The 115,343-nt window shown below is 32.7% G+C and carries 115 protein-coding genes, 3 tRNA genes, 1 other RNA gene and 2 pseudogenes (2 of these 121 cut by a window edge); 104 read left to right on the top strand and 17 right to left on the bottom strand.

The genetic code is table 11. The features are described from left to right. From P8V03_RS01955 to P8V03_RS01920, 8 genes are all read left to right on the top strand, one after another. Positions 1–313 carry the 3' end of a RelA/SpoT family protein gene (locus tag P8V03_RS01955; RefSeq protein ID WP_261671884.1) on the top strand. The gene continues 1,865 nt to the left of window position 1, outside the view, so only the last 313 of its 2,178 coding nucleotides appear in the window; its start codon lies off the left edge, out of view; it ends in the stop codon at positions 311–313. 92 nt (positions 314–405) lie between these two features. Further along, entirely contained in the window at positions 406–855 is a 450-nt protein-coding gene (dtd, locus tag P8V03_RS01950) for a D-aminoacyl-tRNA deacylase (protein ID WP_318796573.1), read from the top strand. Between the two features lie 100 nt (positions 856–955). After that, positions 956–1,555: an MBL fold metallo-hydrolase gene (locus P8V03_RS01945; protein ID WP_261671882.1), complete on the top strand. Its 600-nt coding sequence runs from the start codon at positions 956–958 to the stop codon at positions 1,553–1,555. Positions 1,556–1,645: 90 nt separating this feature from the next. Continuing rightward, on the top strand, positions 1,646–3,076 hold the full coding sequence (locus P8V03_RS01940) for a coproporphyrinogen III oxidase (protein WP_318796572.1): 1,431 nt from the start codon (positions 1,646–1,648) through the stop codon (positions 3,074–3,076). A 41-nt stretch (positions 3,077–3,117) separates the two neighbouring features. Next, a complete protein-coding gene (hisS, locus tag P8V03_RS01935) occupies positions 3,118–4,362 on the top strand; it encodes a histidine--tRNA ligase (RefSeq protein WP_318796571.1) in 1,245 nt (414 codons plus the stop codon). A gap of 17 nt (positions 4,363–4,379) precedes the next feature. Beyond that, entirely contained in the window at positions 4,380–6,155 is a 1,776-nt protein-coding gene (aspS, locus tag P8V03_RS01930) for an aspartate--tRNA ligase (protein ID WP_318796570.1), read from the top strand. Between the two features lie 90 nt (positions 6,156–6,245). Beyond that, a non-coding RNA gene (gene ssrS, locus P8V03_RS01925) (6S RNA) lies at positions 6,246–6,425 on the top strand. Between the two features lie 37 nt (positions 6,426–6,462). Beyond that, a complete protein-coding gene (locus P8V03_RS01920) occupies positions 6,463–7,425 on the top strand; it encodes a DMT family transporter (protein WP_318796569.1) in 963 nt (320 codons plus the stop codon). 114 nt (positions 7,426–7,539) lie between these two features. Here the strand turns inward: P8V03_RS01920 and P8V03_RS01915 are convergent. From P8V03_RS01915 to P8V03_RS01905, 3 genes and pseudogenes are all read right to left on the bottom strand, one after another. After that, positions 7,540–7,872 (bottom strand): annotated as a pseudogene (locus P8V03_RS01915) (SoxR reducing system RseC family protein); the annotation flags it as partial. A 159-nt stretch (positions 7,873–8,031) separates the two neighbouring features. Continuing rightward, a complete protein-coding gene (locus P8V03_RS01910) occupies positions 8,032–8,691 on the bottom strand; it encodes a DUF6483 family protein (protein WP_318796568.1) in 660 nt (219 codons plus the stop codon). Between the two features lie 165 nt (positions 8,692–8,856). Continuing rightward, entirely contained in the window at positions 8,857–9,945 is a 1,089-nt protein-coding gene (locus P8V03_RS01905; protein WP_261671876.1) for a putative NPN-dependent ornithine cyclodeaminase, read from the bottom strand. A gap of 334 nt (positions 9,946–10,279) precedes the next feature. On the opposite strand from P8V03_RS01905, the gene P8V03_RS01900 reads away from it, so the two are divergent. The 6 genes from P8V03_RS01900 (at position 10,280) to P8V03_RS01875 (ending at position 11,702) form a co-directional block, all read left to right on the top strand. Further along, on the top strand, positions 10,280–10,417 hold the full coding sequence (locus P8V03_RS01900) for a CPC_1213 family protein (RefSeq protein ID WP_261671875.1): 138 nt from the start codon (positions 10,280–10,282) through the stop codon (positions 10,415–10,417). Positions 10,418–10,492: 75 nt separating this feature from the next. Continuing rightward, the gene (locus P8V03_RS01895) at positions 10,493–10,627 is read left to right on the top strand and encodes a hypothetical protein (protein WP_261671874.1); all 135 of its coding nucleotides are present in this window, start codon (positions 10,493–10,495) and stop codon (positions 10,625–10,627) included. Between the two features lie 125 nt (positions 10,628–10,752). Continuing rightward, positions 10,753–10,911 (top strand): hypothetical protein, encoded by a 159-nt coding sequence (locus tag P8V03_RS01890; protein ID WP_261671873.1) that lies wholly within the window; start codon positions 10,753–10,755, stop codon positions 10,909–10,911. Positions 10,912–10,926: 15 nt separating this feature from the next. Beyond that, positions 10,927–11,070 carry a hypothetical protein gene (locus tag P8V03_RS01885; RefSeq protein ID WP_318796642.1) on the top strand — a complete coding sequence of 48 codons (144 nt, stop codon included), beginning with the start codon at positions 10,927–10,929 and terminating at the stop codon, positions 11,068–11,070. A gap of 41 nt (positions 11,071–11,111) precedes the next feature. Further along, positions 11,112–11,246 (top strand): hypothetical protein, encoded by a 135-nt coding sequence (locus P8V03_RS01880; protein WP_261671871.1) that lies wholly within the window; start codon positions 11,112–11,114, stop codon positions 11,244–11,246. A gap of 246 nt (positions 11,247–11,492) precedes the next feature. Continuing rightward, the gene (locus tag P8V03_RS01875; RefSeq protein WP_261671870.1) at positions 11,493–11,702 is read left to right on the top strand and encodes a hypothetical protein; all 210 of its coding nucleotides are present in this window, start codon (positions 11,493–11,495) and stop codon (positions 11,700–11,702) included. 33 nt (positions 11,703–11,735) lie between these two features. Here P8V03_RS01875 and P8V03_RS01870 read toward each other — a convergent pair whose 3' ends face one another. Together P8V03_RS01870 and P8V03_RS01865 are read right to left on the bottom strand one after the other, a co-directional pair. Continuing rightward, positions 11,736–12,089: a YndM family protein gene (locus P8V03_RS01870; RefSeq protein WP_261671869.1), complete on the bottom strand. Its 354-nt coding sequence runs from the start codon at positions 12,087–12,089 to the stop codon at positions 11,736–11,738. Positions 12,090–12,261: 172 nt separating this feature from the next. After that, on the bottom strand, positions 12,262–12,738 hold the full coding sequence (locus P8V03_RS01865; RefSeq protein WP_318796567.1) for a hypothetical protein: 477 nt from the start codon (positions 12,736–12,738) through the stop codon (positions 12,262–12,264). A 214-nt stretch (positions 12,739–12,952) separates the two neighbouring features. Between P8V03_RS01865 and P8V03_RS01860 the strand changes: the two genes are divergently transcribed. Further along, positions 12,953–13,129, top strand: coding sequence for an H-type small acid-soluble spore protein (locus tag P8V03_RS01860; RefSeq protein ID WP_318796566.1), 177 nt, complete (start codon positions 12,953–12,955; stop codon positions 13,127–13,129). Between the two features lie 199 nt (positions 13,130–13,328). Here the strand turns inward: P8V03_RS01860 and P8V03_RS01855 are convergent. Continuing rightward, a tRNA-Leu gene (locus tag P8V03_RS01855) sits at positions 13,329–13,415 on the bottom strand. A gap of 137 nt (positions 13,416–13,552) precedes the next feature. On the opposite strand from P8V03_RS01855, the gene P8V03_RS01850 reads away from it, so the two are divergent. From P8V03_RS01850 to P8V03_RS01810, 9 genes are all read left to right on the top strand, one after another. Beyond that, complete coding sequence (locus P8V03_RS01850) at positions 13,553–13,825, top strand: hypothetical protein (RefSeq protein ID WP_318796565.1); 273 nt, start codon at positions 13,553–13,555, stop codon at positions 13,823–13,825. 605 nt (positions 13,826–14,430) lie between these two features. After that, complete coding sequence (locus P8V03_RS01845) at positions 14,431–15,123, top strand: iron-sulfur cluster assembly scaffold protein (protein ID WP_261672970.1); 693 nt, start codon at positions 14,431–14,433, stop codon at positions 15,121–15,123. Positions 15,124–15,144: 21 nt separating this feature from the next. Then, entirely contained in the window at positions 15,145–16,146 is a 1,002-nt protein-coding gene (locus P8V03_RS01840; protein ID WP_261672971.1) for a GGGtGRT protein, read from the top strand. Between the two features lie 219 nt (positions 16,147–16,365). Next, positions 16,366–16,494 carry a hypothetical protein gene (locus tag P8V03_RS01835; RefSeq protein ID WP_318796564.1) on the top strand — a complete coding sequence of 43 codons (129 nt, stop codon included), beginning with the start codon at positions 16,366–16,368 and terminating at the stop codon, positions 16,492–16,494. 215 nt (positions 16,495–16,709) lie between these two features. Beyond that, the gene (gene glsA / locus P8V03_RS01830; protein ID WP_318796563.1) at positions 16,710–17,627 is read left to right on the top strand and encodes a glutaminase A; all 918 of its coding nucleotides are present in this window, start codon (positions 16,710–16,712) and stop codon (positions 17,625–17,627) included. Positions 17,628–17,880: 253 nt separating this feature from the next. Then, positions 17,881–20,526, top strand: coding sequence for a DNA polymerase I (gene polA, locus P8V03_RS01825; RefSeq protein WP_318796562.1), 2,646 nt, complete (start codon positions 17,881–17,883; stop codon positions 20,524–20,526). Between the two features lie 99 nt (positions 20,527–20,625). Beyond that, positions 20,626–21,249, top strand: a complete 624-nt coding sequence (gene coaE / locus P8V03_RS01820; RefSeq protein ID WP_318796561.1) for a dephospho-CoA kinase — start codon at positions 20,626–20,628, stop codon at positions 21,247–21,249. A gap of 22 nt (positions 21,250–21,271) precedes the next feature. Continuing rightward, entirely contained in the window at positions 21,272–21,820 is a 549-nt protein-coding gene (locus P8V03_RS01815; RefSeq protein ID WP_318796560.1) for a lytic transglycosylase domain-containing protein, read from the top strand. 67 nt (positions 21,821–21,887) lie between these two features. Next, positions 21,888–21,972: transfer RNA gene (locus P8V03_RS01810), tRNA-Leu, on the top strand. 94 nt (positions 21,973–22,066) lie between these two features. Here P8V03_RS01810 and P8V03_RS01805 read toward each other — a convergent pair. Further along, a complete protein-coding gene (locus tag P8V03_RS01805; protein ID WP_261672977.1) occupies positions 22,067–22,324 on the bottom strand; it encodes a hypothetical protein in 258 nt (85 codons plus the stop codon). Positions 22,325–22,589: 265 nt separating this feature from the next. Between P8V03_RS01805 and P8V03_RS01800 the strand changes: the two genes are divergently transcribed. Further along, a complete protein-coding gene (locus P8V03_RS01800; protein WP_318796559.1) occupies positions 22,590–23,759 on the top strand; it encodes an amidohydrolase in 1,170 nt (389 codons plus the stop codon). Positions 23,760–24,105: 346 nt separating this feature from the next. Here the strand turns inward: P8V03_RS01800 and P8V03_RS01795 are convergent, their stop codons facing one another. Continuing rightward, on the bottom strand, positions 24,106–24,507 hold the full coding sequence (locus P8V03_RS01795) for a hypothetical protein (RefSeq protein WP_318796558.1): 402 nt from the start codon (positions 24,505–24,507) through the stop codon (positions 24,106–24,108). A gap of 499 nt (positions 24,508–25,006) precedes the next feature. On the opposite strand from P8V03_RS01795, the gene fdhF reads away from it, so the two are divergent. The 10 genes from fdhF (at position 25,007) to P8V03_RS01745 (ending at position 35,567) form a co-directional block, all read left to right on the top strand. Further along, the gene (gene fdhF / locus P8V03_RS01790; RefSeq protein ID WP_318796557.1) at positions 25,007–27,145 is read left to right on the top strand and encodes a formate dehydrogenase subunit alpha; all 2,139 of its coding nucleotides are present in this window, start codon (positions 25,007–25,009) and stop codon (positions 27,143–27,145) included. A gap of 133 nt (positions 27,146–27,278) precedes the next feature. Further along, positions 27,279–28,490 (top strand): molybdopterin molybdotransferase MoeA, encoded by a 1,212-nt coding sequence (locus P8V03_RS01785; protein ID WP_318796556.1) that lies wholly within the window; start codon positions 27,279–27,281, stop codon positions 28,488–28,490. Continuing rightward, positions 28,468–28,995 carry a molybdopterin-guanine dinucleotide biosynthesis protein B gene (gene mobB / locus P8V03_RS01780; RefSeq protein WP_318796555.1) on the top strand — a complete coding sequence of 176 codons (528 nt, stop codon included), beginning with the start codon at positions 28,468–28,470 and terminating at the stop codon, positions 28,993–28,995. Before P8V03_RS01785 ends, mobB begins: the two co-directional genes overlap by 23 nt. Before the next feature lies 1 nt (position 28,996). Continuing rightward, entirely contained in the window at positions 28,997–29,788 is a 792-nt protein-coding gene (gene fdhD / locus P8V03_RS01775) for a formate dehydrogenase accessory sulfurtransferase FdhD (protein WP_318796554.1), read from the top strand. 95 nt (positions 29,789–29,883) lie between these two features. Further along, positions 29,884–30,372, top strand: coding sequence for an NADH-quinone oxidoreductase subunit NuoE (gene nuoE / locus P8V03_RS01770; protein ID WP_261672984.1), 489 nt, complete (start codon positions 29,884–29,886; stop codon positions 30,370–30,372). Positions 30,373–30,374: 2 nt separating this feature from the next. After that, positions 30,375–32,180 (top strand): NADH-quinone oxidoreductase subunit NuoF, encoded by a 1,806-nt coding sequence (locus P8V03_RS01765; RefSeq protein ID WP_261672985.1) that lies wholly within the window; start codon positions 30,375–30,377, stop codon positions 32,178–32,180. Positions 32,181–32,191: 11 nt separating this feature from the next. Next, positions 32,192–32,950: a 2Fe-2S iron-sulfur cluster-binding protein gene (locus tag P8V03_RS01760; protein WP_318796553.1), complete on the top strand. Its 759-nt coding sequence runs from the start codon at positions 32,192–32,194 to the stop codon at positions 32,948–32,950. Between the two features lie 53 nt (positions 32,951–33,003). Then, the gene (locus tag P8V03_RS01755; RefSeq protein ID WP_261672987.1) at positions 33,004–33,558 is read left to right on the top strand and encodes a 4Fe-4S dicluster domain-containing protein; all 555 of its coding nucleotides are present in this window, start codon (positions 33,004–33,006) and stop codon (positions 33,556–33,558) included. 35 nt (positions 33,559–33,593) lie between these two features. Beyond that, the gene (locus tag P8V03_RS01750) at positions 33,594–34,973 is read left to right on the top strand and encodes a [FeFe] hydrogenase, group A (RefSeq protein ID WP_318796552.1); all 1,380 of its coding nucleotides are present in this window, start codon (positions 33,594–33,596) and stop codon (positions 34,971–34,973) included. Positions 34,974–35,045: 72 nt separating this feature from the next. Continuing rightward, a complete protein-coding gene (locus tag P8V03_RS01745; protein WP_261672989.1) occupies positions 35,046–35,567 on the top strand; it encodes a 4Fe-4S dicluster domain-containing protein in 522 nt (173 codons plus the stop codon). Between the two features lie 68 nt (positions 35,568–35,635). Here P8V03_RS01745 and P8V03_RS01740 read toward each other — a convergent pair whose 3' ends face one another. Beyond that, on the bottom strand, positions 35,636–37,030 hold the full coding sequence (locus P8V03_RS01740) for a sigma-54 interaction domain-containing protein (protein WP_318796640.1): 1,395 nt from the start codon (positions 37,028–37,030) through the stop codon (positions 35,636–35,638). A gap of 390 nt (positions 37,031–37,420) precedes the next feature. Here P8V03_RS01740 and P8V03_RS01735 point away from each other — a divergent pair, with 390 nt between their 5' ends. The 29 genes from P8V03_RS01735 to P8V03_RS01595 all read left to right on the top strand — a co-directional run bounded on the left by P8V03_RS01735 (position 37,421) and on the right by P8V03_RS01595 (position 61,675). Continuing rightward, positions 37,421–37,888: a chemotaxis protein CheX gene (locus tag P8V03_RS01735; protein WP_318796551.1), complete on the top strand. Its 468-nt coding sequence runs from the start codon at positions 37,421–37,423 to the stop codon at positions 37,886–37,888. A 168-nt stretch (positions 37,889–38,056) separates the two neighbouring features. Then, positions 38,057–38,584 (top strand): GNAT family N-acetyltransferase, encoded by a 528-nt coding sequence (locus P8V03_RS01730; protein WP_318796550.1) that lies wholly within the window; start codon positions 38,057–38,059, stop codon positions 38,582–38,584. Positions 38,585–38,656: 72 nt separating this feature from the next. Continuing rightward, positions 38,657–39,391 (top strand): hypothetical protein, encoded by a 735-nt coding sequence (locus P8V03_RS01725; protein WP_318796549.1) that lies wholly within the window; start codon positions 38,657–38,659, stop codon positions 39,389–39,391. A 246-nt stretch (positions 39,392–39,637) separates the two neighbouring features. Then, on the top strand, positions 39,638–39,898 hold the full coding sequence (locus tag P8V03_RS01720) for a DUF4321 domain-containing protein (protein WP_318796548.1): 261 nt from the start codon (positions 39,638–39,640) through the stop codon (positions 39,896–39,898). An 11-nt stretch (positions 39,899–39,909) separates the two neighbouring features. Next, the gene (locus P8V03_RS01715) at positions 39,910–40,485 is read left to right on the top strand and encodes a Maf-like protein (protein WP_318796547.1); all 576 of its coding nucleotides are present in this window, start codon (positions 39,910–39,912) and stop codon (positions 40,483–40,485) included. 13 nt (positions 40,486–40,498) lie between these two features. Beyond that, positions 40,499–41,185: a RadC family protein gene (gene radC / locus P8V03_RS01710; protein WP_318796545.1), complete on the top strand. Its 687-nt coding sequence runs from the start codon at positions 40,499–40,501 to the stop codon at positions 41,183–41,185. Between the two features lie 21 nt (positions 41,186–41,206). Further along, a complete protein-coding gene (locus P8V03_RS01705) occupies positions 41,207–42,217 on the top strand; it encodes a rod shape-determining protein (RefSeq protein ID WP_261672997.1) in 1,011 nt (336 codons plus the stop codon). Positions 42,218–42,226: 9 nt separating this feature from the next. Next, a complete protein-coding gene (gene mreC / locus P8V03_RS01700) occupies positions 42,227–43,072 on the top strand; it encodes a rod shape-determining protein MreC (RefSeq protein WP_318796542.1) in 846 nt (281 codons plus the stop codon). Between the two features lie 11 nt (positions 43,073–43,083). Then, complete coding sequence (mreD, locus tag P8V03_RS01695; RefSeq protein ID WP_318796540.1) at positions 43,084–43,575, top strand: rod shape-determining protein MreD; 492 nt, start codon at positions 43,084–43,086, stop codon at positions 43,573–43,575. Positions 43,576–43,590: 15 nt separating this feature from the next. Further along, complete coding sequence (locus tag P8V03_RS01690) at positions 43,591–46,365, top strand: penicillin-binding transpeptidase domain-containing protein (protein WP_318796538.1); 2,775 nt, start codon at positions 43,591–43,593, stop codon at positions 46,363–46,365. Positions 46,366–46,612: 247 nt separating this feature from the next. Beyond that, positions 46,613–47,245, top strand: a complete 633-nt coding sequence (gene minC, locus P8V03_RS01685; RefSeq protein WP_318796535.1) for a septum site-determining protein MinC — start codon at positions 46,613–46,615, stop codon at positions 47,243–47,245. 14 nt (positions 47,246–47,259) lie between these two features. Further along, on the top strand, positions 47,260–48,057 hold the full coding sequence (gene minD / locus P8V03_RS01680; protein WP_261673003.1) for a septum site-determining protein MinD: 798 nt from the start codon (positions 47,260–47,262) through the stop codon (positions 48,055–48,057). Positions 48,058–48,068: 11 nt separating this feature from the next. Continuing rightward, on the top strand, positions 48,069–48,338 hold the full coding sequence (gene minE / locus P8V03_RS01675) for a cell division topological specificity factor MinE (protein ID WP_261673004.1): 270 nt from the start codon (positions 48,069–48,071) through the stop codon (positions 48,336–48,338). A gap of 83 nt (positions 48,339–48,421) precedes the next feature. Then, a complete protein-coding gene (rodA, locus tag P8V03_RS01670; protein WP_261673005.1) occupies positions 48,422–49,540 on the top strand; it encodes a rod shape-determining protein RodA in 1,119 nt (372 codons plus the stop codon). A 13-nt stretch (positions 49,541–49,553) separates the two neighbouring features. Beyond that, on the top strand, positions 49,554–49,934 hold the full coding sequence (mgsA, locus tag P8V03_RS01665; RefSeq protein ID WP_318796532.1) for a methylglyoxal synthase: 381 nt from the start codon (positions 49,554–49,556) through the stop codon (positions 49,932–49,934). 177 nt (positions 49,935–50,111) lie between these two features. Then, positions 50,112–50,900, top strand: coding sequence for a M23 family metallopeptidase (locus tag P8V03_RS01660; protein WP_318796530.1), 789 nt, complete (start codon positions 50,112–50,114; stop codon positions 50,898–50,900). A 17-nt stretch (positions 50,901–50,917) separates the two neighbouring features. Next, positions 50,918–51,772 carry a M50 family metallopeptidase gene (locus P8V03_RS01655; RefSeq protein WP_318796528.1) on the top strand — a complete coding sequence of 285 codons (855 nt, stop codon included), beginning with the start codon at positions 50,918–50,920 and terminating at the stop codon, positions 51,770–51,772. 200 nt (positions 51,773–51,972) lie between these two features. Next, a complete protein-coding gene (locus P8V03_RS01650) occupies positions 51,973–53,832 on the top strand; it encodes a TIGR03960 family B12-binding radical SAM protein (RefSeq protein ID WP_261673009.1) in 1,860 nt (619 codons plus the stop codon). Continuing rightward, entirely contained in the window at positions 53,801–54,517 is a 717-nt protein-coding gene (locus tag P8V03_RS01645) for a TIGR03936 family radical SAM-associated protein (protein ID WP_318796526.1), read from the top strand. Before P8V03_RS01650 ends, P8V03_RS01645 begins: the two co-directional genes overlap by 32 nt. Before the next feature lie 69 nt (positions 54,518–54,586). After that, positions 54,587–56,041 (top strand): ribonuclease E/G, encoded by a 1,455-nt coding sequence (locus P8V03_RS01640; RefSeq protein WP_318796524.1) that lies wholly within the window; start codon positions 54,587–54,589, stop codon positions 56,039–56,041. 155 nt (positions 56,042–56,196) lie between these two features. Continuing rightward, positions 56,197–56,511, top strand: coding sequence for a 50S ribosomal protein L21 (gene rplU, locus P8V03_RS01635; RefSeq protein ID WP_261673012.1), 315 nt, complete (start codon positions 56,197–56,199; stop codon positions 56,509–56,511). A gap of 2 nt (positions 56,512–56,513) precedes the next feature. Next, positions 56,514–56,840, top strand: a complete 327-nt coding sequence (locus P8V03_RS01630; RefSeq protein WP_318796522.1) for a ribosomal-processing cysteine protease Prp — start codon at positions 56,514–56,516, stop codon at positions 56,838–56,840. 3 nt (positions 56,841–56,843) lie between these two features. Then, complete coding sequence (gene rpmA, locus P8V03_RS01625; RefSeq protein WP_261673014.1) at positions 56,844–57,146, top strand: 50S ribosomal protein L27; 303 nt, start codon at positions 56,844–56,846, stop codon at positions 57,144–57,146. Positions 57,147–57,226: 80 nt separating this feature from the next. Further along, positions 57,227–58,501 carry a GTPase ObgE gene (gene obgE, locus P8V03_RS01620; protein ID WP_261673015.1) on the top strand — a complete coding sequence of 425 codons (1,275 nt, stop codon included), beginning with the start codon at positions 57,227–57,229 and terminating at the stop codon, positions 58,499–58,501. Positions 58,502–58,518: 17 nt separating this feature from the next. Continuing rightward, the gene (gene yhbY / locus P8V03_RS01615) at positions 58,519–58,812 is read left to right on the top strand and encodes a ribosome assembly RNA-binding protein YhbY (RefSeq protein WP_318796519.1); all 294 of its coding nucleotides are present in this window, start codon (positions 58,519–58,521) and stop codon (positions 58,810–58,812) included. 113 nt (positions 58,813–58,925) lie between these two features. Beyond that, positions 58,926–59,534, top strand: a complete 609-nt coding sequence (nadD, locus tag P8V03_RS01610; RefSeq protein ID WP_318796518.1) for a nicotinate-nucleotide adenylyltransferase — start codon at positions 58,926–58,928, stop codon at positions 59,532–59,534. A 27-nt stretch (positions 59,535–59,561) separates the two neighbouring features. Then, entirely contained in the window at positions 59,562–60,134 is a 573-nt protein-coding gene (yqeK, locus tag P8V03_RS01605) for a bis(5'-nucleosyl)-tetraphosphatase (symmetrical) YqeK (protein WP_318796517.1), read from the top strand. A gap of 152 nt (positions 60,135–60,286) precedes the next feature. Further along, positions 60,287–60,667, top strand: a complete 381-nt coding sequence (locus P8V03_RS01600) for a RidA family protein (RefSeq protein WP_261673019.1) — start codon at positions 60,287–60,289, stop codon at positions 60,665–60,667. Between the two features lie 108 nt (positions 60,668–60,775). Further along, positions 60,776–61,675: an RluA family pseudouridine synthase gene (locus P8V03_RS01595; RefSeq protein ID WP_318796515.1), complete on the top strand. Its 900-nt coding sequence runs from the start codon at positions 60,776–60,778 to the stop codon at positions 61,673–61,675. Between the two features lie 52 nt (positions 61,676–61,727). Here P8V03_RS01595 and P8V03_RS01590 read toward each other — a convergent pair whose 3' ends face one another. Then, positions 61,728–62,945, bottom strand: a complete 1,218-nt coding sequence (locus P8V03_RS01590; RefSeq protein ID WP_318796514.1) for a D-alanyl-D-alanine carboxypeptidase family protein — start codon at positions 62,943–62,945, stop codon at positions 61,728–61,730. 128 nt (positions 62,946–63,073) lie between these two features. Between P8V03_RS01590 and P8V03_RS01585 the strand changes: the two genes are divergently transcribed. From P8V03_RS01585 to P8V03_RS01550, 8 genes are all read left to right on the top strand, one after another. Then, the gene (locus tag P8V03_RS01585) at positions 63,074–63,664 is read left to right on the top strand and encodes a helix-hairpin-helix domain-containing protein (protein WP_318796513.1); all 591 of its coding nucleotides are present in this window, start codon (positions 63,074–63,076) and stop codon (positions 63,662–63,664) included. Between the two features lie 70 nt (positions 63,665–63,734). Beyond that, positions 63,735–64,769 carry a selenide, water dikinase SelD gene (gene selD, locus P8V03_RS01580; protein WP_318796512.1) on the top strand — a complete coding sequence of 345 codons (1,035 nt, stop codon included), beginning with the start codon at positions 63,735–63,737 and terminating at the stop codon, positions 64,767–64,769. Positions 64,770–64,968: 199 nt separating this feature from the next. Next, the gene (selA, locus tag P8V03_RS01575; protein ID WP_318796511.1) at positions 64,969–66,351 is read left to right on the top strand and encodes an L-seryl-tRNA(Sec) selenium transferase; all 1,383 of its coding nucleotides are present in this window, start codon (positions 64,969–64,971) and stop codon (positions 66,349–66,351) included. A 44-nt stretch (positions 66,352–66,395) separates the two neighbouring features. After that, the gene (gene selB, locus P8V03_RS01570; RefSeq protein WP_318796639.1) at positions 66,396–68,303 is read left to right on the top strand and encodes a selenocysteine-specific translation elongation factor; all 1,908 of its coding nucleotides are present in this window, start codon (positions 66,396–66,398) and stop codon (positions 68,301–68,303) included. Between the two features lie 144 nt (positions 68,304–68,447). Beyond that, positions 68,448–68,544 (top strand) — tRNA-Sec (locus tag P8V03_RS01565). Between the two features lie 241 nt (positions 68,545–68,785). Beyond that, positions 68,786–70,132 (top strand): MFS transporter, encoded by a 1,347-nt coding sequence (locus tag P8V03_RS01560; RefSeq protein WP_318796510.1) that lies wholly within the window; start codon positions 68,786–68,788, stop codon positions 70,130–70,132. A gap of 147 nt (positions 70,133–70,279) precedes the next feature. Beyond that, entirely contained in the window at positions 70,280–70,474 is a 195-nt protein-coding gene (locus tag P8V03_RS01555) for an asparagine synthase (protein WP_261670967.1), read from the top strand. Between the two features lie 38 nt (positions 70,475–70,512). Further along, positions 70,513–70,821 (top strand): hypothetical protein, encoded by a 309-nt coding sequence (locus tag P8V03_RS01550; RefSeq protein WP_318796509.1) that lies wholly within the window; start codon positions 70,513–70,515, stop codon positions 70,819–70,821. A 70-nt stretch (positions 70,822–70,891) separates the two neighbouring features. Here P8V03_RS01550 and P8V03_RS01545 read toward each other — a convergent pair whose 3' ends face one another. The 5 genes from P8V03_RS01545 to P8V03_RS01525 form a co-directional block, all read right to left on the bottom strand. Further along, the gene (locus tag P8V03_RS01545; protein WP_318796508.1) at positions 70,892–72,568 is read right to left on the bottom strand and encodes a peptide ABC transporter substrate-binding protein; all 1,677 of its coding nucleotides are present in this window, start codon (positions 72,566–72,568) and stop codon (positions 70,892–70,894) included. Between the two features lie 88 nt (positions 72,569–72,656). After that, positions 72,657–73,634, bottom strand: coding sequence for an ABC transporter ATP-binding protein (locus P8V03_RS01540; RefSeq protein WP_318796507.1), 978 nt, complete (start codon positions 73,632–73,634; stop codon positions 72,657–72,659). After that, the gene (locus tag P8V03_RS01535; protein WP_318796506.1) at positions 73,624–74,643 is read right to left on the bottom strand and encodes an ABC transporter ATP-binding protein; all 1,020 of its coding nucleotides are present in this window, start codon (positions 74,641–74,643) and stop codon (positions 73,624–73,626) included. The genes P8V03_RS01540 and P8V03_RS01535 overlap by 11 nt, the downstream gene beginning before the upstream one ends. A 15-nt stretch (positions 74,644–74,658) precedes the next feature. Then, positions 74,659–75,555, bottom strand: coding sequence for an ABC transporter permease (locus P8V03_RS01530; protein ID WP_318796638.1), 897 nt, complete (start codon positions 75,553–75,555; stop codon positions 74,659–74,661). Between the two features lie 102 nt (positions 75,556–75,657). Beyond that, the gene (locus tag P8V03_RS01525; RefSeq protein ID WP_261670962.1) at positions 75,658–76,581 is read right to left on the bottom strand and encodes an ABC transporter permease; all 924 of its coding nucleotides are present in this window, start codon (positions 76,579–76,581) and stop codon (positions 75,658–75,660) included. Positions 76,582–76,903: 322 nt separating this feature from the next. On the opposite strand from P8V03_RS01525, the gene P8V03_RS01520 reads away from it, so the two are divergent. From P8V03_RS01520 to holA, 4 genes are read left to right on the top strand one after another with little or no spacing between them, the layout of a single operon-like run. Then, positions 76,904–79,498 (top strand): cation-translocating P-type ATPase, encoded by a 2,595-nt coding sequence (locus P8V03_RS01520; protein WP_318796505.1) that lies wholly within the window; start codon positions 76,904–76,906, stop codon positions 79,496–79,498. Positions 79,499–79,543: 45 nt separating this feature from the next. Then, positions 79,544–79,804 (top strand): hypothetical protein, encoded by a 261-nt coding sequence (locus tag P8V03_RS01515; protein ID WP_318796504.1) that lies wholly within the window; start codon positions 79,544–79,546, stop codon positions 79,802–79,804. Continuing rightward, complete coding sequence (locus tag P8V03_RS01510; RefSeq protein WP_318796503.1) at positions 79,801–81,576, top strand: ComEC/Rec2 family competence protein; 1,776 nt, start codon at positions 79,801–79,803, stop codon at positions 81,574–81,576. Before P8V03_RS01515 ends, P8V03_RS01510 begins: the two co-directional genes overlap by 4 nt. A gap of 41 nt (positions 81,577–81,617) precedes the next feature. Beyond that, positions 81,618–82,661 carry a DNA polymerase III subunit delta gene (holA, locus tag P8V03_RS01505; protein ID WP_318796502.1) on the top strand — a complete coding sequence of 348 codons (1,044 nt, stop codon included), beginning with the start codon at positions 81,618–81,620 and terminating at the stop codon, positions 82,659–82,661. 38 nt (positions 82,662–82,699) lie between these two features. Here holA and rpsT read toward each other — a convergent pair whose 3' ends face one another. Further along, positions 82,700–82,966, bottom strand: coding sequence for a 30S ribosomal protein S20 (gene rpsT, locus P8V03_RS01500; RefSeq protein ID WP_261670957.1), 267 nt, complete (start codon positions 82,964–82,966; stop codon positions 82,700–82,702). Positions 82,967–83,182: 216 nt separating this feature from the next. On the opposite strand from rpsT, the gene gpr reads away from it, so the two are divergent. The 25 genes and pseudogenes from gpr to ppdK all read left to right on the top strand — a co-directional run bounded on the left by gpr (position 83,183) and on the right by ppdK (position 110,030). After that, complete coding sequence (gpr, locus tag P8V03_RS01495; RefSeq protein WP_261670956.1) at positions 83,183–84,154, top strand: GPR endopeptidase; 972 nt, start codon at positions 83,183–83,185, stop codon at positions 84,152–84,154. A gap of 119 nt (positions 84,155–84,273) precedes the next feature. Further along, a complete protein-coding gene (locus P8V03_RS01490) occupies positions 84,274–85,353 on the top strand; it encodes a stage II sporulation protein P (protein ID WP_428978957.1) in 1,080 nt (359 codons plus the stop codon). A gap of 63 nt (positions 85,354–85,416) precedes the next feature. Beyond that, the gene (locus P8V03_RS01485; RefSeq protein WP_318796501.1) at positions 85,417–85,761 is read left to right on the top strand and encodes a hypothetical protein; all 345 of its coding nucleotides are present in this window, start codon (positions 85,417–85,419) and stop codon (positions 85,759–85,761) included. A gap of 172 nt (positions 85,762–85,933) precedes the next feature. After that, entirely contained in the window at positions 85,934–87,742 is a 1,809-nt protein-coding gene (gene lepA / locus P8V03_RS01480) for a translation elongation factor 4 (protein WP_318796500.1), read from the top strand. A gap of 22 nt (positions 87,743–87,764) precedes the next feature. After that, a complete protein-coding gene (hemW, locus tag P8V03_RS01475) occupies positions 87,765–88,922 on the top strand; it encodes a radical SAM family heme chaperone HemW (RefSeq protein ID WP_318796499.1) in 1,158 nt (385 codons plus the stop codon). A 189-nt stretch (positions 88,923–89,111) separates the two neighbouring features. Beyond that, a complete protein-coding gene (gene hrcA / locus P8V03_RS01470) occupies positions 89,112–90,149 on the top strand; it encodes a heat-inducible transcriptional repressor HrcA (protein ID WP_318796498.1) in 1,038 nt (345 codons plus the stop codon). A 44-nt stretch (positions 90,150–90,193) separates the two neighbouring features. Beyond that, positions 90,194–90,835, top strand: a complete 642-nt coding sequence (gene grpE / locus P8V03_RS01465) for a nucleotide exchange factor GrpE (RefSeq protein WP_318796497.1) — start codon at positions 90,194–90,196, stop codon at positions 90,833–90,835. 109 nt (positions 90,836–90,944) lie between these two features. Then, positions 90,945–92,798 carry a molecular chaperone DnaK gene (dnaK, locus tag P8V03_RS01460; protein ID WP_318796496.1) on the top strand — a complete coding sequence of 618 codons (1,854 nt, stop codon included), beginning with the start codon at positions 90,945–90,947 and terminating at the stop codon, positions 92,796–92,798. A gap of 231 nt (positions 92,799–93,029) precedes the next feature. Then, positions 93,030–94,172, top strand: a complete 1,143-nt coding sequence (gene dnaJ / locus P8V03_RS01455; protein WP_261670949.1) for a molecular chaperone DnaJ — start codon at positions 93,030–93,032, stop codon at positions 94,170–94,172. 138 nt (positions 94,173–94,310) lie between these two features. Then, complete coding sequence (gene prmA, locus P8V03_RS01450; RefSeq protein WP_318796495.1) at positions 94,311–95,246, top strand: 50S ribosomal protein L11 methyltransferase; 936 nt, start codon at positions 94,311–94,313, stop codon at positions 95,244–95,246. Between the two features lie 31 nt (positions 95,247–95,277). Beyond that, complete coding sequence (locus P8V03_RS01445) at positions 95,278–96,030, top strand: 16S rRNA (uracil(1498)-N(3))-methyltransferase (RefSeq protein ID WP_261670947.1); 753 nt, start codon at positions 95,278–95,280, stop codon at positions 96,028–96,030. Continuing rightward, positions 96,030–97,331, top strand: a complete 1,302-nt coding sequence (gene mtaB, locus P8V03_RS01440; protein WP_318796494.1) for a tRNA (N(6)-L-threonylcarbamoyladenosine(37)-C(2))-methylthiotransferase MtaB — start codon at positions 96,030–96,032, stop codon at positions 97,329–97,331. The genes P8V03_RS01445 and mtaB overlap by 1 nt, the downstream gene beginning before the upstream one ends. 164 nt (positions 97,332–97,495) lie before the next feature. Next, on the top strand, positions 97,496–97,840 hold the full coding sequence (locus P8V03_RS01435; RefSeq protein WP_261670945.1) for a histidine triad nucleotide-binding protein: 345 nt from the start codon (positions 97,496–97,498) through the stop codon (positions 97,838–97,840). A gap of 124 nt (positions 97,841–97,964) precedes the next feature. Further along, on the top strand, positions 97,965–98,141 hold the full coding sequence (gene rpsU / locus P8V03_RS01430; RefSeq protein WP_066618478.1) for a 30S ribosomal protein S21: 177 nt from the start codon (positions 97,965–97,967) through the stop codon (positions 98,139–98,141). 50 nt (positions 98,142–98,191) lie between these two features. Next, a pseudogene (locus P8V03_RS01425) lies at positions 98,192–98,614 on the top strand (GatB/YqeY domain-containing protein); the annotation flags it as partial. Between the two features lie 91 nt (positions 98,615–98,705). Next, positions 98,706–98,996, top strand: coding sequence for a sporulation protein YqfC (gene yqfC / locus P8V03_RS01420; RefSeq protein ID WP_261670944.1), 291 nt, complete (start codon positions 98,706–98,708; stop codon positions 98,994–98,996). Beyond that, positions 98,989–100,179: a sporulation protein YqfD gene (gene yqfD / locus P8V03_RS01415; RefSeq protein WP_261670943.1), complete on the top strand. Its 1,191-nt coding sequence runs from the start codon at positions 98,989–98,991 to the stop codon at positions 100,177–100,179. The genes yqfC and yqfD overlap by 8 nt, the downstream gene beginning before the upstream one ends. A gap of 52 nt (positions 100,180–100,231) precedes the next feature. Next, positions 100,232–102,313: an HD family phosphohydrolase gene (locus P8V03_RS01410; RefSeq protein WP_318796492.1), complete on the top strand. Its 2,082-nt coding sequence runs from the start codon at positions 100,232–100,234 to the stop codon at positions 102,311–102,313. A 16-nt stretch (positions 102,314–102,329) separates the two neighbouring features. Then, a complete protein-coding gene (gene ybeY, locus P8V03_RS01405; RefSeq protein WP_318796491.1) occupies positions 102,330–102,830 on the top strand; it encodes an rRNA maturation RNase YbeY in 501 nt (166 codons plus the stop codon). 108 nt (positions 102,831–102,938) lie between these two features. After that, positions 102,939–103,637, top strand: a complete 699-nt coding sequence (locus tag P8V03_RS01400) for a diacylglycerol kinase (protein WP_318796490.1) — start codon at positions 102,939–102,941, stop codon at positions 103,635–103,637. A gap of 135 nt (positions 103,638–103,772) precedes the next feature. After that, on the top strand, positions 103,773–104,654 hold the full coding sequence (gene era / locus P8V03_RS01395) for a GTPase Era (RefSeq protein ID WP_318796489.1): 882 nt from the start codon (positions 103,773–103,775) through the stop codon (positions 104,652–104,654). A gap of 103 nt (positions 104,655–104,757) precedes the next feature. Beyond that, positions 104,758–105,537, top strand: coding sequence for a DNA repair protein RecO (recO, locus tag P8V03_RS01390; RefSeq protein ID WP_261670991.1), 780 nt, complete (start codon positions 104,758–104,760; stop codon positions 105,535–105,537). Between the two features lie 111 nt (positions 105,538–105,648). Next, on the top strand, positions 105,649–106,272 hold the full coding sequence (locus P8V03_RS01385; RefSeq protein ID WP_261670938.1) for a DUF4342 domain-containing protein: 624 nt from the start codon (positions 105,649–105,651) through the stop codon (positions 106,270–106,272). A gap of 412 nt (positions 106,273–106,684) precedes the next feature. Further along, positions 106,685–107,326 carry a transcriptional regulator CcpN gene (gene ccpN / locus P8V03_RS01380; RefSeq protein ID WP_318796488.1) on the top strand — a complete coding sequence of 214 codons (642 nt, stop codon included), beginning with the start codon at positions 106,685–106,687 and terminating at the stop codon, positions 107,324–107,326. 70 nt (positions 107,327–107,396) lie between these two features. Next, positions 107,397–110,030, top strand: coding sequence for a pyruvate, phosphate dikinase (gene ppdK, locus P8V03_RS01375; protein WP_318796487.1), 2,634 nt, complete (start codon positions 107,397–107,399; stop codon positions 110,028–110,030). Between the two features lie 93 nt (positions 110,031–110,123). Here ppdK and P8V03_RS01370 read toward each other — a convergent pair whose 3' ends face one another. After that, positions 110,124–111,191, bottom strand: coding sequence for a CotS family spore coat protein (locus P8V03_RS01370; RefSeq protein WP_318796485.1), 1,068 nt, complete (start codon positions 111,189–111,191; stop codon positions 110,124–110,126). 123 nt (positions 111,192–111,314) lie between these two features. Between P8V03_RS01370 and P8V03_RS01365 the strand changes: the two genes are divergently transcribed. The 3 genes from P8V03_RS01365 to rpoD all read left to right on the top strand — a co-directional run. After that, complete coding sequence (locus P8V03_RS01365; protein ID WP_261670934.1) at positions 111,315–112,343, top strand: deoxyguanosinetriphosphate triphosphohydrolase; 1,029 nt, start codon at positions 111,315–111,317, stop codon at positions 112,341–112,343. Positions 112,344–112,634: 291 nt separating this feature from the next. Further along, on the top strand, positions 112,635–114,404 hold the full coding sequence (gene dnaG, locus P8V03_RS01360) for a DNA primase (protein ID WP_318796483.1): 1,770 nt from the start codon (positions 112,635–112,637) through the stop codon (positions 114,402–114,404). Next, positions 114,404–115,343, top strand: the 5' portion of a protein-coding gene (rpoD, locus tag P8V03_RS01355; protein ID WP_261670932.1) for an RNA polymerase sigma factor RpoD. It continues 146 nt past the right edge of the window; the window shows 940 of its 1,086 coding nt (coding positions 1–940); its start codon is at positions 114,404–114,406; the stop codon falls past the right edge of the window. Before dnaG ends, rpoD begins: the two co-directional genes overlap by 1 nt.

Below are 115,343 nucleotides of genomic sequence, written 5' to 3'. Positions count from 1 at the left end.
GAATGTAGATTTCCTACTACAAAATGAGAATAATAAACTTATAGAAGTAAGTTGGGGAAGACCTAAAGGTGCTGAATATGTAACGGAAATTCAAATTCAAGCAGAAAATAGAGAAGGACTACTGGCTGAGTCTATGGAAATCATAAGCAATAGCAAAACCTCTCTATATGCAGTAAATGCTAAACCTGCTAAGAACAATATTGCCTATATTAGTATACAATTAAAGATATCTGATATCGAAGATTTAAAAGATGTTATGAAAAGAATAAGAAAAATTAGAGGAGTTCTTGATGTATATAGAACTAAGAGATAACTTTTCATATTTGTATTTATAGATAAGATTCAGCTAGAGGATTCTCTGCTGAATCTTACTTCTACTTAATAAAATTTTAAGGGGTGTTTTTAATGCGTGTGGTGGTACAAAGAGTTAAATACTCAAAGGTAGTAGTAGATGGAGAATTAATAGGGGAAATTAATAAAGGGTTAAATGTTTTACTTGGTATATCTAAAGAAGATACCTTAGAGGACCTAAGTTATATAAAAGATAAAGTACTTAATTTAAGAATATTCGAAGACGAAAATGGTAAGCTTAATAAATCCCTTATGGATATAGGTGGTGACCTTCTAGTAGTTTCACAATTTACTTTATATGGAGATTGTAGAAAAGGTAGAAGACCAAGCTTTATAGAGGCTTTAGGTGGAGAAGAAGCAGAAAAAATTTATGAAGAATTTGTAAGACAGTGTAGGGAAATTGTTCCTAAGGTTGAAACAGGAAAATTTGGTGCAGACATGATGGTGACTATAGAAAATGATGGCCCTGTTACACTTATGATAGACAGTAAAAAGAATTTTTAGGCGGTGGACTCTTTAGTAAAGAGGGAAGTCTTTGTTATAAAAAATGTAACCTTATATTTTTATTATGTTTTATAAGTATTACTTAGGGGAGGTTTAATAAATGGAAGTTAGAAGAGTACCTGCTGGGGTCTATGCAGCTAATTGTTATATCTTAATGGATGAGGAAACAAAGGAAGCGGCAGTGATGGACCCAGGTGGAGATGCAGATGATTTAAGCAAAGTTATAAAGGAAATGGGAGCTAAGGTAAAGTACATATTATTAACCCATGGACATGTGGACCATGTAGGAGCAGTTACAGAATTGAAAGATGAGTTTAAAGCGCCTGTTTATATAAATGAAGAAGATTATAAGATGATTAGCAATAGAGAGTATATATATGGAGATATAATAGGAAAAGTTGACGGTTATATAAATGAAGGAGATAGCTTTAAGTTAGGAAGTAGTGAAATTAAGGTCCTTCAAACACCAGGTCATACGCCAGGAGGAGTTTGTTTTTTAGTAGACAACATGGTAATAACAGGAGATACTTTATTTGCTGGCTCCATAGGAAGAACAGATTTGGGCGGTGGAGATTATGAAGCTATTATAAGAAGTATTAAAGAAAAGCTTATGATACTACCTGATGACACTATAGTTTTATCTGGACATGGAGGACAAAGTACTATAGGTAGAGAAAGAGTGCATAACCCGTTCCTTTAGAATGGGAATTGATAATAGGAAATTAAAAAATAAGTTTTACATTATTTTTAATTTCCTATTTAATAAGGGAGGATAGCTACAAAAAGCATAATGAAAATTAAAATAAATTTAAATAATATGCAGTATAGGTATGATGTTTATCAGATAATAAATCTTTTTTACAGCTTTTATGATATAGACTTTGTAGATAGTGATTGGAATTACAAAATAGACATAGATGAAGATAGGATTATTATCTGCAGCGATGAAAGTTGTAAAGAATTTATTTTCAATAAAGAATTTACCTACAAGGAAGGTATAAAAAAAGCTGTTTTTCAATACTTTACTGAAATAACTGGTAAGGTAATGCCTTGGGGTACTCTAGTAGGTATCAGACCAAGTAAAATAGCATTAGAGTTAATAAATGAGGGGAAAGACCATGAATATATAGTTAACTATTTCAAGGAGCATTTTCAGACAAGAAGAGATAAGGCAGAACTATGTATAAATGTGGCTAAGGTGGAAGAAAAGTTCGTAAATAAGAGAAAGGATTCTATAAGTGTTTATGTAGGAATGCCTTTTTGCCCTACAAGATGTTTATATTGTTCCTTTACTTCAAATCCAATTGCAGGATGTAAAAGTATAGTAGAACCTTATTTAAATAGTTTGTATTATGAAATAGCTGAAACGGCAAAGTATATAAGAGAGAATCACTTGAAAATCCAGTGTGTTTATTTTGGAGGCGGTACTCCAACAGCAGTAAATGACAGTCAATTTGAGGAATTGATGGAGCATATATATAGCAGCTTTATAGACAATAATCAGGTTGAAGAGTTTACAGTAGAGTGTGGAAGACCAGACAGTATAACTATAAATAAGCTGCAAACTATGAAAAGATATAAGGTAGATAGAATAAGTATAAATCCTCAAACTATGAATGATAATACTTTAAAGTTAATTGGAAGAGGACATAATACTAGAGATACTATAGATAAATTTAATATGGCGAGAGAACGTGGATTCGATCATATAAATATGGATATTATAGTAGGCCTTCCAGGAGAAGGAATAGATGAAGTAAAGAAGACCTGTGAGGAAATATTTAAGCTTCATCCTGAAAGCATAACTGTTCATGGAATGTCTGTTAAAAGGGCCTCAAGACTTCATGAGGATATAGTAAATAAAGTAGAATTTGCCACCCCTGACCAAGGTGAGTTAAATCTGATGTATCAAGAAACTGAAAACTTGGCAAAGAGGCTAGATATGAAACCTTATTATATGTATAGACAAAAAAATATGGTGGGAAATATGGAGAATATAGGTTATACTATAAAAGGTAATGTAGGCTTATATAATATTCAAATTATTGAAGAAAAGCAGACCATTATAGCCTGTGGAGCAGACGCATCCACTAAAGTGGTGTTCTTAGATGAAAATAGAATTGAAAGACATGGAAATGTCAAAGATGTTAGGGAATACATAAATAGAGTTGAAGAGATGGTTGAAAAGAAGGCAAAGCTTTTAGATACACTATATAAGTAATCAACAACTTACGATAAGTGAAAGAAGAGGGAGGAAGAAAAATGGCTATACAAGCACCAAAAGGTACTAAGGATGTATTACCTGGGGATGTATACAAGTGGCAATATTTAGAGGATAAGTTTAGAAAAATATCTGCATCTTTTGGATGTAGAGAAATTAGAACTCCTGTGTTTGAACACACAGAGCTTTTTGAAAGAGGAGTTGGAGAAACTACTGATGTAGTTCAAAAGGAGATGTACACCTTTAACGACAAGGCAGGAAGAAGTATAACTCTTAAGCCTGAAGGAACATCTCCAGCAGTAAGAGCTTTTGTTGAGAGCAGTCTATACAATGAAGCTCAACCAACAAAACTTTACTACTTTACTCCAGTGCTAAGATATGAGAATGTTCAAAAGGGAAGGTTAAGAGAGCATCATCAATTTGGTGTGGAGGTATTTGGAGCTCAAGAAGCTTCTGTAGATGCTGAAATTATAAGCCTTGCTATGAGAGTATATAAAGAGCTTGGCGTTAAGGGTATAGAGCTCAATATAAATAGCATAGGATGCCCAGAGTGCAGAAAGAAATATAATGAAGCCTTAAAGCAATTTTTATCAAAAAACTATGATGATTTCTGTGAAACTTGTAAAACAAGATTTGAAAAAAATCCTATGAGAACTTTAGACTGTAAGGTGAAAAGCTGTAAGGAAATAGTTAAAGGGGCTCCTTTAATACTTGACTATTTATGCGATGATTGCAACGATCATTTTGAGAAGTTAAAGAAATACCTAACAGCTCTAGAAATTGAATATAAAGTAGATCCTTTAATAGTAAGAGGTTTAGATTATTATAGTAAAACTGTATTTGAGATAATTAATAACGGAATAACCATTTGTGGTGGCGGAAGATACGATTATCTTATACAAGAGGTTGGAGGACCATCAATGCCAGCTATGGGATTTGGAATGGGAATAGAGAGAACTATTTTAACTTTAGAAGAAAATGGCATTGAAATTCCTAAAGAAAGTTACATAGATTTATATGTAGCAGCTATGGGAGATGAGTCCAAGGTAGAGGCTTTAACTTTAATCAATAGATTAAGAGAAAGAAATATAAAATGTGATTGTGACCATATGAATAGAAGTGTAAAAGCGGCTATGAAATATGCAAACAAAATAGATGCCAGATTCATCATTGTTCTTGGAGAAAATGAATTACAAACCGGTATAGCTAAACTGAAGAGAATGAGTGATGGAGAGCAATTTGAAATAAATCTAAAAGATTTAGATAGTATAGCAGAATTAATATAAGGTTGGAGGAGTTACACATGGGAGAAGCATTAAAGGGACTTAAAAGAACCATAATGTGTGGTGAGTTAAGAGAAACACATATTGATAACAAGGTTACAGTTATGGGATGGGTTCAAAGAAAAAGAAATCTTGGAGGACTTATATTTGTTGATTTAAGAGACAGAACAGGTATACTTCAAGTGGTATTTGGTGAAGAAATAAATAAAGAGGCTTTTGATAAAGCTGATGGAGTTAAATCCGAGTACTGTATAGCAGTTACTGGAACAATAGTTAAAAGAGAAGCTCCGAATTCAGAGCTTCCAACAGGAATGGTAGAGTTAAAAGGTGAGTATATAAAAGTGTTATCAGAATCAGAAACACCACCTATATACATAAAAGAAAATTTAGATGCAGCTGAAAATATAAGATTAAAATACAGATATTTAGATTTAAGAAGACCAGATATGCAGAGAATTTTCATGACAAGACACAAAGCAGCTAAAATTGTTAGAGATTTTCTAGATGAAAATGGATTCTTAGAAGTAGAAACACCTGTACTTGCAAATAGCAGTCCAGAGGGAGCAAGAGATTATCTTGTACCGAGCAGAAACTATCCAGGAATGTTTTATGCACTTCCTCAATCACCACAGCTATTTAAGCAGCTTTTAATGGTATCAGGTTATGATAGATACTTCCAGATAGCAAAGTGTTTTAGAGATGAGGACTTAAGAGCAAATAGACAGCCAGAATTTACACAAATAGATATGGAATTATCTTTCGTTGAAGTAGACGATGTAATAGAATTAAATGAAAGATTAATCCAAAGAGTATTTAAAGAAATAGCTAACGTAGATGTTAAACTTCCGATAGAGAGAATGCCATATAAAACAGCTATGGAAAAGTATGGATCCGATAAACCAGACTTAAGATTTGGTATGGAGATAAATGATTTAACTGAAGCTGTTAAAGATGTAGACTTTAAAGTGTTCCAAGATGCACTTTCAAACAATGGTTCAGTAAGAGCTATAAAAGCTGAAGGCAGTGCAGCTATGGGAAGAAAGCAAGTTGATAAGTTAGTTGACTTTGTTAAAACTTACGGAGCTAAGGGCTTAGCATGGATAGCTTATAAAGAGGATGGAGTTAAGTCATCTATAGGTAAGTTCTTAACAGAAGAGCAAACTCAAGCTATACTAGATAAAATGGAAGCTAAAGTTGGAGATTTAATCTTAATAGTAGCAGATAAAAACTCTGTTGTTTTCCAAAGTCTTGGTGCCTTAAGACTACACTTAGCTAAAGAATTAGGAATCCTAGAAAATAACAATGAGTTTAGATTTGTATGGATAACAGAATTCCCGCTTGTTTCATATAATGAAGAAGAAAAGAGATTCCAAGCAGAGCACCATCCATTTACAATGCCTATGGATGAAGATATTCAGTATTTAGAAAGTGATCCAGGAAGAGTTAGAGCAAAAGCTTATGACATAGTATTAAATGGTGAAGAGCTTGGAGGAGGAAGTATTAGAATACATGATACAAAACTTCAAGAAAGAATGTTTAAGGTGTTAGGCTTTACTCAAGAAAGAGCTTGGGAAAGTTTTGGTTTCTTACTAGAAGCATTCAAATTTGGACCACCACCACACGGCGGACTTGCTTATGGTTTTGATAGAATCGTTATGTTCCTTGCAGGAACAGATAACATAAAGGATGTTGTTGCATTCCCTAAGAATCAGAATGCTTTCTGTCCTTTAACAGAAGCTCCAAGTGTTGTAGAAGAAGCACAATTGAAGGAACTTGGTATATCTTTAAACAAATAACCTATGGCAAAATTGCAAATAATTCTGAAAATATTATATTAAATTTCTAAAAAATGTAGTATAATACAATTAAAGAAATATAAAAAATAAATATTCCTACCATGCACGTGGAGTGGGTTCATATTGACCCAACAGTTTTTGAAAGGAAATCGGACTCTTTTTGTGGAATGATGCTGGAACTTAGTTTTCTGGAACAAGAATCAAAAAGGAGATTTCCACCTGCGAGAGCGGGTTCAAGAATAACTCATAATACGGCATGGTGGGGTTTTATTTTGCCATTTTTATTTAAATTAAGGGGGAGCCAATTATGAGAAAGGGGTATGTTTATATTATTTTATCTGCGGTTATGTTTAGCACTATGGAGATAGCCGGTAAATTAATAGCAATGGAGATTAATCCTTTTCAGCTGAACTTTTTAAGATTTTTTATTGGGGCATCTATATTGCTTCCGCTAGCAATAAAGGATTTAAGGAAAAGGGAAATTTCATTCAATAGAGGGGATATTGGTTATTTTCTTTTTACAGGTCTTTTATGCGTAGTAATAAGTATGTCATTTTTCCAACTTGCCATAGTACATACTAAAGCTTCAATAGTAGCTATAGTATTTAGTGTCAATCCAGTATTTACAATTCCATTTGCATATTTTCTATTAAAAGAGCAGCTTAATAAAACTACGATTCTATCCTTGTTTATAAGCTTAGTAGGTATAGCTTGCATTCTAAATCCTTTCAAAATAAATAGCGATGTTAAAGGGATAGTATTGGCTGTTCTCGCAGCAGTAACTTTCTCACTATATAGTGTAATTGGTAAAATGCGTTCAGAGAGATATGGGAGTATAGTTATGAACTGTTTTACGTTCTTTGCAGGAGAATTTATAATGCTTATAGTAATTCTTTTATCTAATATATCAGCGGTGGTACAAGTAAATAAGAAATTAGGTCTATCTGTGTTATCCAATATTCCAATTATACAAGGGATAGAAATGGGAAACATCTTTGTAATAATTTATCTTGGAGTAGTAGTAACAGGATTAGGATATCTATTCTATTTCTTTGCCATGGATGAGACTTCTGCAACTACAGCATCTATAGTATTTTTCATAAAACCAGCACTAGCGCCTATACTTTCTTTAATTATACTGCAGGAAAGCATACCTTTTAACACAATGCTTGGAATATTGTCTATCCTAACAGGTTCCTTTATAACCTTTAGGGGAAAGAAGGGCAAAGCTGAAAGAAAAATAAAAGAGATTAGTAATATCCACATTTAAGGTGATAAGCTAAAGAATTTAATAAAATTTCCTGCACAATGAATAATAAAAAAGAAGATAGAGTTTTAGCTCCACCTTCTTTTTTGTTATTGTAAGTTTAATAATAAATATAACCTATTTTATAACCTTAACCATCTTTAAATCGTAGTTACTATCCTTAGAAGCCTTTTTATCTACTTTACCTAGGATTGTGTAAGATATAACTAAAAGAACCATACCTACTGCAAAGGATAAAAGTTCGTAATTACTAAATCCAAGTCTTTTAAAATAATAGTTTCCAAATAGTATACCTACTAGCAGCATAACTAGAGGGAAGCCATAAGCCCATAGAGTCATCTTCATAAAGGATTTTGTTTCAAGAGCAACTTGTACCTCATCACCAATAGATGCATTTAATGTATTTTTTACATCTACTAGAGAACTAGATTGAGCACATCCACCGCCACAACTGGCGCAGTTATCTCCTCATCCACTTTTTCTTTTAAAGGATATCAAGGCACAATCATTTTTTAAAGCAACTACATATCCTACTTCAACCATACTAATCAACTCCTATATAATTTACTATTTATCCGATTCAAGGTTCACTTCATAACAGAAAATAAATTATAACCTTTTCTTTAATATAGACAGAGACTCTTCTACTTCCTCTCTTGATAAATTTCCTTCTTCTAAAGTGTTATCATCTTTATTAAGTAATAATTCGTAAAGAGAAATACCTTTTTCTATGGTCTCATTACTAAAATCATTTTCCTGTAAAATTTCATAAAGAGTATCTTCAGCCTTGTCATATTTATTAGTTTTAACATAATAATCAATTATTCTATTCTGAACAGAAGAAGGTAATCGGTATTCAGACAGTTCTTCAATCATAATCTCTATATCTTCAAAATGATGCTGCAGGTCGCAATTTTCATTGTCTCCTTCATAAGCATGTAAAAATAAGTTCAAAGATTTTAATTCTATATAGAAAGCATCATCTAAGTTTCCCTGTAATTCTAATATAGATGCTTCTTCCTCTAGCAGTTTAGCCATCATAATACATTTATCTGTATTTATAGTTCCATCAGTTTTTATCATATCTAAAAGGTTATCATCAGATAAGGAATTAAAAAATTTCATTCCTAACCTAAATATTTCTTTTAGTGTATTATCGATTACAATGAGGGCTTCCTCATTCTTACCTGACATTTTATATTCCATTATTTTATTAAGAGCTTCATTAAATTTAGACATTAATTCTGATGTTAAGTTACGTTTTAGCATTAGTGATACCTCCAAAAGTTTAAACTGAAAACTTTTTATATAACGTCAACTATATTATATAATATTTAAGGAACAATTTGTACAACTAAAATTTTGCAAATTTATATAAGTACTCAAGTATAAAGGAGAATTGAGTTCATAAAAACAACAATTCTCCACTAGTACTTATACTAAGTTATTTTTTATATTTACTAAGAAATCCTGTACATTTGTAACAATAGAAGTTACTTCAAGACTTCCTCTGTCTCTAAGTTTATTTACACCAAATTCAGAAATATCTACTGTATATATGTATACAGGTCTAATTTTATCTTCTTCCACTTTATACATAGGAGTCATATTACCTGTTGCTATGGTATGAAGTTGAGTTGCTAAACATATTACTGTTGTAGCTTTTTTACTATGAGTTCTCATTGCATCTTGAGCATCATAGACATTTGCAATAACAGGAGGAAGAGGTCCGTCATCTCTAATGGAACCAGCTAATACTAAAGGAACATTGTTCTTAATACATGAATAAACTACTCCCTCTGTGATGTTTTCCTGTTCTATAAATTTTTCTAGAGAACCTGCACGCCTAGCTCTATTTATAACATCTATGTGATTATAGTGACCATTAAAAACAGAGTGTTGAGTATAAATATCCTGACCTAGTGCTGTTTTTAATATGGAACCTTCTAAGTCATGAGTTGCCAGTGCATTTCCAGCAAAAATTGTATCTACATATCCAGCATTTATAAGGGCAGACATAGCATTTTTAGAATCATGATCAAAGACAACAGCAGGGCCTAGAACCCACAATATATATCCATTTTCTCTTTCGTATTTAAGCAATTCATAAAGACTATCATAATCCTTTGAATAAGAGCTTTCACGAGTTCTGCCAGTTCTAAAAACAAAGGACTGCTCTTCCTCAGATTCTGTATATGTAAAACCACTTACATGAACATAGATGCCATCCTCTGCATTTTCACTTCTTCCTAATACTACGTTGTCACCTATGTTCAGATTTCTAAATTCTTTTATATCTAAACTTTTATCATCCTTAACTACAACAACACAATCCATACGGCTTTCAGATGCTAAAATCCACTTTTCATCTATTTTAAAGTATTCAGGATATATAGAAGTAGCGTGATATTTATCAGGAGCAACACCTTTAATTGTTACTTTTTCAGTGATTATGTTAGGAGCTGAAATGAAAGGCTCCTTTGTAAAGTCTGGGGCTTTGTATTCTGGTAATTTAAAACTCATAAAAATACCTCCATTTAATTGTGAAAATATAAGTTATTTTTTGAATAGTAAGTACATTATATCAAAGGTTATAATTTAGTGGCAATAGCAACAATATTTATCATTAATTTTAAAATAAAACTTTAGTTAGATTTATAGAAGTTCTGTTTAAAATGTTAATTTAACTTCTACAAATCATAGTATGGAACTTTTATAGATTTAATATTTGTAACAATACAAAAGATTAAAATAAAAAATTATTTTTATCATAAATTTTAATGGTTTATCAGCCTATTTTTGTTTAACATAAAAACTTACTACCGGGAAAAGCTAGTACTAGAAAGGAGAGATGACAATGACTAATAAGATGAAGTATACACAAAATAACAAAAAATCTGATGGCAGATTTAGAAAAAGGCATATAGATCATACTCCTCAAGATGAAAGTTCAAGAGCTAAGTTTGGGACTTATTCCGAAAAACATTTAGATTAGTTAATATTGTGAGCTACTATATAGATTTTATTCAGTTATAGGTTAAAAATAATATTAAAGTAAAGGAGAATGTCTATGGAAAATGAAAATAAACAACCTAAAACATGGTCTCGCAGTCCAAACAGTGCTAAATATCACTCAAGAAGTGCAAGCTTTAAGGCAAAGCAAAAAAATAATAAAAATTCAAAGGAAAACTGGACTGTAGAGTAAAATAAAAGCGAAAAGTTCTATTTATTTAATAAAGCGTGGTTAGCAAAAACTTATTACTTATATAAAAAACCAGATAAAGTCTTTAGTGGATGAAGTCTAAATATGAGAATAAGGGGTGTTAACGAATGGGAAGATGGTTAAATAAAGGTCATCATGAACAGGCTATGGAAATAGCTAAGGATTTATTAGATAAAGGAATTGGTTCAGCAGAAATAAAAAAGAGAGCTGGTCTTAATGAGCATGATATTGAAAAGGCAAGAAAAAAGATGGAAGGTAAAATGTAAGAGGAGGGGTATATAGTGAGTTTTGATAGAGAAAAAGCAACTAAAAAAGCTAAAGAAATGCTTTTAGATGGTGAAACTTTAGATGAAATTAAGGATAATACCAGGTTAAGACAAAAAGATGTTAGAAGAATACAAAAAGAAATTACAAAACATTTTTAATTAGTGTCTAATCACAAAAAAATGGAAGAGGGGTTTAAAGTATGAAAGGAAAAAATAAGTTTACAAATAAACAAACTGCAGCTATGGGTCTTGAAAGAGAAGATAATGGACAAAATCTCTATGAACAAGAAAGAAAGGCAAAACAAAGAAAGCATGATAATGTGAAGCCAGTTTAATTTGGAAAGCCTCAAGATTGATCTTGAGGTTTTCTATTAAAAAGCTTTTATCCGGTGACTACCCGCTCTAATACTCCCTCGCACGGTGTGAAAGTGACTCACACAAAATCAAAGATTTTGGTTCGCTACTTTTCTCCAAGAGGGAGCAAAGAGCGGCTACGTCCCTGGATTCGTTCGACTAAGAATCAGATGGGGTTGAAACCCCACCTGATTCAAGTCTTAACTTCATAGAAAGGGGATAAGTTTATGGTGCAAAGACATATAGTGGGTAGGGAAATTAGTAAAGAAGATCTTAGAGAGCTACAAGAAACCATTTATGCTAATAGGCATCCAGATAGAAGAAGAACTATGGAAAATCCGGCTACTATGCAAACAGGATACAACAGTGACGGAACTATAAAGGAAGAGAAGATTCAGCCTCATATGTACGAGTTAAATGGAATAAAAGATAAGTAAAGTATAAAAAAATTTCGGAGTAGTAAAAATAAACTACTCCGATTTTTGGGTTTTATTAGTCTTCACTAAGTATACATGGTCTAAATATTCTACAATTGCCACAATGGTTGATACTATTGCAGAACCTATTAAAGTAACTATAGCACCAGAGAAAATAAATTGAGTAAGATACACTACAACAAAGGCTGCAAGAAAATCTGCTATAGTACTTATTATAACAGTACCTGGTTTAAGTAGTGCTAATTCCATTAGATGGCCAACTACTGCAAGAATAATACCTACAAGCACTGGTTGATAGGTATAAGCATAATGTACATCTCTGAAGATATAATCTGAAATTAATAGTATTAATGGGCAAGTTATTATTTTCATTAATAATCCAGTCATAGCTAAATTTCTCCTTTCTTCTTAATACTAGGATTACCAGCTATTACAGTGTTATTCATTTTAGTAATAACTTTTAAGTTTTTTTACCTTATTTTATGTTAAGTAAAAATAAAGCACGTCAGCATAAGCTAACGTGCAAGTATTTTAGAGAAAATAATAAGTTATTAGATTGTTATTCATATTCTAATGTTAAGTAAATTATCCTTCTTACCATTCTTACTGCAACTGGATAAGGAACTCCATACATAACTAATCTTCTGATTAGCATAGGATTATTTTTTTCTATTTTTCTTAGAATGCTATTTACATCATCAGGGCTTCTAAATTGATTTTCATCATATTCTATTTCTGCTGGAGAATCTTCCACCTCATCTCTATTATCTTCTATATTCTCTTCTATATTTTCTGCAGCTTCATCTTGGATATTTTCCTCTGTGGTATCTCTCAAATCCTCATCCACACCACTGTCTAAGTTATTATCAACACTATCATCTAGGTTATCATCAAAAGGTATATTTTCCTGAAGCTCCATATCCTCTGAACGCATCATATTATAGGCATCATTAGGTATGCCATACATAGGATGCATAAATGGACAGCAAGGCATTACTCCACGGAAAGGCATATTATACATCATATCATTGTACATTTAATCATTTACCTCCATAAATTTAACTCGTACCATAATAATATATGTATTAATAATAAAAATTGTGAAGGTAAAATTCATTGTAAATCTCGTCTATGAAAAGTGTATTAGTACATAGAAAATAGACTTACCTGATTCAAGTTTGACTTCATAAATCTTTAGAGAATATACAAGAAGGTTTTTACTAAAAATACTAATGAGGAGGTGTTCTATAGTGAAACTACACAAAGCAGGGGAAATATATAATTCACGGGGTGTAATAAATGTAACTTACAAAGATAGGCCAGTATGGATTGAAAGCATTTCAGAGCAAAGTGAAGTTGCTCATGTTAAGGATTTGGAAACAAATGAACTGAAGATAGTTCCTATTTTAGAGTTAAAGGAAGAATAGATATTTCTGTAAAAAATAAGTACATCCCTGACTTAGAGATGTACTTATTTTTTAATTATGAAATTATTAAAGGAAATTTTAGTTATAGAAACTTTAACAACTAATAGTATAACCAGATTAAAAGAATTTATACTAGTGAATGAATTAATATCTTTAGAAAAATAAAAAAAACTTGGATACACTCCAAGTTTTTTTTATTTGGTGCCGAAGGCGGGAATCGAACCCGCACGGTATCGCTACCACCGGATTTTGAGTCCGGCGCGTCTGCCAGTTCCACCACTTCGGCAAATTACAAAGTTATCTTATCATAAAAAAACAATACAGTCAAGGTTTTAGAGAAAATTTCACCCTAATATAGAAGAGAAATAACTAGAATAAATTTTTTCCTTAAGGAATATAAAGAAATATGGGGGTGGTAAATTCATGGATGTATTTAACGAAATAAGAAGTGAAGAACTCAGAAAAAGAGCTATTGATGAGTTAATTGAGGCACAAAATAAAATAATAAATGATTGTCAAGAGAGATATAATTACTATAGAATACAATTGGAGAAGATAAACATACTTGAAAGTTTAACAAATAATGTAATAAGTAATAAAGAAGAAAAGAATAGATTTAATAAAGAAATAAATAGTGCACTAAATGAGGCTAAGGAAGCTATTGAGCTAAGAGATAGATTAGAAAGCCTTTCCTAAATAGGAGCTCCCTAAAGAGCTCTTTTTTGTTATATTTACTATTAGTAAAATCTAATTAAAAGATTATTATCTTTAACTTTTACATAATAGAACTTAGTACACTATTATAGATATAATATCAGCCGGCACCTCTAAAGCTATAAATTTAGCATTTTCTATATAGAGAATAGAGATTAAAAATTAGATTAGAAAAAAGTACAGGGGAAAATAATATTAGGATTTGTAGATTTATATGCCTAATAAATAGTATAATTGGTAATGGCTATATAATATTATCATAAGCAATCTATTCATAATCAAGCAAGAAAATGTCTTTTATATTACTCTACAAAATATAAAAAATTCAAAACCAATAAATATCATTAAACAAAAGTTATTATATGTCAAAATTTTATGTCTATGGTTTTTGTTTCAAATTATTCTTAAAATCTATTGTTATAAAAGACTAAATTTGCTAAAATGTAATTGTTTATTAATTAGTCACTTTGTGTCCCGCTGGGTACAAAAATGATCCAATGAAAATAAATGCTAATTCTTAGAGTGCAAAAAACAATTTTTATGCTCTAATCTAAATTATATTTACCAAACAGGAAGGAGAATAAAAGATGATTTATTCAACAGAAGTAGACAGAATGTGTTGTGTAACTAAAGGACCAAACCATGGTTCAGCACCAATTCCACAAGAAGGAAAATGGGTACAAGCTAAAGAAATAAAAGATATTTCAGGTCTAACACATGGAGTTGGTTGGTGTGCTCCACAACAGGGTGCTTGCAAACTTACTTTAAATGTTAAAGATGGTATCATAGAAGAAGCATTAGTTGAAACAATAGGATGTTCTGGAATGACTCACTCTGCAGCTATGGCTTCAGAAATACTACCAGGAAAAACTATACTTGAAGCATTAAACACAGACTTAGTTTGTGATGCTATAAATACAGCAATGAGAGAATTATTCTTACAAATTGTTTATGGAAGAAGTCAAACTGCTTTCTCAGAAGGTGGACTACCTATCGGAGCAGGTCTTGAAGACTTAGGAAAAGGATTAAGAAGCCAAGTTGGTACTATGTACGGAACAAAGGCTAAAGGAACAAGATATTTAGAGATGGCAGAAGGCTATGTTACAAAGGTAGCTTTAGATGCTGACAACGAAGTAATAGGATATAAATTCGTTCACCTTGGAAAAATGATGGAGTTTATAGGAAAAGGTATGGACGCTAACGAAGCTATGGAAAAAGCTACTGGACAATATGGTAGATTCGATGAAGCTGTAAAAGTTATCGATCCAAGACATGAATAATATATAAGGAGGACGCAGAAAATGGCATTATTTGAAAGTTATGAAAGAAGAATTAATCAAATCACACCAGTGCTTGAAAAGTACGGTATGAAGACTTTAGAAGAAGCTAAAGCTCTTTGTGATGAAAAGGGAATAGATGTTTATAATATAGTTAAATCAACACAACCAATATGTTTTGAAAATGCTTGTTGGGCATATATTTTAGGTGCTGCAATAGCTATAAAGAAGGGTTGTATAAAAGCTGCAGAAGCTGCAGAAGCTCTAGGAGAAGGCTTACAAGCTTTCTGTATACCAGGATCTGTTGCTGATGACAGAAAAGTTGGTTTAGGACACGGAAACTTAGCTGCTATGCTTTTAAGGGAAGAAACTAAATGTTTTGCATTCTTAGCAGGACACGAATCCTTTGCAGCAGCTGAAGGAGCTATAAAAATAGCTGAAAAAGCTAACAGAGTTAGAAAAGAACCATTAAGAGTTATATTAAACGGTCTTGGAAAAGATGCTGCTTACATAATCTCAAGAATAAATGGATTTACATATGTTCAAACTAAGTTTGACTACTATACTGGAAAGTTAGAAATAGTTAAAGAAAAAGCTTACTCAAATGGACCAAGAGCTAAGGTTAAATGCTATGGTTCAGATGATGTTAGAGAAGGTGTTGCTATAATGCATCACGAGGGCGTTGACGTATCAATAACTGGTAACTCAACTAACCCAACTAGATTCCAGCACCCAGTTGCAGGAACTTATAAAAAAGAATGTGTAGAAATGGGTAAGAAATACTTCTCAGTTGCATCCGGTGGTGGTACTGGAAGAACTCTTCACCCAGATAACATGGCAGCAGGTCCAGCTTCTTATGGTATGACAGATACTATGGGAAGAATGCATTCAGATGCACAATTCGCAGGATCATCCTCTGTTCCAGCACACGTTGAAATGATGGGACTTATAGGAATGGGTAACAATCCAATGGTTGGGGCTTCTGTTGCAGTAGCAGTTGCTATAGAAGAATCAGCGACTAAATAATAAAATAATTATTAACATATATTCAGCAAAATCCTATATAGCTTATATAGGATTTTGTTATTTTTTAAATATTAAAAATATTTGAAAAATTATGATTTTGTAGTGACATTTCTTTATAAACATATTATAATAATTATTAATATAGATTTTCCGTTTTTTGAAGAGTTTTAATTAAATGCTTTTATTTTTATATAAAATAAATATAAAGGAGTGATTTGTGTGCAAGAAAAGACAAAAAACATCAATAACAACCAAGATAAATTAGAAAAACCTAAAAAAGAAAAAGGGGATAAAAGAGAAAGTTGTAAGTTTCTTTTTGACATGATAGGAAGAGTATTTTCTAAGTAAGATTTTATTATCACCTATATAGGACAGCAGATTTAATCTGCTGTTTTTTCTGAAGAAAATTTATAAAAAGGATTACAAAGTCACCAAAAGGATATATAATATTATATGAATGAATTAAATCTTTAATGTTAAACATTTGGGAGAATTAGTTTAAATTTGCGACAATTATTGTTGCAAGTGGCATATTATATTAATTAAAGGTGGATGGTGAACATATGAAAAGATTATTAGAAGGTCTAGTAGAAAATAACAGGGTATATACAGCAGGGGGAAAGGTGGCTTCTTATATACCAGAGTTGGGCAAAGCCAACAAGGATTCTCTTGGTATATGGATTACTACTTTACAGGGAGAAGAATACTTTGCAGGAGACTTTGAGGAAAGGTTTACAATTCAAAGTATTTCTAAAGTAATAACTTTAATGCTAGCTATATTGGATAACGGCAAAGAGTATGTGTTTAAAAAGGTAGGAATGGAAGCAACTGCTGATGCTTTTAATTCCATAATCAATTTAGAAACCAAAAATCCTCAGAGGCCTTTAAATCCTATGATAAACTCAGGTGCTATTGCTACGGTATCCTTAATTGCAGGGGATGGACGAGATAACACATTTGAAAGAATATTGAAATTTACAAGAAAGATAACTGGTAACCCAGATATAAATATAAATGAAGATGTATACCATTCTGAGAGTATAACAGGGGATAGAAACAGAGCTCTAGCATACTTTATGAAAAGCACTGGTGTTATAGAAAATGATGTAGAGGATGTGCTGGACGTATACTTTAAACAGTGTTCTATAGAAGGAACTTGTAAAGATATAGCTAGAGTAGGTGCAGTACTGGCAAACAATGGTGTACTTCCATGGAGCGGAGAAAGAATAATACCTGTGTATGTTGCCAGAATTGTTAAAACTATAATGCTTACCTGTGGAATGTATGATGCATCTGGAGATGCTGCAGTTAAGATAGGAATACCTTGTAAAAGCGGCGTAGGCGGAGGAATACTTGCAGCAGCACCAGGAAGAATGGGCATAGGAGTATTTGGACCAGCATTAGACCAAAAGGGTAACAGTAGTGGTGGTATGAGACTTCTAGAAGAACTATCAAAGGAACTAGATTTAAGTATATTTTAATTAATGTTGTAAAAAACTTAAAATGTGTATGAACTGAACCCCTCTTATTAGGTTAGAGGGGTTTTATTTATAAATTATTTACAGGATAAAATTTTTGAAAAAATAGAGAATAATAGTGTTAAATGTTATAATAGAGAAGCTGAGGAAAAATAAAAAAGAACTGGTTATAAAGAAGAAAGAGACACCATTGGGGGAAGCAGTGGTTTTGAGGTTGCCTAAATAAATTTAGTTAATATAATAATGGAGGTACGATATGTCTAAGGAAAAGTTATTAATATTGGACGGAAACAGTTTGATGAACAGAGCTTATTATGCACTGCCACCTTTGACCAATGCAGAGGGATTACATACTAATGGAATATATGGATTTACAAACATGCTTTTAAAAATGAAAGAAGAGATAAAACCAGACTATATAGTATGTACTTTCGATAGAAGTGCACCTACTTTTAGGCATAACGAATATAAGGATTATAAAGCTGGAAGAAAGAAGATGCCAGATGAATTAAGGGAGCAGTTTCCAGTAGTGAAACAACTTTTAGAACTTTTGGCTATTAACATATTCGAGATAGATGGCTTTGAAGCAGATGATTTGATAGGTACTATTTCAATCTTTGCAGAAAAGAAGGATATAGAGGTTTATATAGTTACTGGAGACAGAGATGCCCTTCAACTAGCTTCAGATAGCATAAAGGTTATTATAACTAAAAAGGGTATTACAGAAAAAGAGCTTTACGATAAAGATAGAATGATTGGAGAATTAGGAGTAACTCCAACTCAATTTATTGATGTTAAAGGACTTATGGGAGATGCATCTGATAACATACCGGGAGTTCCTGGTATAGGGGAAAAAACTGCGTATAAGTTAATAAGGGAATATGGAAGTATAGAAAATGTCCTTCAGAATATAGATAATATAAGTGGCAAAAAAATTAAAGAAAATTTAATGCAGTATAGTGAACAGGCAGTTTTTAGTAAGAAGCTAGCCACTATTGTGACTGATGCACCTATAGAAATAGACTTAGATTCAATAAAATCAAAAGAGAATTATGACGCTAAAGGGGTAAAAGAATTATTTATTAAGCTTCAATTTAAATCTCTCTTAGATAAAATTCCTGGTGCAGAAGGTACTGATGAAGGTGAAGCTGAAGACAATACAGAAGATATAAAGATAAGTTACGATATAATTGAAAGTATAGAAAAGTTTAGAGAATTAACAGACCACTTATGTGAAAGTAAGGAACTATTATATTTGACCTTTAAAATAGCTGAAGCAAATGTATATTCAAAAAGTTATATAGAGCAAATATTTATAAATATAAAGGAAAAGAATTACGTAGTAGAACTAAAGACACTATATGATGAAAATAGAGATGAAGTTATAGCTCTGTTAAAGAGAATATTTGAAAATCACAGTGTTGAAAAGGTAAGTCATGATGTAAAGGTACCTCATACTATACTGCATAAAATGGGGGTAGACTTTGTAGGGATGAAATTTGACACCAAGATAGCTGCTTATCTAATAGATTCTTCAAGAGGAAAATATGAGTTAAGTGATATTATAGAGCATTACTTAAAGGTAAATATTCAAGAAGATGATAAAGATAGTCAGGCTAGAGCAACTTCTCTTTTATATAAATTATACACAACCTTAGAGTCTCATATAAGAGAAGCTGAAATGGAAGAACTTTTATATAAAATGGAACAGCCTTTAACTGATGTTTTATCATCTATGGAATACGAGGGCTTTAAAGTAGATAAGGAAAAGTTAGATGAGCTTGGAAAGAAATTTAAATCTGAAATAAGCTCTATTCAGAAGGAAATTTATGATTTAGCAGAGGAAGAATTTAATATAAACTCTCCTAAGCAACTTGGAAAGATATTATTTGAAAAATTAGATTTACCTGTAATTAAAAAGACTAAAACTGGATATTCCACTAATGCAGAGGTACTGGAGGAACTATCAGATAAACATCCTATAATAGAAAAGATTACCTACTATAGACAACTCACTAAATTGTATTCAACTTATATTGAGGGTTTAAAAGCTGTAATAGATGAGGACGGCAAAATTCATTCTAGCTTTAATCAAACTGTAACAACTACTGGAAGACTTTCAAGTACAGAACCTAATCTGCAAAATATTCCTATTAAATATGAAATGGGAAGAGAAATAAGAAAGGTTTTTGTACCAAATAATGAAGATAGTATTATAATTTCAGCAGACTATTCTCAGATAGAGCTCAGAGTACTTGCACATATTTCTGGAGATGAGAATTTAATAGATGCCTTTTTAAATCATAGTGATATACATACAAAAACTGCATCTGAAGTTTTTAGAGTTCCTATGGAGGAGGTTACATCTTTACAAAGAAGTAATGCAAAGGCAGTAAACTTTGGTATAGTATACGGCATAGGAGATTTTAGCTTAGGAAAAGATCTAAAGATTTCAAGAAAAGAAGCAAAAAACTATATAGACACATATTTCGAAAGATATCCAGGTGTAAAAAAATACATGGATGATATAATAAAACATGCAAAGGAAAATGAGTATGTTACGACAATAATGAATAGAAGAAGATTTATACCAGAGATAAATTCTTCAAATAAGATGGTAAAATCCTTTGGAGAAAGACTGGCTATGAATGCTCCTATTCAAGGTAGTGCAGCAGATATTATAAAATTAGCTATGGTTAACGTATATAATGAGCTTGAGAAAAGAAATTTTAAAAGCAAGGTTATACTTCAGGTTCATGATGAATTAATTCTTAATGCCTACAGGGATGAAATAGATGAAGTTAAGTCTATAGTTAAAGAGGAAATGGAGAAAGTCCTTCAGCTAAAGGTACCCCTTGAAATAGATATGAATATAGGAGAGAATTGGTACGAAGCAAAATAAGTAACCTGAAGGTATTGGGATAAGTAACAATACCTTCAGATTAACCATAAATCTATTAATTGAAATAAGCTTAAGATTATTTATATCTGAGGTGATAAGGTGTTAAGAATTGGTCTAACAGGTGGAATAGGAAGTGGGAAAAGTACGGTTTCTAGTATATTAAGAGAAAAAGGCTTCAATATTATAGATGCAGATGTAATTGCTAGAGAGGTATTGCTGTTATATCCTATAATATTAGAAAAAGTAAAAGAATGTTTTGGAGAAAAGTTCTTTGATGAAAGCGGGCAGCTAAAAAGAAAAGAATTTGGTAATTTTATCTTTGCAGAGGAAGAGAGAAGAAAACACTACGAAGATATAATATTACCTTATATTAAAAAAGAAATTTTTCATAGAATTAAAAGATTCGAAGAAGAGAAAAATGAAATTTGTGTTCTTGATGCTCCTACTCTAATTGAAAATGGGCTACATAAAGAAATGAATATAAACATACTTGTTTGGGTGGATATAGACACTCAAATAGAAAGAATAAAAAAAAGAGATGATTTGTTAGACACTGAAATAATTGATAGAATAAACTCACAGATGACTTTGGAAGAAAAGAGAGAGTTTGTAGACTATATAATTGATAATTCTCATACAATAGAAAGAACAAAAAAGGAACTAGAAAATACGCTAAAGGAAATAGGCAGAAAATATAGGGGGGTGGAGTGCCTTAGAACCTAAAGGTCTAAAGGCATAATTTAGATTGAAATTTATAAAACGTGCATTTGTGCTTATATTGATAGTTATACTACTGATGAATGGAAAAAATATTGGGAAACACTTTTTTCCCCTTAAGTATTCAGAGCATATATTTGAATACTCACAACAATATGATTTAGATCCATACTTAGTTGCAGCAGTAATAAAAACTGAGAGTAACTTTGAAGAGAAAGCTAAGTCTAACAAAAATGCATATGGACTTATGCAGATCACAGGAGACACAGCGGAGTGGGCAGCTGAAAAAATGGATATAGCTTATCCTGGTGACAGTATGCTTTATGATCCAGAGTTTAATATAAGAATGGGTTGTTGGTATTTAGATGATCTTAGAAGAGAATTTAACGGAAATATGGAACTAGTGCTAGCAGCTTATAACGGAGGAAGAGGAAATGTGCAGAAGTGGCTCAACAATGAGGAAAATTCTGCAGATGGTAAAAATCTTCACTACATACCATTTAAAGAAACGGACAAGTATGTAAAAAAGGTTAAAGTAAATTATAGTGTTTATAAATATCTATATGGTAAGGAATAAACAGGCAGTATGCTTTAATTATAAAGTTGACAATTGATAAAAATGTAGTATAATATAACCATAAAGTGCAGATGTGGTGGAACGGCAGACACGCTATCTTGAGGGGGTAGTGTCCACAGGGCGTATGGGTTCAAATCCCATCATCTGCACCAAGTAATAAAATTATGAAATATTTGTTAAGACTTATTTTGAATTTAAATTATGCAATAAAGAGAGGTAAAATTACCTCTCTTATTTATTTGCTTATTAAGTATCAAAGGCCTTTATAATAACATAATCAGCACCGTCATCTAAAGCATAATCTATAGCTTCACTTCTGCTGACACCGTTTATAACTATGTTATCCTCTGTAGTATTTATCTCTGTAAGACTCTTTACAATTTTAGCATCATTTTCTCCAGATTTCTTCATATCATGTATTTGATCAAAGGTATTCTGGCTTATCTGTTTAACTGCACAAGAGTTTTCATCTTGCATTAATATTACCGAATATTTTTTTGCCATATCTGAAAACCTCCATTAGTAATTCTTTTATATATTCTAGTGTGCCACCTTTAGTCTTTTTTATAACTAGATTTATATGTAAGTGCAGTCTTAATTAAAGTGAATCAAATTTCCATACTAGGCTATGAGAATATGTAGAATAAAATACTAATATTAGGTTATCCTAAAGGTGGATTTTGTTTTATGGATGATATTTAATGAGATATGGTTTTGATTATAGTTTCTATAAAAATTAATTAAGTATGCATAATATGAGGTGGAGTATATGAAGTCAATATTACTTAAAAATTGTTTATTAATAGAAGATAGCAAAGGAACTACAATAAAGAAGGATATATTAGTTAAGGATGGAAAAATAACTGACATAGATAACGTTATTAACTATGAAGCTGAAGATATAGAAGTTTTTGATATTAAAGAAAATTATGTTTTACCAGGATTTGTAGATTGTCATACCCATATAGGAATTATAGAAGAAGCTACAGGAAAACTAGGAATTGATAATAACGAGACGTCAAATCCTATAACACCACACTTGAGGGCATTAGATGGCATAAACCCCTTAGACATTGCATTTAGAGATGCAATAGTATCAGGAGTTACTACAGTTATGAGTGGACCAGGAAGCAACAATCCGGTAGGAGGTCAAAACATAGTTTTAAAGACCCATGGTAATATAATAGATAGAATGGTTATAAAAAATCCTTCTGGTCTTAAAATTGCCTTCGGTGAAGATCCTATGAGTACCTATGGACAAAAGGATAAATGTCCTGTTACAAGAATGGGAGTTGCATCACTAATAAGGGAATTATTTATGAGGACTGAAGATTATATTCAGCGCAAAGAAGCAGGTAAGATAACAGAAAGAGATGCTAAATTAGAGGCAGTAGTTCCTCTGTTAAGAGGAGAAATGATCTTAAGAGCCCATGCCCACAGAGCAGATGATATAGTTACAGCTATAAGAATAGCAGATGAATTTAATATTAAAAAATTAGTTATAGAACATGGCACAGAAGCACACTTAGTTAAGGAATATTTAAAAGAAAAGAATGTACCAATAGCCTTTGGACCAATGCTTACTCCTAGAATAAAAATGGAGCTGAGAAAAAGAAACTATGGTTCTGCAGTAGATTTAGTAGAGTCTGGTGTAAAGATAGCTTTGATGACGGATCATCCTTACAATTCCATAGATCAGTTAAGAGCTGTTGCTGCACTAGCTGTATCAGAGGGGTTAAAAAGATTAGATGCTATAAAGTGTATAACTATAAGTGCGGCAGAGTTGCTAGAATGTGGTGATAGGCTGGGAAAAATAGAGAAGGGATATGATGCAGATATAATAGTGTTAAATGGTGATCCGTTAGATGTAGTTAATACGAAAGTAATAATGACTATTATAAATGGGGAAGTTGTCCATAGGAGAGAAACTCATTCTTAAAACATCGGGATGCTTCAGTTTTAGAATTAAAGCTACAGTAATAGATAACATACATAGATGACTAACCATACACAAATATTCCAATAGTATACTTAAATAAATACTGACGACATTTTTAGGACAAAAAAATTGTTTTTTCTTTTATTAATTTTCTTATAATTATCAATAAATTTAATAACTATGTGAAATAAATAATTATAAAGTATACTATATCTAGTAAAATGTTAAAAGGAAAAGACATTACTAAATATAATATACTTTATTTAAAATATATTTAGTAATGCCTTAATGAAGGAGATGTTAATGCTACTAAACCTAATGGTTCAGTAGCTATTAAAAATATCAGTTATCTTTTACTTTGTCTTGATTTTTCATTTAATTTTCTAGTTTCTTCTAGTGCTGGGTCACTAAAGTTGTTCATACCAGAACTTATACTACTAGTCATTCCCATATTGGAAGCTCCCATACCAGAAGAGTTTTGTCTAGATTGTGCATTAAGTTGTCTTGCTTCTTCAAGTGCAGGGTCGCTTGAACTATTCATACTAGAACTTATGCTGCTAGTCATTCCCATGTTGGAAGCTCCCATACCGGAGGAGTTTTGTCTAGATTCTGCATTAAGCTGTCTTGCTTCCTGAACATCTGAGTCACTTGAGCTGCTGCTTATGCTGTTAGTCATTCCAGCACCTGAGGATTTTTGTCTAGATTGTTGATTAAGTTGTTTTGTTTCTTCTAAATAGTTTTTATCCATAGATTTTACTCCCTCCAAAATATTAATTTAGTATTTATTTTAAAACCATTAATATAATTCCCTCCTTACATAATACTATTCAATTATAAAGGTACCAAATTAAGGTACAAAGGGGTGGAGTTTTGTTAAAGTAATAACATAAATTACTAAGAAAATATTATAAAAGGTCACAATATTCAAAAAAAGGTTTTCGATTTTAATTTAACTATATTAAAGGAAAGCTAAAATATCCATGTCTTTCAATGGCATTTTAGAATTTAACCTTTATTTTGGCCGATTAGGGCTGTAGCATCTTTTAACAAAGTTAGCTTGACTTTAATTTCAGAATATTTTAAAATGTAATTATATTACACAGTTTGTTATAAGAAGGAATTGCTTACAAATAATAGAACAAAATATGATTAGTAATATGTAGTTAATTAAAATAGTCATAATGAACAACTAATGAACTTATATATATAACATCAGGTATGAGTAGGTCTTAAAGGGAGGGAAAAGAATGGAACAAAAAATACTAACAATATGCCCTTATTGTGGTGCTGGATGTAACCTTAATTTGATTTTAGAAGATGATAAAATAGTAAGAGCAGAACCAGCTAATGGTAGAACAAATGAAGGAAGTCTCTGTCTTAAAGGGTATTATGGATGGGATTTTTTAAATGATCCCCAAATTTTAACTGCACGCTTAAAAAGCCCAATGATTAGAAGAAATGGTGAATTACAAGAGGTTTCTTGGGATGAAGCTATTAGTTTTACTGCATCTAAGTTAAAGGAAATAAAGGACAAGTATGGTGCTGATGCTATAATGGGAACAGGCTGTGCGCGGGGATCTGGTAATGAAGCTAACTATATAATGCAAAAATTTATGAGGGCAGTAATCGGCACTAATAATGTAGATCACTGTGCTAGGGTTTGACATGCCCCTTCCGTAGCCGGTCTGGCTTACGTATTAGGAAATGGAGCTATGTCAAATGGAATTCATGAAATAGACGATACTGATTTACTATTTATTTTTGGTTATAATGGTGCGGATTCACACCCTATAGTGGCTAAAAGAATAGTTAAAGCAAAGGAAAAGGGAGCAAAGATTATTGTAACTGATCCAAGAATAACAGAGTCTGCTAGAATATCTGATTTGTGGCTTCCAATAAAGAACGGTACTAATATGATACTGGTTAATGCCTTTGCTAATGTTCTAATAAATGAAGGACTTTATAATAAGGAATATGTTGAAAAATATGTTGAAGGTTTTGAAGAGTATAAGGCTTTAGTTGAAAAGTACACTCCAGAATATGCGGAAAAGATGACAAGTGTTCCAGCAGAAGATATAAGAAAAGCTATGAGAATGTATGCTGAAGCAAAGAATGCTATGATACTTTACGGTATGGGAGTGTGTCAATTTGGTCAAGCTGTTGATGTAGTTAAGGGACTAGCCTCCTTAGCATTATTAACTGGAAACTTTGGAAGACCAAGTGTAGGTATAGGACCTGTAAGAGGTCAAAATAATGTTCAAGGGGCTTGTGATATGGGAGCACTACCAAATGTGTATCCTGGATATCAAAGTGTTGAGGATGATGCTATAAGAGAAAAGTTTGAAAAAGCATGGGGAGTAGACCTTTCCAATAAAAAGGGTTATCATTTAACAGAAGTTCCAAAGCTTGTGTTAGAAGAAGATAAGATTAAAGCTTACTACATAATGGGAGAAGATCCGGTTCAAAGTGATCCAAATTCCGCAGAGGTAAGAGAAGCTTTAGATAAAATGGAACTTGTAATTGTTCAAGATATATTTATGAATAAAACAGCACTTCATGCAGATGTAATACTTCCAGCTACATCATGGGGAGAGCATGAAGGAGTATTTAGTTGTGCTGATCGTGGATTCCAAAGATTCAGAAAGGCAATTGAGCCAAAGGGTAATGTAAAACCTGATTGGCAAATAATTTCTGAAATAGCTACAGCTATGGGATATCCAATGAAGTACAATAATACTGAGGAGATATGGGATGAGCTTAGAGGCTTATGTCCAAATTTCTCAGGAGTAACTTACAAGCGTTTAGAAGAACTTGGTGGAATCCAATGGCCTTGTCCTACAGAGGATCATCCTGGAACTTCCTACCTATACAAAGACAATAAATTTAATACGCCAAATGGCAAAGGAAGATTATTTGCAGCAGAGTGGAGACCTCCTATGGAGCTTACTGATGAGGAATACCCACTTAGTTTATCAACGGTCAGAGAAGTAGGACATTATTCTGTAAGAACTATGACTGGAAACTGCCGCGCCCTTCAACAACTTGCTGATGAGCCTGGATATGTTCAAATAAATCCAAAGGACGGAGAAAGATTTGGAATTAGGGATCAGGAATTAATTAGAATAACTTCACGAAGAGGTTCTGTGGTAGCAAGAGCATTAATAACAGATAGGGCTAATGCTGGAGCTGTTTATATGACTTACCAATGGTGGGTAGGTGCATGTAATGAGTTGACTTTAGATAATTTAGATCCTATATCCAAAACACCAGAGTACAAGTACTGTGCAGTAAAGGTGGAGGCTATAGAAGATCAAGAAGCGGCAGAAAGATTTGTTAAAGATGAGTACGACAATATTAGAAAAAAAATGAATGTACAGTTTAAGTAGGTATATATTCGTAGGTTTTTACTAAATATAATAACTAGCATCCGGTGGTAATATTCCATCGGATGCATTAAAAGAAGAAAGTAGTTTCTAATTACAATAATATAATATGACAGCATTTAGGGAGGAATATGAAGTGATAACTGTTGAAGAAGCCTTAAGTACAATAATTGCAGAAACAGAAGTTTTAGGAACGGAAACATTAAATTTAATATCTTCGCTTAATAGGGTTTTAGCAGAAGATATTTATTCGAAGGACAATCTACCTCCTTTCGATAAATCAGCTATGGATGGATATGCAATTAAGAGTAAGGATACCGAGGGATGTTCAACTGAAAAACCAGCAAGGTTAAAGGTAAAAGGAGTCATAAAGGCAGGAGATCTCTATGAAGAAGAATTACATAGTAAAGAAGCAATAAAAATCATGACTGGAGCACCATTACCTAGGGGAGCTGATACAGTTATTCAGGTTGAGAAAGTAAAAGAATTCAGTGATGAGATAACTATAATTGAGCCTATAGGCAGAGAAAAAAACATACTAAAGATGGGTGAAGAAATTAGAAGTGGTGAATTAGCAATACCTTTAGGAAAGAAAATAAGACCAGCAGAAATAGGTTTATTAGCTTCTTTAGGATATAGCAAAATCAAAGTACATAAAATACCTAAAATAATTTTGCTTACTACTGGAGACGAGCTAATAGATATTGAAGAAAAGTTAACACCAGGGAAAATAAGAAATTGCAATGAATATTCTCTTCTAGCCCTTGCCAAAAATCTCGGTGCAGAGGTAAAATCCTATGGAGTAATTAGAGATGATCCGAATTTGATTTTTGAGAAGATTGAAGAGGCCTTTGAAGAAGGAGATATAGTGATAAGTTCTGGTGGTGCTTCTGTTGGAGACTATGATTTTATTCACGATAGTCTAAAAAAATTAAAGGTAGATACTAAGTTTGAAGCAGTGGCTATTAAGCCAGGAAAACCAGTAACCTTTGCAAAGTTCAAAAATAAGTTATATTTTGCCCTTCCAGGCAATCCTTTGTCTGTAATAAATACTTTTGAACAGTTTGTAAGTCCTGCTATCAAGAAAATGATGGGAATTGATGAGGTAAGTGCTGATGAGTTTCCTGTAATTTTAGAAGAGGACTTTAAAGTTAAAAAAGGCAGAGACAACTATGTTTATGTGGATATAAGAAAAAAAAATGGAGCTTATTATGCATATAAGGCTGGCTCACAGGGGTCAAATCAACTTTTAACTATAAGTAAAGCAAATGGAATTATAATTATTGATAAAGATACATCTATAGTGAGAGCAGGAGAGATTTTAAATGGAAGATTTATATTTAAATAAGATACCAGTAATTTCTATATTAGCATCTAAGTCTGGTACTGGAAAAACTACCTTAATTAAAGAAATTATAAAAGACCTTAAAAGTAAAAACCATAAGGTAGGAGTTATTAAACATGATGTACATAAATTTCAAATAGATTATCCTGGTAAAGATACATATCAGTTTACTGAAGCAGGAGCAGATAACGTTGTAATTGCTTCAGGATCTAAATTAGCATTAATACAAAGACTAGAAGTACCAAAAACTGTAGAAGAGCTACTGTGGCTCTTTCCTAATGTGGATATTATTATTTGTGAAGGTTTTAAAGGAAATATTTTTCCTAAGATAGAGGTTCATAGAAAAGAAATAAATGAGGGTTTATTATATAAAAATAGTGATATATCGAATTTTATAGCTGTTGCCAGCAATGAAAAATTAGAACTAGATATTCCTGTCTTAGATTTAAATGATGCAAAGACAGTAACTAAATTCATTGAAGACAACTTTTTGAGGAGGACTCAATAATTTGAATAAGACAATAAAGTATTCTGTAGTTAAGTATGATAGAACTGAAACTGAAACTGTAGAAGAAATTATGATATATGAGTATCCATTGAGTATCATTTTAAGTGATACTCATATCACAACTTTGACATGTACTCCGGAGAACCTTAAGGCTTTAGTAGTTGGATATCTGAGGACTCAGGGAATAATAGATTCCATGGAGGACATAAAGACTTTAGAAATAGATGAGAAAAGTGGAATAGCAAGAGTTAATATAAATTCAAATATGGATAAAAAGCCCTGCAGGCAGGTTTTACCTGTAGGGTTTAATGAAAATAATGAAAAAGAGTTTTTTCAAAAGCTTATTAGAGATTTGAACTGCAAAGTTGTAAAAGACAACAATATTACCATAGGAATCGAAAAGATTTACCACCTAATGAAAGAAAATCTTTCATACTCGGAAGCTTTTAAACAAACAGGGGGAGCTCACTCTATTGCTTTATGTGATAAGGAAAAGGTATTGTTTATATGTGAAGATGTAGCACGGCATAATGCAGTGGATAAAGTAATGGGGGAAGCACTTATACGTAATATATCTCTTGAAGATAAAATACTACTTATAAGTGGGAGAGTATCCTTTGAAATGGTCTTGAAAACTTCAAAATCAGGCATACCAATAGTAGTTTCAAAATCAGCACCGACTAATCTTTCAATAGAACTTTCCAATGCGCTAAATATAACATTAATTGGTTTTGTACGGGGAGAGAAGGCTAACATATATACAAATTCTTATAGAGTAACAGAGAAAAATTAATAAGTTTTATATTTAATCAGTTCTAGTTAAGGGTTAAGCGGAATAGTCATACTATTCTGTTTATATATAATTACCAATAGAAGGGGGATTAATTTATGGAGGCGGCACAAAAAGAAATTCTACAAAATGACTCCTTATGTGCAAGAGACGTAATAGAAAAATATCCTAAGGAACAGAGATTTACTTTAGCTATACTTCAGGACATACAAAGAAAGCATAAGTATATACCAAGAGAAGCATTAGAAACTCTTGCTGAATACTTAGATATACCTGTAAGTAAGTTATATGGTATGGCAACTTTTTATAAAGCTTTAAGCTTAACACCAAAGGGAGAATATATAGTAACTGTATGTGATGGAACAGCTTGTCACGTTGCAGGTTCAATGGTTGCTCTTGATGAGATTGAAAAGTGCCTAGGTATTAAAGCTGGACAGACAACAGAAGATCTTAAGTTCTCAATTAATACTGTTAACTGCATAGGATGTTGCGCTATAGCACCTGTTATGATGATTAATGAGAGATACTATGGGAACCTAACACCTAAAATGGTAAAAGAAATTCTTGATGAATATAGAGGTGAGTAGTGATGAGTATAAAGAAAACTATTTATGTATGTTGTGGAACAGGTTGTTTAGCTAGAAACAGTATGGAGCTATATGAAGAACTTAAGAAAAAAGTAGCTGAATTAGGGGCAGCAGCTGATGTGCAAGCTGAATATGAGTTCAAAGCTACAGGCTGTGATGGTCTATGTGAAAAAGGACCTGTAGTAAAGATTCAGCCTGATGATATTGCTTACTTTAAGGTGAAATTTGAAGATGCACAGGAAATTGTAGAAAAAACAATAATGAAGGGTGAGGTTATTGATAGACTTCTTTACCTTGAAACTTCAACAAAACAAAGATTAAGAAATCATAAACAAAGTGAATTCATGAAAAGACAGATAAAAATAGCACTTAGAAACGTAGGAGAAATAGATCCTGTTGTTTTTGAAGACTATTTAGAGAAAGATGGATACAAGGCCCTTCATAAAGTAATCTTCGATATGAAAAAAGGGGATGTTATAGAAGAGGTAACTAAATCCGGCCTTAGAGGAAGAGGTGGTGCAGGTTTCCCAACAGGACGTAAGTGGAAAACTGCATTTGGTATAGATACTGATCAAAAGTATGTTGTGTGTAATGGTGATGAAGGTGACCCAGGTGCTTTCATGGATAGAAGTATAATGGAAGGCGACCCTCACAGTGTTATAGAAGGTATGGCTATATGTGCTTATGCTATCGGAGCAAACCAAGGCTTTGCATATATAAGAGATGAATATGGACTAGCTATTGAAAATATGAAGCTAGCAATAAAGCAGGCAAGAGAAAGAGGATATCTTGGTAAAAACATAATGAATAGTGGTTTTGACTTTGATATTGACATAGTAAGAGGTGGTGGAGCCTTCGTATGTGGAGAATCTACAGCATTACTATCTTCAATAGAAGGAAAGGTTGGAGAACCAAAAGCTAAGTATATCCATACTACTGAAAAAGGTTTATGGGGACAGCCTACAGTACTAAATAACGTAGAAACCTGGGCTAATATTCCAATAATAATGAATAAGGGTGGAGAATGGTACAGTTCTATAGGAACTATGAAGGATAGTAAAGGTACTAAAGCTTTTTCATTAGTTGGTAAAGTTAAGAATACAGGTCTAGTAGAAGTGCCAATGGGAACTACTCTTAGAGAAATAATATATGATATCGGCGGCGGAGTACTAAATGATAGAGCCTTTAAAGCAGTTCAAATAGGAGGTCCTTCTGGTGGATGTCTGCCTGAGGAATACTTAGATTTACAAGTAGACTATGATACTCTAGTTAAGGCTGATTCTATGATGGGTTCTGGCGGTATGATCGTTATGGATGACAGAACTTGTATGGTTGACGTTGTAAGATACTATCTAAACTTCCTTGCAGAAGAATCCTGTGGAAAATGCGTTCCATGCAGAGAAGGCGTAAAGAGAATGCTTGAGATATTAACAGATATATGTGAAGGAAGAGGAAGAGAAGGAGATATAGAAGAACTTCAAAAAATTTGTAAGACTGTAAAGAGTGCAGCATTATGTGGACTTGGAAAGAGTGCACCAAATCCAGTTGCAGCAGCTATTAGATATTTTAGAGACGAATTTGAAGAGCACATAAGAAATAAGAGATGTCGTGCAGGAGTATGTAAGGAGCTTACAACTTTTGTCATAGACGAAGAAAAGTGTATTGGTTGTGACTTATGTAAGAAGAACTGCCCTGTGGACGTTATCAGTGGTGAGATTAAAAAGCCTCACACAATTGATACTGACAAGTGTGTAAGATGTGGTAACTGTATGAACATTTGTAAGTTTAATGCAGTTAAAGTTAAATAGGGGGTGCTGCTATGAAAATTATAATTGATGGAAAAGCATGTGAAGCAGAACATGGTGAATATATACTACAAGTGGCAAGAAGAAATAACATATATATACCTACATTATGTCACAGTGACGCTCTTGCAGGGCTCGGAAGCTGCAGACTTTGTGTAGTTGAAGTAATAGACAGAGGAAGAGCAAAGGTTGTAACATCTTGTATATTCCCTATTACAGGTGAAGTTGAAGTTGTAACTAATTCTAAAAAAATAAGAGAAATGAGAAAAGATATAATCATGCTTCTTCAAGCTAGATGTCCTGAGAATGAAGAACTTAAGAAAATGGCAGCAGAATTTGGAGTTGAGGAAGAGAGAGTAAATAGATTTAAGCTTGATAGAAGTGAAAACTGTGTACTTTGCGGGCTTTGTGCAAGAGCTTGTGAAGAAATGGGCACTGGTGCTATATCCACAGTTGACAGAGGTATCTTTAAAAAGGTATCTACACCATTTGAGGACCCATCTCCAGAATGTATAGGTTGTGCTGCTTGTGTAAATGTATGTCCAACTAATGCAATAAAAATGGTGGACAAGGATGGAGAAAGAGAAATATGGGGCAAAAAGCTTAAGTTACAAGCTTGTGAAAGCTGTGGTAAGGAATTTGCTACTGTAGACCACTTAAGATTTGCATTTAAGAGATCCGGAGTGGAAATGGAAAAGGCCCTCTGTGAAGATTGTAAGAGAAAGGCTAGCTTAGAGAATATAAAAAATATTTTTGAAGGTTTAGAGCTGTAGCTTAGAGTTACTTAGAATTGAGAATTGGAAATTAAGGAAGGGTGGTAAGTTAAATGAAACCAGATCTTAACTCTTTTGTGATGGGGGACCCAAATAAGTGTATCGGATGTAGATCCTGTGAAGTAGCTTGTGCAGCAGCTCATAGAGAAGATAATACAGGTGCAACAATAGGTACTATGGATACCCCTATAATACCAAGATTGTTTTTTATAAAAAATAAAAATGCAGCTATGGAAATTCAGTGTAGACATTGTGAAGATGCTCCTTGTGCAAATTCATGTCCAGCTGGAGCAATAACTGAAGTAGATGGAAGTATAGTAATAGATGATAAAGCTTGTATAGGATGTAAGACTTGTAGTCTAGTATGTCCAGTTGGAGCAATTGATTTATTACCAAGGTATGTAGGAAAAGTAGTAAATGGCGGAATTGACCGTAAGTTAACTATAATGGCGTATAAGTGTGACATGTGCAAAGAAGCTGGTGGTACACCAAATTGCATTAAGGCATGTCCAAAAGATGCTTTAAAAATAGCTACCCCAAAAGAAGATAAGACAGATCGTAATGTTAAAGCGGTTTTAGGGTTACTTAACCTTAACAAAAATCTGTAGGATGTAAAAATCCGGAAAAGAAAGGGATGTTAGAGATGTCAACAAATACTGCCATAATAAATATAGATAAAGAATTATGTACAGGTTGCAGACGTTGTTCAGATGTTTGTCCTGTTGACGCAATAGAAGGCAAAGAAGGAGAGCCACAGCAAATAAATGCAGATAAATGCGTAATGTGCGGACAATGTGTACAGACTTGTAAAGGCTATGCTCCTATGTATGAGGAAATTCCAACACCTAGAAGTAAAAAACTCTATGATAGAGGAATGTTAAAAAGCGTAAAAGAGCCTATATTTGCAGCCTTTAATAAAGGTCGTGTAAATGAAGTTAGTGACTTATTACAAAATAAAGATATGTTTAAGGTTGTACAATGTGCACCAGCAGTAAGAGTAGGATTAGCTGAAGATTTTGGCTTACAATTAGGAACACTTACTCCTGGAAAACTAGCAGCGGCACTTCGCAGATTAGGTTTCGACAGAGTATATGATACAAACTTTACTGCAGACCTTACCATAATGGAAGAAGGAACTGAGCTTATAAAAAGGGTAACAGAAGGTGGAACCTTACCAATGTTTACATCCTGCTGTCCAGCATGGGTTAAGTATGTAGAACAAACATATCCAGAACTTATTGACCATCTTTCAACCTGTAAATCACCACAGCAGATGGCTGGAGCAGTATTTAAAACCTATGGTGCTAAAATCAATAATGTTAACCCAGCTAGAGTGTTTAGCGCATCCGTTATGCCATGCACATGTAAACCTTTTGAAGCAGACAGAGAGGAAATGCAGGATAGTGGCTATAGAGATGTAGATGTGGCTATAACAACAAGAGAATTAGCACAATTAATAAAAGATAAAGGTATTGATTTCAACAGCTTACCTGAAGAAGAGTTCGATAATCCACTAGGAAATTACTCTGGTGCAGGTACTATTTTTGGTCTAACTGGTGGAGTTATGGAAGCAGCTCTTAGAACAGGCTATGAACTTATAACTAAGCAAGCTATACCAAGTGTAGATCTGACTGCTGTAAGAGGTGGAGAAGGCTTTAGAACAGCAGAAGTAGAAGTTGGAGACTTAAAGTTAAAGGTTGGAATAGTTTCAGGACTAAAACATGTTGAACCTTTAATGGAAAAGGTAAAAGCTGGTGAATGTGATTTGCATTTTGTAGAAGTTATGACTTGTCCTGAAGGCTGTATAAGCGGAGGCGGACAGCCAAAGCTAATTTTAGATGAAGACAGGGATTTAGCTTATAATAACAGAAAAGCTGGACTTTACAATCATGATGCAAACTTAGAGATTAGAAAGTCCCATGAAAACCCTGCTATAAAGAAAATATATGAAGAGTTCTTTGGAGAACCTTTAGGTCATAAATCCCATGAACTTCTGCATACAAGTTATAAGTGTAGAAAATAGTTTTGACATACCAACCATGTTATGCCACTAACTTCTGCATACACATTATGAATGTAGAAAGGAGATCTAGTAATGACAAATCGCTTCGTAGTAGCTGACCCTAAAAAATGTATAGGCTGTAGAACTTGTGAAATTGCCTGCGTTGTATCTCATTCAGATACAAGTATTTTTGAGGAAGATTCTAGAGATATTCAATTTAATCCTCGTTTAACTGTAATTAAGACAGCAAAGGTGAGTGCACCAGTTCAATGTAGACAGTGTGAAGAATCTCATTGTGCTAAGGTGTGTCCAGTGGATGCCATAAAAAATAAGGATGGCTGTTTAGTTGTAGATGAAAATCTATGCATAGGCTGTAAAACCTGTATAGTGGCTTGTCCATATGGATTAATTGAGCTAGTTGCACAGTATAAGGATGGAGAGAAAGTTTACCAAGACAGATTAAAGCGTATTGGTGAAGAAGGTGGAGCTGAGGATAAAGAGAGGATAGTTGCTAACAAATGTGATCTTTGTAGAGATAGAGATCAAGGACCAGCTTGTATGGAGGTTTGTCCGACTTCTGCTCTAAGAATAATTAAATATGAAGATATAAGTTAAAACAAAGTGGACAGTTATGAGATTCTTCTCCAACTGTCCACTTTATTTCATGAGGGATAAATATATTTCTAGTGTTTGTTAAAATCATCTAAATCAATTCCGTACTTGTTTATTTTTCTATAAATTGTGGCTTTTCCTATCTTTAGCAAAACTGCTGCTTTTACAGCGTTTCCACCACAGTGTTTAAGTGCTTCCTTTATGCAGTTTTTCTCAACCATTTCCAAAGGAAGTATTTCCTTAGGATGTGGATGATTGTGCTTATGTTCTGGAGAAACTACGTGGGTATGGGTTACTACTGTTCTTATCTTGTTAAGTATATTTGAAGTAATTAAAGAATCCTCACAAAGATAATAAGATCTTTCTACTAGATTTCTAAGTTCACGTATATTTCCATCAAAACTGTAGTTTTTTAGTTTTTCTATATAGGATGAATCAGGGTATTTAGGATTACATGGGTTTTTGGAATTTAATTTAGTAATGAAAAATTGAGCTAAAGGTTCAATATCTTCTTTTCTTTCTTTTAATGGCAGCAGGTGTAGGTTCATCACGCTAAGTCTATAATAAAGATCGCTTCTAAAATTCTTGTTTTCTATCTCTTCTGTAAGAGTTCTGTTGGTTGCAGCAATTACTCTTACATCAATGGTTTTTTCATAAGTACCGCCTACCCTTACAATTTTAAGGTTGTCCAATACTCTAAGAAGTTTTGATTGTATGTCTAAAGGAAGTTCACCGATCTCATCTAAGAATATAGTTCCGCCGTCAGCAAGTTCAAATTTTCCAGGATTTCCTCCTTTAGATGCTCCTGTAAAGGCGCCTTTTTCATAACCAAAAAGTTCACTTTCAACTAATTCCCTTGGAATTGCAGCACAGTTTACTGCAACAAAAGGACCACGATGTCTTGAACTATAATTATGAATTGACTGTGCAAACACCTCTTTTCCTGTACCACTTTGTCCTTCGATTAGTATATTACAATTAGTTTTAGCAGCTTTTTCTGCAAACTCAACTATATTCCTCATTTCCTCGGTTCTGGTGATTATATCATCAAAGGTAAAAGATGCCTTATATCCTACAACCTTGTTAACAATGTTATGTAAGTTTTTAGTATCTCGTAAGGATAGAACTAATCCAATATTCTTACCTCTAACTCTAACGGGAATAATATTGGTGGAGCACCTTATTTGGGTTCCATTTGAGTAAAAACTGCAGTCTTCATCAAAATGTTTTTCTCCAGTTAAAAGAATTGTATTTATAATATCATCCTTAAGAATATTGTTTAAATAGGTTTCGTATAGCACATCTTCCTTTATACCAAGAGTTTTAACTGCAGCAATATTTACTTTTTTTATCAAAAGATTTTCGTCTGTAACAATTAAACCATCATTTGAAGAGTCAAAGACAGCTTGAAGTATAAAGGAAGAAATATCATATTCCAATATGCTATCCATATCTATTCTACACATATCGCCTATATCTGACCAGAATTCTAAATCGTTCATAAAGTGCCTCCCCAAGCTTTATTTTACATAAGAACTGTATTTAGTGAGTAATTAATATAGAAGTGCAAAAAATTAATACTTATAAGATTATTGTAACATATTTTAGCAGTATATTAAATATTTAACTGTTTCATAATGATATTAAGTAAAAAATAGCTTTATTATGAGAAAAAAATTCCCATAATGATAAAAAATGCTGTGAATTTTAATCATTTTGATACAAAAAATATTAGAATTCAAAATAATATAATTTTATGTTGAATTTACATTGAATTTGTATAATAATTTATATAAACAATATAATTTTTGTATAAATTTAATGATATATGATAGATATTAGGAGGAAGAACTACAATGAACGTAGAGTATATTAATCCATTTATAGAAGCTACCCAGGATATGCTTAGCCAGGTGGCTAATGCAAAAACTACTTTAGGTAAAGTTTTCTCAAGAAATTCGTCCTTTAATGGAGATAACGTTGTTATAATAGTAGGTATAGCAGGAGATTTGAAAGGACAGGTTATTTTTAACTTACGTAATGAATCAGCTTGTAGTATTGCTTCCAGTATGATGTGTGGTATGCCTGTATCTAAATTAGATGACATGGCTAGATCCGCTATTAGTGAACTGGCAAATATGATTTCAGGAAATGCTGCAACAATATTTTCTACAAAAAAAATAGCTTTAGATATAACACCACCTACTATAATGATAGGAGATAACATAGAGATATCTACAACAAAATCTACTTCAGTATGTGCACCTCTTACCATGGAGAATGGTAACTCTTTTGAAATAAACATTTCACTTTCCGATAAATAGAATAGAGTAATAGTAAAAATTCCTGGGCTATATGATAGTTCAGGAATTTTATTATTATCTCTTTAGTAATTTGGCCAGCAAATATAGAATTTATTAAAATAAAGGAATTTAAAGACCAATGTAGAATTTAAAATTTAATGTATTTTTAAGCGGTAAAGAGGTGGAAGTATGTTAGATGTAAATATAGATTTTGGAGATATCAGTGTGTCGAGGATAGAAAAGGTTGATTTGCCGCAGATAGAAATGTGTATGGAACTTGAAAAACAGTTCTTAGGAGGTATAGACAATTTAGATGAGCTGTCAGAAAGGTTTTGGGAAAGCTATATAAGCGAATGTGAGTTTTTCCTAAAGGTAAATAAAAGAGAAAAATTAATTGGAATTTTGAAGGGAAGAATGGAATTTAAAAACCCTAATGAAGTATGGATTTGGTTTTTCTATCTTAATAATAACTATAAAGACACTGATTTAGGTAGTAAAATAATTAAAGAATTAATTAAATACTTTTCAGAGGAATATGGTACAGATATATTTTTCACCAGAGTAGCGAGAAACGACTCCCTAAATATTAGTTTTTGGAAAGAAGTTGGATTTGAAACAGTTAGAATGGTAAAGAATTTTTATCGTATTGATAATGAGTATGTAGACATGTTAATTATGAAAAAGATATTAACCAGTAATAAATTTAATACAATATAAATATTAATAGTATATATAACAGTTTATCTTTATAAAAGTAAGTTGGGAGGACTTTTAGCTGGGGGTGAGAAAATGAAGTACACACGGTATGATCTGAAAAGGAAAAACGATAATAAAGCTTTTATATTAATGATACTTTTGGTATTTATTTTAGCTTTTATACTTGGAACTGCTATCTTTAGATTGTTGACAGGAAACGCTTTAGGGTTTAATAGAGGGGAAAGTAATACTAATAATGGGGGTATCGTTAATAATTCATCTAAAGCAGTAGATAGTTCTAGCAAGAACACAGGTACTAGCGATAAAATTGTTAAATATATAGCAGTACAGGGTGGCATATACCAAAACAAGGAGAATGTAGACAGCGAGAAGAATCTATTGATACAGTACGGAACTCCTTTTACAGTAGTTGAAAATGGCAAAACTAGAGTGTTTTTAGGAGTTTATACGGAAAGTCATGGAGAGGAAATAATTAAATCTCTTTCAGAACAAAAGGTAGACAACTCTAAAATGCTTTTTACCATAAGTAAGAACGACCTATGTGATAGTGAGATAACGGAAATAGTAAATGCTAACTTACAAATATTGAACAAGCTATCAGAAAAAGATGTTAAAGCTATACAGACAGAAGAGTTAAAGAAATGGTGTTCATCCTTAAAAAAAGTAGATAAAGATAGTAAAAATATAAATTTACTGAATGATATCAAAAATCATGTCAATAATATGCCTAAGGAGTTGTCTAAAGACAAGGCTGCAGAAAATTATGCTTACATATATAGTATTTTAAAAAAAATGAGTCAAAAGTAGAATAAGATAATTGCTATAAGCTTTAAGTATGCATAGGTACTTAAAGCTTATTGTTTTTAATCCTGATTATTAATGAAGGGAACTTAAGTTTTCAAATAGATAAAGAGAAACTTTATAAGTCTTTACCATGAATAAACAACCTGTAAATTATTTTAAAAATTTTTCTAAACAATATCATATATACTTGTTTATGAATTTATTAAATGATAAACTATATTAGATATATTATTAAGGTAGGGGATGTCTGTGAGAGGGGTTGAAAAAGGCATAAGTTTCTTATGGTTTATAATATTCTTAGGTGCTGTATGTGGCAGTCTCATTGGAGATATACTAGGAAGTAGCCTAAGTATTTTAAATTTTCTCAAGGACTCTTATGCGATAGGTACATCAACACCAATTATATTAAATCTTAAGGTTATGGTTTTAACCTTAGGTTTAAATTTTAATATTAATATTATGACTATAATTGGTATAATTGTGGCTATAATACTATACAGAAGATATTAGGAAGTGGGATTATGAAAATCATTTTAGCGTCGGCTTCTAGCAGAAGACAGGAGTTACTAAATAGATTAATAGAGGATTTTAAAATTATAGTTAGTGATTTTGATGAAAACTCTGTTGAATTTAAAGGTGACTGCGGTTCCTATGTTATGGAGTTAGCAGAAGGGAAAGCTTTAGACGTCTGCAATAAAGTAAAAGAAGAGGCTATTGTAATAGGATGTGACACTATAGTGTCTTATAAGGACACTATACTAGGAAAGCCACAGGATGAAAAAGAGGCATTTAATATGCTTAAGCTTCTAAGTGGCAACATACATCAGGTATACTCTGGAATAGCTGTTGTAAATAATAGCAGCGGTAAAATAATAAGGGAGTTTGTCTGTACAGATGTAAAATTTGACAAATTATCCGACATGCAAATAGAAAAGTACATAGAAAAGGGAGAGTATGCAGATAAAGCAGGAGCTTATGGCATCCAAGGATATGGTGGGATTTTTGTTGAAGAAATTCACGGGTGCTATTATAATGTTGTAGGGCTTCCTTTAAATAAATTGTCAAAAATGCTGAAGGAGATGGGGGTAAATCTATAAGGAGTATAATTTTATGGAAGAAACTTTAAAGATTATGGATTTACCAGAAGGCGAAAGACCTAGAGAGAGATTATTAAGATACGGTGTTGAGGCTTTATCAAATGCTGAACTTTTAGCAGTAATTCTAAGATCCGGAAGTAAAAAGGAAAATATATTAAACTTAAGCAGTAGAATTATTAAAGAAAATGGGGGATTAAGTGGCATTTTAAATTCCACGTTAGAAGATTTTATAAGCCTCCATGGAGTTGGTAAGGTAAAAGCGGCACAACTTATGGCTTTAGTAGAAATTTCTAAAAGATTTAAGTCCTACAAAGATGGTGATGAATATAAAATATCCTCACCAAAGGATGCGGCAGATTTAGTTATGGAAGAAATGAGAAGTTTAAAACAGGAGCATCTGAAGGTAATAATGTTAAATACAAAAAATGTAGTAATTTTTACTAAGGATGTTTCCGTTGGAAGTCTAAATTCATCTATAGTTCATCCAAGGGAAGTCTTTTGCGATGCTATTAGAAAAAATAGTGCTTCTATAATTATATGTCACAATCATCCATCAGGGGACCCCGTTCCTAGCAATGAAGATATTAATATAACTTGCAGGTTAAAAGAATGTGGAAAACTTTTAGGTGTTGACTTATTAGACCATTTGATTATAGGAAATGGAAAATACACTAGTCTTAAGGAAAAAGGAATAGTATAAAAAGTGAAAGGAGAATTTAGAATGGGATTTTTCGGAATGTCTAAGGACATGGGAATTGATTTAGGAACAGCTAACACTTTAATATATGTTAAGGGAAAAGGTATTATGCTTAGAGAGCCCTCAGTAGTGGCTATTAATAGTGATGTAAAGAAGGTACTTGCTGTTGGTGATGAGGCAAAGCAAATGATTGGAAGAACTCCAGGAAACATAGTTGCTATAAGACCGCTAAAGGATGGGGTTATAGCTGATTTTGACGTAACTCAAACGATGTTAAGAAAGTTTATTGAAAAAGTGAGTCCAAAGTCTGCTTTTACAAGTCCTAGAATAGTAGTATGCTTTCCATCAGGAGTAACTGAGGTTGAAAAGAGAGCAATAGATGAGGCTACAAAACAGGCTGGTGCAAGAGATGTACTGCTTATGGAAGAGCCTATGGCAGCGGCAATTGGTGCTGGACTTCCAGTAAATGAACCAACAGGAAGCATGATTGTTGACATCGGAGGAGGTACTACAGAAGTAGCTGTAATATCTCTTGGAGGTATTGTTACAAGTAAATCCTTAAGAGTTGCTGGTGATGAACTAGAGCATGCTATAATGAGCTATATTAAGAAGGAATATAGTCTTGCTATAGGAGAAAGAACAGCAGAAAATGTTAAGATAGAGCTAGGTTCAGCCTTTGATACTGGAGAAGAAAACTCTATGGAAATAAGAGGAAGAGACCTTATTTCAGGTCTACCTAAGGTTATAAACATTACATCACCAGAAGTAAGAGAGGCTTTAAAGGAACCAGTAGCAGCAATAATTGACTCAATTAAAACAACTCTTGAAAAAACTCCACCAGAACTTGCTTCAGATATTATGGACAAAGGAATTATGTTAGCAGGTGGTGGTGCTATGCTTAGAGGACTAGACCTGCTTATAAATAAAGAAACTCATATGCCTGTTCATATAGCAGAATCTCCTCTTGACTGTGTTGCACTAGGCGCTGGAAAGGCACTAGACACTATTGATAAAATAGTAGCTAGCAGAAAATAGAAAATAGACATGAAATTTTTGAAGAATAAACTGGCGGTAACTATAGTGGTACTGTCAGTTACATTTTTAATTTTAATTTCACGCAGTATTAAGAGGGATAGTATTTCATACATGGGAAATGGTATAGGAATAACCTTTAATTCCCTGCAGGGTGGTTTGTATAAGTTTAATACTAAGGTTAAAGATTCTGTAAGTTTTATTTTTAGTTTTTCAAGAGTAAAAGAGGAAAATGAGCAGTTGAAAAAGAAAAATAGTCAGCTTGAAAGCAAGGCTCTTGATTACGATTCATTAAAAAATGAAAATGAGAGATTGAGAGAAATGCTGAACTTTAAAGACCAGAGATCAGAATATAATTATATTGGCTGTGACATAATAGGGAAAAGTGGTAGTGGACTTTTAGATCAATTTGTAATAAACAAAGGAAGTAAAGATGGTATTGAAAAGCAAATGATTGCAATAACCTCTCAAGGGTTAGTTGGTCAGGTTACTAGTGTTGGAAGTAACTGGGCTATAGTTCAGACTTTAGCCAACGAGAATCTGGCAGTAAGCGGAACCATAGAAAGCACAAATGATAACAGTGGGATAGTTAAAGGTTACAAAGACAGTGATAACAGATTACTTGCAAAGTTATACTATCTTCCTTTAGATTCAAATGTTAAAAAAGGCGATGTAATATTAACTTCAGGGCTTGGTGGACTTTATCCAAAGGGAATAAGAATTGGATCTGTAATAAATGTAGAAGAAGATAAGGGCAAAGTAATGAAAAATGCTGTAATTAAGCCTTATGTTGACTTTAACAAGCTTGAAGAACTGTTCATAGTTATGCCTAAGAACAAAATAGAAGTAAAGTACTAAGGTGATATAAGATGAAAAAAATAATGGTTTTGGCTCTTTTATCAATTCTATTTTTTATATTAGATAATATATTTATGCCTTTTTTAGCAGTAAAAACTATCTATCCTAGTATGGTTTTAGTTTTTATAATCTGCTATTCTATTGTTAACGGGAAATGGGAAGGCTTATGGCTAGGTGTTTTTTGTGGTCTGCTTCAAGATGCATATTTTACTAGTGCTTTTGGGCTAAATGCTTTTGTAAATATGATAGTGTGCTTAATAGCAGGAGTTATAGGAGATAACATATTCAAGGAAAAGAGACTAATTCCAGTAGCCTCCTGCTTTATACTTAGTTTTTTAAAGGGTATTTTGTTGCTTTTAATACTATATTTAAATGCAATATATATGGACTTCAAAGACATACTTTATATAAGTCTTTATAATAGTATTGTCTGCGTGCTACTTTATAAAAGTATATATAAACTCTGCGGAAAAGAATATATGCAGAGACGATGGAAGTTTTAGAGGAATGGTGATTCTATGAAGGGAAATAATAAGAGAGAGTTTACTAGATACACTGCATTAATAGTAATAATGATAAGTATATTTACTGCTATTGCCTCAAAACTATTTACTCTTCAGGTGCTAAGGGCTGAGGAATTTAAAGAAAAGGCAAATAATAGATCTATAAGGGAAATTCCAGATGCTGCGCCAAGAGGAAGTATTCTTGACAAAAATGGAGTTCCTCTAGCTGTGAATACTCAAAGTTATGTCTTGGTATATAATCAAACAGATGAAAGTGACAAGACTTTTTTTGATACTATGGACAAGGTCTTTAAGATACTGGATGAAAACGGCGAAATTCAGCAAGATGACTTTGAACTTAAAATAGATCCTTTTAGGTTTGAGTTTAGAAGTGATGACCCACAAGTAAAGAGAACTATTGAGTTAAGATTTAAAAAAGATAGAGGATTAGATGAAGAAATTAGTAGAAAGATACTAGACGATAAAAAAGGTGAGGTAACAAAAGAAGATCAGCAAAAAATTGATGAAGAATTACTTAAGATAACTCCAGAAGAAACCTTTAAAAAGCTAGTTAAACAATATAAAATAGATGAAAGTAAATATCCTTTAGATAAGCAAAGAAGATTTATGATAGTTAAAGATACTTTAAAGATGCAGAGCTTTTCAGGGTATAAGCCTGTAGTAGTGGCAAGTAATATAAAAAAGGAAACTGCATTTAAGTTTTTACAGATGTTAAATGAACTGCCAGGTATTGATGTAAATACTCAGCCTATAAGAACTTACCCTAATGGAGAAATAGGTTCTGCTTTCTTAGGATATATATCAAAGATCAGCTCTGATCAAGATAAGTATCAGGAAAAAGGATATGACACAAGCACAGATTATGTAGGGGCTGCAGGTATTGAAAGTGTATTTGAAGATAGACTTAAAGGATCAAAGGGTGGAAGAATAGTAAAGCTTAATAAACAAGGAAGAATAATAGAAGAGCTTGGAAGAAGAGAACCTTATCCAGGACAAAGTATTCAATTGACAATTGATAAGGATGTGCAGGCAGCTGCAGAAAAATCCTTAGATGAAGTTATGACTAATTTAAGGAATAACCCATATAATGGAGACGTAAATACATCCAATGCTACTAGAGGAGCTGCCGTAGCTATAGATGTTAATACTGGTGCAGTGATAGCTTTGGCAAGTAGACCAGGATATGATCCTAATTTATTTGCAGCACCAGGAAGATTGTCTTCAGAATTATACAAAAAGTACTTTAGCCCTGATTTAGGAGAATTTGGAAGAGAGTATATTTATCAGCGGGGACTTACAGGATATTACCAAGGAAAAAGTGTAGAGGATGTATTAAATGTATTATTCCCTTTAGATAAAGGAATTGAAAATAACACAACTATAAGACAGGATACCTACGATATATATCCAAAGCCATTTTATAACTATGCTACTCAATCTGTTGTACCTCCAGGTTCTACCTTTAAGCCTATGACTGCTATTGCTGGGCTTGAAAGTGGTGTTATAACACCAGGATATACCATATTTGATAATGGAACCTTTGATATGGGTGGAGGACATATTACTCATTTTGCTGTTGGAGGCTATGGTCCAGTAGATTTGGCAAAGGGATTAGAGGTATCAAGTAACCCTTACTTTATGACTGTAGGAAAGCTAATGAGAGACGCTTTTGGTGATGATATATTAGCAAAATATGCTTGGAAATTTGGATTAGGTGCACAACCGAACTCTAATGTTAAGCCAGCTACAGGTATAGAGATACCAGAGAGATTTGGCCAGGTATTTAATAGTTATTCTATAAAAAATATCTATGCTAGTCAGTATTTATGGCGAACTATGGAGACACTTAAAAATGGAACAGATAATAGAGGTTCAAGTTACACTGCTATAGATTTGTATGACGACAAAGGTGATTCAGATAAGGTAAAGGGAATAAAAAGTGACTTAAAGAAATTAATACAAGAGTCTATAAAAGAAGGAAGCAAGGTTTTTGACAAATCCAAGTACAGGACTTTATTACAAGACTTAGTTGCTTCTGATCCAAAATACAGTGGTAAAAGTATTAATAAAAAAGAAATAGATTCAATGATAGATGCAATTTATTATGTTACTGTCTCTGACGCAAACAGTCAGCTAAGAGTTGGTGCTAATATGTATAACGCATCTATAGGTCAAGGGATAAGCAATTTTACACCACTTCAAATGGCTAATTTTGCAGCAACAATTGCTAATGGTGGTACTAGGTATAAATTGCACTTAGTAGACAAAATATTAAATGCTGATGGAAAAGTTATTGAGGAAGTTAAACCAGAAGTAATAGAAAAAACAGGTGTTAAAACAGAAACCTTAGAAGCTGTTAGATATGGAATGTCATTGGTTAACAGCGGGGAAGATGGAACAGCTGCGCAGGCCTTTAAGGGATTTCCATTGAAAACTGCAGGTAAAACCGGTTCAGCAACTTTCAGTAACTCCCAGGATGCTTTTGGAAGAACTTCTTACGGCCTTTATGTTGGATTTGCACCTTATGAGAATCCTCGAATAGCAGTATGTGCTATAGTATTTGACGGTGGACACGGAGGTTTTGTAGCACCAGTTGCAAGAGCTATGTATGATGCATACTTTAAACTAGAGAACGGACAAAACACAGACCAAAATGCTAATAATGCACAAAATAGCGGGCAGAATGAAACATCTACAAATACTGATGCTCAAGGAAATACTGAAAACAATAGTGGAAATAATTCAGTGAATACTGAAGGACAACAGTAAAAATAGGGAATTGGGAATGGGAAATTAGAAATAAAAGATAGTTTTTCTACTAGTGTCGAAAAGTCATCTATTATTTCTAATCCCAATTGCCGGTTTCCTATTTTATTTTTAGGTTAATATGTCTTGATTTGTATAAAATATAAATTTTGAAAACCTTTTTCCTTTTTAGAAAATAAAATTAAAATTTAGAAGGATTTAAGGGTGCTATGTTGAAATATAAAGTATGGTGGTTTATTGGAGGTCTAATATGGTTGATGATAATATTGTAATTAAAGGCAATAGAGATGGAATAAATGCAGTTATAAATATGAATAAGTTTAAAGATTTTGACGAAATGCTCGATATATTAACAAAAAGGCTGTCAGCAGGAAAATCCTTTTACAAAGGATGCACTCTAAAAATAACCACTGAGCTTAAGTATATAAATGATAAAGAATTTAGAAAGTTAAAGGATGTTCTATTTGAGCAATTTTTAATAAAGGACTGTATACTTGAAGATAAGGAAGAAAAAAGTGCTAAGGTTTTTTCAGGTATTTATGAAGGTCGTACAAAATTCCTAAGAAGAACTATAAGAAGTGGTCAGGTTATAAATTACCCAGGAAATGTAGTTATAATTGGGGATGTTAACGCAGGAGCAGAGATATATGCTGCTGGTAATGTAATAGTCCTTGGATCCCTAAGAGGATATGTACATGCTGGCTTTGGAGGAAACACTAGAGCTTTGGTTGCGGCATTTTATTTACAGCCAGAAATATTAAGAATTTCAGATATTATGACTAGGTCTCCTGAGGATAATGTTAAACCGCAGTATCCGGAGGTTGCAAGAGTAAAAGGAGACACAATAATCGTAGAACCATATTTGCCTAATAAATTTATTTAATGGAGGTAGTGTAGATGGGAGAAGCTATAGTAGTAACATCAGGTAAGGGTGGAGTTGGAAAAACTACTACCACAGCGAATATTGGAACAGGCTTAGCTGCACTGGGGAAAAGTGTCGTTGTAATTGATGGAGATACAGGACTTAGAAATCTCGACGTTTTAATGGGACTAGAAAACAGAATCGTTTTCACACTGATAGATGTAATAGAAGGAAAATGTAGATTAAAGCAAGCTTTAATAAAAGATAAAAGATTACCGCATCTTTTTCTGCTTCCTACAGCACAGACACGTGATAAAGATGATGTAAGTGCAGAGCAAATGTTAGACTTAGTATCTGAATTGAAAAAAGAATTTGATTACGTTATAATAGACTGCCCAGCTGGAATAGAGCAGGGATTTGAAAATGCCATTATTGGTGCAGATAGAGCACTAGTAGTAGTAAATCCTGAAGTAACTTCTGTAAGGGATTCTGATAGGGTTATCGGCAAATTAGATGCTAGAGGTTTAGAGAACCATCAACTCATAATAAACAGAATAAATTATAAAATGACACAAAATGGAGATATGCTTGACGTTAATGACATATTAGATAGCTTAGCAATAAAGTTATTAGGAGTAGTGCCTGATGACAGGACCATTACTGTTTCGACTAATAAAGGAGAGCCAGTAGTACTAGATGATAAGGCACTTGCGGGACAGGCTTTTAAAAATATAGCGAGAAGAATAACTGGTGAGACAGTACCCTTTATGGATTTAAGTATTGGACAAGAAGGATTATTCTCATCCATAAGAAAGTTATTTCGCATTAAATAGGGGGTGGAGTAATGGACTTGTTTAAGATGTTTTCTTCAAAGCCTTCTCCTAAAAATATGGCTAAAGAAAGATTAAAACTTATTTTAATACATGACAGAGCAATGCTTTCTCCAGAATTATTAGAGTCTATAAAAGAAGATATACTTACAGTTCTTTCAAAATATGTTGAAATAGATAATGGAGAAATAGAAGTAAGAATGACCCCTCTAGAAGAAATTGAAGGAGATTCGCCGGCGTTAATTGCTAGCATTCCGATAAAAAGGATGAAGACAAATAGGTAAGGGCTTGTAGGCTATGTATAATTTGTACATAGCATTTTTTTTTCTATATGATATAATCATATTTGTAGTGGAGGGATTAGGGTATGCTTGAAAAGTTCAAGATTAGTAGAAAGCTTTTAAGAGAATTAGATTTTACAATTATTGCTACTATAGTGATTATAGTAGTCTTTGGTGCATTAAATATATATAGTGCTACAAACATGAAGTTTGGTATTTACTATTTAAAAGCTCAGCTCATCTGGCTGGCAGCTGGCTTGGTTTTAACTTATATAATCTTAATATTTGATTATTCTATTATTCAGGGGTACGCTGATATAATTTATTGGCTGGGGATATTTTTACTTATACTAAACGATACTATATTTAAATCTACTGTCAATGGAGCTTCATCTTGGATGAAGATTGGGTCCTTTTCCATGCAGCCTTCTGAATTTGCTAAGCTAGGTATGATAATAATGCTGGCAAAGGAATTAAGCAAGATGGAAGGAAAAATAAACGATTTAAGAAACTTTGTTAAGTTAGCAGGGTATGCAGCCTTGCCAATGCTCCTCATAGTAATTCAGCCAGATATGGGAATGACAATGGTTTGCTTCTTTATAGTACTTGGAATATTTTTTGCTGCAGGACTGGATTTAAAGATAATAGGCGGAGGAATATTAGGCTTAGTAACATTAATAGCTATAGTGTGGAATTCGCCGCTTATGGAGGATTATTGGAAGGTAAGGTTGACCTCTTTCTTGAACCCATCTGCAGATGAATTAGGTTCTGGTCTACAGCTTATACAGTCACAAATTGGCATAGGCTCTGGTGGAATTCTAGGTAAGGGGTTTTTAAAGGGAACACAAATTGCCGGTGGTTTTATACCAGAATCCCATACTGATTTTATATTCTCAGTTGTAGGAGAAGAGTGGGGGCTTGTTGGTGCTATTGCTTTATTGTTTTTATATGGAATAGTTATATATAAGCTAATAAATATAGCTAAGAATTCTAAGGACATCTTCGGTTCTGTTATATGTGTAGGAGTTATATCTACCTTGTTATTTTCTGTACTGCAGAATATAGGAATGACTATTGGGATAATGCCTATAACCGGTATAACATTACCTTATATGAGCTATGGAGGTAGTTCTATGTTGACAAGTTTTATGAGTTTAGGACTTGTCTTAAATATAGGAATGAGGAAAAAGAAAATTAATTTTTAGGGGGCGATTGGCCGTGAGGATTGCTTTTATCGCACATGATAAAAAGAAGGACGATATGATAGACTTTGTGAAGAGGTATAAGGATATCTTTGCAGAGCATCAATTGTTCGCAACAGGCACTACAGGAAAGCTTTTAGCTGAAATTGTAGGTATGAATGTACACAGATTTCTTTCAGGACCGCTAGGTGGTGATCAGCAGATAGGTGCTAAGGTAGCTCAAGGGGAGTTAGATTTTGTAATATTTCTTAGAGACCCGTTAACTTCTCAGCCACATGAGCCGGATATTTCTGCATTATTAAGAATATGTGATGTTCATTGTGTACCTCTTGCAACTAATTTGGGAACTGCTGAAGTTTTTCTAAAGGCTTTTAAAAGCCACCAAGAACTAGGTTAAAACATTAAATAAAATATAGTTATGTACAGGCTCTAACATATATGTTAGAGCCTTTGTGCTCTACTTTTAGTTTAACATTTAAAGTCATAAATGAAGAATTTTTAAATATATATATATCATACTAGAGAAAAAGTTATATATAAGAGTAAACAAACTGAAAGTTGGAGGGTAGGTTTTATGGGGCATTATAATTCAGAGTATGAAGATTATTATAGTTCTTTAAAGAGAAAAAGTGGAGTAAGATATTCGCCTTATTATAATAATGGAACTGATTTTAGCAGAAGAGTAAAGGAGAAGGGAAATTTTTGGGTTAGAAGGCTTACAACAGATTTAATAGGAGTTCTTATACTTTTCATCATTATAGTGGGATGTAAACTAGTAGTTACTCCTCAGACCCAAGGCATTTATAATTATTCCAAAAGTGTACTGAATCAGAACTATGACTATAAGCTTCTAAAAGAAAAGAGTGAAACCATCAATCTTACTAATATACAGGAAAAAATATTGAATGTCATTGGTGAGCTTAGAAGTAAGATTACTGGAAAAGAAACTATAACTGATAAAATTAAAAAAAATTTTATTTTGCCAATAGAAGGAACAGAAACTTCAGTTTTTGGATATAGAACTGACCCAGTTACTAAAGAAGAAAAGTTTCATGAGGGGGTAGACATTGACGCTAAGGAAAATACGGCAGTAAGAGCAAGCTTCAATGGAAAGGTTAAAGCTTGTGGGCAAGATGAGCAGTTGGGAAAGTACATTATAATAGACCATGGAGATGGTATAGAAACTAAATATGCACATTTGAATGACATTCTTGTAAAAAAGGAAGATGCGGTTAAAAAAAGTCAGGTTATAGCCAAAAGTGGTAATACAGGCAAATCTACTGGACCGCATCTTCATTTTGAGCTTTTATATATGGGTGAGAACAAAAATCCTAAAGAATATTTTAATATAATTAAAAAATAATTTGTGGGAGTACTTCTGTGGTTAGAGTAAGTAAATATTTTATTCCTTATATAATATTTTTAATTATTATAGGCTATAAGGGTCAGCTTTTCTATTCATTTCTAATAGTAGTTTTGCATGAAATAGCTCACTATATTGCCGCAAGATACTATGGATTTTCAGGCTTTGATATAGAGTTTTTGGCTATAGGTGCAGCATTAAAATTCAGAGAATTAGACGAGGCTTCACCAAAGGAAGATTTAATTATATCAATGGCTGGGCCAATGCTTAACATAGCTTTAGCTGTGATTTTTTATTTTTTATACAAAAACTTTAAACTAAGTGGATTCAATATATTCTTTCAAGGTAATTTAGCTATAGGTCTTTTTAACCTTATACCAGCCTTTCCTTTAGATGGAGGGAGAATATTAAGAGATTTACTAAATTTTAAAACAACCTTTAAAAAAGCAAATAAGATAATGATAAACACCGGAATCTTAATGGGAGCTATCCTTATGTTTATTTATATTTTATTGTTTCTCAAAGAAAGTAATAATTTTAATGTAGGAATAATAGGTTTATTTATAATAGTGTCATCACTAAGAGAGAAGGAAAGGATATCATATATAATTATGGGAGATATTATAAAAAAGAAATATAAATTTATAAAAAATGGGTATATTGAGAATAAGAACACTTCTGTATACTATAAAAATGATATGTTAAGTTTAATGAGTATATTTGATAAGAACAAGTATAATATTTTTACTATCTTAGATGAAGAAATGAAGGTTATGGATATAATTTATGAAGAAGAGGTTGTAAATACACTTAAAGTTTATGGAAACATAACTATAGAAGAATTTATTAAGAATGAAGAGGAAAGAAAATAATTTACATTTTTAATTTATAAGTTATTATGTTAGAATATAAACAGAATTCTTGGCTTCAGATGGGGGAACCTCACCTGAAGGTTAGAAGTTGTTATCCAGGGGCGTATCCGCTCTTTGCTCCCATCTTGAGGAAGATGGGAGCATTAGAGCGGGTAGTCATCGGATAAAAATATGATAGGATACACAAGAGGAGGATTTTGATGAATAAAGTTACCGATGATATATTGTTTAAGGTAGAAAAACCTGCCCGTTATATAGGTGGAGAAATTAATTCTTATAATAAAGATAAAAATAAAGTGGATATTAGATATGCTTTTTGTTTTCCTGATGTCTATGAAGTAGGAATGTCTCATTTAGGTACAAGAATTCTTTACTATGTTCTAAATCAAAGAGAGGATACCTTTTGTGAGAGAGTTTTTGCACCATGGCCTGATATGGAAAAGTTAATGAGAGAAAATAATGTACCGTTATATGGTTTAGAGAGCAAGGACTCCATTGGAAATTTTGATTTTATAGGTTTTACGCTTCAATATGAGATGAGTTATACAAATATATTGAACATGCTTAATTTAGCAGGTGTACCTATAAGAGCTTCTGAGAGAGGGGAAAATGACCCTATAATCATGTGCGGAGGTCCTTGTGCTTATAATCCTGAGCCTCTTTATGATATAGCAGACTTTTTTGCTATAGGTGAAGGCGAAGAGCAGATGAATGAAATTATGGATCTTTATAAGAAGTATAAAGGTAAGGGAAAGAAAAAGGAATTTTTAAGAGAATTGTCTCATATGCAGGGTATTTATGTGCCATCTCTTTATAACGTAGAATATAAGGAAGATGGAACTATTAAAGAATTCAAGCCTTTATATGAAGATGTGCCAGAAAAAGTTACAAAGAGGATAATAAAGAACTTTAATGAAGTAGTTTATCCGGATAAGCTTATTGTTCCATATACAGAAATAGTTCATGATAGAATAGTTTTAGAAACCTTTAGAGGGTGTACTAGGGGATGCAGATTTTGCCAGGCTGGTATAATATATAGACCTGTTAGAGAAAAGAAAACAGATAAGATACTAGAGATGGCCGAGGAGTTAATAAAAAGTACTGGATATTCTGAAGTTTCATTAACATCACTAAGTATATGTGACTATTCGGACTTGAAGAACTTAATATATAAGCTAATGGAAAAGCATGAGAAGGACAAAGTAGGGGTTTCTCTTCCATCATTAAGAATAGACTCTTTCTCTGTAGATTTAATAAATCAAATACAAAAGGTTAGAAAAACTGGATTAACCTTTGCACCAGAGGCTGGAACTCAAAGAATGAGAGATGTTATAAACAAGGGCGTAACAGAAGAGAATCTAATGGAATCTGCAAGAAATGCATTTGAATCAGGATGGTCTACTATTAAATTATACTTTATGATTGGTCTTCCTTATGAAACGATGGAAGATGTAATTGGTATAGCAGATTTAGCGGAAAAAGTTGTAGATCAATATTTCCAGGTTCCGAAGAATGTGAGAAAGAAAGGTTTAAAGGTTACAGTAAGTACTTCTATTTTTGTACCTAAACCATTTACTCCATTCCAATGGATACCTCAGATAAAAATGGAAGATGTAAGAGAAGAGATAAAAGCGTTAAGGGGAGCGATAAAGAGCAGAAGTATTAATTACAACTGGCATGAAACTCCTGTAAGTTATCTAGAAGCTGTATTTGCTAGAGGAGACAGAAGGCTTTGTGATGTACTTGTTAAAGCTTTTGAAAAAGGTGCTAAGTTTGATGGTTGGTCAGAATACTTTAATTTTGACATATGGATGGAAGCCTTACAGGAAAGTGGTGTAGACGGAGACTTCTATTCCTATAGAGAAAGAAGTTATGATGAAATACTTCCATGGGACTTTATAGATGTAGGTGTATCTAAGGAATTTTTAATAAGAGAAAATGAGAGAGCGAAGAAAGCGGATATAACTCCAGATTGCAGATTAGGCTGTGAAAAATGTGGAGTAAATGTTAAGTTAGAAGGGAAGTGCTTTGAAGGTGCATTATTTAATCAAGTTCAGTAAAGAAAGTGACATAAAATTTGTGGCTCATCTAGACCTTATGAGAACAATACAAAGAATGATGAAAAGGTCAGGCCTTCCTGTAGAATATTCTAAAGGATTTAATCCACATATAAATTTATCCCTAGCCCAACCACTAGCTGTAGGTGTATACTCATCTGGTGATTATATGGATGCATACTTTGAAGAAGATATAGATGAAAACATAATAATTGAAAAGTTAAATGAAAGTGCTCCTATGGGAATAAAAGTTTTAGAGGCTAAAAAAATAATAGATGAGCAAAATAAAAAAGTATTTAAGTCTATGGCAGCAATTGATGCTGCAAAGTATAGAGTAAAACTTAAATATAATGAAGTAAGTTATCTAAAAGAAGATATAGAAAAATTGTTAAATAGCAATGAATGGGTTATTTTAAAGAAAAGCAAAAGTGGTGAAGGCGAAGTAAATATTAAGCCTATGGTTAAAGAGTTTAGCTATACTACTACGGATAATACCTTAACTGTTAATACTTTAGTTGCTTGCGGCAGCAGAGAGAATTTATCTGCGGAACTTCTAGCTAAGTTTATTCAGGAAAATACTAGAGAAGCAAATAAAGAAGCTTTTGTTAATATAAAAAGAGAAGAGATGTATGCAAAGGTAGGAAAAAAATTAGTTCCGCTTTATAAATATGCAGAAATGATCAGATAGTAAGTTTAGAAATGGGAATGTAGGGATTTTCTATCATTCCCATTTCCTATTTAAAAGGGTGGTGACATAATGAGAGAGATATTCATAGAAAGGCAAAAGGAACTGCTAAGAATTGCTATTAAAGAAAAGGATAAACTTAAGGAATGTCTTATAGAAGAGGAAACAGGAGAGCCATATCCCGGTGAGATATATAAGGGAATTGTAAAGAATATTGTACCAGCTATAAAGTCTGCTTTTATAGATATAGGGCATAAAAAGAACGTATATATGTACTTAGATAATAAGTTCAAAAACACTAATATTAAAAAGGGAGAGGAACTACTGGTTCAGGTGATCAAAGAAGACCTAGGAAGTAAGGGTGCAAAGGTTACTAATGCTATAAGTATTCCAGGAAGATATTGCGTTTTACTTACCCTAAGTAAAGATATAAGTTTTTCGAAAAAAATAGATGATAAGGCTCAAAAAGAATTTATCAGCAGCAATATAAGAAAGCCTAAGGATATAGGTATTATGGTAAGAACAAATGCTGTAAATGTTTCTATAGATATCATAAATCAAGAAATAGATAGCCTCTATAGTTTGTACCTAGAAATGCGTAATAAGGGGTCCTATTCTATAAAGCCTGGGCTTTTGTTTGATGCAGGAGGTATTCTTGGAAGAGTATTGAGAGATAGAATAAACGAAACTAATAATAAAATATATGTAGACACAGAAGAAGATTACAACTATGTAAAAAAGTTTTCAGAGGGCATACCAGATATAAAAGTAAATATAAAGCTGCATGAGGAAGCTAGAAGCCTTTTTAACTACTACGGTATTGAAAGAGAAATACTAAGTTTAAGAAACAATAAGGTGGTTCTAAATTGCGGTGGATATATAGTTATAGATAAAACAGAGGCTATGTATGTTGTAGATGTTAACTCAGGAAAAAACGTTAAAAGTAATTCCATTGAAAAAACAACCTATATCACAAATTATCAGGCAGCAGAAGAAATAGTAAGGCAAATAAGGCTAAGAAATCTAAGTGGTATTATAGTAATAGACTTTATAGATATGGATAATGATGAAAACAAAGAAAAAGTAATGGAAAAATTAAAAAAAGGTTTTGAAGATGATAAAAATAAAACTATAATATACCCTTTTACAGAATTAAACTTAATTCAGATTGCCCGAAGAAGATCAGGAAAGTCTATATATGAATACATAGAGGAAAACTGTGAATGTTGCTCTGGAAGAGGGAAAAGAATGAAATTATCCTATATATCTATGCTTATAAGAAACGAAATAATAAGGATAGATGAACAAAGGGATATAAAGAATATACATATAGAAGTTGATGAGTCCTATAAAAAAGACATAGAAGGGGATATACTTAGTTTTATTACCAATATAGACTCCCTAGATAAGACAATATATATCACCTATGTAAATAACGAAAACTTTAAAGTAGAGCCCCTTATTTTTATTAATCAAATAGAAAATTTGCAGAATTTTAAGGTTTATCCTATAAGTAGCAAGAGTTAAAATCAATGGATAAAAAATACTTTACAAACCTATGCATATATGATAGAATGGCTTTTGTAGACCGCACAGAAGAGGTTATTAAATCATAACAATAAATTTTATATTTATCTTTATGTACCTTGGATGGCGAGACCGTATAGAGGAGGTGTATTTTAATGTACGCAGTTGTAGTTACTGGAGGAAAGCAATACAGAGTTACAGAAGGAGACGTAGTATACGTTGAAAAACTTAACGCTGAAGTAGATTCAACAGTTGAACTTGACAATGTTCTTGTAGTAAGCAAGGATAATGGAGAGGTAGTTGTTGGAAAGCCTGTAGTTGAAGGAGCTAAAGTTACAGCTAAGGTTCTATCTCAAGGAAAGAATAAGAAAGTTATAGTTTTCAAGTACAAGAGAAAGAAAGACTACAGAAGAAAGCAAGGACACAGACAACCTTACACTAAGCTTCAAATTGAAACAATTAATGCATAGTTATGGTCGATGTAGTTTTTAGCAAGAAGGCCTGTGGCCTAGTTTCTGTTAGTCTGAAAGGACATGCGGAGTCAGTAGATGAAGGATACGATTTGGTATGCAGTGCTGTTTCTGCCATATCTCAGACTATGTTAATTGGCATACTTGAGGTTTTGAAATTTCAAGTTGATTATTCTATAGATGATGGATTTTTAAGTTTTTCATTAGAAAAGTTATCACATAAGAATATAAAAGATTGTCAGGTACTTATGGAGACTATGTTACTTGGTTTGAAAAGTGTAGAAACAAGTTACGGTGAATATATAAATGTAAAGGTAGAGGAGGTGTAGTACATGTTAGTTATGAACCTTCAGTTATTTGCTCACAAAAAAGGGGTAGGTAGCTCAAGAAACGGTAGAGACAGTGAATCTAAAAGACTTGGAACTAAATGTGCTGATGGTCAATTTGTTTTAGCTGGAAACATACTAGTTAGACAAAGAGGAACAAGAATACATCCAGGAAATAACGTTGGAAAAGGCTCAGACGATACTCTTTTCGCTAAGATTGACGGAGTAGTTAAATACGAAAGAGTAGGAAGAGACAAGAAAAAAGCTAGCGTATACCCAGTTGATGTAGAACAAGTAGTAGCAGAATAATAATAAAAGCACCCTGATGAAGGGTGCTTTTTTAAAACCTAAAAATATGGGTAAAATATTTAAAAAAGGAGGGAAATATTATGTTTGTAGATACAGCCAAAATATTTGTTAAATCTGGAGATGGTGGAAACGGATCTATTTCTTTTAGAAGAGAAAAGTACATACCACTAGGTGGTCCTGATGGAGGAGATGGAGGAAGAGGTGGAGATGTAGTCTTAGTAGCAGATCCTAATATGACTACACTTTTAGACTTTTCATATAAAAGAAAATACAAGGCAGAAGCAGGCGGTAACGGAGCTGGATCAAAATGCTTTGGTAAGGATGGAGAAACGCTATATATAAAGGTTCCAATGGGAACTGTAGTTAGAGATGTAGAAACAAATAAAATTATGACAGATTTAGCTCATCCAGGAGATACATATGTAATCGCAAAGGGTGGAAAAGGCGGAAAAGGAAACACAAGATTTACTACACCAACAAGACAGGCACCTGACTTTGCTGAGCCTGGAATGCCTGGTGAGGAAAGATGGATATATTTAGAACTTAAAGTATTGGCAGATGTAGGATTATTAGGTTTCCCTAATGTAGGTAAATCAACCTTGCTTTCAGTAGTATCCAAAGCAAAGCCTAAAATAGCTAACTATCATTTTACAACTTTAAATCCTAACCTTGGAGTGGTAGCTTTACCAGGAATACAAAGCTTTGTAATAGCTGACATACCAGGTATAATAGAAGGTGCAGCAGAAGGAGTAGGTCTTGGATTAAAGTTTTTAAGACATATAGAAAGAACTAGGGTTTTAATTCATGTAGTTGATATATCAGGACTAGAAGGAAGAGATCCTTTCGAAGATTTCATGAAAATAAATGAAGAGCTTAAGAAGTATAGTGTAAAGCTTTCGGATAGACCTCAAATAATTGCTGCAAACAAGAGTGATATGCTTTATGATGAATCTGTTTTTGAGGAATTTAAGAAAAAGGTTGGAGAGCTTGGCTATAATAAAGTAATTAAGATATCTGCAGCTACAAGACATGGTGTAGAAGACCTAATGAAGGAAGCTGCTAGAATGTTAAGTGAAATACCAGTTACAGACATAGAAATAAGTGAAGAAGAAAGATACGTACCAGAAGAAAAGAGCTTCACTTATGCTATAAGAAAAGAAGATGGTATATACATTGTAGAAGGAAGCTTTGTTGATAGATTGTTAGCCAGCGTAAATGTAAATGATCCAGACGCTTTAAGATATTTCCATAAGGTACTTAAAAATAAAGGGGTTCTTCAAGAACTTAGAGATATGGGAATTGAAGATGGAGATGTAGTAAGACTTAATGATTTTGAATTTGAATATTTATTATAATTTGGAGGGTAATTTATATGATTACGAGTAAACAGAGAAGTTATTTAAGGTCTCTTGCAAACACAATGAGCCCTATATTTCAGATAGGTAAGGAAGGCATAGAAGAAAACTTTATTAAGCAAGTAGATAGTGCCTTAGAAGCAAGAGAATTAATAAAAATATCAGTACTAAATAATAGCGATTATGGTGCAAGGGAAGCTTCAGATGAGCTTTGCCAAGAGTTAGGCTGCGAAGGAGTTCAGTCTATAGGTAGTAAAATTGTACTTTATAGACAATCTAAAAAAAATCCTAAAATAGAACTACCAAAGTAAAATTAATAGTTATTAGTTAATAATTAAGAAGATTTTCCACATGCTTTTAGAACAGTAAAAACAAAATCTTAATTGTTAACTCTTAACTTATTAACTAAAAAGGTGGGATAGGTATGATTAAAAAAGCTATTTTTGGTGGCACCTTTGATCCTATTCATAATGGCCATTTACATATTGCCTATGAGGCGCTTTATAAGCTAGAATTAGAAAAAATTATATTCATGCCATCAGGAACACCGCCTCATAAGCTTGGAAAAGATATAACTAATTCTTATTTTAGGTATGAAATGGTGAAGATAGCTACTAGGGGAGAAAAATGTTTCCAGGTAAGTGATTATGAGATGAATAAATCTAGTTTAAGCTATACTTATCAAACATTAAAATATTTTAATACCATTGAAAAGAATACAGAATGGTACTTTTTAACTGGTGTTGATTGTCTTATGGATATTGAAAAGTGGAAAAATACTGAAGAAATTTTTCAGCTTTGTAAACTAATTGTTTTCAATAGGCCTGGCTATACTATAAAGAATATACAGGAACAAAAAGATAAACTGGAAAAGAAGTACCTTAACAAAATCTACTTTTTAGATATTCCTTTGCTAGATATATCTTCTACAGATATAAGAAATAAAATAGTAGAAGGAAAAAATGTAAGTTATCTTTTACCTGAAAATGTTTATAATATTATTAAGGAACTCAATCTTTATAAAAAGAGTTAACTATTTATTGTTTTGGAGTGATTAGGGATGTGGAGCGAGGAACAAATAAAAAATTATTTAAAACAAAATCTTAGAACTAAAAGATATGAGCATGTGCTAGGAGTAAGAGATACTGCTATTAAACTTGCAGAGCACTATAAGGAAGATACTGAAAAGGCAAGATTTGCAGCACTTATACATGATTGTGCAAAAAATATGAGTGATGATCAGATTATTTCAATAGTTAAAAAACATAAAATAGAAATTGATGACATAAGTAAAATTAGTCCACAACTGCTTCATGGAACAGTGGCGGCTATAATGGCGAAGGAAGATATGGGAATTAAGGATGAAGACGTATTAAATTCTGTAACTTATCATACTACAGGAAGAAAAAATATGAGCCTTCTTGAGAAGATAATATATATAGCAGACTATATAGAACCATCTAGAAATTTTCAAGGTGTAGAGGACTTAAGAAAGGCTGCTTTTGAAGACTTAGATAAGGCTTTATTGAAGGCTTTTGATAATACTATAAAATTTGTTGTTGAAAGAGGGCAGCTTTTGCATATAAATACAATAGAAGGACGAAATCACTTGCTTTCAAAAAATCGCCGATAGTAATTGAAAACTAGAAAAAGATAATTTAATATTAAAAATATAGAATTAATTTAACATTATACCAAAAATTTTGGTATAATGGTATTGCTGAAAAATTTTATTAAAAAGTGGTAAATCGTTTACTGCTTGAATATGTAGGAGGGTTTTAAACTATGGAAAAGCAAATAATAAGCACAGCAAAAGCACCAGCAGCACTTGGACCTTATTCACAAGCTGTTAAGGTTGGAAACTTTGTATTTACATCAGGTCAAATTCCACTAGATCCAGCTACAGGAGAATTAGTTTCAGGAGATGTTAAGAAAGCTGCTGAAAGATCATTAGAAAACATAAAGGCAATACTTGAAGAGGCAGGTACATCTTTAGATAAAGTTGTAAAAACAACTGTATTTGTAAAAGATATGGGTGACTTTGCTGCAGTTAACGAAGTTTATGCAAAATACTTTGACAAAGATATGCCAGCAAGATCATGTGTACAGGTAATTCTTCCAAAAGATGCTTTAGTTGAAATAGAAGTAATAGCATTAGCTGAGTAATAGAACATATATAAAAGAGTGAACTGATAAAAGGTTCACTCTTTTATATAGGATAAATATAACAGGGTATATCACTGTTATAAGATTATTTATAGAGGGAGTTAGACTATGGAAAACAAACTTGTATTTAAAGTTGAAAAGCACCAAGATGGAAAAAAGCTCAGAGAATATTTAAAGCTTGAAAAAAGTCTTTCTAGTAGACTTATAAAAGGTGCTGCTATGGGAAAGAGAATTACTGTAAACGGCAATGTGGTTAAACTCAATTATGTAGTTAAAGAAAATGATGAAGTTGCCTTTGATTTAGTCAAGGAGGAAAGTCAAAATATTGAACCGGAAAAGATTGATATAAAAGTAGTTTATGAAGATAAGGATTTAATAGTAGTAAATAAACAGCCAGGAATTGTAGTTCATCCAACAAAAAGTTATCCTACAGGAACCTTAGCTAATGGGTTATTATATTACTTTAAAGAAAAAGGTGAAAATTGCATAGTAAGACTGGTAAGTAGATTAGATATGGATACCTCAGGACTAATTATAATTGCTAAGAACCAATTTTCACATATGGCCTTAGCAAGAGAAATGAGTAAAGAAAGCTTTGAGAAAAGTTATCTAGCGGTGGTACATGGTAATTTAACGGAAAAGGAAGGCACTATCAATCTCCCTATCTACAGAACTGGTGGAGATAGCATAAAGAGAATAGTTGATGAGAGAGGACAGGAGAGCATAACTCACTTCAAGGTTGTAGAGAGTTTTAATGGTGGAGATTTAGTGAAGTTAACATTGGAAACTGGTAGAACTCATCAGATAAGGGTACATTTAACCCATTTAGGTCACCCGCTGTATGGAGATTCCTTATACGGCATAGATGATGATAAGGAATATATTGAAAGGCAAGCTTTGCATGCTTATAGACTTAAGTTTCCTCATCCTAGAACAGGAGAAAATATAGAATTAGAAACATCTATTCCTGAAGATATGGAAAAACTAATAGAAAAAATAAAGAGATGATGACTTATTGACAATAAGGTCATCATCTCTTTATTTTATATTCAGCTAGATGTTATCTTTTAGAGTTCAACTTTCTTACGAAAAATAGGAGAGCAAGTACAGCAACTATGGATGCTGGAACTACATATTTGGTTTTTAAGTAGTTTTTATTTAAAACATTATCCTGAAAGACTTGTTTTAATTCATGATCATTGCCACTCATTAGCTTTAATGTACCAATATTTTTATTATTGTAAGTAATTGATGCATCTGCTATGGTCTCACCTTTTTTAAAATATTTGTTCCCTAGGCTTTTATCATTTAAAGTGCACTTAGGAATACCAGTACTGCCTTTTTCTTGAATATAATAAAAGTCTGAGGCAGCTAGTAGTGGAATTGTTAAACCTTCACTAGTATAATTGGTAATAAAATCTCCTTTTTTAAATAAAGGAGTAAGTTTAAAGTTATTAAATCCATAATTAAATAAAGATACTGCATCAGGGAAAAATGTCTTATTGTTGTCATGAACTAAAGCTACTATAAGTTTTTGGTCGCCTCTTGATGCTACTGAAACATAGGAGTGCTGAGATTGAACGGTGTAGCCAGTTTTTCCTCCTTGGCAGCCTTCGTAATAATACATAGAAGACTTTTGTACTAATTTATTTTCATTCCATAGAGGTCTTTCAGCGGAAGATTTGTTTGTAGGAGCTACCTTGTAAGAACTGGTAGTTGCAATCTTAGTGTATTCAGGATTTTTTGACAACTCTCTCATTATAAGTGCTAAATCTTTTGCGGAAGTTTTATGTTTATCATGAAATAAGCCACTAGGATTAATAAAATTAGTATTTTTAGCACCAAGTTCTAGAGCCCTTTTATTCATTTCTACTGCGAAATTATCTACGGAACCACTTATTTTTTCAGCTAGTGCCTCAGCACAGTCGTTGCCAGAGGCAAGGAGCAGTCCATAAAGAAGATCTCTTACCTTTATTTCTTCATCCTCGAAAAGATATATTTTACTTCCATCAGCTAATGGTGGTTTCTTTCCAACCTTCACAGTATCATCTAAATCTAATCTTTCCAAAGTTAAAAGAGCAGTCATAAGTTTTGTTGTAGAAGCTGGTGGGTAAGCAGTATCAGGATTTTTAGCATATAAGAGCTCACCAGTTAAAGCATCCATTAAAACTACACTGTCTGCAGAAACAGAAGGTGGATCTTCCTTTCCATAAACTGTATATGTAATACTTGAAAGCATAATTGTAAACGATATTATAAACATTGTTAATTTTCTCATTTTAGCCTCCTAAAGCGATACTAATCCTAATTATATCAAAAAACTTTCGTTTTTGCGACAGAATTTTAATAAAGCTGTCAATAATTTAAGTTATAAGCAAGAAAACCATGATTTATTGGAGGATAATAATGAGAGATAAGAAAAAAGTTATAGGTTCTATTGTTATTTTCACTATATTTTCACTTTTTTTAGTACTAGGATATTTTTTATCAAGACCTTATAAAGAGGTAGATACTAAGGAAGTATTTAATGAAACCACAGTGGTGGAAAGTAAGGCGAGTAATATAACAGTGTATATAAATGGAGAAGTTAAAAATCCAGGAGTATATAAGCTTAAAAATGATAGTAGGGTAGAAGATTTGGTTAAAATCGCTGGAGGTTTTAACTCAGAGTCAGATAAAGATAAATTAAACTTAGCTAAAAAGCTAAAAGATGAGGATTATGTATATGTAGATAGAAAAAATCAAATAAAAGACTCTCAGACAGCTTCCCAAAGTACTATTAATAAAGGAACAGGGCAAAATAGCAAAGTAGACATTAATACTGCAACTAAGGAGGAGTTGAAAACCATACCAGGCATAGGTGACGTTACTGCACAAAAGATATTAGACTATAGAGAGAAGAATGGCAGATTTTCCTCTATCGAAGATTTAAAAAATATAGATAGAATTGGAGATAAAACTGTAGAAAACATGAAAGACAAAATAGATGTTAGATAGTTTCATTGTTTAAAAATTTAGTAAAGTATTATATAATAAAAATTGAAAAATTTCGACTGGAGGTGTCGTTATGACAGAGAAAAAACTTACTGAGTTATCAAGAACAGCTGGATGAGCCGCTAAAATAGGGCCGGGAACCCTTTCAAAGATATTAAGTAAATTACCTAAGATGGAAGATAAAAATTTAATAGTTGGAATAGAAACTTCTGATGATGCAGCAGTGTATAAATTAAATGATGAACTTGCTGTTATACAAACTTTAGACTTTTTCACGCCAGTAGTAGATGATCCATATCACTTTGGTCAAATTGCTGCAGCAAATTCTCTAAGTGATGTTTATGCTATGGGTGGTAAACCAACAGTAGCTTTAAATATAGTATGTTTTCCATCTTGCTTATCTATTGATGTTTTAGGAGAAATATTAAGAGGTGGAGCAGATAAAGTAATAGAAGCAGGTGCAGTAGTTATTGGAGGGCACACTGTAGATGACGATGAGCCTAAATATGGTCTATCAGTTATGGGCACTATTCATCCAGACAAAGTGCTTAAAAACTATGGTTCTAGAGTAGGAGACATAGCTATAGTAACTAAGCCTTTAGGCAGTGGAATTGTAAACACTGCAATAAAAGGAGGAGCAGCGTCTAAAGAGGCTTATAATGAAGTAATTAAGGTTATGTCTACGCTAAACAAATATGCTGGTGAAATCGTTGTTAAATATGATGTTACTGCATGTACAGATATAACAGGATTTGGACTTATGGGTCACGGATATGAAATGGCCTCAGCTTCAAAAGTTACATTAAGATTATTTGCAGATAGAATTCCTTATATAGAAGAAGCAAAGGAATATGCTAAAATGGGTCTTGTTCCTGGAGGAGCTTATAGAAATAAAGAATATCTTTCTGGAAAATATGAATTTGTAGATACTCCAGAATGGATGCAGGATATTCTATTTGATCCACAAACTTCAGGAGGACTTTTAATTACCTGCTCAAAGGAAGAAGGAGAAAAGATTATGTCTGAACTTGCTAAACTTGATATGCCTTCAGCTGTAGTAGGAGAAATAGTTGAGCAGCAGGGAGAAAAGTGTATTGTAGTAGAGTAAGTAATGGATAAGATTAAATTACACACTAAATAATAAATAGCACAGGTAACAATTATAGTATGTCGGGGAGTTAGTTAATAAGAATCAGGAACACTAGGCATAGGTTGGGATGAAACAGAAAGTATTTTTCTGCGGCGAGGATTTATTTATATCCTCATTCCCAATTCCTCATTCCCAATTTTAAACAGGGGGTAATAATATGGAAAAGAAGCAATTACTAAGAAAGCTTCCTAAAATAGATGAGCTTTTAAAAGAAGAAGCAGTAAAAGTCAAACTTGAAAGTACAATGAGAACTATGGTCATAGATTCATTAAGACAATCAATAGATAACTACAGAGAGCTTATTTTAAAAGATTCCATAGAAGATTTTACAAAGGAAAACATATTAGAAACTTTTATGGAAATACTTGAGGAAAACAGTGCATCAAAACTTAGAAAAGTAATAAATGCAACAGGAGTTGTTATACATACCAACTTAGGAAGATCCCTTTTAGCTAAGAAGGCCTTAGAGAATGTTATAACTATTGCAGATAGCTATAATAACCTTGAATACGATTTAAAAAAGGGTCAAAGAGGTTCAAGGTACAGCCATGTGGAGGAACTAATTAAAAAGGTAACTGGTGCTGAGGCAGCTATGGTTGTAAATAACAATGCAGCAGCAGTAATGCTTGCCCTAAACACCTTATGTAAGGATAAGGAAGCTATAGTATCACGTGGACAATTAGTTGAAATAGGAGGGTCTTTTAGAGTACCGGATGTTATGTCTTTTAGCGGTGCAAAACTTATAGAAGTAGGAACAACTAACAGAACCCATCTTTATGATTACGAAAATAATATAAGTGAAAACACAGGAGTATTATTAAAGGTTCATACTTCTAACTTTAAAATTCTTGGTTTTACAGAAGAAGTATCCGTAGAAGAGTTAGTAGAGCTTGGAAGAAGCAAAGGAATTCCTTTTATAGAAGACATAGGTAGTGGAACCCTAGTAGATTTTTCAAAATACGGTTTTACTTATGAGCCAACAGTTCAGGAAAGTATTAGAAAAGGTGTAGATGCGATAACCTTTAGCGGAGATAAAATGCTAGGAGGACCACAAGCAGGTATAATAGTAGGTAAAAAAGAGTACATAGATAAAATGAAGAAAAATCAGCTTACAAGAGCACTAAGAATAGATAAGATGACTCTTGCAGCACTTGAGGGAACTCTTAAATATTACCTAGAGGAGAAAGAGGCTGTAGAAAATATCCCTACCTTACATATGATATTAAGTGATAAAGATTTACATAAAAGAAGAGCACAGAAGCTTAAGAGAAAACTTCAAAGCAAGGTTAGCGGCTTTGATTTTACTATTGAAGAGGACTATTCTATGGTTGGAGGAGGATCTATGCCAGCAGAAAAGATTCCAACCTATGTAATAAAGGTTAAAAATAGTAGATTTTCTCCACAGGATTTAGAGAAAAAGCTTAGAGGAAATAAAGTGTCTATAATTATAAGGGTGTCCAATGATGAAGTTATCATGGATTTAAGAACCTTATTTGATGAGGACTTCGATACTATTGTAAATGCCTTTGTTAATTTATAAAGCATTACTAATAGGTTAAGATGGAGAAAGAGTAGGTGATAACTATGAAGCATATTATAATAGGGACTGCAGGGCATATAGACCATGGAAAGACTACCCTTATAAAAGCTTTAACAGGAAGAGAGACTGATACCTTAAAGGAAGAACAACAGAGAGGAATATCTATAAACCTTGGTTTTACTTTCTTTGATTTACCTTCTGGCAGAAGAGCTGGGATTATAGATGTACCAGGCCACGAGAAGTTTGTTAAAAACATGTTAGCTGGAGTAAGTAGCGTGGATATAGTTCTCCTAGTAATTGCTGCAGACGAAGGAATAATGCCTCAAACTAGAGAGCACTTTGAAATACTTCAGCTTCTAAATGTTAAGAAGGGCATAATTGTGCTTACAAAGGCTGATTTAGTAGATGAAGACTGGCTTCAAATGATAAAAGAAGATATCAGAAATGAATTTAAAGATACCTTCATGAAAGATGCTCCTATTCATCCTGTTTCTTCAAAAACAAGAGTTGGCCTAGATGACTTGATAAAGGAAATAGATAAGCTTACAGAAGAAGTAGAAGCTAAGGATACTCATGGACACTTTAGACTTCCTGTAGATAGGGTTTTCTCTGTAAGTGGTTTTGGAACTATAGTAACTGGAACGGTAATAAGTGGTTCCATTAAAGAAGGCCAAACAGTAGAACTTTATCCTTCAAAGATTGTATCTAAAGTAAGAGGAATTCATGTACATGATCAACCGGTGAAGATAGCAGAAGCAGGGCAGAGATGTGCTGTGAATATAGCTAATATTAAAGTTAGTGATATAGATAGAGGAGATGTAGTTTCGGTAGAAAATATAATGGAACCATCTCTTATGATCGATTGTAACCTTTATTATCTAAAGAGTGCTCCAAGGCCATTAGAAAATAGACAAAGAGTAAGACTTTATCATGGCACTAGTGAGATTTTATGTAGAGTGGTAATACTTGATAAAGAGGAAATAAAGCCAGGAGAAGAGGGTTATGTGCAACTGAGATTAGAAAAGCCGCTAACTGCTCAGCGAAACGATAGATTTGTAATAAGAAGCTATTCTCCAATGTACACTATAGGGGGAGGTTCTATAATAGAGCCTTTAGCAGAGAAAGCTAAAAGATTTAATGAAAAATACCTTGAAGAATTAAAAATAAAAGAAAGCGGTAAAACAGAGAGTATCTTAGAAAATACTATTAAGAATCTTAGCGATAGTTATCCAAAAGCTTCTGATGTACTTAAGGCCTTAGGAAAAAATGAACAGAATATAGAGGAAAAGCTCAACATTCTAATAGAGGAAAATAAAGTAATAAAGTTAGATAATGGAGATAAAGCAATATACATTCATAAAGGATTTTTAGAAGAAAAAGTGGAGCAAATGCTAGACACATTAAATAAATTCCACGAAGCTAATCCTTTAAAATGGGGAATATCTAAAGAAGAAACAAAGAATAGAGTCTTCGGAAAGAATATAAAACAAAAAATATATGATGAGCTACTAGATTTACTTGTAGAAGAGAATAAAATAAACCTGCATGGCAATTTTGTATCTGTGGTAGGCTTTACTATAAAGTATAGTAAAGAACAAAAACTAATAAGAGATTACATTATAAAAGAATTTAAAAAGGCAAAATTTTCACCGCCTAGATATGCAGATTTAGAAGGAAGTCAACAGGATAAAAAGGCTTTTAAAATGGTATTCGATTCAATTGTAGATGAAGGAATGTTAGTAAAGGTATCAGAGGATTGTTACCTACTGCTAGAAGATTACAACAAGGCAAAGGAATTGGTGGTAGAGTTCATAAAGAATAATGAAAGTATCACTTTAGCACAATTGAGAGATCAGCTAGACACAAGCAGAAAATATGCCATGGCTGTAATTGAACATTTTGACAACATAAAATTGACAAAAAGATTAGAGGATAAGAGAATTCTTTATTAAAGTGTAGTTTTTCTGGAAAATTTACTATTTCATTTAAGTATTACTAAATTTTATATAAACTATCAGAAAATGATATATATATTCTGTCTAAAAATGTTGACATAATCAATTACATACTTTATAATACAAGATGTAATTGATTATGGGAGTAGATAGGTGCTGGTGTGCCTGCCGGTCTTCAAAACCGAGTTGCCGTGCTAAGACCACGACGGGTGAGTTCGATTCTCACATATTCCCGCCAAATAAGTAAAAAAGACGTTTAGTGATTTTATAAAATCGCTAACGTCTTTTTTTTTATTATCTAAAATCTGAAAAACTTATGAACCTTGGTACTTTTCTAAAATACAAGGATGTTATCATTTTCAGGAAGCGAAACAAAAATATGATCTTTTAGAAAGCTATGTGAACAAAAGGCATAAAAACTTACTAGGTGGGGAAAGTTTAGAAAAGAAACAGATTAAATAAAAGGTGGGATGAAACAAATGAGTAGTATTTCACAAAGGCTTGAAAGATTACCCGTTACGCCCATGCTTTGGAAAGTGCTATTTTTAACAGGTATTGGTTGGTTATTTGATGCTATGGATCAGGGAATGGTAGCCGGTGTAATGGCTGCCATTGGAAAGGAATGGAGGCTTACTGCTGTAGATTTAGGATTGCTAGGCAGTGCTTCAGCAGTAGGGATGGCTGTTGGTGCTGCCGTTGCCGGGATGGCTTCCGACAGATGGGGAAGAAGAACAGTGGTTACTTTTACCCTTGTATTATATGGAGTAGCTAGTGCAGTATCTGGTTTAGTACCTAACTTTGGACTACTGTTGCTGTTTCGGTTTTTAACAGGATTAGGCTTAGGTGGGGAATTACCAGCAGCATCTACTTTGGTTAGTGAATTTTCACCTGCTAAGGCTCGTGGTCGTATGGTTGTCCTACTAGAGAGCTTCTGGGCTTGGGGCTGGATTATTGCTTCTCTAATTGCCTACCTATTGATTCCTATCTATGGTTGGCGTATTGGATTCTTCTTAGGGGGAGTTCCAGCACTATATGCAGCTTACTTGAGAAAAAGTATTCCAGAGTCTCCACGATATTTAGAGCAAAAGGGACGTTTTCAAGAAGCTGATGAAATTGTAAGTAAAATGGAACAGCAGGCTGGAATAAAGAATAATCAAGAAACCTTTGCCAACCAAATAGAAGAGAAAAACACTAATAGGATCACCCTTTTAGATTTATGGTCTAAAGAGTATCTTAGACGTACCTTCGTACTATGGGTTCTGTGGTTAGGTATTAATTTTGGATATTATGGATTTGTTTTATGGACTCCTACTCTACTTGTAGGCAAAGGCTTCAGTTTAGTAAGAGGGTTTGAGTTTACTTTAATCATGAGTATCGCTCAGTTACCAGGATACTATAGTGCTGCCTACCTAATAGAAAGAATTGGCCGTAAAGCGGTTCTAGTAATCTACTTAGTAGGCACTGCTATATCAGCATATCTATTTGGTCAGGCAGAATCTGTAACTACTGTACTTGTTTTTGGCTGTCTACTTTACCTTTTTAGTTTAGGAGCTTGGGGTGCAGTATATGCCTATACCCCAGAGGTTTACCCTACTAGAGTTAGAGGCAGTGGAGTTGGATGGGCAGCTGCCGTTGGACGCATTGGTGCCATTGCCGCTCCTTATATAGTTGGAGTGGTTTATGAGACTAAAGGTAAAGAGGCTGGGTTCAACTATGTTTTTGTTATGCTTACTATAGTATTTGCAGTGGTGGCAGTGGTAATTGCATTGGCAGCTGTTGAAACTAAAGGGAAAGCTTTAGATGAAATCAATACATCTAGAACATAAAAAGCTAATGGAGTATATACTACCTTGCCCTTCTTTATAAAAATAATATTTAATTTATACTATATAATTTGAAAAATTAAATTAGGAATAAACAAACCTCTTATAAGGGACAATAATAGTGTAGTACATGTATAAGGAGGGAATATTATGAGAGAAGGAACAATACCTACAGCATTAGGAACAGTTGTAACCGCAGGAGCAGTGGCTTTAAGAGCAATGGACATGAAGAAAAGGGGAATGAGAAAAAAAGACATGGTTCCTATGATTGAAACTGCTGTATTAGGTTTTGGATTAGCACATGTGGTATTAGGTACAATAGACTTGATTGAGCATAGAAGATAAAAGTTTAATTAAAAGCAGATATACTGGAGGTTTTTACTATGAATGAGGAATTTGTAAATGAATATAAAGGTGTAAGAAAAGCTGATGAATTAGGAACTTGGGGTCTTACTGATGAATATACTATAAAAACTGATGCAGCAAGTTATGGAAAAGCTAATAGAGGAGATTATGATATGGAATTAAGTACTGAATTTTTTAATTCCAATGGAGAAGTTTTAAAAGCCTTTAAGAACTTGGGCTATGCAAATTTAGGATCTAACCAAGAGGAGAGATTAAGACAGCTTGAAAGACAATTTAATGAGGAGTTTGACACAGCCTTTTACTTTATGGTAATGAAGCAGGATTAATAGTAAATAAGAGGTATTAAAAAGCAGCTAGTGAAAAAATACACTAACTGCTTCATTAATATTAACAAGGTTATTTTTCTAAATCTGCATCTCTAAAGAAGAAGAAGCCAAGATTTGAAACATGAACATCCTTAAGCTTTTTATTCATACAAACCACTTCTGTATATTCATATATAGGCATAAGTGGCATATCAGCCATTAACATATCTTCAGCTTCGTGAAGCATTTGAGTTCTCTTTTCAGCATTTACTTCAACCTTTGCTGCAGAAATTAACTGGTCATATTTAGGATTATTATATCCAGAGTAATTATTTCCGTTAGTAGTAGTAGGAATGTCAAGGAAGGTCATTGGATCGTTATAGTCAGCTATCCAACCATCTCTGTTAAGAATATAATTATGTTTATTAGCCTCAGTTAATTGAACTTTTCTTTCGAGGTTTCTTAATGTAATATCAATTCCTAAGTTTTTCTTCCACATATCTTGAACTGCTGCAGCTATACTTTGGTGAGCTTGTAATGTATTGTATATTAGTTCTAGCTTAGGGAAGCCTTTGCCATCTGGATAACCAGCTTCAGCTAAAAGTTTTTTAGCCTGTTCTATATCAGCAGTTGGTTTGTAATACTCTTTATTTTTAAATTTAGAACCATTTTTATCAGTTACAGAACTTGGAACAAAAGAGGTAGCTGGCTTTTCGCCGCCTTTTGAAACATTTTTAGTTATAGCTTCTCTATCTATAGCAAGAGATAAAGCTTTTCTAACTCTAACATCCTTTAATGCCTTAGCTGCGTCTGGATTAACATTTGCAGCATTTTCTGATACATTAAAGTCATAGTAATATGTTCCTATATAAGGATAATCTTTAGCAGTACCATCCTTTAATAGGTTAGGAATTTCCTGTGTAGGTGGTTTATCAATCATGTCAAGCTCGCCGGTTTTAAAAGCTGCAAAGTAACTACTTTCATTTTCTAAAACTTTAAACTCTATTCTATCTAATTTAACGCTTTTAGTGCCCCAGTAGTTAGGGTTTTTTACAAAGTTTATACTGTCCTTCATTTTATGTTCCTTCATCATGAAAGGTCCGTTGGAAACATAAGTTTCTGGTTTTGATGTCCAATCTGTTGGATTTTTTTCAACTATATCTTTTCTTATAGGCATATAAGTTGGGAAAGACATTAGGGATAGGAAGTATTCTGTAGCTCCTTCCAATGTAACTTCTAGAGTAGAGTCGTCTTTAGCTTTAACTCCAACCTCGTCAGCAGTTGCTTTTTTAGTTGCCTTTGGATCTTTGCTCTGGTTATATGCTTCACCATTTTTTAAATAAAAAAGTTGGAAGGCATATTCAGAAGCGGTGTCAGGATTTAGAGCTCTCTTCCATGAATATTCAAAATCTTGAGCTTTCACAGGTTGACCATCTGACCACTTAGCGTCTTTTCTTAGATGGAAAGTATAATGTAAGCCATCTGGTGATACTTCCCATTTTTCAGCTACTCCAGGAATAACTTTTTCATCTTTGTCAAGGTTAGTTAAGCCTTCGAAGGCATTAACTATTACTTTAGAACCTTCTACAGAGTTGTTTAAGCCTGGGTCTATTGTCTTAGGGTCAGCACCAAGGTTAACTTTTATTACTTTGTTTCCAGATGCTTCACTATTGGTTGCAGTACTGCCGCCACAGCCAGCAAGTATTGAACCAGCTAAAGCAACGGTCATAACTACAGCCAAAAGCTTAGACTTTTTGTTTTTTAACATTACTAATCCCCCTTTTATAATATTTTTATAATATATAGCAAGAGCCTTAAAATAAAACTCTTGCCAAATACTCATAGATAAAGTGTTATTAATACAGGTGGCATGCAACACAGTGGTTATCACCTAAATCTTTCAATGGTGGCTCAACCTCTGAGCAGATAGCCTTAGAGTATTTACATCTTCCTTTGAATCTGCATCCAGGTGGTGGATCTATTGGAGATGGTATCTCACCATCAAGCATAATTCGCTGGTTAGCAGAGCTTATATCTGGATCTGGAACAGGTATAGCTGATAAAAGAGCTTGAGTGTATGGGTGAAGGGGCTTTTTATATAACTCATTGCTATAACCTAACTCAACCATTTTCCCAAGGTACATAACTCCAATTCTTGTGGATATATGTTTAACCATTGAAAGATCGTGGGCTATAAAGAGGTAGGTAAGACCTAAATCCTCTTGTAAATCCTCAAGCATATTTACTACTTGTGCCTGAATAGATACATCTAAAGCAGATATTGGCTCATCGCAGACTATAAATTCCGGTTCTACAGCTAGTGATCTAGCTATACCAATTCTTTGCCTTTGACCACCAGAAAATTCATGAGGATATCTACTAGCATGATCTTTGTTTAAGCCAACTTTACTTAGGAGAAAATGTATTCTTTCAGTTCTTTCTTTTCCTGACATAAGTTTATGGATATCTATTGATTCCCCTATAATGTCTCCAACAGTCATTCTTGCATCTAGAGAGGCATAGGGATCTTGAAAAATCATTTGCATTTTTCTTCTGTAAGGCAGTACATGTTTCGGAGATAGCTTTGCGATGTCTTTGTCATCATAAATTATTTGACCGCCGGTAGGTTCATATAGCTTTATTATAGTTCTACCAATGGTAGTTTTACCGCAGCCAGATTCACCAACTAGTCCCAAGGTTTCTCCTTTATTTATAGCAAAAGAGATATCATCTACGGCCTTTACATAACTCTTTTTATTACCTAAAATACCTCTTTTTATTTCAAAATACTTTTTTAAATTCTTAACCTCTATTAAGTTCTTTTTATCTGCCATTATAAATTTCCCCTTTCTGTATAACTTTAGTTTCTGGTGCATCAGGGTGATTTAACCAACAGGCAGAACAGTGATCTGCACTTATTTCAAATTCACTTGGTTTTTCTGTTAAACATATTTTCATTGTGTAATCACATCTTGGTGCAAAGGGGCAACCGCTCGGAGGTTTTAAAAGGTCTGGAGGTGTGCCTTCAATAGGTGTTAATCTTTCTTTTATTTCCTCCTTAGGATTTGGTATACTTCTTAGAAGTCCCCAGGTATAAGGATGTTTCGGATTATAGAAGATATCTCTGGAACTACCGCTTTCTACAATAGTACCACCGTACATGACATATATTCTGTTACACAAATCCGCTACTACCCCTAAGTCATGGGTTATTAAAATTATAGACATATCTATTTTTGTTTTTAGATCTTTCATAAGTTCTAGAATTTGGGCCTGGATGGTAACATCTAATGCAGTTGTTGGTTCATCTGCTATCAAAAGTTTTGGTTCACATACGAGAGACATAGCAATCATGGCCCTTTGTCTCATACCGCCAGAAAATTCATGTGGATATTGTTTCATTCTCTTTTCAGGACTAGGTATACCAACTAGTTTGAGCATTTCTACTGCTTTGCTAAAGGCATTAGCTCTATTCATTTTTTTGTGTTTTAAAAGTGGCTCCATCAATTGTTCACCTATAGTGAACACAGGATTTAACGATGTCATAGGGTCTTGAAATATCATTCCTATTTCGTTACCTCTTATCTTTTCCATTTCCTTTTCTGGCGCCTTTGATAGATCCTTTCCATTAAAGAGTACTTGGCCTTCTTTTATTTTTCCGTTATCTGCTAAAAGTCTCATAGTAGACATCATAGTAATGCTTTTGCCGCTGCCAGATTCCCCCACAATCCCAATAGCTTCTCCTTTATTCACTTTAAGAGAAATTCCTCTTACTGACTTTACTTCTCCGACATGAGTATAAAATGATGTATGCAAATCCTTAATTTCTAGTAAATTTTCCATAGTAAAAGCCTCCTATTACTTTCTCATCTTAGGGTCTAGAGCATCTCTTAAGCCATCACCGAGTAAGTTAAATGCAAGCATCGTTAAACATATAGCAAGAGCAGGAAAGAATAATTGTGTTGGGTATAGCTGAAATCCGTCAAGAGCCTCTGATGCAAGGGTACCCCAAGATGCTTGTGGTGCTGAAACTCCAAGACCAATGAAGCTTAGGAATGATTCTGTAAATATGGCTTCCGGTACTGATAATGTAAGTGTTATAATTATTGGGCCCATACAGTTAGGAATAAGATGTCTTAAAAGTATTCGTATAGGTGAAGCACCTAAAGTTTTTGCTGCCAATACGAATTCTTGATTTTTTAATGACATAATTTGTCCTCTTACTATTCTTGCCATAGTGAGCCAGAAGGCTATAGATAGTGCAACTATAATACTCTTCAATCCAGCACCTAAAATAACCATTAATAATATTACATATATCATCATAGGTACTGAATATAGTATGTCTACTATTCTCATCATAATATTGTCTACTTTTCCGCCAAAGTATCCTGCTATGCCACCATACAAAATACCTATAACAATATTAAGCATACTAGCAACATAGCCAACAGTTAGCGATATCCTTGCACCATAGAGTATTCTTACAAAGATATCTCTTCCAAATTTATCCGTTCCAAACCAGTGTTCTGCACTAGGCGGTTGATTTGCCATCTCTAGGTTTTGGGAGAAATAATTGTATTTAGAAAGCATTGGACCTATAATAGCTACTGCTGTAATAAATATAACAAAGGCCAGACCAACCATAGCAAGCTTATTTTCCCTTAGTCTTCTCCAAGCATCCTGCCAGTATGTAAGACTAGGTCTGACTATAGCTTCAGCGTTTTTTTCTTCAGGAGAAACTTTTTCAAACATCTCTGTGGATATATCTCCAGAGATGCTTGTTTCTTTAACAGTGTTGCTAGAGTTTTTTGTATCTTCTGAAAAGTTTTTAGTTACTTCCATTTAATAACCTCCTTAACTTTCAAGTTTTATTCTTGGGTCTATAATTACGTATAATAGGTCTACTATTAAGTTGCATAATACTAAGAAGGTGCTGAAGAAGATTGTTACACCTAGAGTAGTTGTATAGTCTCTGTTTCCTATACTTTGGACGAACTCTCTTCCGAGGCCTGGAATACCGAATAATGTTTCTATAACAAAACTTCCTGTAAGTATTCCTGCCAAAAGAGGTCCTAAATATGTTACTATAGGTATTAGTGAATTCTTCAATGCATGCTTGTAAATAACTTTTGCTTTTGATAGGCCTTTAGCTTTAGCTACTTTTATATAGTCTTGTCTAATAACTTCTAAAAGACTTGACCTAGAAAGCCTTGCAATAAAAGCCATGGCGTAGCCGCCTAGGGCTACAGAAGGAAGAACTAAATTTTTAGGCTCATCAAAGCCTACCGCTGGAAACCAACCAAGTTTAACGGCAAAAAAGTAGATGAAGAAGGTGGCCATAACGAAGCTAGGTACTGTTACCCCAAGGGTGGCGATAATCATACAAAGGTTGTCCTGCCATTTTCCTTGATGAAGAGCTGCTGTTGTTCCCATATAGGTACCTACTATAAGTGCAAATCCTATAGCACATAAACCAAGCTTTGCTGAAGCTGGAAAGGAGTAAGTAATTACGTCATTTACAGATTTACCTTCATACCTCATTGAAGGGCCTAAATCTCCGTGAAAGACAACATTTTTTAAATAAGTTGTATATTGCTCGCCAAGAGGTTTGTTAAGTCCGAATTTAAGCTCTAAATTTGCTTTAATCTGATCCGGCAATTTTTTTTCTGAATCAAATGGTCCGCCGGGTATTTTGTGCATCAAAAAGAAGGTCAAAGTAATTACAACCCATATGGTTATGACGCTGGAAAACAATCTCTTTAGAATATACTTAAACATTTTTACCCCCACTTTCAAGAATTTTTATAATTAAATTTATATATCTTATGCTAAAGAAATGATTTTTAAACTTTATAGAAATGCATTTTTTTAAAAATACTGACATGGAATATTTTAGATATTTTTAATGATATTAACATATAATGATATCTATGTCAATGTGCACACTGGATACTTTAGAGCAGCATATATTATAATAATATTAATGGTCTTAGCGGCTTTGAAGTTTACTAAAGTCTTGGTGTATAATCACGAATATTAAAAGGGATATAAATCCAATATTCAAATGTTTATCCATTTAAAATACGGAAAGGTGAAGTTTATGATTGAATGGTACGGTAATCCATGGAGTGAGGTTGTTAAAAAGTTACAAAGCAACATCTATTCAGGACTTGACGAAGAACAGATAAATACCCATAGAGCTCAGTATGGTGAAAATAAAATAGTTATACCAAAAACAAAAAGCATATATAAGCTTACTTTAAAACAAATAAAAGAACTGTGGATCTTATTAACAATTGTTTCTATTCTTTTAATTCTATACATGGAAAATTTTTTATTAGCAGCAGCAGCACTAACCATATTGATAATAAATATTTCATGTATAGTTATTGGTGAATATAACGAAGAAAAACGAATAAAGGAACTTGAAAGGCTTAATAGTGGATATGCTAGAGTAGTTAGGGAAGGAAGAACCTTAAAAATACCTGCTGTAGAGTTAGTAGTAGGTGACATTGTAATTGTAGGAAGAGGTGAAAGTGTTCCTGCAGACTTAAGGGTGATAGAAGGGGATGAACTAAGGGTAAATGAAACTTCTATTACAGGAGAGAATTTTATAGCAGAAAAATATGAGACGAAAGTAGAGGATAAAGAGTTAACCTTATCTGATATGAAAAATATTCTTTTTAAGTCTTCCGTAGTTGTAAATGGAAGTGGAACAGGAATTGTTATAGCCGTTGGAATGAGTACTCAGATAGCTAGTGTAGTTAAATTACTTTTTGATAAAAAAGCAGAGATGCCATCTTTTAATTACAGATTACACAAATTAATAAATCATTTTACCTTACTTATATTCATGTGCTTATTTTGTATCAATGGAGTTCTTGTCTATTCAGGAGCTACAGTAGAAACTATAGTAAAAACCTCTGCTATATTTTTGTTAGGGGGAATTCCGCAAGGTATAGTCTTAATAATAACTGTTATTTCTACTATTCTATTTAAGCAAATGGAGAAAAGTTCTGTGATTTTTAAAGACCTATCTACCTTAGAAAAATTTTCATCTGTATCTGCCATTTGTACAGATAAAGTAGGCTCCTTCTCAAAGGATAAGGTAAGGGCTGTAAAGATATACACAAGTGGGGTAATTGTTGATGCGAATGAGGAAAATGTATTTGAAAATATAGATGAAGAGAAAAATCAAAACCTGTATAGAATAGCTAGTATAGGCTTATTATGCAATGATACAAAAACTAACGTAGGAAAATTGTCAAACCCAAGAAATGATCTAATGGAAGTGGCTCTTGTCAAGTTTGGGATGCAAAGTGGTCTGGACAAAAGGAAGTTGGATAGAGAGCATAGAAGAGTTCTTCACATACCTTTTGATAGTGAAAGAAGAATAGTGACTACAATAAATGCATTAGATGAAAATTTTAGAGCAAATGTCAAAGGTGCTGTAGACTCCTTGTTAGCTAGGTGCACTCATATAATGAAGAATGGTATAGAGATAGAAATAACAGAAGATGATATAAATGCTATAAAAAAGGCAGATATAGTTATGTCAGGCGAATGTTTATCTGTTATAGGCTTTGCTTATAGAAATTTTAATTATGAGCCAAGTCTTAAGGAAAATATTGAAAGTAATCTAGTATTTGTTGGACTAATGGGATTTGAAAACTTGTTAAAAGAAGAAGCTGAAAATTCCGTTAAAAAGAGTAAGATCTTGTCTGTAAAACCTGTGATAATAACTGAGGATAATAAAATTACAGCTCTTGCAGTGGGAAGAAAAATGGGACTAATATCAAAGCTCCGTGAAATTTTATCTGGTATAGAGATTGACAATATGGCAGAAGAAGAATTTGGCCGTATTGGGGAAAAAATAAGCGTTTTTTCAAAAATAAATTCTAAGCATAAGGTAAAAATAATAAAAACATTGAACAGCTATGGATATACTACAGCTATGATTGGAGCTAAGTTGATAGACTTACCTGCTCTAAGAAGCGCGGATGTAGGCATAACAACTTCTAACAGTAATATACTTAAAAAATTGACAGGTATATTTCTAGTAGATACAGATTTTATGAAACTTCTTGATCTTCTAGAGGATGCTAGAAAAGTAATGATTATGGTTAGGAAAGTGATAGTCTATGTTCTTACCTGTAGTGTCTCTATGTTAGCTTTTATAATGCTATCTTCTCTATGGAAATATGAAATACCTTTTGTTATGCAGGAAGTCTTTTGGTTCAATAACATAATAGTATTTATATCCTCTATAGTACTGTTATGGGAGTACAAGCATGAAGTGCCTTGTGTAAACCAGGTTATAGATAAAAACATAATAAAAGAAAAGATGACTTTTATTATATCTAATGGATTACTAATGGGAGCCACTGCTTTTGCAGTTGTTGTATCTACCTATTCTCAAGGAGTGGAATTTTCCAAAACCGCGGCCTTTACTGTTTTGAATTTAAATGCAGTAATTTTTACTTATAGTTTTTCTAAAAAGTTATTTTTTAAAAGCAGATTGTCTAATGTACTTATATTATGTAATTTAATTATTCAATTTTCTATTTTGATATTTGCTGCAGATATGAAAATCTTTCTAAGTGGAGATTATTGGATAAACATAGGAATAGCAACAGTTGTCTGGTTGCTAATATCACTATTTCATAAGTTTAATAAAGATGAGTATTATGACTAAGCCTTCTATTGTTGGATAGAATATCAATAGGAGGTGGGAAATGAAATGCTCCAAAATGTGTTTTATACTGCAATAAAGGGAAGCAATATAGTATTCTTAAACATCCCTGAAGTTGATTATTTTTCAATGTATGACAGTCTAACTAAGGAGTTTGCGGAAGATATAGTACAGAGGTATTTTACAATGAGAGGTAAAGAAGAAATTCTTCGTTTAAGAGAAATGGAAATAGATTCGCAGACTCATAATATTAATTTAATGCTGGAATTGGATAATACTATGTTATCTAAGGAAGGTATTGTACAATGAAGAGACCTATCGTATATTACGCTATTTCTCTGTTTATAGGCTGTATTTCCACCTTAATGCTTTCTCAGAGTGTTATAGCAGGTGCAGTTATTACTGCATCTCTTTTTGCTATATTCTTTTTTACCTTAGATAAGAAATTTTTTATTATAAATATTCTCTTCTTTTTACTAGGAGCATTAAGTTATACGATGTACTTTGATTTAAAGGTTCCAAACTCTGTAGAGGTGAGAGTTATAGAGAACAAAGGGTATTACTATATAGCAAATTATAAGGGAAGAAAATTAATATTAAATGGAAAGATAACAAAGCTAAAAGAGGGGCAAAAACTATTAATCAGTGGTAAGTTTAAAAAAGAAATCAATTATTCAAGAGGAATAATTGGAACATATAAGATTGAAAAATATACTCCCTATAAAAAGGACTTTATACATACCCTATATGATATAAAGAAAAATATATACTATAGTTATAAGGAGAGTATTGGTGAAGAAAAAGCAGCCTTGGTAATGTCTCTTTGCTACGGTGATACCGAGTATCTAACAAAAAGTCAAAAAAGTGATTTCCAGGAGATGGGAGTATTTCATGCTGTCAGTGTTTCTGGGTTTCACATGGCCATTATTTATAAGGTATTAGAAAGTGTAATAGGATTAAGATGCTCAATTGTAGTTTCTTTTATTTATATACTTTTTACTGGCCTTCAGGCATCAACTGTAAGGGCTTTTATAATGATACTGATATTTAAGCTGTCAAAAACAGTATGTAAAAACTATGATGGTGTATCTTCCTTAAGTTTTGCAGCATTACTTATCCTCTTTATTAAACCATACTACATACTAGATATAGGTTTTACTTTATCAGTTTTAGCTACATTAGGAATATTAATATATTATAAAAAATTCTTAAGGATGATGCACAGAATGCCTGAAATGATAAATAAAAGTTTAAGTGTAACCTTAAGCTCTCAAATATTTTCAGTACCGTATACTGCTTTTACTATTCAAAATTTTAGTGGAGGTTTTATACTAGGAAACTTATTTCTGCTTCCTATGTATTCGGTGATAGTTATTGTAGGTAATTTAGCTTTACTAGTAGGTTCTATAAAGCCTATATTTAGTTTTTTTAGTGCAATACTAAATTTAATGTTTACTGCAATTGAAGGTGCAAACTATTTGATTTTAAGGCTATGTCCTCCTGTAAGTTATTTAGGATATATGGAGGGAATAGCTTTAATTATAATTTATATATCATATTTGCTATATGAAAGAGGGTATAAACAATATAAATATCTACCGATTTTTGTACTGCTTATTATGTTTTGTGGAAATTATAGCTTTATTCCGAAGGTTTATCACATGGATTTCTTTAAGGGAGAAGCTGTTGTTATAAATTATAAGGCGGATAAAATATTAATATGCAATTATGATCAGGCAAGTGCCAAGGAAGTCATAAATTTAAAGGAGTATATGAATATAAGCAAGGTTATTTCTAACCCAAAAGAAAAGGTCAATATAAAGTTAAATAATGATTTGTATTTAAAGGTGATTCCTTACCATGAAAAAATAAACCTTTGTATTTATAGCGGCAAAGAAAGATTTATGTTTATAAACAATAGTACAAATGGGAAAGATTTGGCGGTATTTAATTCTTATGACACAGTAAATTTTTCACAAGGCAGCAGATTAAGTAATTCTCTAAGAAATGGATATGATGATTATAAGGAAAACTGCCACCTATATGTTATAATGTTTAATAGAGTAGTTAAACTTTATTGAGAAAGGGTCAGGTAATTTAGATAATTTTGAGGTGTGCATAGATGTTAGATATAGGTACTTTTAATGAAAATATTAAGAAAAATAAAATATCAAACTGTTATGTCTTCTGTGGAAATGATGAGCAACTTATAAAGGAGGGCATTGAATCTATAATAAATAAGGCTATAGATAAGTCTTTCTTAGAACTAAACTACTTAAAATTTGATGGAAACTCTCTTGAAAGCTTTGATGCTGTAGTAAATGCCTGTGAAACGGTGCCTTTTATGAGCGATAAAAAGGTAGTTTTAGTGTATAGAGCTTCTTTTATAGAAGATGATGGAGGAGAAAGTAATAAATTTTCAGGGGATAAGGCTTTTAATGCTGTATTAGAATATGTAGATAATGTTCCAGCACATTGTATACTTATTCTATACGATGTTTTTAAAGGTAAAAGGGATAAGCCGGGCAAAAGGCTGTATAAGTTAGATAAGAAGGCTACTGTAGTTAAAGCTGATAAAATAAGGGGACAGCAATTAGAAGGAAAAATAAAAGGCTTTTTTGAAGTAAGAAATAAAAAAATTGGAAAGGTGGAGTTAAGAGCCTTTTCTAGTTTAATGGAGGATAACAACCTAAGCATAATAGAAAATGAAGTTGAGAAACTTTGCTGTTATGTTGAGGATAGAGAGATAACTAAGGATGATATTAAAACTCTATTTTTAAAAGCTAATGATGATGATATATTTGACTTAGTAAATCCAATATCTCAAAAGAGAGTAAAGGATGCCCTAGAGGTTCTAAATGAACTTATTTATAAGGGAGAAAAAATACCTTATATTTTGAATATGATTGAAAGGCAGTTTAATTTATTATTTAAAGTAAAACTAAATATTGAGAATAAGAAAAGTAAGCAGGAAATAATGAAAGCTTTAAATATTAAATCAGAATATGCCTGTGATATGCTTATGGGTCAGAGCAAGAAGTTTACATTAAAGCAGCTTAAGCGTGCTATAGAACTTTGTTTAATTGCAGAGAGAAAGATGAAAAGTTCTTCTGTAGATGAGAAAACTGAAATGGAACTATTAATAATAAATACTATTGCTGGATAGCAAAATAAATAACCGGTTTATACAAACCGGTTTATTTATTAAGCAGTTAAGCTGTTTAACTTTGCAGCTAATCTTGACTTGTTTCTTGCTGCCTTATTTTTATGTAGTACTCCTTTTGATGCAGCCATGTCTAATGCCTTAACAGCAGCTACAAAAGTAGTTTTAGCTTCTTCAGCATTACCAGCTTGAACAGCAGCTAAAAACTTCTTTACAGTAGTTTTTAATGCTGATTTAATCATTCTGTTTCTAAGAGTTTTAGTTTCAGTAACTTTTATTCTCTTTTGTGCTGATTTTATATTTGCCATAGTTTCACCCCCTTATAGTTTTATAGGGTCTCATCAGCTTTGGGGAATTTTTGCTAGTGAGTCTCGTTTATTCAACAAATGATATTATAACACTAAAGGTTATAATCTTCAAGTGTTTTTTTTGCGTTAAAAAGTCAGAATATGAACTGTAAAGTAGGAAAACCTAATATTAAAAATTATGTTGAAAAATCATTATAAAATGGAGGGAATATAACTATGTTTAGTATAAGAACAGATTTAGCTGTTGAGGCTAAGGAAATATATCAAAGACAAAACAGTAATATACCGGGAGTTGAATCTGAAGAGAAGGAAGAAGGAGATGTAAAGGTAACTATAGTGAAGATTTTAAATGATGTTGGCGCTAGAGCTATGGGAAAACCAGAAGGTACATATGTAACTATAGATATGCCAAAGTTTACTCATTATGATGGGGATACCATGGATGAAGTAAGTACTGTTCTTGGAAAAACTTTATCTGAAATGATAAATTTAGATGATAGTATGACAGCTCTTGTAGTAGGATTAGGAAACTGGAACATAACTCCAGATGCATTAGGGCCTAAAGTTGTTTCGAAATTAATGGTAACAAGACATTTAAAGCAGTTAATACCTGATCAAATAGATGAAGGTATAAGGCCAGTTTGTGCTATAGCTCCAGGGGTTTTAGGCCTTACAGGTATGGAAACTGGTGAGATTATAAGAGGTATAGTGGATAAAATAAAGCCTAATTTAATAGTATGCATAGATGCTTTAGCTTCTAGAAAAATGGAGAGGGTAAATACTACTATTCAAATAGGCGACACAGGTATTTCCCCAGGGTCAGGAGTTAGAAACAAAAGAATGGAAATAAGTGAAAAGACCTTAGGCATACCGGTTATAGCTATAGGAGTGCCAACAGTAGTTGATGCTGCAACTATGGCTAATGATACTATAGATATGGTATTAGATGAAATGGTAGCCCAATCTACAAAAGGGTCAGAATTTTACGATATGCTAAAGTCAATAGATAAGAATGAAAAGCAAAGAATGATCCAAAGCCTCCTAGAACCTTATGTAGGAAATCTTATGGTAACTCCTAAGGAAGTGGACGTTGTTGTTGAATCCGTATCAAAAGTAATAGCTAATGGAATAAATATAGCATTGCAGCCAGCTTTAGATTTAGAAGATATTAATAGATTTTTAGGATAGTACTGGTAATATATTACTTCCCCCCTTCATATAAATTAATATATCAGTGGGATATGTTAATAATAACATTTTGAAGAAGGGGGGGAACTGCTTTGAATTTTTTCATAGCGGTGTTTTAATTGAATTACAAAAGGATAAATTCAAAAAATGATGTTAAGGTAAGAATATTCGTCTTAATGGTAAGTATGCTTTTAATAATTATTTTGCCCTGTGTGGTAAGAGCTAATAACTATAGCAGCAATGTTAAAAGGAATATGTTTTATGTTCAGGTACTTAACTATGCTATGCCAGCGGTAAAGGCTACTTCTTTTAATGAGGATGATATGGCAGAAAACAGATTTTCTATTAGTCAGACTGCACTAGCTGCCATTGGCTTGGATTTAAATAATCCGAAATCAGTTTTAGGCAAGGAGATGGCATTTATAGGACTAGAGAGTGTTAATGCTGAGGAAACTGCAAATGTAGACTTTAATCATTTTAAGCTTGACGATAAACAAGTTTCAAAGGATACAGACAAAACAGTTGCCGATAGCAGCGAAAATGTTAACCTGCCAAATAAAGAGGTTACTGTATATGACTCCAGTCTCAAAAAGACCTTGAATACTAACAAGCCAGAGGTTCTAATATATCACACACATACCACTGAAGGTTATAAACCAGGTAAACCAATAAGTACTGATAATACACAAAATGTAGTTGCGGTAGGCGATGAATTGGTAAAAGAACTTCAAACAAACTATGGTATTTCAGCTGTAGATGATAAAACAGTACATGATGCGGAGGCCTATACCCAGAGTTACGCTAGATCTGCTGTTACTGTTGATAAAAACTTAAAGAAGTATGGAGACTTTAAGCTTATAATAGATTTGCATAGAGATTCTGTAGAAGATAAAAAAGCTATTACAACGAAGATGAATGGTGAAAACGTAGCTAAAATCTCTTTAGTAATGGCAAAGAAGAACCCTCATTTCAGTAAAAATATGGCCCTTGCAAATAAAATTATAGATACCTCCAATAAGTTATTTCCGGGATTTTGCAGAGGTGTTATATACTATAATTATGGCACCAGATATTTTAACCAGAATAAAAGTAATAATGCCATCTTAGTTGAAGTAGGAGCAGATATAAATACTATTGACGAATCCAAGGCATCAGCTAAATATTTGGCTAGGTTAATTGCAGAAGCCCTGAATAAGTAGTTAGTAATTGGGAATACTTAATAGTATTCTCAATTTCCAATTACATTTGGGGGTGTTTTTCTTATGAAGAAAAAGAATATGATAATAGTTATGGTAATAAGCCTTGTAATAGTAGTATATGGTTTCATTGTAGTAAATGCAGGTATGCCTAAATTTATAAAGGACAGATCCTCATTTAAAATAAACTATAACTTTCTTCCCTTTGACTTTAGAGTTGAGATGGGAGATTATTCTTTATACATAAATAAAAAAGTAGGTTTAAATATAAAAAACAGCTCTGCAAAGCTGCTTAATAATATTGAAAAAAGCATGAATCAAAATGTTTCTAACTTTGTAGATAAAACCTCAACAGTATTTAAAAATGCTGAAGATAAAATAACTGAGGTTATTCAAAATAGAGGTAAGTAAGGTTTTATAGCAAACAAGTTATAGCAATAGTGTAAACATAATCTACTTTTCACTATAGTTTTGTTGTGTTATAATTTACTATGACTATTTATAATCTTAAGGATAAAGGAAAGATTTGCAAGTTTCTGCAAATCTTTTAAATTGTTAACTAGTAAATGGAGGGTAAGATAGTATGCAGAGCGAAAGACAAAAGTACATAAGAAATTTTTCTATAGTTGCTCACATAGATCACGGCAAATCAACACTTGCAGATAGATTAATTCAGAAAACAGGTACCCTTACTGAAAGAGAAATGAATGAACAGGTACTTGACAACATGGAGCTTGAAAAAGAAAGAGGAATAACCATTAAGTCTCAGGCGGTAAGACTTGTTTATAAGAGACCTAATGGAGAGGAGTATATTTTAAATCTTATAGATACTCCAGGTCACGTAGATTTTAACTATGAAGTTTCTAGAAGCTTAGCTGCTTGTGAAGGAGCTATTCTAGTAGTAGACGCAACACAAGGAATACAGGCGCAGACTCTAGCTAATTGTTATTTAGCATTAGACCATGATCTGGAAGTAGTTCCTGTAATAAATAAAATTGATTTGCCAAGTGCAAGACCAGAGGAAGTAAAGCAGGAAATAGAGGATATAATAGGTATTGAAGCTCATGATGCACCGTTAGTTTCAGCAAAAACAGGGATTAATATAGAAGATGTATTAGAGGCTATAGTAGAAAAGGTTCCTGGGCCAACTGGCGATGAAGAAGCTCCTTTAAAAGCACTTATTTTTGATTCCTATTATGATAACTATAAAGGTGTAGTATCTCATATTAGAGTTAAAGAAGGTACTATAAAACCAGGAACTGAAATAAGATTAATGGTTACAGGTAAAGTTTATGAAGTCACAGAAACAGGGATATTTGTACCAACATATCTCCCAGTAACAGAATTAAAAGCAGGAGATGTTGGATATTTTACAGCTTCCATAAAGAATGTTAGAGATGCCCGTGTCGGCGATACAGTAACAGAAGCGAAAAGACCAGCAGAAGAGGCACTGCTAGGATATAGACCTGCAGTTCCTATGGTATACAGTGGTATTTATCCAGTAGATGGAGCAAAATATGGAGAACTGAAGGATGCTTTGGAAAAACTTCAGATAAATGATGCTGCATTATCCTTTGAACCAGAAACTTCCATAGCATTAGGATTTGGATTTAGATGTGGATTTTTAGGTCTCTTACATATGGATGTAATTCAGGAGAGAATAGAAAGAGAATTTAATTTAGATATTATAACTACAGCGCCTTCTGTTATATACAAGATAGGAAAAACTGATGGTACAGTTATAGAACTTACTAATCCAACTAATCTTCCAGAAACTACGGAAATAAAATATATGGAGGAACCTATAGTAAAAGCATCTATAATCACTCCATCTGACTATGTTGGACCAGTTATGGATTTGGCACAAAATAGACGTGGAACCTTTAAGGATATGCAGTATATAGATACAACAAGAGTAACTTTAAACTATGAAATTCCATTAAATGAAATAATCTATGACTTTTTTGATGTATTAAAGTCTAGATCTAAAGGATATGCATCTTTAGATTATGAGCTATCAGGATATAGAGAAGCACAGCTAGTTAAATTAGATATAATGCTAAATGGTGATGTAGTAGATGCTTTATCAATGATAGTTCCACAGGAAAGAGCCTACGCTAAAGGAAGAGGTATAGCAGAAAAGTTAAAGGAAATTATTCCAAGACAAATGTTTGAAATACCTATTCAGGCAGCAGTTGGTGCAAAAGTTATAGCTAGAGAAACGGTTAAAGCTATGAGAAAAGATGTATTAGCAAAGTGTTATGGTGGAGATATATCAAGAAAGAGAAAGCTTCTTGAAAAACAAAAAGAAGGAAAGAAGAGAATGAGACAGGTTGGAAGTGTAGAAGTTCCACAAGAAGCATTTATGGCAGTATTAAAAACAGAGGAATAAATTTAATAAGGAGTGTGTATTTATGAACTCTAACAATGAAAGTAACACCATCTCTAATGAAGTTGCATTATACATTCACATTCCTTTCTGTAAACAAAAGTGCTTATATTGTGATTTTCCATCCTTCTGTGGAAAAGAAGGCCATATGTTAGAGTACTCTAGAGCGTTGGCTAAAGATATAGAAGGTATTGGTAATAGAAAAATAAAGACTATATTTATAGGTGGGGGAACTCCCACCTATTTATCTTTAGAAGGATGGAATATTATAAAAAGTGCAATTGATAAGTTGAATAAAAGAGAGGATTTAGAGTTTACAGTAGAAGGAAATCCAGGTACTTTTACAGAAGAAAAATTACTGTTTTTAAAAAGGATGGGAGTTAACAGATTGAGTATAGGTCTCCAGGCTTGGCAGGATTCTATACTTAACAAACTGGGCAGGATTCATTCAGTAGGCGAATTTATAGAAAGTTACCATTTAGCGAGAAAAGTTGGCTTTAACAATATAAATGCAGATTTAATGTTTGGATTACCAAACCAAAGTTTAAAGGATTGGGAAGAAACCCTAATAAATATTACTAAATTAAATCCAGAGCACATTTCCTGCTACAGCCTAATAGTAGAGGAAAATACACCTTTCTACAAAATGTACGAGGATGAAAAGTTACAGCTTCCTGAGGAAGAAATAGAAAGAAAAATGTATAATTTGGCAGTAGAGATACTTAAAAAGGAAGGTTATGAAAGATATGAGATATCTAACTTTTCAAAGACTGGTAAGGAGTGTAAACATAACTTAGTTTATTGGGATTTAGACGAGTATGTAGGCTGTGGAGTAGGCTCTCATTCCTATGTAGACGGTATAAGGTATAGAAAAACAGAAAATATAGAAGAATATATTGAAGAAATGACCTTAGGAAATGATTTAAGGCTGGATATTCATGAAAATTCTCTAAAGGATGATATGGAAGAATTTATGTTCATGGGACTTAGAAAAATAGATGGTATTTCTGTGGATAAGTTTAACATTAGATTTAAGAAAGATATATATTTAGTATATGGAGACATTATTGAAAAATATTTATCGGAAGGAATGTTAATTAAATCTGGAGAAAGATTATTTTTGAGTAATAGGGCAATAGAAGTATCTAACAGTATAATGTGCGACTTCATCCTAAGTGAATAAATTAATAGTTATAGATATCTAGAGGAAATTAGAGAAAAAGCAACATTAGCCACTTTAAATTCGTAAAATTATTTTTAATAGACAAATATGGTTATCTAGAGCATATTGACAAATAAAATCATGAGTGATATTTTTTAATCATAGTAATTAGCACTCGACGTTGGTGAGTGCTAATAAAGAGGTGATATTATGGAAATGGATGAAAGAAAAATAAAAATACTTCAGGCTATAATAAATGATTATATAAATACAGCTGAGCCTGTAGGATCCAGAACCATAGCTAAAAAATATGAACTAGGAATAAGTTCTGCGACCATAAGAAATGAAATGGCTGATCTTGAGGAAATGGGGTATTTAGAGCAACTTCACAGTTCTTCAGGAAGAAAACCTTCAAATAAGGGCTATAGATTGTATGTTGATAAGTTGATGCAAATACCTAGTCTTACTCCAGAAGAACAGTATAGAATAAAAACTCAAATTTTAGATACAGCATTATATGAAGTAGATAGGGTGATAAAGCAAGCTACATCACTGTTATCAGAACTTACAAAGTTAACTTGTATTGTTAAAACTCCTTCTGTTGGTAAAAGCAGCATAAAACATATACAGCTTATAAATATAGATACTAATAATATTCTATTAGTAATAATAACTGATAGCGGAATAATTAAGAATAATGTTATTAGAGTGGGTAAAAATGTAACTGGAGATGCACTAGTAAAATTAAATAATATATTAAACGCTAGAGTGAGAAGCCTAAATTGTGAGCAAATCAATCTTGAGGTTATAAATAACCTGAGAATGGATTTAGAGGGATATGAAGATATATTCAGTGCGATAATTCCTGTGTTGTATGAAAGTTTAAGCAAAAGTGATAGTAATGAAATATATACAGAGGGAACAACAAATATATTTAACTATCCTGAATATAAGGATATTGATAAAGCACGGGACTTCTTATCTTTGTTAGACAATAAGGATAAAATAGTGGATTTATTAAGCAATAGTGATAACTTTTCTATAAGAATTGGCAGTGAGAATTACGTTCAGGGAGCGCAGGATTGCAGTGTTGTTTCTGCTGTGTATAGTTTAAATAACAGGCCCCTTGGAGAGATTGGAGTAATTGGCCCTACAAGAATACCTTATTCAAAAGTTATATCCTTGCTAACTAGTGTTGTTAGAGAGCTAAATTATATTTTGACTCACATTTATTTTGATGATAGATAGGTCTTGTTTAAGATGGAAAATACTAGATTGGAGGAAGTGTCTAAATGTTTAACAACCGCGATAAAAAAGTAGAAGATCAGAAGGAAACTGTGAAAGGGGTAGCTGAAGAAAATATTACTGAAGAAAACAGCACTGAAGAGAATTTAGAAGAAAACATCATTGAAGAAACAGAGAATGCAGAAGTTACTGAAGACGAAAATTTAGCAGAAAATACGTTGGAAGTGCTAAAAGAAGAAAATAAAAAACTATCCGATGAAAACACTAAAATCAAAGGAGAAGTTGAAGCTTTAAAGGATAGACTATCAAGAATGACGGCAGAATATGATAACTTCAGAAAAAGAACAGCTAAGGAAAAGGAAGGGATTTATACTGATGCCTGCGAGGATGTATTAAAGGGAATCCTTCCTGTACTTGATAACCTTGAGAGAGCTATCTCTGTAGAGGGAAGTATTGAAGATTTAAAAAAGGGCATAGAGATGACAATAAAGCAATTTAACAATGCTTTAGAGGGCCTAAACGTAGAAGAAATTTCTACTGAAGGTGAGTTTGATCCTCATGTCCATAACGCAGTTATGCATATAGATGACGAGCAATACGGAAAAAATCAAGTAGTTGAAGTATTCCAAAAGGGATATAAAAGAGGAGATAAAGTTTTAAGATATAGTGTGGTTAAAGTAGCTAACTAAATTAATATTCTTGAGTAACATGAATAGCTTAGTTAGATAAATTTTATAACTATATTTTAGATAAATTTAAGTGAAATATATAGTGATTTAAATATAGGAGGTAATTATAATGGCAAAAGTAATAGGTATTGACTTAGGAACAACGAACTCTTGTGTAGCAGTTATGGAAGGTGGAGATCCAGTAGTAATTCCAAATGCAGAAGGAGCGAGAACTACTCCATCAGTAGTATCTTTCCAAGCAAATGGTGAAAGATTAGTAGGTCAGGTTGCTAAAAGACAGGCGATTACAAATCCAGATAAAACAATAATCTCAATAAAAAGACATATGGGAACAAACCATAAAACAAATATAGATGGAAAAGATTATACTCCACAAGAAATATCAGCTATGGTACTTCAAAAAATCAAAGCAGATGCAGAAGCGTATCTTGGAGAAACAGTTACTCAAGCAGTAATAACAGTTCCAGCATACTTCAATGACAGCCAAAGACAGGCGACAAAAGATGCAGGAAAGATTGCAGGACTTGAAGTTCTAAGAATAATAAATGAACCAACAGCAGCATCCCTTGCTTATGGACTTGATAAGATGGATACTAACCAAAAAATATTTGTTTATGACCTTGGTGGTGGTACTTTTGACGTATCAATATTAGAGTTAGGTGATGGCGTATTTGAAGTAAAGGCTACTAATGGTGATACAAAGCTAGGTGGAGATGACTTTGATGAAAAGGTAATGAACCACATAGCAGATACTTTCAAAGCTGAATATGGAATAGATTTAAGAAATGATAAGATGGCTCTACAAAGATTAAAAGAAGCTGCAGAGAAAGCAAAAATTGAGTTATCATCATCAACTCAAACAAATATAAATCTTCCATTTATAACAGCTGATGCAACAGGACCAAAACATATAGACATGAATTTAACTAGAGCTAAGTTTAATGAGTTAACTCATGATTTAGTTATGAGAACAATAGAGCCAATGAGAAAAGCATTAAAGGATGCTGGACTTTCAATTCAAGAAATAGATAAGATTATACTTGTTGGTGGTTCTACAAGAATACCAGCAGTTCAAGAAGCTGTTAAAGAATTTACAGGAAAAGAACCTTCAAAGGGAGTTAACCCAGATGAATGCGTTGCTGTAGGAGCAGCTATTCAAGCAGGAGTTTTAACAGGAGATGTTAAAGATGTATTACTTCTAGATGTTACTCCATTAAGCCTTGGTATAGAAACTTTAGGGGGAGTTGCTACTCCATTGATTGAAAGAAATACAACAATACCAACAAAGAAGAGTCAGGTATTCTCAACTGCAGCAGACGGTCAAACATCTGTTGAAATACATGTTGTTCAAGGTGAAAGACAAATGGCTGCTGATAACAAGACTCTTGGAAGATTTACTCTTTCAGGCATAGCACCAGCTCCAAGAGGAATTCCTCAAATAGAAGTTACTTTTGATATAGATGCAAATGGTATAGTTAACGTTTCAGCTAAGGATAAGGGAACTGGAAAAGAAGCTAATATCACTATAACAGCATCTACTAACTTAAGTGATGACGAAATAGATAAGGCTGTTAAAGAAGCAGAAAAGTTTGCTGAAGAAGATAAGAAGAGAAAAGAATCTATAGAAGTTAAAAATAATGCTGATCAAATAGTATACCAAAGCGAAAAGACCTTAAAAGACCTTGGAGACAAAGTATCAGCTGAAGATAAGGCTACTATAGATGAAAAAGTAAAAGCTGTTAACGCTGTTAAAGACGGAGAGGATTTAGAAGCTATAAAGAAAGCTACAGAAGATTTAACTCAAGCATTCTATGCAGTTTCATCAAAGATGTATCAAGAAGCGAACCCAGAAGGAGCAGCTGGAGCAGGCTTTGACCCTAACAACATGGGTGGAGCAAATGCTGGAACAAAAAATGATGACAATGTAGTTGATGCTGATTACAAAGTTGAAGATGATAAATAACCCATATTACAAAAATAACCATTAACTAATTTAGTATTACAGTGTATAATATATACTTGTGAATAATTAAGGGAGGAGTTTTACTCTTCCCTTAATTTAAGTAACAAATAATAGTGGTAAGGACATTAAATTGTGAATGTTAAAAAAGCATTTAGAAATAGGTGCTTTCTAAATAGGAAATTCCAAGTCAATTGTCCATTTAGGATTAATATAAATAGGTGGTGAAAAAGGATGGCAAAAAAAGATTATTATGAAATACTTGGACTTGAAAAGGGTGCAAGTGATGAAGAAATAAAGAAAGCCTTTAGAAAGTCAGCGTTAAAATACCATCCAGATAGAAACCCTGGTGATAAGGAAGCAGAAGAGAAATTTAAAGAATTAAATGAAGCTTATCAGGTACTTTCAGACCCTCAAAAGAAAGCTCAATATGATCAGTTTGGAACTGCTGATTTTAATGGAGGCGGTTTTGACGGTGGATTTGATTTTTCAGGATTTGGAGGCTTTGGAGATATATTTGACTCCTTTTTTGGAGGTGGATTCTCAGGAGGCAGCAGAAGAAACGGTCCTCAGAAAGGTGATGATCTTGAGTATAATTTAAATTTAACCTTTGAAGAGGCAGTATTTGGAACTGAAAAGCAGATAACAATAACTAGAAGTGAAAACTGTGAAAAATGTTCTGGAACTGGTGCAAAAGAGGGTACCCATCCAAAAACTTGTGATAAATGCGGAGGGTCAGGTCAAATAAGAGTGCAGAGGAATACTCCACTTGGAAGCTTCGTAAGCATGAGTGCTTGTGATAAGTGTGGTGGTAAGGGAACTATAATCACAGATCATTGCCCAGAGTGTAAAGGAAAAGGAAAGCTTAGAAAACAGAGAAAAATCAAAATTAATGTACCAGCAGGTGTTGATACTGGAAATGTAATTCCTATAAGAGGACAAGGAGAGCATGGAGTAAAGGGAGGCCCTCCAGGAGACCTATATGTGTCTATAAGAGTAGCACCTCATCCTACCTTTAAGAGAAGAGGCTTCGATATATATATAGATGCTCATATAAGCTTTGCAAAGGCTGCCTTAGGTACAGAGCTTAAAGTACCTACAGTAGATGGCGATGTTAAGTACGAAGTTGCAGCAGGAACTCAGCCAGGAACTGTGTTTAGACTAAAAGGAAAAGGTGTTCCAAGGGTTAACAGCCATGGACGAGGAGATCAATATGTCAATGTAATAGTTGATATACCTAAAAATTTAAATGCTAAGCAAAAAGAAGCTATTATGATGTACATGGAAGCTAGCGGAGAAACTCTAGAGAGAGAAAATTCAAATGGAGAAGGTTCTAAGAAGTCTGTTATAGATAAGATAAAAGATAAGTTGAAATAAGAAAAAACTTTGTTTCTCTTTCTAAGGGGAAACAAAGTTTTTTTGTAATGATATGTATTGACAGTACTAGGCTATAATTATAAAGTAGAGTTATTAGTAAAAATGAATAATTGTTAATTATATAAGTGGAGGTATAGCATGGATAAAGAATGGATTGAGGTCGCTGTAATAACTAGCAGTGAGGCTGTAGAGGCAGTTTCAGGAATATTTTATAATACAAATGTAAAAGGTGTTTCTATAGAGGACCCTGAAGATATAGAGTTTAAAAAGAAGAATCCTGGAGATTGGGATTATTTTGATGAAACTTTATTATTAGTTAAAGATGGAGCTATTATTAAAGGATATTATAAACAAGATGAGCATCTTAATGAATATTTAGCATACATAAAAGATAGTATTAATGAATTAGAGAAGTTTGGTATAGATAAAGGTAAGGGATTAATTACTGTAACTAAGGTAAATGAACAGGATTGGGAGAATAATTGGAAAAAGTATTATAAACCAACTAGAATAGGAGAAAAGGTAGTAGTAAAGCCTATTTGGGAAAACTATCAGCCTAAAGAAGAGGAAGTAATTGTAGAGCTTGATCCAGGAATGGCCTTTGGAACAGGAACACATGAAACTACTAGAATGTGTATTAAGGCTTTGGAAAAGTATGTTAAAGAAGATTCTACTGTCTTCGATATAGGAACAGGTTCAGGTATTTTAGCTATAACTGCTGCAAAGCTTAAAGCAAAGGAAGTAATAGGAGTTGATTTAGACCCTGTAGCGGTAAAATCTGCTGGAGAAAATGTTAAATATAATAATATAGATAACATAAAAGTACTTGAGGGTAACCTTATGGAAGTAGTGGAAGGAAAGGCAGATATTGTTGTTGCAAATATCATTGCAGATGTAATAATATTTTTAGTTGATGGAGTTAAAGATTTTATAGTTCCTGGAGGCCTTTTTATATCATCAGGAATAATAAAGGATAGAAAAGATGATGTGGTAAGAAAACTTGAAGAATCAGGATTTACAATAGAAGAAATAAATGTTGATGGAGAATGGGTTTGTGTAGTTGCTAGATTGTAATTGGTAATTTAATTCTCAAAGGGTGGTTTGTATGCATAAATTTTTTGTACCTAAAAGCAGTATAGATGGTGATGTTGCTGTTATAGAAGGTGATGATGTAAAACATATATACAAAGTTTTAAGACTTGAAACTGGTGATAAGGTTAGTATAAATAATTGCAGCGGTGAAGAGTTTTTAGGAGAAATAGAAGAGATAAATAAGAAGCAAGTTATTGTAAGATGTCTAGAAAGGCTAGAGTTAAACAATGAAAGCCCAATAGAGATTTATCTCTTTCAGGGGCTTCCTAAGTCAAGTAAAATGGATTTAATTGTTCAAAAGGCCACGGAGCTTGGAGTAAAGGAAGTAACGCCTATAATTACTGAAAGAGTTGTAGTTAAAAGCGAACTTGGAGAGTTTAAAAAATTAGATAGATGGAACAGAATAGTATTAGAGGCTTGCAAACAATCAAAAAGGAGTCTAATACCTAAAGTAAATACTCCCTTAGAATTTGAAAAACTACTAGAGTTTTTAAAGGAGATGGATTTAGTAGTAGTTCCTTATGAAAATCAAGAAGGCTATGGAATTAAAAATTTAGCTAAATCTATAGATAAGAATAATGTTAAAAAAGTTGCTGTAATAATTGGACCAGAAGGTGGATTTGAAGAAACAGAAATAAATTTGTTGAAGGAATTAGGCTCACACATAGTAACTCTTGGACCGAGAATACTTAGAACGGAAACTGCTGGATTTACTTGCGTGTCATTAATTCTGTATGAACTAGGAGATTTAGGAGGAATAGTTTAATGAAAGTTGCTTTTACTACTTTAGGCTGTAGAGTTAATCAGTATGAAACTGAAGCTATGACCGAAAAGTTTATAAAAGAAGGCTACAAATTAGTGCCTTTTGAAGAGTATGCAGATGTTTATGTTATAAACACCTGTACTGTAACCAATATGAGTGATAAAAAATCTAGACAGATGATAAATAGAGCAAGAAGATTAAATGAAGATGCTGTAATTGCAGCAGTAGGATGTTATTCACAAATTGCTCCAGAGGAAGTAGCTAAGATTGAAGGCGTTGACGTAGTACTAGGGACTAAAAACAAAGGTTATATAGTATACTGGGTTAATAGAGTAAGAGAAGAAAGAGAACAGGTAGTTGAAGTTAATGATGTACTTAGAGATAACGTATTTGAAGATTTAATAATAGATGAATATCAAGAAAGAACAAGGGCGTTTATTAAAATTCAAGATGGATGCAATAGATTTTGTTCCTATTGTGCGATTCCTTTTGCTAGAGGAGCTGTGTGCAGCAAAGCACCAGAAAAGATTATAAGTGAAGTTAAGGAACTAGCATCTCATAATTTCAAGGAAATAATACTATCAGGAATACATATAGCATCCTATGGCGTTGATTTAAGCGGGGATGTTAGCCTAGTAAGTATACTAGAGGAAATTGATAAAATTGATGGTATAGAAAGAGTAAGAATAGGTTCTATAGACCCTACATTTTTTACTGAAGGGGTAATCGAAAGAATTAGCTCACTTAAAAAATTATGTCCTCATTTTCACCTTTCTCTTCAAAGTGGCTGCGACGAAACGCTAAAGAGAATGAATAGAAGATATACCACTGGGGAGTATAAAAAAATATTAGAGGATTTAAGAGTAAATATAAAAGATGTATCAATAACTACAGATATCATCACAGGCTTTCCAGGAGAAACAGAAGAGGAATTTAATTGTACCTATGAGTTCTTAAAGGAAATAAAGTTATCTAAGATGCATGTATTTAAGTATAGCCCTAGAAAGGGTACAAAAGCAGCTGAAATGAAAAATGTAGTAGATGGTAAAGTTAAAGATGAAAGAAGTAGCAAGCTTATCGAACTTGATAAAAACTTAGAAAGAGAGTTTATGAATAAGTTTATAGGGGAAACTATGGATGTACTGTATGAACAAAGACATAATAATTTAGAAGACGTTTATGAGGGATATACACCTAACTATATCAAAGTAATTTCTAAGTGTAATGAGAATGTAGAAGAACGTATTGTAAAGACAAAACTTAAGGAAATTAAAGGAGAACTTATTGAAGGTATTATATTATAATTAAATATAACAATAAGTAAAAAAAGTTCATTACATAGTTGATTGTTTATAGAAGGATATTTTAAGTTTTTGTTGAATAATTAGATTCAAATAAGGTATTATTTTGATAGTTATAAAAAACTATATATTATAAAAAAAATTAAAAAGAAAGGCAGGTGAAATTCATGGAAGATTGTATATTTTGCAAGATAATAAAAGGGGATATACCATCTGATAAAGTTTATGAAGATGAGATGGTATTAAGTTTTAGAGATATAAGTCCTGCTGCTCCACAGCACGTTTTGATAATACCTAAAAAGCATATTAGTAACCTTAATGAACTTACAGAAGAAGATTCCAAGATAATAGCCCATATATACATAGTGGCTAAGGAGCTTGCTAAAAAATTAGGTATAGATAAAAGTGGTTACAGAATAGTTTCAAATTGTGGAGAGGATGGAGGACAGACAGTTCATCACATTCACTTTCATATATTAGGTGGTAGAACACTTCAGTGGCCTCCAGGCTAATATGAAATGAAATTGTTGACAGTCTCTCAGTATATGTTGTATAATAAACAATGTGCTATGCGACCCAGATATGCTGCGTTTAATTTTTTAAAATTAAATTGAGCTAGCGGAGGGAGGGATAAATATGTCAGAAATAAGAGTTGGAGAAAATGAAACAATAGAAAGTGCATTAAGAAGATTTAAGAGAAAATGTGCTAGAGCTGGTGTTCTTTCAGAAGTTAGAAAAAGAGAACACTATGAAAAACCAAGCGTAAAGAGAAAAAAGAAATCTGAAGCTGCAAGAAAGAGAAAGTTTAAATAGGATATTTTTGAAAAAAGATACTATATAATGTCTCTTAAGAACTACTTTAAGAAGACTGGAAACAGGCCTTAGAGGCTAAAAGTAAGTTTAAAGCTAACACAATAAGCATGGCTAAAGCGGCTGTTTTGTTGGTTGAGAAAACTGACGGAAAGCAACTTGACGATGAACAAGTTTATGAAGTTCTAGCTAGGGAAGTCAAGCAAAGACGTGAGGCTATATTAGAATTCGAAAAAGGAAATAGGCAGGATTTAATAGATGAGGCGAATGCTGAAATCAAGATCTTGTTAGGTTACCTTCCTCAGCAGTTAAGCAAAGAGGAAATTTCCGAAATTGTTCGTCAGGCAGTTAAAGAATTGGGTGCAAGTAGCATGAAACAAATGGGTAAAGTTATAGCAGCAGTTATTCCTAAAACAAAAGGAAGAACTGATGGCAGACTTGTTAATCAAATTGTAAAACAATATTTAAATAAATAAAAGGTTGAGATTATCTCAACCTTTTTTATTTTGTCATTTATTACATTTATTCTTCATAAATTAGTATGAAAGTATTTTTAGAGGTGGTAGAGTGAAGGGTAGATTATATAGGACAAAACAGAAAATTGTAAACAAGTTAGATTTACCTAGAGATATAATTTTGAATATGCCCCAGATCACAGTGACCGGTGATAATGAAATAATAATAGAAAATCATAGAGGGGTTGTTCTCTTTGGTGAGAATCAGGTTAAGATAAACTCAGGGATTGGATTGATTTCAATATATGGAGGGAAATTTGAAATATTGTTTATGGGTGGCAGTACCATAGCAATAGGAGGGAAATTTAAATCTATAGTTTACGAGGGAAATAGTTATGTTTAATTTTCATAAATATAAAAATGGAGTAATTACTATAGAAATTCAATCCCTTATACCTGAGAAATTTGTTAATCTAATGTGGAAAAATGGTGTTCAAATAAAAAATATTAAAAAGAAGAGTATTACTACTATGACTATGGAAATAAGCCTAAAGGATTATGAAAAGATAGAAGAAATAGCCCATAGAACAAAAACAAAGGTTGTAATATTAGATAGGAAAGGATTGGCCTTCTTTTTGATAAAGCTAAAAAGAAGATGGGCCTTTGTAGTTGGAATAATACTATTTATAGGGATAATATATTATTTGTCAACTTTTATTTGGACCATTGAGATAGTTTCCGATCAAAATTTACCTCCATATGAAATAAGGCAGCAGCTAAATTCTTATGGAATAAAACCAGGAATTAACAGGAGTAACATAAATGTTTATGATATAGAAGAAAAGCTAATAAAAAATAATGAAAATATAATGTGGGTTAAGGCAAGAGTTGAAGGGGCTAAACTTAAGATATCAGTGGCAGAAAGACAATCGCCTCCTAATGTTGTATCAGAGAATAGTCCATGCAACCTAGTTGCTAAACGAGATGGGGAAGTTGTAAGAGTATACACCCAGTCAGGAACCTCAGTAGTAAAAAAGGGTGACATAATCAAAAAAGGACAAATTCTCGTAAAGGGAGAACAGGGCCGCGAAGGTGAGACTTATGCTGTTCATGCCGTGGGGGATGTATTCTGCAGAACCTTTTATGAGGAAATTAAAAGCGTAAAAATTAATGAGGTCAAAAGAGAGAAAACAGGGAAGAAAGTAGATAATATCTATATAGATATTAACGGTAAAAAATTATATTTAAAAAAATCTGATAATAAGTTTGATAAATATGATAAAATAGAAGACAATAAGCTTTTTATAAAAAAAGAAAGCTACTATGAAATAAAAGAAACTACTACTAATAGAAATCCAAAGGAGGTAGTTGATGCTGTAGCAGAAGAGCTTTATTTAAAAATATGTTCAAACCTAGATAAGTCTGTTAAAATTATAGATAAAATAGTAAATTATGAAGCTGGTGACACATATAAAGTTAGAGTATTGGTTGTAGCAGAAGAAAATGTAGTTTTAGCGGAACCTATCTCACCAGAACAAATTCAACAGCAGCAGGATGGACAGAAACAGGAAGAAAAACAACAATAAAGGAAAGTCTACTATAGACAAAACATACAAGAATAGATAAAAGGTGGTTATGATGAAGAAACTATCTCTAAGGAAACTATTTATGGGAGAAAAAACTAATAGAGTATTGATTTTTATATTTACTTTTATTTTTATATACTCTGTACTTGTAACTTCACTGGTAACAAAGAAGTATAGCCTGAAAGAAGGAGACATTGCAAGGGTTGACATAAAGGCACCTAGAGAAGTGAAGGATGAGTTATCTACAGAGGCTAGAATTCAACAGGCAATTGATTCTGTACCTATTCAATACAATAAAAAACCTGAGATTAAAACAGAAACAGTGAATAAAATAAATTCTTTCTTTTCAAAGCTATCTGAAGTAGATGACATAGCAGAAGAGAAAACTAAAATTTCAAGTTTAAAATCTAATAGTGAAATTAATATATCTGATGATGATTATTCAACACTTATAAAGTTAAGTAAAGACGAACAAAGAACAGTTCAAGATTTTTTAACTAAAACCATGTCCGATATTTATGATAACAATAATATAAGTGACAATAGTCAAAAGGATAACCAAGAAGATATTAAACGTGTGCAGGAGAGTATATTGCTAAAAGTCAACGGTTCAAAACTTGCAAAAAACCTCAAGGAAATATCTTCTACCATGGCCTATGCACTTATAACACCAAATTTTTTCTATGATAAGGAAAAAACAGAGGAGTTAAAGAAAGAAGCCATGCGTAAAGTTCCTAATGTAATGATTAAAAAAGACCAAATAATTATAAAGGAAGGGGAACCAGTCACCAAATATCAGGTAGAGCTTTTAAAGGATATAGGATTACTAAACAATAATTCTCATTTCCAATGGTATATATATATTTGTTTAAGTATCTTAATAATTTTAGTGATGTTTCTACAGTGGTTTTATATTTCTAAATATCACAAAGACATATATGATGATACAAATAAAATGATAATGATTAATATACTGAACTGTATAGCTATACTTATAGCAAGATCTCTTTCAATGGTTTCGCCATTCTTAATTCCTTTAGCCTGCGTACCAATGACTTTTACGCTTTTAGCAAATCATAAGGTATCTTTAACTACAAGTGTATTAAATTGTATTTTAATAAGTGCTGCAGTGGAATTTAACATTGAAATAACTATATTAGCTATAGCCAATGCAGTAGTTGGTTCCATTATTTTAAAAAAGATGCAGCAAAGAAATGATATTTTATACTCTTCACTGTATATACTGGCTATAAATATATTGCTAACTTTTTCTTTAGGATTTTTATTAAGCAGCAACATAGCTGATGTGGCTAGGAAAACCTTATTTATGGGTATTGCTAGTATAATATCAGGAGTAGTTACTATAGGATTGCTGCCATTTTTCGAGAGCACCTTTGATATAGTAACAACTATAAAGCTTCTTGAGTTATCTAATCCTAATCACCCGCTGCTAAAAAGATTATTAATGGAGGCTCCTGGAAGCTATCATCATAGTATTCTAGTCGGAAATTTAGCAGAGGTAGCAGCAGAAACAGTAGGAGGGAACCCAGTACTAGCTAGAGTTTCAGCATATTATCACGATGTAGGAAAAATAAAACGACCATACTTTTTTAAAGAAAATCAGTTAGGAAAAGAAAATCCACATAATAAAATAACGGCAAATTTAAGTACTTTAATAATAACATCACATGTTAAAGATGGTGTTGAGCTGGCAAAGGAATATAAGATTCCAAAGGCTATACAAGATATAATACAGCAGCATCATGGTACTTCTCTTGTGAAGTATTTTTATATAACGATGAAGAACTCTAGTGAAAGGCCTGAAGACGTAAAGGAAGAGGATTTTAGATATCCAGGACCTATACCAGAGACAAAAGAGGCTGGTATAATAATGTTAGCTGATAGCGTTGAAGCTGCAGTTAGGTCAATAAATGAACCTACAAAGGGTAAAATTGAAGAAATGGTAAATAATATAATAAAGGATAGACTTAATGAGGGACAACTTGATAACTGTGACTTAACTTTAAGGGATTTAAATAAAATAAGAGAGTCCTTCTTGAAGGTTTTAACTGGAATTTATCATCAAAGAATAGAGTACCCTGAAGATAAGAGTGTAAGTAAGCTTAAAAGTTAGTTTGGAGGGCATAAGAATGATTTTTATAGACAATAGGCAAAATAGAATAGAAGTAACTGATGATTTGGAAAATACTACAAGAAACGTAATAGAACACGCGTTGAAAGAAGAAGAAGTAACTATAGACTATGAGGTTAGTGTTATTTTTGTTGACAACAATGATATTAAGGATATTAACAAAGAAAATAGAAATATCGATAAGGTTACTGATGTACTTTCTTTCCCAATGCTTGATTATCCTAATGGAAAAGTATTCAAGGAAGCCTATTTAGATTACAAATTTACCGAAATAGATTTAGATGAAGGTAGTTTGGTATTGGGAGATATTGTACTATCTCTGGAAAAAGCAGAGGAGCAAAGTATAGAATTTGGTCACTCCTTTCTAAGAGAAGCAGCATATCTAACAGTGCATTCTGTTCTTCATCTTTTAGGATATGATCATATGAAAGAAGAAGAGAAGGTTATTATGAGAAAAAGAGAAGAAGAAATATTGGAGAAATTTAGTTTGATCAGATAGGCTGGTGAATAGCTTGGTTGTTAGTTCTAGCACAATAGGACTACTAAGAATGGGCAATTACAATTGTTAATTGTCCATTGTCAATTAGAAAAAAGAGTGGTGATTATATTGAAGGTAAAAAAGCTACTTGATAGCTTCAATCATGCTATAGAAGGAATTATATACGCAGTTAGAACTCAGAGAAATATGAGAATACATATGATTGCAGCTCTGCTTGTTTTAACTGGGTGTTTTTTTTACGATTTAAGTAAGGGAGAAATCCTATCAATAACGATAACTATAAGTATGGTTATTATGGCAGAACTTATGAATACAGCTATAGAATTTGCTGTAGATGCAACTACTAATTATTATCATCCACTTGTAAAATTAGCAAAAAACGTAGCAGCAGGCGGAGTACTGGTAACTGCTGTAAATGCAGTAATTGTTGGTTATATAGTATTTTGGGATAAGTTAAAGTATATAAATTTTATACTTATAAAAAAAGTAAAGACTACAGATCCCTATACAATATTTATCATATTAGCTATTGTAACTATAACCACTATAGTAGTTAAGGCAATCTTTGGAGAAGGAACACCTCTTAAAGGAGGAATGCCCAGTGGCCATAGTGCAATAGCCTTTTCTATAGCCACTACTATAGCCTTAAGTACTGGTCAGCTTACTGTAGTTATGTTGAGCTATTTGCTAGCATTTATTGTAGCGCAAAGCAGGGTTGATTCAGAAGTGCACTCAATACTGGAAGTTATTGTGGGCGGAGTATTTGGAACGTTGATTACAGCACTTTTATTCAGAATATTTGGTTAAAATAAAATCATTGAAATACATGTAAATAGTGCTATAATTTATTTACATAGCTGAAGATATAATTATTGTGTAATAGGTAAAAATACTTATAGAAGAATTTTACCAAAAAGATTTACAAAAGTAAGGAGAGAATTTATGTTTAAATCAGGATTTGTGACAATTATAGGAAGACCAAACGTTGGAAAGTCAACATTATTAAATGGAATAATGGGAGAAAAGTTATCTATTGTATCTTGTAAGCCACAGACTACAAGAAATAATATACAGACCATATTAACGGAAGAAGACTATCAGTTAGTATTTGTGGATACTCCAGGAATTCATAAGCCAAAACACAGACTTGGTGAATATATGGTGAAAGTTGCCCAAGAATCAATTAAAGAAGTGGACTTAGTACTGTTTCTAACTACTCCAGAAGTAGAAGTAGGAAAAGGAGATATGTATATTCTAGAACAGCTTAAGGAAAGCGGCGTTCCAGTTGTTTTAGTTCTAAATAAAATTGATGAAAATTCCGCAGATAAAGTAGCAGAAACTCTCAAGAACTATTCAGAGGTATTTAACTTTGCTGAAATTATACCTATATCTGCTCTTAATGGAAAAAATGTTGAAGAACTGAAGAAACTTATGGTCAAGTATATGCCAGAAGGCCCAAAATATTATCCTGAAGATATGATTACAGACCAACAGGAAAGATTTATCATATCGGAAACCATAAGAGAGAAAGCGCTTAGATTGTTATCACAAGAAGTTCCTCATGGTATTGCTGTAGAAATTATATCAATGAAAAAAGATGAAAAAAATATTTATCATATTGACGCTACTCTTTTATGCGAAAAAGACTCACATAAAGGAATAATAATAGGCAAAAATGGAACTATGCTTAAGAAAATATCTACCTATGCACGACAAGATATTGAAAAATTCTTAAACTCTAAGGTATATTTAGAGCTTTGGGTTAAGGTTAAGAAAGAGTGGAGAGATAGTCCTAGTCTTTTAAAGGAACTTGGATATAAGTAAGCTTTGTGAGTTTTACAAGAAAATTAGTAGAAACATATATTAGGATTGGGGCATACTATATATAATTAGGAATGTACAACGATGAGCTTTTTACCCATTCCTAATTTTTACTGGAGGTGTTTTTCTGTCTACATTCAAAACAAGAGCTGTAGTAATCAAAACTCAGGATATAAAGGAATCAGACAAACTTCTTTGGCTTTTTAGCGAAAAGTTAGGAAAGATATCTACCATTGCTAGAGGTGCTAAAAAAAATAGAAGTAATCTATTTTCTGCCACATTACAATTTTGTTATGCAGACTATGTAGTATATAGAGGAAAAAGCCTTTATACCATAAATGAAAGTTCAGTAATCCACTCTTTTCAAGATTTAATGAGTGACTTAGATTTGTTAACCTATGCATCTTATTTCTGTGAACTAGTGGATATATCTATGCAGGATGAAGAAAGCAATAGAGAGCTTTTTAGATATTTAGTTACTGCTTTTTATTTAATGAAAGATAATGTAGTAGACATAGAAACCTTAGCTCGTGCCTTTGAAATAAAGGTATTGCAATCTACAGGTTATGGGTTTAATTTAGATTACTGCAGTAGTTGCAGAAAAAAGATGAATTCTTCCAACTATATAAGTCTGCAGTATATAGGAGGAATTTGTGATCAGTGTGAAAGAGTTAATGGTATATACATAAACTATGCGACATATAATACACTTAAATATCTATCCAAAATTTCTTTAGAAAATGTATATAGAGTTAACTTGTCAGAAGAAACAAAAAAAGAACTTTACAAAGTTTTATCTTTATTTATTGAGCAAAGTTACTTTAGAAAGCCTAGAAGTTTAGACACACTCAGCTACTTAACAAAATTTAGTGAAGACAAAAGGTAAACTGTGTATAAGGTATTAATGCCTATATTTTAATGATTTAAGTATAGTTTATTAAAATTGCAGGATATTGATTATAAAAAAGCTTAACACTATTAAGAAGGAGTGAAAGTAATGGGTGAAATTACATTAGAAAAAATTGATGTTGTCAGGGAAAGAACTGGTGTCAGTTATACTGAAGCAAAAGAAGCGTTAGAAGCTTGCGAGGGCAATGTAGTTGATGCGTTAATATACATTGAGAAAAATCAACAGTCAACTATGGATAACATTTATACTTCTAAGGATGATTTTTTAAACTGGTTAAAAGACTTGGTTAAAAAGGGAAACATTAATAGAATAAGAATAAAAAAAGATGATAAAGTTGTGGTGGATATCCCTGTAAACGCTGGAATAGCTGCAACACTTACACTTTTAGTATGGCCTCCTCTAATTGCCATAGGAATTTTAACTGCTGTAGTTACTAAAGTAACAATTGAGATTACTAAGGATGATGGAACAGTAGAGATAGTGAACAAAGTTATCAAAAGTGGAGTAAAAGATACTATGGAAGATGTTAAAGAAACGGTAAAGGATGTAAAAGATAAAGTATTTGATGCAGCATCTACTGTTAAAGATAAATTTGCAGGTAAATCAGATAATAAGGAAGAGCAAAATACTTACCAATATACCGTGAAATTTGAGGACATAGATAGTGAAAATGAAACTTATGAAGATAAGAATTTTGATGATAAGAAATAAAATTGAAAAATTATTTTTAAAGTCAGCATATATTATTTAAATTGCTGGCTTTTCTCCTTATATAGATATAACTATATATTAAGGATTTATATGGTACATTTAAAAATTTAAGCAAGTAACATAATTATAAATATTTAAAATAAAATATATTAATAGAGAATAATTAGAGATATAGTTAAGCAGTTGGTATGAATAATAATAATAAGATAGCGATAAAATTCAAAAGTTTATATATGCTCTATTACATCCCGCAATGTGTTTACTAGATTTAAGGTTTCAGCAACATAGTAGAAAAATGCTATACTATTGATAAATATATAGTGTTATTGCAAAGATAAACTGATATAATAAATGTTATACTAATTGTTAAATTGGATTTTAATATATCCTTAACTATAGATAAAGAGGGAGGGTGAACATCATTAAACTATCACCAAGACAAGAGCAAATCATTAAATTAGTAAAGGAATTTGAGCCAATAACAAGTGAGCAATTGGCTGCAAAACTAAATGTTACAAGAGCTGCATTGAGGCCGGATTTAGCAATACTTACTATGACGGCAATTTTAGAGGCGAAACCAAAGGTTGGGTATGTGTATTCTCAAAGACCCTCTTACAGCTTAATACATGACTATATTAGAAACATTAAAGTAAAAGATATAATGTCTAAGCCGATAATGGTAGATGAAAACACTACAGTATATGATGCAATAGTGCATTTATTCCTAAACGATGTAGGAACACTTTTTATAGAAAACAACGGTGTACTTACTGGAGCTGTTTCAAGAAAAGACTTTTTAAAGATGGCTATGGGTGGAACTGATATGCATAAAGTACCAGTAGGCATAATAATGACTAGAATGCCTAATATAATATTTGTAGAAAAAGAAGACGCTGCATACCTGGCTGCACAAAGAATTATGGAACACGAAGTTGATAGTCTTCCAGTAGTAGAAAAAGTATATGATGGTAACAAAGAGTCCTTAAAAATTATAGGTAAAGTATCAAAGACTAATATTACAAGATTATTTGTAAAGATGGGGGAAAATAGTTAGTTTAGGTGAGCGGATAAATATCCGTTAACATAAATAAAATCAAGGAGAATTAAAAAGGGGATGTTTCTTTATGGTAAGTAGAAAGTATGTATATCTCTTTAATGAAGGTAATGCTGCTATGAAAAACTTACTTGGGGGGAAGGGTGCTAATTTAGCTGAAATGACTAACTTAGGCATGCCTGTTCCGCAAGGTTTTACAGTAAGTACAGAAGCTTGCACTAAATACTATGAAGATGGAAAAGAGTTAGCGAAGGAAGTTATAGTTCAAATTTATGAAGCTTTAGCTTATATAGAACAAATAACTGGTAAAAAACTAGGTAGTATACAGAATCCTCTACTTGTATCAGTAAGATCTGGGGCAAGAGCTTCTATGCCTGGCATGATGGACACTATATTAAACCTAGGTCTCAATGATAAAACAGTAGAAGGATTAAAAAACCTTACCAATAACGAAAGATTTGCCTACGATTCTTACAGAAGATTCATTCAGATGTTCTCTGATGTTGTTATGGGGATTGAAAAGAGAAAATTTGAAGATATACTAGATGAGGTTAAAGAGCTGAAGAGGGTTAAATTTGATACAGAATTAACTGCTTCTGATTTAAAGGATATTGTCAAAAAGTACAAGGTTCTATATGAAAAGGAAATGGGAAAAGAATTTCCACAGGAGCCAAAGGAACAGCTTTTAGAAGCCATAACAGCTGTATTTAGTTCATGGGATAACCCAAGAGCTGTAGTATATAGAAGATTAAATGATATACCAGGAGATTGGGGCACAGCAGTAAATGTCCAGTCAATGGTATTTGGTAATATGGGAGATACATCCGGAACAGGAGTTGCATTTACTAGAAACCCAGCAACAGGAGAAAAAGTTATATTTGGTGAGTATCTAATAAATGCACAGGGAGAAGATGTTGTTGCAGGAATAAGAACCCCTCATCCAATTTCAAGGATGCAGCAGGATTTACCGGATTGTTACAAGCAATTTGTAGAAATGGCTGAGAATCTGGAAAAGCATTACAAAGATATGCAGGATATGGAGTTTACTATTGAACAAGGTAAGTTGTACTTTCTGCAAACAAGAAATGGTAAAAGAACAGCACAAGCTGCACTAAAGATAGCCGTTGAAATGGTAGAAGAAGGGCTCATATCTAAGAAAGAAGCTATGCTAAAGGTTGATCCTAAGCAATTAGATTCTCTTTTACATCCCAAATTTAGTGAAAAAGAATTGAAGAGTGCTCAAGTAATAGCTAAAGGACTTCCAGCCTCACCAGGGGCAGCTTGTGGTAAAGTTTATTTTACTGCAGAGGAAGCTAAAATGCATCATGAGCAAGGTGAAAAGGTAATATTAGTAAGACGAGAAACATCCCCAGAGGATATAGAAGGAATGGTAGCAGCAGAGGGCATACTTACTGCTAGAGGGGGAATGACCTCCCATGCAGCAGTTGTTTCTAGAGGAATGGGAACTTGCTGTATAGCTGGATGCAGTGACATAAGAATAAATGAAGATGCTAAAATTTTTGAAGTAGGAGATAAAGTATATCAAGAAGGAGATTATATATCTCTTGACGGAAGTACTGGAAATGTTTATGGTGAAGCAATTAAGACTGTGGAACCTGAGATGAGTGGATATTTCGGAAAGTTTATGAACTGGGCAGATGAAATTAGAGCATTGAAGGTTAGGACTAATGCAGATACACCTAGAGACGCTGAGCAGGCAATTAGATACGGCGCTGAAGGTATAGGACTTTGCAGAACTGAGCACATGTTCTTTGATGAGGATAGAATACCAGCAGTTAGAGAGATGATATTATCAAAAACAGAAGAACAAAGAAGAAAAGCTTTAGATAAGTTACTTCCAATGCAAAAAGAGGATTTCATAGGAATTTATGAAGCCATGGAGAATAGGCCGGTGACTATTAGATTGTTAGATCCCCCACTTCATGAATTCTTACCACAGGCAGATAAGGATGTAAGAGATTTAGCTAAGGAGATGGGACTGAGTTTTGGGGAATTAAAGACAACAGTTGAGTCACTGCACGAGTTTAACCCTATGATGGGACACAGAGGTTGTCGTCTGCCAGTATCCTATCCAGAAATAGCAGAGATGCAGACTAGAGCTATAATAGAAGCTGCTATACATGTAAAAAGGGAAAAAGGGTATGATATAGTCCCAGAAATAATGATACCACTTGTTGGCGAGTTAAAAGAATTAAAGTTTGTTAAGGATATTATTGTAAGAATTGCTGATGAAGTGATAGCCGAAGAGGGAATTGAACTAAAATATATGGTTGGTACTATGATAGAAATACCAAGAGCAGCACTTACAGCAGATCAAATAGCTAAAGAGGCTGAATTTTTCTCCTTTGGAACCAATGATCTTACTCAAATGACCTTTGGGTTCTCAAGAGATGATGCTGGAAAGTTCTTAAAGGATTATTATGATAAAAAGATATATGAGTTTGACCCATTCCAGAAGTTAGATCAGGTAGGAGTAGGTAAACTAGTTACAATGGCAGTGGAACTAGGAAAGATGACAAGGCCAGATATTCACCTTGGAATTTGTGGTGAGCATGGCGGAGATCCATCCTCTGTTGAGTTTTGTCATAATATCGGATTAGATTACGTATCCTGTTCGCCATTTAGGGTTCCTGTAGCAAGATTAGCTGCAGCACAAGCACAGGTTAAAAATAAAAGATACTAAAAGGTTAAAAAGCAGCTGGCGATACCAACTGCTTTTTAACTTTTAGTGTTTTTAAGTAAAAGTAGAAATTTACTGAGTGCTTAATAATTAAGTTTATGTTATTTTAGTAGAAAATTTATTTTCAATAAACTTACCTAGTTGTATAGTAAAATCTAAATGTGCTTCATCATTGGCCGCTGCTTTCTTTAGTAAATATAAAAATGAATTATGATTACATTTTCTAATATTATTATAATAATCTCTTGTAATTTTCCAGAATTTTTGAGGAAAGGATAGATATGACAGTATATACTTATATTCATCTAAGTTCAGAGGACGAACCTTTTCGTAGGAATCGAAACAATCTATTGCAAATTCCACATTCCAATTAGTCTTGTCTCTCTTTAAAAGTCTTCTAAGAAAATAAGATATGTCGTGGGTACAGTAATCCATGCTGCATTTATCAAAATCTATTACCCATAGCTGATTATTTTCATCAAAAATTATGTTTTTATTTACATAATCTAAATGACATAGTGAGGCCATTAGATTATTATTGTTTATAGTTGAACATACTTGTGTAGATATTTGAGCAAGCAGTGAGTTGGTTTCAAAGTGTTGTAAAAAGGTTTTAGAAAATTTATCTCCATGTTTAAAGGCTAAGTTTGAACAAGAAAGAAGTTGTTCAAAGTGTTTATTAATAGAACCAGAGAGATCTTGAAAATTTGTTCTTACAGCACTTCCTTCTATGGGAACAAAACTTTCTCCAACGTTATGCATAAGTGCAAGGTGATTTATAGATTTTAACACATGCTCTTTATTGTCAAAGTTGCATTTAGTACCCTGTATCCATGGAGTTAATATAAACAGCATGCCACTGTACTTTGCAAAACGTCCTTTATCGTCTGTTGGAAGTATTTTAGGAACGTTTATTCCGTTCCGAAATAACCACTCTACAGCAGAATAAACAAAAAGCAATTCTTCTCTAGAAAAGTATACTTTTTTTAAACAATAGGTTGAATTAATTGAGTCTACTTTATATACAGCTCTTTGTTTATCTGTATCTTTAAATTTAACTCTTTCCACTTGTGCCTGCTGTAGGTTGTATTTGGGAAGTACGTATTTTTTTACATTTTCTTCAGATAATAAATCTAAATTAGATTGCTTAGCGGGATAAGGCACTTCTAACACTCCTTAAAAAGCTATTTCCTTATAATAATATTATTCAACTTTTTATAATATACATTTAGGATAAAAAAAGGAGTTTTAAATATATATATAGAATAATTTTAAAAGGTGATGTTTATGATTTTAAGAAAAACAATAGAAGAAAGAGAAAGACTAATACTAATAAATGAAGCAGCCTTTTCTTCAGCTTCAAGAGGAAGGGGAATTAAAGAGGAAGATGATGAAATAAGAACTGCATTTATGGTAGACAGAGATAGAATAATACATAGCAAGTCTTTTAGAAGACTTAAACATAAAACACAGGTGTATATAAAAACCTGGGGAGACCATTATAGAACAAGGCTAACTCATACTCTTGAGGTGGCTCAAATAGGAAAGACCATAGCAAGGGGAATAGGCATTAACGAAGATTTGGTGGAAGCTATAGCTATGGGGCATGATATAGGACATGTGGCATTTGCTCACAATGGTGAAGAAGTTTTAGATGAACTTGTACCAGGAGGGTTTAGACATAATGAAAATAGTATAAGAGTTTTAACTAAAATAGAGAGACAGGGTTTAGGGTTAAATCTTACTAAAGAAGTTTTAGATGGCATATTACATCACAGTGGATTTTCCAATGCAAATTCAGAATCCTTTACGCTAGAGGGGCAGGTAGTTAGATATAGTGATAAAATTGCCTATGTAAACCATGATATTGATGACTCTATTAGAGCAGAGTTATTAAGAGAGGAAGAGCTACCTATAAGTTCTGTTAAAATACTTGGAAAAAGTCATAGTGAAAGAATAGATACATTAGTAAAAGATTGTATTTATAATACTATAAATAATATAAACAAGGGAATAATAAAGGTTTCTCTAAGTGAAGAAATAGGTAGTGCATTAATGGAGCTTAGAGGGTTCATGTTTAAAAAGATTTACATGGGAAATGTGTTGAAAACAGAAAGAGAAAAGGCAAAGTTTGTATTAGAACAGGTTTTCAATTATTTTATTAAAAATCCTAATAAAATGCCAGAACTCTATATTAATATTGTAGAGGAAGAGGGATTGTATAGAGGGGTTGCAGATTATATATCAGGCATGAGTGATGACTACTGTTTGTTGCTGTTTAATAGTATATATGTTCCTAAAATAGTAGTTTACTAGGAATAATTTATATCATTAAATGGGTAAAATAAACATTGTATATTTTGAAGGATATTTAATATTTATAAAGAATATATATAGTAGTTCCTGTAGCAAAAAAGAAAAATGTTTAGCTTTAAAGAAGGAATATAGTAATTTGTGTCGAATATATTTATTTCTAAGCAGGTACCTTCAATCTGGTGATAGTTTATCTCTATTATTCTAATTAAGATATTTTTATATATGTTATTGTGGAATAATACTAAGGGGAACTAACACTATATTTAAATTATAGATAGGTGGGAGCAGCTATTGATATCAGAAGATGTCATTCAAAGGATAAAGGAAGAAAATGATATAGTGGACATTATATCTGAAAGTGTAAAGCTAAAAAGATCTGGCAGAAACTATTCAGGTTTATGTCCATTCCATCATGAAAAAACACCGTCTTTTAGCGTGTCTGCAGATAAACAAATATATAAATGTTTTGGCTGCGGAGAAGCGGGAAATGTCATAACCTTTGTCATGAAAACTAAAAATTTGACTTTTCCTGATGCATTAAAGCTTTTAGCAGATAGAGCTAATATAGATTTAGAACTAGATGAACGTAATACTAGTAATAAAAATAGTTTTGAAAAGCTATATAATTTGAATGTAGAGGCTGCTAGATATTTTTTTAGTTGTTTGCAAAATAATATTGATGCAAAAAAATATTTATTAAACAGAGGTATAACGGAAAGTACTATAAGAAGATTTGGACTTGGATTCTCAGTTGACAGTTGGAATGAACTGTTAAAACATCTGAAAGCTAAGGGTTACTCTGAACTAGATATGCTTTCAAATGGGCTAATAATAAAAAGTCAAAAAGGTTCCTACTATGATAGATTTAGGAATAGGGTTATATTTCCTGTTTTCGACTATAAAGGAAAGGTTATTGGCTTTGGGGGAAGAGTGCTAGATGATTCCAAGCCTAAGTATCTAAATTCTCCAGAAACTCCTGTATTTAAAAAAGGAACAAATTTATATGGGTTAAATTTTGCAATAAAAAGTAATAACTCTAGAATGCTAATCATAGTAGAAGGTTATATGGATTGTATATCCCTTCATCAACATGGAATTACCAATACTGTAGCTTCACTAGGAACTGCTTTAACAATAAATCAAGCAAAGCTTATGAAAAGATATGCAGATAAAGTTATTATTTCCTATGATGCAGATAGCGCTGGTCAAATGGCAACGCTCAGGGGGCTAGATATACTTAGAGAAGTAGGCATGGAGGTTAGGGTGTTAACAGTTCCACAAGGCAAGGACCCTGACGAGTTTATAAGAAACAATGGCAAAGAAGCTTTTTTAAAGCTGGTAGAGGATGCTCTTCCACTTATAGATTATAGAATAAGTATACTTAGAGAAGAAATTGATCTTAATAGTACTGGAGACGTAATAAAATATGCAGAAAGAGCTTTAGAAATAATAACTGAATTAGATCCTATAGAAAAAGAAATTTACATAAAAAAGTTATCAGATGAAACAAGAATTAGAGAACAGGCACTATTTGATATGATAAACAACAAAATTCAAAAAAATGTAAAAAAAGCTGAAAATGTGAATATAGATAGGGATTTTGGACAAAAATTATATTTAGAGCCTGCATACCTAAAGGCCGAAAGAGGTCTTTTAAACATCATGGCAAGAGATATAAAAGCTCTTGAATATGCTGCAGACAATATATTAAAAGATGAATTGATTTTGGAAAGTCATAGAAAAATATATGACTATATTATTGAAAGTGCCCAGTATGGGGAAGAGGAAAGAAAAAAACGTATTGAGATAAAATGTGACAACATAGATACTTCTAGAGAATGGGTAAATGTTTTAGATACTGAATTAGTATATGATGAATATGACTTTAAAGATATAATAACTGATTATATAAAAAGTATAAAAAAGTATAAACTAGAGGAGTCTAAGAAAGAGATTATGAATAAAATAAAACAATATGAGGCTGATGGAAAGTTAGAGGAATCTTTAAAACTTGCTCAAGAGCTCATTCAAATACAAAAAAAGATTGGTGGGATACAGTAATGGCTGAAGGAGGAAAAACAATGAAAGATAAAAGTGCAAAGATGCAAATCGTTAAAAAGCTTATTGAAAAAGGCAAAAAAAATAGCACTTTAACTTATAAAGAAATAATGGATGAATTAGAAGAAATAGATTTAGGTCCTGAGCAAATTGAAAAAATATACGAAGTACTTGAGTCTATGGGAATTGAAGTCATTGGAGATATGCAGGATGTAGAGGTAGATGAAAAAGACTTAGATTTAAGTATTCCAGAAGGTATTGCTATAGATGACCCTGTAAGAATGTATTTAAAGGAGATTGGTAAAGTACCACTTCTTTCACCGGAAGATGAAATTAAGTTAGCTAATAGAATAGAAGAAGGAGATCAAGCTGCAAAAAAGAAGCTTGCAGAAGCTAACTTAAGACTTGTAGTAAGCATAGCGAAAAGATATGTAGGAAGGGGAATGTTATTCCTTGACCTTATTCAAGAAGGAAACCTTGGACTGATAAAGGCAGTAGAAAAGTTTGATTATAGAAAAGGCTTTAAGTTTAGTACTTATGCTACATGGTGGATAAGACAGGCGATAACAAGAGCTATTGCAGACCAGGCAAGAACAATAAGAATACCTGTACATATGGTTGAAACTATTAATAAATTAATAAGGGTTTCAAGACAGTTATTACAAGAATTAGGAAGAGAGCCTCAACCAGAAGAAGTAGCTAAAATTATGGAAATGCCGGTAGATAAGGTAAGAGAAATAATGAAAATAGCTCAAGAACCTGTATCACTAGAAACACCAATAGGTGAAGAAGAGGATAGCCATCTAGGAGATTTTATACCAGATGATGAAGCACCAGCACCAGCAGAAGCAGCAGCCTTTACTATGTTAAAAGAACAGCTTATAAATGTTTTAGACACTCTAACTCCTCGTGAGGAGAAGGTCTTAAGACTAAGATTTGGAT

Source organism: Clostridium tanneri, from assembly GCF_033659955.1.
GTDB classification, from domain to species: domain Bacteria; phylum Bacillota; class Clostridia; order Clostridiales; family Clostridiaceae; genus Clostridium_AM; species Clostridium_AM tanneri.
The sequence above is the reverse complement of the archived record's forward strand: the minus strand, read 5'-3'. Positions and strand labels throughout refer to the sequence as shown.

What these genes read in the sequence shown, in the direction of transcription:
- dtd (WP_318796573.1), top strand. Translation starts at nt 406, where the DNA reads ATGCGTGTGGTGGTACAAAGAGTTAAATACTCAAAGGTAGTAGTAGAT.
- P8V03_RS01945 (WP_261671882.1), top strand. Translation starts at nt 956, where the DNA reads ATGGAAGTTAGAAGAGTACCTGCTGGGGTCTATGCAGCTAATTGTTAT.
- P8V03_RS01940 (WP_318796572.1), top strand. Translation starts at nt 1,646, where the DNA reads ATGAAAATTAAAATAAATTTAAATAATATGCAGTATAGGTATGATGTT.
- hisS (WP_318796571.1), top strand. Translation starts at nt 3,118, where the DNA reads ATGGCTATACAAGCACCAAAAGGTACTAAGGATGTATTACCTGGGGAT.
- aspS (WP_318796570.1), top strand. Translation starts at nt 4,380, where the DNA reads ATGGGAGAAGCATTAAAGGGACTTAAAAGAACCATAATGTGTGGTGAG.
- P8V03_RS01920 (WP_318796569.1), top strand. Translation starts at nt 6,463, where the DNA reads ATGAGAAAGGGGTATGTTTATATTATTTTATCTGCGGTTATGTTTAGC.
- P8V03_RS01910 (WP_318796568.1), bottom strand. Translation starts at nt 8,691, where the DNA reads ATGCTAAAACGTAACTTAACATCAGAATTAATGTCTAAATTTAATGAA.
- P8V03_RS01905 (WP_261671876.1), bottom strand. Translation starts at nt 9,945, where the DNA reads ATGAGTTTTAAATTACCAGAATACAAAGCCCCAGACTTTACAAAGGAG.
- P8V03_RS01900 (WP_261671875.1), top strand. Translation starts at nt 10,280, where the DNA reads ATGACTAATAAGATGAAGTATACACAAAATAACAAAAAATCTGATGGC.
- P8V03_RS01895 (WP_261671874.1), top strand. Translation starts at nt 10,493, where the DNA reads ATGGAAAATGAAAATAAACAACCTAAAACATGGTCTCGCAGTCCAAAC.
- P8V03_RS01890 (WP_261671873.1), top strand. Translation starts at nt 10,753, where the DNA reads ATGGGAAGATGGTTAAATAAAGGTCATCATGAACAGGCTATGGAAATA.
- P8V03_RS01880 (WP_261671871.1), top strand. Translation starts at nt 11,112, where the DNA reads ATGAAAGGAAAAAATAAGTTTACAAATAAACAAACTGCAGCTATGGGT.
- P8V03_RS01875 (WP_261671870.1), top strand. Translation starts at nt 11,493, where the DNA reads ATGGTGCAAAGACATATAGTGGGTAGGGAAATTAGTAAAGAAGATCTT.
- P8V03_RS01870 (WP_261671869.1), bottom strand. Translation starts at nt 12,089, where the DNA reads ATGACTGGATTATTAATGAAAATAATAACTTGCCCATTAATACTATTA.
- P8V03_RS01865 (WP_318796567.1), bottom strand. Translation starts at nt 12,738, where the DNA reads ATGTACAATGATATGATGTATAATATGCCTTTCCGTGGAGTAATGCCT.
- P8V03_RS01850 (WP_318796565.1), top strand. Translation starts at nt 13,553, where the DNA reads ATGGATGTATTTAACGAAATAAGAAGTGAAGAACTCAGAAAAAGAGCT.
- P8V03_RS01845 (WP_261672970.1), top strand. Translation starts at nt 14,431, where the DNA reads ATGATTTATTCAACAGAAGTAGACAGAATGTGTTGTGTAACTAAAGGA.
- P8V03_RS01840 (WP_261672971.1), top strand. Translation starts at nt 15,145, where the DNA reads ATGGCATTATTTGAAAGTTATGAAAGAAGAATTAATCAAATCACACCA.
- glsA (WP_318796563.1), top strand. Translation starts at nt 16,710, where the DNA reads ATGAAAAGATTATTAGAAGGTCTAGTAGAAAATAACAGGGTATATACA.
- polA (WP_318796562.1), top strand. Translation starts at nt 17,881, where the DNA reads ATGTCTAAGGAAAAGTTATTAATATTGGACGGAAACAGTTTGATGAAC.
- P8V03_RS01805 (WP_261672977.1), bottom strand. Translation starts at nt 22,324, where the DNA reads ATGGCAAAAAAATATTCGGTAATATTAATGCAAGATGAAAACTCTTGT.
- P8V03_RS01800 (WP_318796559.1), top strand. Translation starts at nt 22,590, where the DNA reads ATGAAGTCAATATTACTTAAAAATTGTTTATTAATAGAAGATAGCAAA.
- P8V03_RS01795 (WP_318796558.1), bottom strand. Translation starts at nt 24,507, where the DNA reads ATGGATAAAAACTATTTAGAAGAAACAAAACAACTTAATCAACAATCT.
- mobB (WP_318796555.1), top strand. Translation starts at nt 28,468, where the DNA reads ATGGAAGATTTATATTTAAATAAGATACCAGTAATTTCTATATTAGCA.
- nuoE (WP_261672984.1), top strand. Translation starts at nt 29,884, where the DNA reads ATGGAGGCGGCACAAAAAGAAATTCTACAAAATGACTCCTTATGTGCA.
- P8V03_RS01765 (WP_261672985.1), top strand. Translation starts at nt 30,375, where the DNA reads ATGAGTATAAAGAAAACTATTTATGTATGTTGTGGAACAGGTTGTTTA.
- P8V03_RS01760 (WP_318796553.1), top strand. Translation starts at nt 32,192, where the DNA reads ATGAAAATTATAATTGATGGAAAAGCATGTGAAGCAGAACATGGTGAA.
- P8V03_RS01755 (WP_261672987.1), top strand. Translation starts at nt 33,004, where the DNA reads ATGAAACCAGATCTTAACTCTTTTGTGATGGGGGACCCAAATAAGTGT.
- P8V03_RS01750 (WP_318796552.1), top strand. Translation starts at nt 33,594, where the DNA reads ATGTCAACAAATACTGCCATAATAAATATAGATAAAGAATTATGTACA.
- P8V03_RS01745 (WP_261672989.1), top strand. Translation starts at nt 35,046, where the DNA reads ATGACAAATCGCTTCGTAGTAGCTGACCCTAAAAAATGTATAGGCTGT.
- P8V03_RS01740 (WP_318796640.1), bottom strand. Translation starts at nt 37,030, where the DNA reads ATGTGTAGAATAGATATGGATAGCATATTGGAATATGATATTTCTTCC.
- P8V03_RS01735 (WP_318796551.1), top strand. Translation starts at nt 37,421, where the DNA reads ATGAACGTAGAGTATATTAATCCATTTATAGAAGCTACCCAGGATATG.
- P8V03_RS01730 (WP_318796550.1), top strand. Translation starts at nt 38,057, where the DNA reads ATGTTAGATGTAAATATAGATTTTGGAGATATCAGTGTGTCGAGGATA.
- P8V03_RS01725 (WP_318796549.1), top strand. Translation starts at nt 38,657, where the DNA reads ATGAAGTACACACGGTATGATCTGAAAAGGAAAAACGATAATAAAGCT.
- P8V03_RS01715 (WP_318796547.1), top strand. Translation starts at nt 39,910, where the DNA reads ATGAAAATCATTTTAGCGTCGGCTTCTAGCAGAAGACAGGAGTTACTA.
- radC (WP_318796545.1), top strand. Translation starts at nt 40,499, where the DNA reads ATGGAAGAAACTTTAAAGATTATGGATTTACCAGAAGGCGAAAGACCT.
- P8V03_RS01705 (WP_261672997.1), top strand. Translation starts at nt 41,207, where the DNA reads ATGGGATTTTTCGGAATGTCTAAGGACATGGGAATTGATTTAGGAACA.
- mreC (WP_318796542.1), top strand. Translation starts at nt 42,227, where the DNA reads ATGAAATTTTTGAAGAATAAACTGGCGGTAACTATAGTGGTACTGTCA.
- mreD (WP_318796540.1), top strand. Translation starts at nt 43,084, where the DNA reads ATGAAAAAAATAATGGTTTTGGCTCTTTTATCAATTCTATTTTTTATA.
- P8V03_RS01690 (WP_318796538.1), top strand. Translation starts at nt 43,591, where the DNA reads ATGAAGGGAAATAATAAGAGAGAGTTTACTAGATACACTGCATTAATA.
- minC (WP_318796535.1), top strand. Translation starts at nt 46,613, where the DNA reads ATGGTTGATGATAATATTGTAATTAAAGGCAATAGAGATGGAATAAAT.
- minD (WP_261673003.1), top strand. Translation starts at nt 47,260, where the DNA reads ATGGGAGAAGCTATAGTAGTAACATCAGGTAAGGGTGGAGTTGGAAAA.
- minE (WP_261673004.1), top strand. Translation starts at nt 48,069, where the DNA reads ATGGACTTGTTTAAGATGTTTTCTTCAAAGCCTTCTCCTAAAAATATG.
- rodA (WP_261673005.1), top strand. Translation starts at nt 48,422, where the DNA reads ATGCTTGAAAAGTTCAAGATTAGTAGAAAGCTTTTAAGAGAATTAGAT.
- P8V03_RS01660 (WP_318796530.1), top strand. Translation starts at nt 50,112, where the DNA reads ATGGGGCATTATAATTCAGAGTATGAAGATTATTATAGTTCTTTAAAG.
- P8V03_RS01650 (WP_261673009.1), top strand. Translation starts at nt 51,973, where the DNA reads ATGAATAAAGTTACCGATGATATATTGTTTAAGGTAGAAAAACCTGCC.
- P8V03_RS01640 (WP_318796524.1), top strand. Translation starts at nt 54,587, where the DNA reads ATGAGAGAGATATTCATAGAAAGGCAAAAGGAACTGCTAAGAATTGCT.
- rplU (WP_261673012.1), top strand. Translation starts at nt 56,197, where the DNA reads ATGTACGCAGTTGTAGTTACTGGAGGAAAGCAATACAGAGTTACAGAA.
- P8V03_RS01630 (WP_318796522.1), top strand. Translation starts at nt 56,514, where the DNA reads ATGGTCGATGTAGTTTTTAGCAAGAAGGCCTGTGGCCTAGTTTCTGTT.
- rpmA (WP_261673014.1), top strand. Translation starts at nt 56,844, where the DNA reads ATGTTAGTTATGAACCTTCAGTTATTTGCTCACAAAAAAGGGGTAGGT.
- obgE (WP_261673015.1), top strand. Translation starts at nt 57,227, where the DNA reads ATGTTTGTAGATACAGCCAAAATATTTGTTAAATCTGGAGATGGTGGA.
- yhbY (WP_318796519.1), top strand. Translation starts at nt 58,519, where the DNA reads ATGATTACGAGTAAACAGAGAAGTTATTTAAGGTCTCTTGCAAACACA.
- nadD (WP_318796518.1), top strand. Translation starts at nt 58,926, where the DNA reads ATGATTAAAAAAGCTATTTTTGGTGGCACCTTTGATCCTATTCATAAT.
- yqeK (WP_318796517.1), top strand. Translation starts at nt 59,562, where the DNA reads ATGTGGAGCGAGGAACAAATAAAAAATTATTTAAAACAAAATCTTAGA.
- P8V03_RS01600 (WP_261673019.1), top strand. Translation starts at nt 60,287, where the DNA reads ATGGAAAAGCAAATAATAAGCACAGCAAAAGCACCAGCAGCACTTGGA.
- P8V03_RS01595 (WP_318796515.1), top strand. Translation starts at nt 60,776, where the DNA reads ATGGAAAACAAACTTGTATTTAAAGTTGAAAAGCACCAAGATGGAAAA.
- P8V03_RS01590 (WP_318796514.1), bottom strand. Translation starts at nt 62,945, where the DNA reads ATGAGAAAATTAACAATGTTTATAATATCGTTTACAATTATGCTTTCA.
- P8V03_RS01585 (WP_318796513.1), top strand. Translation starts at nt 63,074, where the DNA reads ATGAGAGATAAGAAAAAAGTTATAGGTTCTATTGTTATTTTCACTATA.
- selA (WP_318796511.1), top strand. Translation starts at nt 64,969, where the DNA reads ATGGAAAAGAAGCAATTACTAAGAAAGCTTCCTAAAATAGATGAGCTT.
- selB (WP_318796639.1), top strand. Translation starts at nt 66,396, where the DNA reads ATGAAGCATATTATAATAGGGACTGCAGGGCATATAGACCATGGAAAG.
- P8V03_RS01560 (WP_318796510.1), top strand. Translation starts at nt 68,786, where the DNA reads ATGAGTAGTATTTCACAAAGGCTTGAAAGATTACCCGTTACGCCCATG.
- P8V03_RS01555 (WP_261670967.1), top strand. Translation starts at nt 70,280, where the DNA reads ATGAGAGAAGGAACAATACCTACAGCATTAGGAACAGTTGTAACCGCA.
- P8V03_RS01550 (WP_318796509.1), top strand. Translation starts at nt 70,513, where the DNA reads ATGAATGAGGAATTTGTAAATGAATATAAAGGTGTAAGAAAAGCTGAT.
- P8V03_RS01545 (WP_318796508.1), bottom strand. Translation starts at nt 72,568, where the DNA reads ATGTTAAAAAACAAAAAGTCTAAGCTTTTGGCTGTAGTTATGACCGTT.
- P8V03_RS01540 (WP_318796507.1), bottom strand. Translation starts at nt 73,634, where the DNA reads ATGGCAGATAAAAAGAACTTAATAGAGGTTAAGAATTTAAAAAAGTAT.
- P8V03_RS01535 (WP_318796506.1), bottom strand. Translation starts at nt 74,643, where the DNA reads ATGGAAAATTTACTAGAAATTAAGGATTTGCATACATCATTTTATACT.
- P8V03_RS01530 (WP_318796638.1), bottom strand. Translation starts at nt 75,555, where the DNA reads ATGTTTGAAAAAGTTTCTCCTGAAGAAAAAAACGCTGAAGCTATAGTC.
- P8V03_RS01525 (WP_261670962.1), bottom strand. Translation starts at nt 76,581, where the DNA reads ATGTTTAAGTATATTCTAAAGAGATTGTTTTCCAGCGTCATAACCATA.
- P8V03_RS01520 (WP_318796505.1), top strand. Translation starts at nt 76,904, where the DNA reads ATGATTGAATGGTACGGTAATCCATGGAGTGAGGTTGTTAAAAAGTTA.
- P8V03_RS01515 (WP_318796504.1), top strand. Translation starts at nt 79,544, where the DNA reads ATGCTCCAAAATGTGTTTTATACTGCAATAAAGGGAAGCAATATAGTA.
- P8V03_RS01510 (WP_318796503.1), top strand. Translation starts at nt 79,801, where the DNA reads ATGAAGAGACCTATCGTATATTACGCTATTTCTCTGTTTATAGGCTGT.
- holA (WP_318796502.1), top strand. Translation starts at nt 81,618, where the DNA reads ATGTTAGATATAGGTACTTTTAATGAAAATATTAAGAAAAATAAAATA.
- rpsT (WP_261670957.1), bottom strand. Translation starts at nt 82,966, where the DNA reads ATGGCAAATATAAAATCAGCACAAAAGAGAATAAAAGTTACTGAAACT.
- gpr (WP_261670956.1), top strand. Translation starts at nt 83,183, where the DNA reads ATGTTTAGTATAAGAACAGATTTAGCTGTTGAGGCTAAGGAAATATAT.
- P8V03_RS01485 (WP_318796501.1), top strand. Translation starts at nt 85,417, where the DNA reads ATGAAGAAAAAGAATATGATAATAGTTATGGTAATAAGCCTTGTAATA.
- lepA (WP_318796500.1), top strand. Translation starts at nt 85,934, where the DNA reads ATGCAGAGCGAAAGACAAAAGTACATAAGAAATTTTTCTATAGTTGCT.
- hemW (WP_318796499.1), top strand. Translation starts at nt 87,765, where the DNA reads ATGAACTCTAACAATGAAAGTAACACCATCTCTAATGAAGTTGCATTA.
- hrcA (WP_318796498.1), top strand. Translation starts at nt 89,112, where the DNA reads ATGGAAATGGATGAAAGAAAAATAAAAATACTTCAGGCTATAATAAAT.
- grpE (WP_318796497.1), top strand. Translation starts at nt 90,194, where the DNA reads ATGTTTAACAACCGCGATAAAAAAGTAGAAGATCAGAAGGAAACTGTG.
- dnaK (WP_318796496.1), top strand. Translation starts at nt 90,945, where the DNA reads ATGGCAAAAGTAATAGGTATTGACTTAGGAACAACGAACTCTTGTGTA.
- dnaJ (WP_261670949.1), top strand. Translation starts at nt 93,030, where the DNA reads ATGGCAAAAAAAGATTATTATGAAATACTTGGACTTGAAAAGGGTGCA.
- prmA (WP_318796495.1), top strand. Translation starts at nt 94,311, where the DNA reads ATGGATAAAGAATGGATTGAGGTCGCTGTAATAACTAGCAGTGAGGCT.
- P8V03_RS01445 (WP_261670947.1), top strand. Translation starts at nt 95,278, where the DNA reads ATGCATAAATTTTTTGTACCTAAAAGCAGTATAGATGGTGATGTTGCT.
- mtaB (WP_318796494.1), top strand. Translation starts at nt 96,030, where the DNA reads ATGAAAGTTGCTTTTACTACTTTAGGCTGTAGAGTTAATCAGTATGAA.
- P8V03_RS01435 (WP_261670945.1), top strand. Translation starts at nt 97,496, where the DNA reads ATGGAAGATTGTATATTTTGCAAGATAATAAAAGGGGATATACCATCT.
- rpsU (WP_066618478.1), top strand. Translation starts at nt 97,965, where the DNA reads ATGTCAGAAATAAGAGTTGGAGAAAATGAAACAATAGAAAGTGCATTA.
- yqfD (WP_261670943.1), top strand. Translation starts at nt 98,989, where the DNA reads ATGTTTAATTTTCATAAATATAAAAATGGAGTAATTACTATAGAAATT.
- P8V03_RS01410 (WP_318796492.1), top strand. Translation starts at nt 100,232, where the DNA reads ATGAAGAAACTATCTCTAAGGAAACTATTTATGGGAGAAAAAACTAAT.
- ybeY (WP_318796491.1), top strand. Translation starts at nt 102,330, where the DNA reads ATGATTTTTATAGACAATAGGCAAAATAGAATAGAAGTAACTGATGAT.
- era (WP_318796489.1), top strand. Translation starts at nt 103,773, where the DNA reads ATGTTTAAATCAGGATTTGTGACAATTATAGGAAGACCAAACGTTGGA.
- P8V03_RS01385 (WP_261670938.1), top strand. Translation starts at nt 105,649, where the DNA reads ATGGGTGAAATTACATTAGAAAAAATTGATGTTGTCAGGGAAAGAACT.
- ppdK (WP_318796487.1), top strand. Translation starts at nt 107,397, where the DNA reads ATGGTAAGTAGAAAGTATGTATATCTCTTTAATGAAGGTAATGCTGCT.
- P8V03_RS01365 (WP_261670934.1), top strand. Translation starts at nt 111,315, where the DNA reads ATGATTTTAAGAAAAACAATAGAAGAAAGAGAAAGACTAATACTAATA.